The sequence below is a fragment of the Rhodospirillales bacterium genome, from assembly GCA_016712595.1.
GTDB lineage: Bacteria > Pseudomonadota > Alphaproteobacteria > Rhodospirillales > Defluviicoccaceae > Defluviicoccus.
This window is the reverse complement of sequence record JADJQT010000001.1, coordinates 458,146-573,488: the sequence shown is the minus strand read 5'-3', so window position 1 is coordinate 573,488 and position 115,343 is coordinate 458,146. Positions and strand designations below refer to the sequence as shown.

Sequence of the window (115,343 nt, the reverse complement as noted above, 5' to 3'; positions counted from 1 at the left end):
GTACCACTTGCCGCCGGACAGAGTATCGTTGCCCTCATAGCCGACCAGCGAGTCGTTCCCATAACCGCCGACAACGCTGTCGTCGCCGCGGCCTCCGAATACCGTCGCGTTACCGATGCCGGCCATAACCTGATCATCACCAAGCCCGGCGTCGATCGAATCGTTGCCGCCCAGCCCGGCAATGACGTCGTTACCATCGCCAGGAAGACCCCCGGTCACCCCCGCCGAAACGCCCACCGGCGTAATCGTATCGTTGCCGGTGGTCCCGTTAATGCTCGCCATCGCCGTTATTCCCCCAATGTCCGCGCCGTCTATCTTCGACGACAGGCGCACGACGGTCTAGGTCTGCCTTTTACAACAGACGATGCCCTTATACACTGGCTCCACCCACGTATGGGTAATCCAAGTCTCACTGGATCACGGCGATAATGGCGGTCGATGATGCCGCGTGGGCCGCCCACCGATTACCGCCTTCGCCCCGATCCCGTGAGACCAGCGGCCGCCGATCGAAAATGGCCTTGACTGGCGACGGCGTTGCGGCTCAATTCCGGGAACTGATGCAGCCCTGCCGTGGTAGCTCAGGGGCAGAGCACGTCCTTGGTAAGGACGGGGTCGGTGGTTCGATTCCACTCCACGGCACCATTCCCGGTCGTCCACCCCATCAAGGTTTCCCGCCGATCCGCGGTTCTACGTCGATTCGCGCAGCGTCCGCGTCGTAACGGCAAGACAGGCGGGAGGGCGGCAAATTCTGCCGATACCTTTCGCGCCGCGCCGCCGGCGCGGTACGAAGTGCGCGTCGCCCGTGACGCCGCCGTCGACCATCGCTGCCGCAAGCCAGCCCGTCGGCACCGCTCGACAGCTCTGACCGTCGTCCAAAGATCGCGAGGAATGCTGCAAGCGCATTGCTGCGAGACCAATTGCACACTTGTGCGCCATGTTGCTCGCTGCGTATATTTTTTGGGCAATTGCTGGAAGCAAGGAGAATAAAGGTGGATCGGGCGAGCTATCCCGCCCGCGAGGTTTCGGGCAGATGCGCCGCCGACAAGTGCGGACCGGATGCAGAGGAGCGACGAGGCCGATGACCGAGGAGAGCGCGGGCGCAAAACGAGAGGAAAGGCATCCGCAGGCGACGCTGGATGATGCTCCGCCAAGATACGTGCGCGTACCGCGGTGCCTCGCCGAGGCATGGTCTTCGGTGCGGAAGTCGGGCACGATCGGCCTGCACGGCATTGGCGTCTTGAACAGCGCGTTTTTTGGCACGGTATGGATGACCGTCGACGATGCGTTCGTCTCGCAGCGGGCGCGCACGAGCTGTCGCACGCTGGGAAGTCTGCTCGACTTCGATCGTGACCGTACGGCGCAGGCGCTCACCGATCTGACCGCTCGCATCGGCGTGCTGACCCGCATCGCCCTGCAACTCGGTGAGGACGTTGCCTATCCGCTACAGCGGCGCGTGTACGGCCTGCTGGAAAAGTTTGCCGAGCAAAAGCCCACCTAAGTCCCTGATCCGCGCCGGATCATCCGCTCGATCGGGCGCTCGTCACAGCGATCGTCTAATCGATGATCGCGTCGGGGGCTTTTCCATGATGGAAAATCGAATATATTTGTCGAGGAATGGTCGGAAATTGCCGGCGCGTATCTTGCATATCATTCCATGGTTCAGGCGAAAAGACGCGAGCATCGATGAGTCGACCAGACAGGCGAAATCCCGATGGCCCTCCATCGACCGGAGTCGCGACGAAATCGCGGGCAAAGACAAAAAAGCCGGCGATGTACAAGGTTCTTATGCTGAACGACGACTACACGCCGATGGAATTCGTCGTCCACGTGCTCGAGCGCTTTTTCGCCAAAAGCCACGAAGATGCGGTGCGGATCATGTTGCATGTCCACCACCGCGGTGTCGGTGTATGCGGCGTTTTTACCTACGAGATCGCCGAGACGAAGGTCAACCAGGTCATGGATCTGGCGCGGCAGCACCAGCACCCGCTGCAGTGCACGATCGAAAAGGATGGAACGGAATAAGGGGTCGCAGATGCTTTCGCGTAATCTCGAACAAACTTTGCATCGGGCCCTCGCTCTCGCGACCGAGCGCCGACACGAATATGCCACCCTCGAGCACCTGCTTCTGGCACTGACCGAAGATCAGGACGCCGTGCCTGTTCTCAAGGCATGTGGCGTCGAGGTCAGCCAGCTTCAGCGGGAACTCGGCGCTTTTATCGAGAACGAGTTGCAGAGCCAGCATGGTTCAAGCGCTTCTGATCCGAAGCCAACTGCCGGATTTCAGCGCGTCGTACAACGATCTGTCATTCATGTCCAGTCTTCCGGGCGCGAGGAAGTGACGGGCGCGAACGTGCTCGTTGCGATTTTCTCCGAACGGGAATCGCATGCGGTCTATTTCTTGCAAGTGCAGGAGATGACGCGCCTGGATGCCGTTAACTTCATCGCCCACGGCATCGCCAAAGTACCGGGCGAGCAGCGTCGTCGGACCGTACAGGGTTCCGATGACGAAGCCAGCAGCGGCGAGAAGGTTGTTCGCAAAGGGCATGAAGCTTTGGAAAGCTACTGCGTAGACCTGAACCGGAAAGCTTCCGACGGCAGGATCGATCCTTTGATCGGCCGCGAAGCGGAAATTGAACGCACCATTCAGATCCTGTGCCGGCGCAATAAGAACAACCCGTTGTTCGTTGGCGACCCCGGTGTCGGCAAGACCGCTCTTGCCGAAGGTCTGGCGTGGCGGATCATCCGCGGCGAGGTTCCGGACGTTCTCAAGGAAGCGACGATCTTCGCGCTTGACATGGGCACGCTGCTTGCCGGCACCCGCTATCGCGGCGATTTCGAGGAGCGGCTAAAGAACGTCATCTCCGAGCTTGAGGCAACACCCGGCGCGATCTTGTTCATCGACGAGATTCACACGGTCGTCGGTGCCGGGGCGACGAGCGGGGGGTCGATGGACGCCTCGAACATCCTCAAGCCGTCGCTCGCCTCTGGCCATCTGCGGTGCATGGGCTCGACGACCTATAAGGAATATCGCAATCACTTCGAGAAGGACCGGGCGCTGGTTCGACGCTTCCAGAAGATCGACGTCTACGAGCCGTCGATCGAGGACAGCGTCAAGATCCTGCACGGGCTCAAGTCGTGCTTCGAGAACCACCACAAGGTGAAGTACACCAGCGACGCCCTGCGCGCCGCCGTCGAACTCTCCTCGCGCTACATCAACGACCGCAAGCTGCCGGATAAGGCGATCGACGTCATCGACGAAGTCGGTGCCGCCCGCATGCTGCTGCCGCAGAACAAGCGGCGGACGACGGTGACGGTCCGCGACGTCGAGGAAGTCGTGGCCAAGATCGCGCGCATTCCTCCCAAGAGCGTCTCGTCCGACGATCGCAAGGCGCTACAGACCCTGGAGCGCGACCTGACGACGGTGGTTTTTGGTCAGGACGGCGCGATCACGGCGCTGTCGAGCGCGATCAAGCTCGCCCGGGCCGGCTTGCGCGATGCCGAGAAGCCGATTGGCTGCTACCTGTTCTCCGGCCCCACCGGCGTCGGCAAGACCGAGGTCGCCCGCCAGCTCAGCCATGTGCTCGGCATTGATCTGGTGCGCTTCGACATGTCGGAGTACATGGAGCGGCACAGCATCTCGCGGCTGATCGGTGCCCCCCCAGGCTATGTCGGCTTCGATCAGGGCGGCCTGCTCACCGATGCCATCGACAAGCAGCCGCACGCGGTGTTGCTGCTCGACGAGATCGAAAAGGCCCACCCCGACCTGTTCAACATCCTTCTGCAGGTCATGGATCACGGGAAGCTCACCGATCACAACGGCAAGAACGTCGATTTCCGCAACGTCATCCTGATCATGACCACCAACGCTGGTGCCGCCGAACTGGCCAAGCCGGCGATCGGCTTCGAGCGGGAAGAGCGCACTGGCGACGACAGCGAGGCGATCGAAAGGTTGTTCACGCCCGAGTTCCGCAACCGTCTCGATGCGATCATTCCCTTCGCCAGTCTCACCCCCGAGGTAGTGCAGCGGGTGGTCGATAAGTTCGTCATGCAGCTCGAAGGCCAGCTCGCCGACCGCCAGGTGGCGATCGAGCTGACCGACGAGGCCCGCCAGTGGCTTGCCGATCGGGGTTACGACCAGCGCTTCGGCGCCCGGCCCCTCGCGCGGGTCATTCAGGAGCACATCAAAAAGCCGCTGGCCGAGGAGTTGTTGTTCGGCAGGTTGGAGCGCGGCGGCATCGTCCGGGTGAAGATAGAAAACGGCAAGCCCGCCTTCGACTACCCGGAGCAGGATGAACCGCCGGCTGCGCTGAAAAAGCGCAAGGGCAAGCAACTCGATCCGGTGCGTTGACGCCGCGTCCGTTTCGTCGCAAACAGACAGATCAGAAACGGGGCGCCGTTCGCAAGAGCGGCGCCCCAATGCTTTGCGTCAGGAAACGGACATGCTCGGTGTGTTTTTGCAAGGGCTGCGGGTGCTTGACCTGAGCCAGTATCTGCCGGGGCCGTTCGCCACGCGGATGCTGGCCGACATGGGCGCCGACGTGGTCAAGGTCGAACCGCCGGGTGGCGAGCCCGGCCGGCACTTCGATGCCGACGGCAAACCCGGCGTCTCGCCGTTCTGGATGGTCAACAACGCCGGTAAGACCGTCATTACCCTCGATTTGAAGTCGGCGGACGGCCGCGCGGCGCTGACGGCACTGATTCGTGCTGCCGATGTCCTGATGGAATCCTACCGCCCGGGCGTGCTCGACCGCTTGGGCTTCGGTGCCGAGGCCCTGGCGGCGATCAACCCGCGGCTCGTCCATTGTGCGCTGTCCGGCTATGGGCAGGCCGGTCCCAAACGGCATCATTCCGGCCACGACATCAATTATGAGGCGATAACCGGCGGGCTCAGCCAGTGCGGCACGTTGGCGCAACCGGTCATCCCGTTCCCGCCGATGGCCGACTACGCCGGCGCGCTGCAAGCGGTGATCACCATTCTTGGCGCCTTACTCGCCCGGGGGCGTAGCGACAAGGGGTGTTCGATCGACGTAAGCATGGCGGAATCGCTTCTGGCCTGGAACACGTTGTCGTTCAACGCGCCGATGGCGCGCGGCGCGGGCCTGCTGAACGGCGGCGCGGCATTCTACCGCATCTATCCGACGAAGGACGGACGGTTCGTGACCCTCAGCCCGCTCGAACCGAAATTCTGGGATAACTTCTGCTCTGCCGTCGGTCGCGACGACTGGAAAACAAGGCGATACGAGCCCATGCCCCAGGAGACACTCATCGCCGAGGTCGAAGCGCTGTTCGCGTCGCGGACGCTGCCCGAATGGGATGCGCTCTTGACTGGCGCCGATTGCTGCTATCAGGCCGTCCTCGATCTCGCCGAAGTGCCGTCCCACCCGCACATCGCCGAGCGCGGGCTGATTTGCCAGAAGCAAGGCTATATGGATGTGCTGTTTCCGGCCTTCGTCAATGGCGCGCCGCCGTCACCACGTCCGACCGTCGCCGAGGCGCCACCTACCGACGTGCTGGCTCGCTGGGCGTGCGACTGACTAACACAGGGGAGCGCGGGTTTAGGACCGCAGCGCCGCATCCGAGTAGCCCTGGCCAGGCGGGTGCGAACAGGTGCGCTCGCCAAGGATGCGAGTACGCCCGGGACCGCGGAAGGGGATCGGCACTGCGGCTTCGCCCGGCAGCGTCATCGCCCGGACCGTCGGGACGCTCTGGCCGTCGCGGACCCGCTCGAGAGTTACCTCGCGGCAGGCGCGGCAGCGGTTGACCATCGTCACCGTACTGCCGTCCGGGACCAGAAGGACGCAGTACAGTTCTGCCGCCGGCGCTCGCGTCGCCGAAAGAAGGCCGCCGACGGCGAAGACGACGAGGGCGACAGTAAGGAGAAAAGCACGGTTCAACATGCCGGCCAGCATGCCGTGTGGGCACTTAACAAACGGTAAGCGCCACGGCGTTTTTGGCGCGGTTAACTCAGCGGGGCGCGAACCGTGTGGCGAGATCGCTGCGGAATGGCGCCTCTTCATTGAGCGCGGCAATCGCCGCTTCCACCGCCGGGCGTTCCGCCTCGAGAAACTGACCGACCGCACGGCGCAGGCCGGGATGCGCGATCCAGTGCGCGCTCCACGTCCGCTGTGGCAGATAGCCACGCTGAACCTTGTGTTCGCCCTGGGCGCCGGCTTCGACGCGGGCAAGGCCGCGGGCGATAGCGAAATCGATCGCGCGATAATAGCACGCCTCGAAGTGCAGGAAACGGCATGCCTCGCTCGAGCCCCAGTAGCGGCCGTAGAGCGCGTCTTCCCCCAGCAGATTGAGCGCGCCGGCGACCGTTTCTCCTGCCGGTGTCTCGGCGACGATCAAAACGACGCGCTCGCCCATCGTCGCGCCCAACCGGTCGAAAAAGTCTCGCTCGAGATAGGCGTGGGCGTACTTACGCTCAACGGTATCGAGATAGAACCGCCAGAAGGCCGCCCAGTGCCGCGCCTCGATCTCACCGCCGCACAGGGTGCGCAAAATGTATCCGGACGAAGCGATGGCGGCGCGCTCCTTGCGGATCGCCTTGCGCTTACGCGAGGAAAGGTCGGCAAGGAAGTCGTCGAACGAGCCGTAGCCGCGATTATGCCAGTGGTATTGATGGCCCTCGCGGATGAAAAAGCCGTGCTCCTGCAACCGCAGCGCCTGATCCTCGCTGGGAAAAGTCACATGTAACGAGGAGACGCCAAGGCGCATCGCGAGGTCCACCGACGCGACGGCAAGCGCGGAAAATGCGGCCGCCGGAGCCTGAGGATGAAGCAGCAGTCGCGGCCCCGTCACTGGCGTGAACGGCACCGCCGCCTGGAGTTTCGGATAATAGCAGCCGCCGGCCCGCTCAAATGCCTCGGCCCATGCCCAGTCGAAGACATACTCTCCCCAGGAGTGGCCCTTAAGGTACAGCGGCATGCAGCCGAGTAGACGGCGTCCGCCATCGAAGAGCACGAGGTGGCGCGGCCGCCATCCGGACTGGGTGCATGCCGAGCCCGAATCTTCCAGTGCGGTGAGAAAGGCGTGCCCGACGAAGGGATTGGCGCTGCCGGCGCACGTATCCCACGCGGAAGCGGCGACGTCGCCGATCGAATCCAGTATCTCGACGGTATGCGTCGGGCCGGCGTCGGGCATCGTCCTCACGGGTGAATCGCTGGTGTGTTGACGATGATGTTGGACTTGCGCCGGCCAATACAATGACGACGGCGGCAAAATACAGCGTGCGGCAGCGGAGGAGCTGCCAGCGATCGGCAAGCGGCAGGGGGTGGAGGGCGAAGCAGCGCCTCGCCCGTCCACCGTCGCCGGAATGTGCGTAACTGCCAGGCCGCGCTTACGCGCCGATCTTCTTGTGATCTTCAGTATAGACGACGATGACGCTTGGCTTCGTCGGGTCATTCCCGGTCGGCCAGGCGCTGATGGTGTTCGGCAGGCCGCCGCCTTCGCCCGGATGCTGGATCCCACAGTAGAAGTGCGCATTATCCCCGGAAAATTCCGGCCCACAGATCTCGCCACCGGGAATGCCGCTGAGGAACTGGCGCAGCCATCCCCGGTCGGAGCCTTCCGTCGGTACCGCGAAGACGCCGTCGTTGATGTGATTGCCGCTGGTTCCAACACCGAGCGTCGTGTCTTCGAAGTCCGGCGAATTGATCATGCCGTCTGTCGCGATCCACAGGTTGCCGTCGTCGTCGAACGCGACATTGTCGGGGCAGGCAATCGGGCTGACCTGGCTCTGATCGAACCCGGCGAAGAAAGTGCCTTGCGTCGCGTCCTTGGGATTGCCGCAAAGGATGAAAATATCCCAAGTGAAGGTCGTCGATTCGGCGTTGTCGTCGTCTTCGATCAGTTCGATGATGTGACCGTAGGGATTGGGTGTGCGCGGGTTGGCGGCAACCTCGCCCGCGTCGCTCGCAACCGTGGTGCGCTTGGTGTTGTTGGTCAGGGCGGCGTAGACCTTGCCCGTCACCGGATTGACGTCGACGTCCTCCGGCCGGTCCATCTTCGTGGCACCGACGAGGTCGCCCGCGCCGCGCGTGTTGATTAGGATGTCATTGAGCGTCCAGCCGGCGAGCGCCGGGTTGTCGGCGGTCAGCGGCAGCCACGCGCCTGTGCCGTCGGCATTGAACTTGGCGACATAGAGCGTTCCGTAGTTCAACAGCTTGAGATTATGCGCGCGGTCGGTCGGCTCGAACGTGCCCGAGGTGATGAACTTATACATATATTCGAAGCGGGTATCGTCGCCCGAGTAGACGGCAACACGCCCGTTTTTGCCGACGGCCGTGTTCGCGGCCTCGTGCTTGAAGCGGCCGAGTGCCGTGCGCTTGATCGGCCGGAAGGTCGGATCGTACGGATCGATCTCAACGATGTAGCCGAAGCGGGCGTACTCGTTCGGTTCCTTGGCGAGGTCGAAGCGCTCGACAAAGTTCTCCCATTTGCGTTCGCTGGCGCCGGTCGTGGCGGGAATGCGCGCCGAAACCTTATAGGCATCGCTGTCCGCTGGCAGCGCGCCGAAGTTAGCGAAGTACTGGTCGAAGTTTTCCTCGCAGGTCAGCACGGTGCCCCACGGCGTCTTGCCGCCCGAGCAGTTGTTGAACATGCCTTTGACCCACTTGCCCTCAGGGCTGTAGCTCGTGCGCATTCGCGGATCGCCACGGAGAGGACCGCCGATGGCAATGCCTGTGGTTCCGGTGATGCGGCGATTGAACGGCGAGTCGTGAACGAAGCGCTGGCCGCCGGCGTGGGTGCCGGTCAGCTCGACGACCGAGCATCCGTGCGCTTCGATCTCGACGAGCACCTGCTGTTCGCTCGGCGCGCTGGCATCGTAGCCAGGGAACATTTCGCTGCCGGACGTGTACTCGTGGTTGACGACGAGCAGGCAACGCCCCGGCTTGGACGAGAAGTGTGCGTACCGATGCTGCAGCCACTCGCCGACGGAGGAATCGAGGGCACCATTGCTGGCAACCGCCTCGCGTACCTGAGGGGGAAGAACGAAATGACCTATATAGTCGCAGTTAAAGCCGAACTGCTGGGCTTGTGCCGCCGCCGTCTGGTTGGTGAAATCGAAGGCGGGCGCACCGGGAAGCAGGGGATCGCCCCAGCTGAGGACAAGGTCCCATTGATATCCGTCCGGCACCTTGATCTGGTCTTCCGCAGTGGCGAGGATGGGCTGGAATTGCAGGCGGTTGCCATACGCTGGCGCCGAGCCGGCGATCGCCGTCTGCCGCGCGAAGAGTCCCGGCGCGAAGGTGGCGGCAACGGCAGCGGCCCCGACGGCGCCGGTTGCCTTTAAAAAACTGCGGCGCTGCATGCGCTCGCGCATCACGTCTTCGATGTACTGTCCGGTCCCTTGCCGGGACTCGGCGGCCGCCAGATCACTGTCGATCGCCCGGCGCTCATCGTCGCTGATGTCAAACCGCTCGCTCATCATTGCCCTCCTTCAGATCCAATCGTTCCCAATCGGCGCTGCGCGTCCCGCCGCCGGGGTGTCCGCTTTCTGCCTGATCGTGTCCCGCGACGCCTTCGGTTCCCGAAAGGCCGGGCCGCTTGATCGTAGTGACCAAACGGCGGACGTACTGTCCTTGGCGTCGATGACGCCTGCACGACGATAAGATGACGGTTGCATGAAGTTCTGAGTGCGATGGAGTCACAGGTTCGGCACCCGGCCGGGTTCGCAGCGCGCGCCTGCCATCGGTTCCGGCACCAAGGATCGACATGGCCCGAGCCGCGCCGCTGCCTTGACAAACCGGGGGGTGGCCGATAAGCAACCATCTTCCGTTCAGGGGCCGAACGAAAAGCTCGACTCGACCACCGAACCCGCCCGGCGCGAGATCGGACCGGGCGCGTGCACGGGCACGCGCCGGCAAACGGCCTCGAGGGACCCCCGGGCGTCAAACCAAACGAAGCGGAGGAAGTCATGGCACGCGTGGCATTCGTAACCGGCGGCACCCGAGGCATCGGCGCGGGCATCGCTAAGCGACTGCAAAAGGACGGCTACACCGTCGCGGTTTGCGACGTCGTCGATGAGCAGATCGCCAAGTTCAAGGAAGAGACCGGAATCGCCGGCTACAACATCAACGTCGCCGATTTTGCCTCTGTGTCCGAAGGCCTGAAAGCGGTCGAGGCTGACGTGGGCCCGATCGACATTCTGGTCAACAACGCCGGCATCACCCGCGACGGCCGCTTCGTCAAGATGACGCGCGAGAAGAACTGGGATCCGGTGATTGCCGTCAACCTGAGCTCGGTGTTCAACACCTGCAACGTCCTGCTGCCGGGGATGACCGAGCGCAAGTGGGGCCGTATCGTCAACATCAGCTCGATGAACGGTCAGCGCGGCCAGTTCGGCCAGTGCAACTACTCCGCGACCAAGGCCGGCGTCATCGGCCTGTCGCGCTCGCTGGCCCTTGAGTGCGCTCGCGCCGGCGTCACCGTCAATGTCATCGCGCCCGGATTCATCCTCACCGAGATGACCGCAGCGATGCCGAAGGACATCCTCGACGCCGAGGTTCAGAAGATCCCGGTTCAGCGCATCGGCCAGCCGGAAGACATCGCCGCCGCGGTATCCTTCCTCGCCAGCGACGACGCCGCTTTCATCACCGGCCAGACCCTGTCGGTCAACGGCGGCCAGTTGATGCCGTAGGCCACTCGCGACCGCAGTAACGGTCTCGATTGGATTGCGTTTGAATTGCGCCAACCCCGCCCCCTCCCGCTGGGAGAGGGCGGGAGTCCGGCACACCACTGGGCGAATCTCTGGCGATATATTCCGGTTCGCTCCAATGCGGCGCATCGCGATATCTCGTCGGCGCTGCCTCTTTTGTTGCGAGCGCGCACGAGAGAGATACTTCCCTTGATCCCCCTGTCGGGACAGGGGAATTGCATTTGAGGAATAAGTCTGGCGCGCGGGAATGATTTAGATTCTGTCATGGGTTTCGTTGGGAGGGAGCCCATGCCGTCTCTGATCACGATCTTCCGGGAGATGCCGGACCCGCGCCGTGGCAATGCGCAGCGCCACGACCTGCTCGATATCCTGGCGATCGCGCTGGTGGCGTCGGTGTGCGGGGCGGAAAGCTGCGTCGACTTTGCCAAGTTCGCCGAGGACCGGGAGCCGCTCCTGCGCGAGTTCCTGCGGCTGGAGAACGGCTTTCCCAGCCACGACACGTTCAGCCGGGTGTTCCGGCTCTCGCCCCCGCGGCCTTCGCGCGGGCCTTCGCGGCGTTTCTCGCCGACCTCGGCGCCGACGGGACGGGGGTGCTGGCTATCGACGGCAAGACGCTGCGCCGCTCCTTCGACCGCGCCGCCGCCCGCTCGCCGCTGCATGTGGTGACCGCCTTCGGCGCGGACGCGCGGCTCAGCGTCCGCCAGCGGGCGGTGGTGCCGGGGGAGAACGAGATCACCGCCGCCCGCCTCACTCCCGAACACTTCGCTCGCGCCGTGCGCGCCCACTGGGCCATCGAAAACGGCCTCCACTGGGTCCTCGACGTCACCTTCGACGAGGACACCGCCCGCAACCGCGCCGACAACGGCCCGGAAAACCTCGCCATCCTGCGCCGGCTGACCCTCAACCTGCTGCAAACCGCCCGACCCAAGCTCGCCGTCAGCCGCAAGCGAAAACGCGCCGGCTGGCCCGATGACTTCGCCAGATCCATCATCGGCCAAATGCGATAGCCCTGTTCCTGTCGGGGTGAGGCGTCTTGCCGAACACGCACAGGGGTCCTAAAATACGTGCGCCCGGGACGGCGTGAACAATCAGGGGGGATGAGATGCGCACGAAGGCCATTACGCTCGCGACCGTCCTCGCTGCACTGGCGCTTGCAGGATGCGAGACGTCGAGCCAGATCGGCATCATCACCCGTCCGTCCGCCGATCCCGGCGCGGTGCTCCGCGATCCTCAGCCCTATCGGCAGCTCGGCATGACCAAGGGGCGGTCCTGCCGCTACTTCCTCCTTGCGATCATTCCGTGGGGGGACGGCACGGTAACGCAGGCCCTCGACGACGCGCTGACTCCCGTCGGCGGTGATGCCCTGATAAACGTGCTGGTCACCTCCAGCCTTTATACGTTCATTCCGTATTTCAACGTCTTCAGCTTCGGCTGCACGACGGTGGAAGGTGTTGCCGTCAGTTTCGAGCCAGCCCCCGTGCCGGCTTCGACGCCCGCGCCCGCCGCGATACCGGATTCCGCGACGCCGCCCATCAATCCATAACCTTGTTGCCCGAGTCGGCCTTCGAAAGCGAAGGCCTGCTGTCTACGGGGAAGACGACGCGCGCCGGTGTTCCACGGCCGCGTCGATGAAGTGGGCGAGGCGAACGTCACGCGCGGTCACGCCGCCGGCATCGTGGGTGGCCAAGGTGATGTCGACGCGGTTGTAGATGTTGAACCACTCCGGATGGTGATCCATCTTTTCCGCCATCAGTGCGACGCGGCACATGAAGCCGAAGGCGTCATTGAAGTCGGTGAACTGGAAACTCTTGTGGATGGCGTCCCGTCCCGCGACGTCGCTCCAGCCGCTCAGGCCAGCGAGCGCCTCGCGGCGTGCCTCGCTCGTCAATCGTTCGCTCATTGCTCCCCTCGCGTGTCTGTGGCATGCACCGACGTAAGCGCGCGGGCAGCCGGCATCAAGCCCGTGTTACCGCGCCGGGAGGAGGGCAGGAATGAGGCGCATGTTGATGACGCCACCGAGCCTTGACGATATCGAGGCGATCGCCCGCGCTCAGCTGGAGACGATTCCAGAGCCGCTGCGCCGCCATTTCCGTGATGTCGTGATCCGCGTCGACGAACTGTGCGACCAGGAAACCGAGCGCGAGATGGACCTCGAAAGCCCATTCGAGCTTATGGGCCTTTACCGCGGCGTCTCGCTCGACCGCAAGGGAATATCGAGCAGCGCCAGCGACCTCGATATGATCTTTCTTTACCGTCGCGCTATTCTCGATTTCTGGTGTGAAACCGGCGAAGACCTCGAGGAGATCGTCCGCCACGTGCTTATCCACGAGGTCGGCCACCACTTCGGCCTCAGCGACGCCGACATGCGGCGCATCGAAGACGCGTAATGCGGGCGATGACGGGGTGCTGACGGACGCGCCAGGCGAGAGCCGCGACTCCCTCACGCCCGCATTACCAGATTAAGAAGTAGACTGGCTATCCAGGAGGAAAGACGAGATCGCCACCTCTCGCGCAGAGCGCGGGGGAATGCGCAGCGCACTTCGGCAGCATCTTGGTTCCCGATGTTCCCCGGGCTTCAAGGTCAGTCCCGGAAATATCCCGTAACCATTTGTTTTGATTGGTGGAGCCGAGGGGGATCGAACCCCTGACCTTCGCATTGCGAACGCGACGCTCTCCCAGCTGAGCTACGGCCCCGGAACGGATCTGCGGATGAAGTCACAAGACCCTCGCGGCTGCGATCTTCGGCGCAACCGCGTGCTGCGGCAGATAATGGGTGCGCTGTGCCTCGCCTGTCAAGCCGGCCCTCACGCCGTCATTACTCACCGGTGCATAGCGCGAAAGTCCAGGTCACGCTGCGTGCCTATCCATCCTCTTAATGATCATCGTCCGTCGCTTCGGAGATGACGGCACCGGGCGTCCAGCGGTCGAGTAGTTCGTCCTCCAGCAGCATCGGCCGGGGCTCTTGGGTCCAGAGCAGGAGGCAGCGCACCGGGCGGTTCGGGTAGAGTTGCTGCAAAAGCGCGCGGTAGGCGGCCATCTGGCGCAGGTAGGCTGGAGCGACACCGTGGGGCGCCGTCGGTGCGGGGCGGTCGGACTTGTAATCGAGGATGGTCACGCCGTCGTTCTCAACGACGAGACGGTCGATCTGTCCGGCGATGATTCGACCGCCGATCTCGCCGGACACGGGCACCTCGGCGCGGCTGGCGGGACCGAAGAGAGCGGAGAATCGCCGGTCGTTGAGCACGGCCATCACCTCGCCGGTCAGCTCTTGCTGCGCTACGGGGTCAAGGTCATGCACGGGGCGCGCCAGCCAGTGGCGGGCCGCGTCCGCGCGCTCTTCCGCCGGTAGCTCGGGTAGCGCCTGCAGCAGCCGATGAACGATACGGCCGCGGCGAAAACGGTCGCCGGCAGCGAGCGGGCTGGTCGCCGGGGGGGCATCGTCGCCGAGGGAGGGGCGCAGCGGCCGCAGGGCCGGCTGCTCGTCTGGCGCGCGCTGCGTCGCCCAGTCCGGCAATGGCGGCGGCGGTGCCGGCTCGCTGGCGACGTGGGGCTCCAGCGCCGCCTCCTGCGCGCAGGTGAGGCGCAGAGCCTGTGGCGATTCAATCAGGCCGCCCGGGCCGGCATGCCGGCTCAGGAACGCATCCTCGATCCATTCACTGCCAGGCGCGTCGGTCAGTCCGCGCTGGATTGCCTCGTACCACGAACCGGCAGCAGGTCCGTCCTTCTGCTTGCGGTTCAGCCAGCCGCAGACGATCAGCCGGTCGCTGGCGCGGGTCATCGCCACGTAGAGGAGGCGGCGGTATTCCTCCGTCTGCCGGCGAGCGACGAGACCGTGCGCTTCGTCGCACACCGCCTCGCGCAGCTCGCCGCGCGGCGGCCACAGCAGAACTTCCGGGTGCATCGTCTTCCCGGTGCGATCGCCGACGATCCACAATAGTTTGTCTTTCGGGGTGGGCGTCTGGCAACTATCTGGCAGGAAGACGATCGGCGCCTGCAACCCTTTGGCGCCGTGCACCGTCATCACCCTGACGGCGTTCTGCTGGCCCTGCTCGGGGTCGCGCTTGATTTCGACGTCACCGGCTTCAAGCCAGTGCAAAAAGCCCTGCAGCGATGGCGCGTGATGGCGCTCGTAGGCGAGGCAGAGCTCGAGGAACTCGGCGATCGGATCCTCCGCCTCGCGGCCGAGCCGGGAGAGCAGGCGGCGACGGCCGCTGTCGGTCGCATCTTCGCCATCGGGAAGGGGGCCGAGAGCTCGATTGAAGAATGCAAAGGGAGGGAGCACGTCGGCAAACGCAAGCTGCGCGCGAAGAAAGCGATAGGCGAAGCGGCAGGGCTCGTCGGTCTCCGCCCGCCACCGCAGCGCCCGCCACAGCGAGCCGGGGCGGTTCCAGGCGAGGGCGAACAGCGCCTCCTCGTCGAAGCCGAGCAGCGGTCCTTTAAGGACCGAGGCCAGGGTTAAGTCGTCGTCGGGGAGAAGCACGAAGCGGCCGAGCGCCATCAGGTCCATGACTGCGAGCTGCTCGGAAAGCAGCATGCGGTCGACCCCGGCAACGGCGATCTGCCGTTCCTTGAGCGCTCGCACCAGCGCTTGCATGAAGGAACCGCGCCGGCGCACCAGGACCATCACGTCGCCAGGGCGGATCGGCCGGCCGTATGCGTGCAGCATCTCGCCATCGTCGAGCATCGCCGCGATCCTGAGCGCGATCAGCGCAGCGAGGCGGTCCGGCGGCGAATCCGCGCTCTCACGGCCGATCGGCGGCGCCCAGGCGGGCGATGCGGCGGGCTCGCGCGCGGCGATGGACGGCCACAGCTCGACCGAGCCGCCGTCGCGCAGGCGGAAGGCCTGATGGACGATGACCTGCGGCTCGAGCGCGATGCTCTGGGCCATCTCCGCATCCTTGAAGGTCGCATCGACGGCCAGGAGCACCGCGCGGGTCGAGCGGAAGGACGTCTGCAACGGGATCGGCCGCCAGCGCCGGTCGGCGGCCTTCACCCGTGCGGCGTACCAGTCGCGACTGAGCAGGAACGCCGCCGGATCAGCGCCCTGGAAGCTGAAGATCGACTGCTTGACGTCGCCGACGGCGAAGATCGTACGGGCGACGTCGCGCCCGCCCGCCCCGGCGAAAAACTCCTGGGTCAGCCCGGTGATCACCCGCCACTGATCGGGGGCGGTGTCCTGTGCCTCGTCGATCAGCAGGTGATCGATGCCGCCGTCGAGCTTGAACAGCACCCAGGCGGCGTCGCTGCCGTCGGCCAGCAGACGGCCGGCGCCGGCGATCAGATCGCCATAGTCGAGCTGTGCGGCCGCCTCCTTCAGGCGACGATAGCTGCGCAGGAGCGCATCGCCGACGACGATCAGCGCCTGGGTCGCCTCGGCGACGACGATGGCGCGCTGGCGCTGGACCAGGCGGTGAAGCCGCCCAGCTTCCGTCAGCACCGCCTCAAGAGTGCCAGGGTGCGCCGCCTCGGTGCCCTTGGTCACCAGGTTCTTCGCGGCGCGGATGGTCCCTTCACCGGTCAGGAACGCGCCGATGTACGCGCTCAATGCCAGCGCCCGCTCGTTCGGGGAGGCAGCCAGCCAGGCAGCGATGGCGGCCGCGCGATTGCTCTCCGCTGCCGTGCCGCCGGCAAGTGTTCCTGCAGCAGCGCGCAGGGCGTCGATATCGAAGGCAGTGTCCACGCATGCGTCGTCGAGCACGCTCGCGCACGTATCACCAGCGGCGAGCCCGAGCACGGCGCGGGCGGCGTCCCCGGCGGCGGCAGCCGAGCCGAACGCCTCGATCAACGGAGTGAGGCGGTCGGGTGGCCTGGCGATTTCGTCCATGAGCTCATCAAAGGCGCCTTCGCGCAGGTACCCGGTCAGCACCGCCAGCGCCGCGGCCAGCGCATCGGCGCCTCGCTCCGCCGCGGCCATCACTTCGTGCCGTGCTTCGGCGAGCAGCGCCTTCGCGTCCCGTTCGTCGAGCACCGTGAAGTGCGGCGGCACCCGGGCCTCGAGCGGGAAGCGGCCGAGCAGCGACTGGCAGAAGGCGTGAATCGTCTGGATGTTGATGCCGCCCGGCGAATCAAGCACCCGGGCGAATAATTGGCGGGCGCGAAGCAGTTGGTGCGCCGTCGGCACGGAGCCGAGCAATTCGATCAGCAGGCAGTGAAGATCGGCTGGCTGGGCGACGGCCCAGATGCCGAGCCGCTGGGCGATGCGGTTCGCCATCTCCGCCGCCGCCGCCTTGGTGTAGGTCAGGCACAAGATGCGCCGGGGCTCGTTGCCGTCCAGCATCAGCCGCAGCACCCGATCGGTCAGCACCTTGGTCTTGCCGGTTCCCGCCGAGGCGGCGACCCAGACGCAGGCGCCGGGATCACTCGCCCCTCGTTGCCATTCGTTGGGATCGTCGGCCGGGCCGGCGCGCTCGGCGGCGAAGAGCGCTCGCTCCATTATTCGTCCGCCTCGTCGCCACCACCGGCCCATTCCTTGACCCGGGCGAGGTGAGCATAGTCGTCGAAGTGCGGCGCGAGGTGGGGGCGGGGTCGCGAGGCGTAGGGCGTTCTGGGATCATCAAAGCACGCGATCAGCTCCCGCAGCCCGCTCAGCGCGTCGTCAGCAAGAGTATCGATGGCTTTGATCCGCTTGACGCCGTCCTTGTCGTCGCCGCGCAGCCGCCAGTATTCGAGCGCGGCGACGGGTCCCGGCCTCATGCCGGTAAACCCGCCTGCCTCGGCGATCGCAGCTTCGAGCGGCAGTTGCGGAGCGAGGCCGGCGAGAACGTCCTTTTCCGATGGCGGCTCGCCGGTTTTGTAATCGATGACGCTGAGCGTTCCATCGGTCAGGCGGTCGATACGATCGGCCTTGGCGACGAGCAGGAAGGCGCCGCCGGGCGTAGCCAGTTCGATCGCGCCATCGATCTCCACCCCTGACGCCGCGACCGCGTCACGCCGCGTCCGTTCGGTATTGACGATCCAGCGGGCGATGCGCTCGAACCGCCGCCACCAGAAGGCGCGCACACCCGGGCGCTGCATCAGTTCGCCGAAGGCATCGCGCCCGCAAACGAGCAGTCGCTCTTCGTCGTCGTCGCGCGCAAAGTTTGGTTTGTCCTCGAGGAAACGGCGGATCGCCGTGTGCACGCAGGTGCCGAAGTCTGCCGCCTCGGGGCTGGCGTCGATTGGCTTCAGCGGCCTCAGCTTGAGGATATGCCGCGCGTAGATGGCGTATGGGTCGCGAATCCACGTCTCGACCTGGGTGACCGACAGACGGCGCGGCCGCGCTTCGCCCGGCGGCGTGGGCGCCGGCGCCTTGCCGGGAACGATGGCGGCCGGCTCGTCGAGCTGGCGCTGCCAGTGCAGCAGGGAGCGGGCAGTCTCGGCGTTGTTCCGCATCCAGGCGCTGTCGCGCAAAAGGGTTTGCAGTCGCAGCAGCCAGCGGCAGGGCACCGTCGGTGCGCCCTCCCGGCGTCGGGCGCGGGTGAGCCAGACCTCGGGTGCCGCGAGGCACTGGGCGAAGTCGTGCGCGGAGAGGCCGATCCGGCGCTCAGGCAGGGGCAGGCCGAAGTCCTGCATCATCGGCCGACTCATCCACGGGCTGGGATGCGCCTTCGGTGGCCAGCTCTCCTCGTTCAGGCTGCCGAGGATCATAACGTCGGCACGTTGCAGACGCGCCTCGAGCGGACCCCAGATGGCGAGGCGCGGATGCCGACCCCAGCGCGGGCGAACAACGCAACCGCCCATCAGCACGTCGAGCAGGTCGGGATACTCGGCAAGCGCGACGAGAGGATCGTGCCGGGCCGCGTGCGCAAGCTCGGAGATGAATCCCGCCAGCGCTTCGCCGGCGTCACTGCGCCACAGGCGTTTGGAGCCTGGGATGCGATCGGTCGCGCCAAGGGCCTCGGCGGTGGCGACGTGGGCGGCAACGATCTCGGCCAAGCTCACCGCGCCGCAGTCACGCAGCCGGGCGAACGGCTGCGTCGCCGCATCCAGTGCGTCCAGCAGATGGGCAAGGTCGTCGGCGACGGCCGGTGAGTCCGCGCGATCAGGATCGCTCACCGGGGTAATTGCCTGGCGCAAGCCGTCCATGCCCGGTGCCGGCCGCAGGCCGCGCAGCGCGTGGTGTTCGAGGTCGCGGACGTGACGGCGGAAGAGCGTTGGCGCCTGTCCGCACGCCGCCAGCGGATGTTTTAGCGCCGCCAGCAGCGGCACCGGCGCGAACCTTTCGACCACCATGCGAGCGATCAGCCGCAGAAACGTCGCCGGTCCGGTCTCGGACAACGGCTGGCCGCCGGAATCGTCGATCGCGATCCCCCAGCGATCGAGCGCGGCGCCGACCCTGCGGGCGAGAAGCCGGTCGGGCGTGACCAGCGCCGCCGTTCGTCCGGGTGCTTCCAGCGTCTGGCGCATGATCAGGGCGATGCTGCGGGCCTCTTCTTCCGGGCTTGCAGCCTCGATGGCGGCGATGCCGTCGCAGGCGGCGGGTGCGATCGGGGGCGCGGCGAACGCCCGCTCGCTGCAGGCTGCCGGCGCGAGGGCGCGCCGGATCAGCTCCGCGCGCCCAAGGTCGACATCACCGATGCCGGGCGCCGGCCAGGGGCGGACATCCTCGCGGGTAATGCCGAAGCGCCGCAGCAGTGCGGCGAGGCCGAATTGCGGATGCGTCTGCGCGAGGGCGAAGTCGGGCTCGTCGGGACCGACGTCGATTGCCCGCCAGACGTCTTCGTCCGCGTAAGTATCGAGTCCGGGCAGCACGACGGCGCCCGCCGGCAGCGAAGCGATCACCTTCAGCAGGTCCGCCGTTGCTGGCTGACTGCCGGTCGAGCCGGCGGCGATCACCGGGGTGGACGGAGGATGCATCCGCCAGGCGGCCGCCTGGGCACTAAGCAGGCGGTCGCGGTGCAACGCCGGATCGATACATCCCTCCGTATCCAGCATCGCCTGCCAGCGCGATGCCAGGGGCTGCAGAAAGGCAAGCGTGACCTGCCAGTGACGGGCGAGGTCGTCCGGAACAAGGCGCCCAAGGTCGCGCAGGTCAAGTCGCTCGGTGTGCACCTGATCGAACAGGCGGGCGAGCTCGCCGGCAAGATGAGCCGCCTGTGCCGGGCGGCTGGCTCCCCCGAGCGCTTCGGTGACGAGCTGGGTCAGCAGCAGGTGCCGGCGCAGGCGCGAAATCGCCGGCGGCAGATCGAACCCGTATCCGCCGCCGATGCCGGAGGCCTCGGCTTCGTCGAAGGCAAGATCGTCCTCATCGACATCGCCCAGCGGGGTCATGCGCGGCAGCAGGATCGGACGCTCGCCCGCCTGGCGGACGAACGCCAGCGACAGGGCGCGGCAGGCCCGCCGGGTCGGCAAAAAAATCCGCGCCGTGGCCAGGGCCTCGGGCGCGGCACCGAGGCGGGCGCGCAGGCCCGCAGCCAGCGCATCGACGAACGGCACGCCTGGCGCAAGGGTGTAGACGCGGGGGGGGCGCACGGCGGGCGCGCCGCTCAGCGCAGAAACGCTTCGGCGCGCGGAATATCCGCCGGCGTGCCGACGTGGCACCAGCCGCCCGCGTGCGCCAGGCCGAACAGGCGCCCCGCAGCGATCGCGCGGTCGTAGAGCAGATTCAGCGAGAAGGCGCCGTTCGGTGCGCCGGTGAACAGGCGCGGATGCAAGATCTGAATGCCGGCGAAAAGGAACGGCGCGCAGGGCCGCTGCCCGCGGCGAACGAGGCGGGTGTCGTTACTTAGGAAGAAATCGCCGGGGCCGTCATAGCCCAGGGCGGTTTGCGTGGGATGCAGCAGTAACAGGCCGTCCATGGCCACGTCGTCCCAGGCCTGGGCGAGTTCGCCCAGCGTCGGCGCCGGCCCGTCGCGCCAGATCACATCGCCATTGATGACGAAGAACCCGCCCTCGCCCAGCATCGGCAGGGCGTTGGCGACGCCGCCGCCGGTCTCCAGCCGTTCCGCCTCGATGCACAGCCGCGTCGGTGGCGAACGGCGCGCGGCGACGTGCCGTTCGACGACATCGGCAAGATGAAAGGCGTTGACCACCACCTGATCGATGCCCGCCGCTTCGAGGAAGTCGAGGGCGCGATCGAGCATCGTTCGCCCAGCGATCTCGATCAGCGGCTTGGGCACACGCAGCGTGATCGGGCGCATCCGCTCGCCGAGTCCCGCAGCCAGCAGCATCGCCCGGCGCGGCGGCCTGTCGCCCCCGCGATGGGTTGAGCCTGCGCGCTCAGCGACCATCACGACGCGGCGACCGCGGGAATGCCTGGGACGTGTCGGGCGGCGCCGGGCAGGAACTCGCCAAACCAGGCGGCAAGCGCATTCAGTTCCGGGCGATCGAGCGTCGCCTCGAGCAGCCGCCAGACGCGCGGAATATGCGCGAGGTATGCGGGTTTGCCGTCGCGCCGGCTGAGGCGGGTGAAGATGCCGATCACCTTGCAATGCCGCTGCGCCGCGAGCACGGCGAAGCTGCGAGCGAAGCCATCGACGTCGATTTTTCCCGCCATGGCCTGGCGATAATGGTCGAGCATCTCCTGCTTAAGGTCGGGGGCGACGTCCCTACGCGCGTCCTCGAGCAGCGACATCAGATCATAGGCGCCGGGTCCAGTGACGGCGTCCTGGAAGTCGAGGAGTCCGCAGGCGGCGACACCGCTGCGCGCCGGCAACCGCATCAGGTTGTCGACGTGAAAATCGCGCAAAACGAGGCCAGCCTCTTCGGCGAGCAGCGGCTCCAGGGCTTCGTGCCACGCGGCGATGAACGCCGCACGCGCGGCCTCGCTCGCCGGCCGGCCCTGGATCGCCGGGATATACCAGTCGACGAGCAGCAGCGCTTCGTCGATGAGGCGCTGACGATCGTAGGCGGGAAGGCCCGGCGGCAAGGCACGATCGGCGGGCAGCCGGTGCAGGTGGATCAGCACGTCGACGGCGAGGCGGTATAAGGTGGCGGCATCGGCGCCACTGTCGAGCAGCCGCGTATAGGTCTCGTCGCCGAAATCTTCGATCAGCAGCAGCCCGGCGGCAACGTCGGCATGGAGCAGGGCCGGGGCGCTGAGGCCGAGGCCAGTGAGGTGCCGGGCGATGCGGACGAAGGGGCGGACGTCTTCGCGTTCGGGCGGCGCGTCCATCAGCATCGCTGTGGCACCGTTGCGGCGCACGCGGTGATAGCGGCGAAACGAAGCGTCGCCGGCGAGCGCGTGAACCTCGGCTCCCCGCCAGCCGGCCTCGTCCAGAAAGTCCGCGATCCGGGCGGCGCGCTCAGACAAGGTCCGCTCCGTGCAAACGCTCGTGCCAGACGGCATCGCCGGTGATGAGCACGCAGCGCGCGTCTTGGCCCGCCCCGAAACGGAACAGTATGCCCAGACGCGGCGACGGCAGCAGCCGTCCGAGACGCTCGGGCCATTCGATCAAGGAGATGCCGGTGGCGAATGCCTCCTCAATCCCGAGTTCCCAGGCTTCTTCGGGATCGGCAATGCGGTAGAGGTCGAAGTGCCAGATCGCCGCGCCGTCTGGTGTGGGCGGCTCGTAGACCTGGACCAGCGTAAAGGTCGGACTCGGCACCTCCTCGTCGCCGGTGCCACGAGCGCGGATGAAGGCCCGGGCGAAGGCGGTTTTTCCGCAACCGAGATCGCCGCTCAGGGCAAGAACGTCCCCCGCGCGCGTCAACGCCGCGAGGCGCGCTGCCAGCGCCGCCGTCTGCGCTTCGTTCGCGAGCGGAAATTCGGCTTCGAACCCACCCGCCGAGACGCTTGAACCGGCACGCGAGCCGGACCATTCTTCCCGCCCCGCAGCAGACGCGGCAACCGCTACGACCAAGGGTGATCTCTCATGACGACCGATGCTTTGCGCGCCGATGTGGCGATCATCGGCGCCGGTCCGGTCGGACTGTTCGCCATATTCGAGTGTGGCATGCTCGGACTGACCTGTCATGTCTTCGACGCGCTCAGCGCGGCGGGCGGCCAATGCATGGCACTTTATCCGGAAAAGCCGATCTTTGACATTCCGGGGTACCCGAGCATTCTGGGCGCCGAACTCGTCGACAGACTCGTGCAACAGGCAGCGCCGTTCAAGCCCGTTTATCACCTTGGCGCACCGGTGACGGACGTGGTGCCGATGGACGGCGGCGCCTGGCGGGTCGGCACGGGCAAGGGCGCGCCGGTCGAGGTCACGGCGGTAATCGTTGCGGGCGGCGTCGGGGCGTTCGGCCCCAACCGTCCGCCACTCGATGGAATCGAGCGCTTCGAGGGTGGTGCCGCGGGCCGCGGCGTTCACTATCTCGTCGCCCGCCGGGAGGACTTTCGCGGGCGGCGGGTGGTGATTGCTGGCGGCGGTGATTCGGCGGTCGACTGGGCAGTCTCCCTCGCCGAGGTGGCGGAGCAGGTCTTTGTCGTTCACCGTCGTGATAAGTTTCGCGCCGCGCCAGGAAGCGTCGGAAAGCTTCGCGCACTGGCGGCGCAGAAGCGAATCGATCTGATAGTTCCCTATCAGCTCCACGCCCTGGAGGAGCGCGACGGCGCGATGTCGGCGGTCATCGTCGCCGACTTTGACGGCGGGACCCGGCGGCTTGCCGCCGACGCGTTGCTGCCCTTCTTTGGCCTGTCGCAGAATCTCGGTCCGATCGCGCAGTGGGGCCTGCGCCTGCACCGAAACCATATCGCCGTCGATCCGGCGACCTGCGCCGCCGGGCAGCAGGGGATCTTCGCGATCGGCGATGTCGTCACCTATCCCGGGAAATTAAAGCTGATTCTCACCGGCTTTGCCGAAGCGGCGATGGCGGCACACGCCATCCATCCGCTCGTCCATCCCGGCGAAGTGCTGCACTTCGAATATTCGACGACTAAGGGTGTGCCGCAATAGGGGCAGCCCACGCAGGCGTCGCCGCTAAGCCATCTGGTTGGCGAACTCGTCGAGCAGCAGGCGGATGCGCAGCGGGTCGGTTTCGTCCATGATCATCTGCACGCGTCGCTGCGCCGCCAGCAGATCGAGATCAAGGATACGGCGCTTGACGCGGGGAATGTTGCTCGCGGTCATCGACAGTTCGCGGAAGCCGAGGCCGAGCAGCAGCGGCGCGAATACCGGATCGCCGGCGATCTCGCCGCAGGCGCACACCGGGATTCGCGCGCGCAGAGCGGCGGCCGCGGCGAACTGGATCATGCGCAGGACTCCCGGATGCAGCGGATCGTAGAGATGGGCGACGCGTTCGTCGCTGCGGTCGATCGCAAGCGTATACATCGTCAGGTCGTTCGAGCCGACGGCAAAGAAATCGCTCACCAGCGCCAGCGCATCGGCGGTTAGCGCCGCTCCCGGAACCTCGATCATCGGGCCGAGCGGCGGCAGCGTCGTCGGAATGTCGACGCCGCGGCGAAACAGCCGGCGCGCCGCCCGCGCCAGCACGTCGCGGGCGGCGCGGATTTCGGCGACGCTGGTGACCATCGGCAGCAGGATGCGCACCGGCCCATGGGCGCTGGCGCGCAGGATGGCGCGAAACTGGGTTTCGAGCAATTCGATGTGCGCCAAGGACAAGCGGATGCCGCGTACACCCAGGGGTGAGGTGGCGCTGTTGCCGAACTGGCCGACGAAGGGCATGGCTCCCTTGTCACCGCCGAGATCGAGGGTGCGGATAGTGACGCACTCGCCAGCGGCACGTTCGACCAGGTCGCGCAGGGCCTCATACTGCTCGCTCTCGGACGGGGCCGTCGCCCGGTTCATGAACAGGAATTCGGTGCGCAACAGCCCGATGCCCGCGGCTCCGGAGCGGGCGACGTGATCCATCTCCATCGGCAGCTCGACATTCGCCCGCAGGCTGACGGTCACGCCGTCACGGGTGATCGCCGGCTGGCCGGCGAGCCGGCGCAAGTCCCGCTCTTCCTGCCGCTGCCGCCCGCGCCGCCGCTCATAGTCCTCGAGGGAAGCCGACGAGGGATGAATAAGGATACGGCCGTTATCGCCATCGACGAGAACCGGATCGCCGGTGCGAACCGATTGCAGCAGCCCCGTGGCACCCAATACGGCCGGAAGGCCGAGTGCGCGGGCGAGAATTGCGGTATGTCCTTGCGGACCGCCCATCTGCGCGGCGATGCCGAGGACGTCGTCGGGCTTGAGTTGCGCGGTTTCGGCCGGTGTCAATTCCTCGGCGATCAGCACGCTGCCACGTGGCACGGCAAAGAGCGGTGTGTCCGGTTCATGCATCAGCTGAGCAAGCACGCGGTTCCCGACCTCGCGGATGACGTCGGCGCGCGACGCGAGGTAGGCGTCCTCCATTGCCCGGAAACTGCCGCAAATGGCGGTGACCTCGGACTGGACGGCGGATTCGGCGTTCAAACGCTCAACGGCGATGCGCGCGTTGGCGCTGCGCAGTAGTCGCGAATCCTTGAGCATCAGCAGATAAGCGTCGAGCAGATAGACGACGTCCTCGCTCATCCAGTCCGCACCATCCTTCGCGCGCTGCAGCGTTTTCGCCCGCAACCGGCTGAGCTGGCGCCGCGCGCGTAACACCGCTTCGCGCAAACGGCGATGCTCTGCTGCAACCTCGTCCGGATGCAGGTGATACTCCGGGACGCGCGGGCGGCCGCTCTCGCAGACAAACGCAACCCCCATCCCGACGCCAGGCGCAGCGCCGAGCCCTTCGACGACCCGTTCGTGTACGACCTGTTCGGTCATTTCCTTCCCAAAGCGTAGGCTTCGCTTATCTTTTCGTTGATTGCCTTTTTGTTGGCCGGGCGCTGTTGTCGCGCCGTTCTCCGCTCACCGGGCGGTCTTTATTTCCAGCGCTGCTCTTTGCGCCGGTGCATTAGTCCTCTTCGAATCTGGCTTCGATGATCTGGCCCAGCGTGGTGATCGCTTCTTCCGCTTCGCGTCCGACGGCGGCGATCTCGAGTTCCGTTCCCGGACCTGCGCCCAACATCATCAGTCCGAGGATCGATCGGCCAGAAACGGTGGTGCCACGTCTCGAGACGGTGATCTCGGCATCGAAGCCGGACGCGAGCTTGACGAACTTGGCTGCGGCGCGCGCGTGCAATCCCCGCCGGTTGGCGATCACGGCCGTGCACCTTAGAATGTCCCCGTCGCGGCTGAATTCGACCATGCGCCGCTCACGTTTCCTCCTGAGTGAGAAGACGCGAAGCGATGTTAATGTATTTCCGGCCGGCTTCCTGAGCACTTTGCGCCGCCTCTTCGAGAGAATCCGTCTGCCGGACGCTCGCCAGCTTGATCAGCATCGGCAGGTTGACTCCGGCGATCACCTCGACGCTGGCCTTATCCATGATGGAAATGGCGAGATTCGAGGGTGTGCCGCCGAACATGTCGGTGAGCAGCACGACACCGTTGCCTTCCTCCGCCTGCGCGACGCTCTCAAGGATCTGCGCGCGCCGTTGCTCCATATCGTCGTCCGGACCGATCGAGACGGCGGAAATATTCACCTGCGGACCGACGACGTGCTCAAGCGCTGAAATAAGCTCGTCTCCAAGCCGCCCGTGAGTGACGATGACCAGACCAATCATGATCTCACGAAACCCTTGTCTCCGCATCGGTTTGTGTTCGATTCGACCGGTCCAGATCGCGGTGAAGTAACTGTACGCGTTGTTCCTGGCTCTTGAGCCATGCGGCCAACTCTTCGGCGACAAAAACGGATCGATGACGGCCGCCGGTGCAGCCGATCGCAATGGTCAAATAGCTCTTCCCTTCGGCCACATAGCGGGGCAGCAGAGGCTGCAACAACCGCAAGAGGGACTCAAAGAAGGTCGCGTAGGCGGAATCGCCGCGAATGAACTGCGCGATTGGTGGATCGCGGCCGGTCAGCGCCTTCAATTCGGCTTGATAATACGGATTGGACAGAAAACGCACGTCGAAAACGAGATCAGCGTCTCGCGGCAGCCCCGAGCGGAACGAAAAGGACAGCACCTGAACGGTCAGTTCGTCGTGAAGCTCGACCGCGAAGTGCCCTTGCAGGATCTGCTTGAGATGGCCGGGATTGAGGCCGGTGGTATCAATCGTCAGATTGGCCGACGTGCGCAACGCGGAAAGGACCTGCCGCTCGTGGGCGATACCCTCGATCAGCGGCAAGGGATCGGCCAGCGGATGGCGGTGCCGGGTCGCCGTATAACGCTGCCGCAATTCCTCATCGTCACAATAAAGGAACACGAGCTGGATACTGACGCCCTCCTCGCTGCGCATCCGCTCAATAGCGGCGATGCAGGCATCAACGCCAAAGTCGCGCGTCCGCACGTCGACACCGATCGCGAGGTTTCGACGCGCCTGCGGGGGCTCACCCGCTTCGGCACGAAGCAGGCGCGGCAAAAGACGCAAGGGCAAATGATCAATGCATTCGAAGCCGATGTCCTCGAGCACTTTCAGCGCCGTCGTCTTTCCCGCGCCGGACATCCCGGTGATGAGCAGGACGTTCTGGCCGGTTGCAGAATCGTCCATCGTCGGCGATAGCGCCATGATCTCCTCAGGCGGGCTACGACTGTCGCTCATTCAACGCTCACTATACGTCCACAGACGAGGCCGACGACAGCCCGAACCTTGCTCGCCGACGACGGCTCCAGCGCCGTCAGTCGATAATACGGCAACCGCACACCGAGAATCTCGACGCTGTCCGGCGCCGGCATCCGCTCGACGCTGTCGCCATCGACAAGATCGATAACCAGATCCAGCCGCACCGATGCTTTCGCCGGCATGCGGAGAACGCCGATTCCCCGCACCTCGAGCAGGCCTGCTAAGGCCTCGGGCGCGCTGGCCGTCACCGCTCCCCCCGCCGCTTCGGCGCAGGTATAATCATCGGAGACAAGGCACGCACCCACGTCGATCAGGCGCAAGGCAAGATCGGATTTGCCCGAGCCGGATGGGCCGCGCAAGAGTACACCCGCTCCGTCGATCGCTACACACGTGCCGCGCAAGCGCTCCATCACGATACAACGTGCAACGCGTCGCCATCAGGTGTCAATCATGGCTGCCCGCGGAGCTGCGGAACCCGGTGTCGATGCCGCACGAAAAAAAGCCACCGCGACCCTCGGCGCCCTATTCTCCGGGCAGCCGGACGACGAATCGGGCGCCGGCGATCCGGCCCGTGGGGTCGCGGCGATTTTCGGCGACGATGGTTCCGCCATGAGCCTCGACGATCTGCTTCGAGATACTGAGGCCAAGGCCGGAATGCTGGCCAAATTTCTCGTCCTGCGGACGCTCAGAATAGAATCGCTGAAAGATGTCGTCCTCGAGTCCTTCCGGAATCCCCGGTCCCTGATCGAGCACTTCGGCGACCACCTGCTTGCCTTCGCGCCGGGCCTTAAGAGTAATCGCGCTAGCGGGCGGACTGAAGGACAGAGCGTTGGCGATCAGATTGCGGAACACCTGGACCAGCCGTCCCTCGACGCCGTTGACGACGAGGCCCCGTCGGTGATCGACGTCGAGAATAAGCCGCACCTGTCGCTGCATCGCGGTGCTCTCGGTCACGTCCATCAGCGCCGCCAGCATCCGGCGGATGTCGACGGCGGCGGAGTTTTCGCGCGACAGCTCGGCATCGAGGCGCGAAGCGTCGGAAATATCGCTGATCAGGCGATCGAGGCGGCTGACGTCTTCGAGGATGATGTTCATCAGCTTTTGGCGCCGCTCGGGATCGGTGATCCGGGCGGCGGTTTCGACGGCGCTGCGCAGCGACGTCAGCGGGTTCTTGAGTTCGTGGGCGACGTCAGCGGCGAATCGCTCGATCGCGTCGATGCGCAGCCACAGGGCTTGCGTCATGTCGCGCAGCGCCGCCGCGAGCCGGCCGATCTCGTCGCGCCGCGTTCCGAAGTCGGGGATCGTGTGTCGGCGGTGGCGATCGCTACGTACTAGTTCCGCGGCCGCCGCCAGCCGCAGGATCGGCCGCGCGATAGTGCCAGCGAGATAAATCGAAAGCAGCACGGTAATCGCTAGCGCCGCGAGGAACCACTTGAACACGTCGAGCCGGACCTTCAGGACCGCCGTATCGATATCGGTGGAGTCCTTGGTCAGCATCAGGGCGGCAAGCACTTGCTTGTAGCGCTGGACGGGAACCGCGACGCTGAGCACCATGCCGCCATTGGCGTCGGCGCGAACCGTCGTCGCCGCCTCGCCGGAAAGCGCCAACATCACCTCCGGGTAGTCGCGCCCGGCCTGAACCGCGTTTTCGACGTAGAGTGGCAGGTCTTCGCAGCTCCACAGGCGCGTCAGGATGCGGTCGTAACCAGCAAGAAGGTCCTTGACCTGCTGCCCTTCGGTACGCGGCGCCGGCAATTCTTCGATCTGCACCGATCCGCCGGGACCGCCGAGGACGAGGCTGTCGGCGACGAGCGTGCCGTCCTCGTTGAACAGGCGGGCGCGGAAATGCGACGTCTCGATCAGACGGCGAACAATCTGCTGCGCCATCAGCGGGATCAGGCCTTCGGTTCCCGATGAATCGGCGAACGTCGCGCTCTCGCCGACAGCCGCCGCGAACAGGTTCGCCTCGCTGCGCATGGTCGCGAGTTCGGCCGCGATCAGGCCGCGCCGATATTCGTCCAAATAAAGCATGCCGGCGAACAGAAAACCGAGCGCCAGCAAGTTGACGGCGAGAATGCGCCGGGTGATCGGCGAAATCCCCGCCCGCCGCGGCGACTTGCGGCGGGAAAGGGCGGGCTGGCCGTCAGGTGGCGCGGTAGCGATATCCAACCCCGTAGAGCGTTTCAATGTGCGCGAAATCCGTATCGACATCCTTGAATTTCTTGCGCAGGCGTTTGATGTGGCTGTCGATGGTCCGGTCGTCGACATAGATGTGCTCGCCGTAGGCTGCGTCGATCAATTGATCGCGGCTCTTGACATGACCCGGCCGGCGGGCGAGAGCCTGGACGAGCAGGAACTCCGTCACCGTCAGCGCGACTTCGCGACCTTTCCACGTACACAGGTGGCGGGTATGGTCGAGGACGAGTTCACCCCGGCGCATGCCCTCCGCTTCGCCGGCGTTCGGTGCTGCGGCCAAGCGTCGGCGCAGCACCGCGCGAATCCGTTCGATCAGCAGGCGTTGCGAAAACGGCTTGGTGATGTAGTCGTCCGCGCCCATGCGCAGACCCAGCATTTCATCCAGTTCGTCGTCCTTGGAGGTGAGGAAGATCACCGGAACGTCGCTGTTCTGGCGCAGCTTACCGAGGAGTTCGAGCCCGTCCATCCGCGGCATCTTGATATCGAGAATGGCAAGGTCAACCGCCTGGCTCGACAACCCCGCCAGCGCGTCGGCGCCGTCGGTGAAGGTCAGAACGCGGAACCCTTCAGCTTCCAGCGCCATGGACACGGAGGCAAGGATATTCCGGTCGTCGTCCACGAGCGCGATGGTTTCGATCACGATCCTATACCCCGTATTCGTTTGTTGCCGCGCGCCCCTCGATAAGTGCAAGGCCGCATCGGCAATGTCGGGCGCGGGTCTCTTTGCGATCATTATAATGGCGATTATGCGGCGAGGACATGTGCTTATGCGCGAGGCGACTGACACTCTGGCTGTCGGCACTGCGGTATTTCACCCAGGACTGTCCCGAACGGAGTAAAAACGCCGCTTTGGCGGGCATACAATTTTTTTGGTCCGCAGGCTGGACCGCGCAGCACCTTCCGCCCGCAAGCCTCGCTGCCGTGGCGCGAAAGGACCCCATCAAGGCGCAAGCTGTTTCGCGTTGGCAACAGTGCGCTGCCTAATCCTCAAGCAGCTTTCTATGCGAATGAAAATCATTTGCGTTCTCAATGAGAGCGGTGCTCACTTTCGCCGTTGTGCGAGAGGACGAGGGAGAGAGGGATTTGCAAAAGCCAGCCAAATATCGCCAAAAACCATCGGCGAAGTCCTTCTTGGGCGGAAAAGTCAAGGTATCCATGCAGCAGCAGAGCCACCTGCGAGCCGGCAGGCACCCGGCGCAGCGCGACCGGAGGTCGGATAGGAGCATCGGCATTTCCGCTATGCCTCAGATCAAAATTGCCCTAAATGGGGATATTTAGCCGCGCCGACCTGGGGCAAAATGCCAGATACAAGGTTATAACATTGCATTATACTTACGGCAGACAAACGCACGCCGTGTCGCCGGCGATACCGACCGACTCGAGCGATGGGCAGCCCGTCTGACGGACGGCCAACGTCCCCTCCCGCACGCAATGATCAACCACTGAAAAGGGGAAGGATCGAAGATGTTGATCAAACGAGGCACCAGCCTGCTCGCCAGCATGACGTTGATGACCGGCGTTGCGCCTGCCCTCGCCCAGGACCTGGACGACTGGCTCCGGGGTGACTACGCCACTGGCGACTGGGGCGGCGCGCGGACCCGGCTCGAAGAGGCCGGCATCACCCCAGAGATGGCCTATAGCACCGATCTCCTCGCCGTCCACAACGGCAATGCCGGCAGCGGCGACGGCTGGGACTATGCCGGCCGGGTTGACGCCGGCCTGGATTTCGACCTCGAAAAGCTCGCCGGTATTCCCGGCCTCAGCTTCTACGCCAGCGCCGCCTGGTCGTCGGGCTCCGATCTTTCGGAACATCAGGTCGGTAACATCTTTGCCGTGCAGCAGATGTTTACCGGCGAGAAGGTCCGCCTCGGGCAGCTCTACCTGCAGCAGCACTTGTTTGACGATCAGCTCACATTGAAGGTCGGCCGGCTGACCACCGAGAACGATTTCCTATCGTCGGACATCTATGCCAATTACGTCAACGGCGGCATCAACGGCACCCCGTCGAATGTCCCGGACAGCAATGCCGGCTTTACCACAGCGCCGTTCTCCCAGTGGGGAGCCTCGGCGGCCTATGAGCCGGCAGACAACCTGCGGCTCGCCCTCGGCGTCTACAACGCCGACGATAAAGCCAACGAGGACAAGCGCCACGGCGTCGATTTCGCTCTCGACGGCGATGCCGTCTTTGTCATCGGCGAGGTCGGCTATAGCTGGAACCAGCCGATCGATGAAGAAAACACAGGGGCGACGGAGGCGGCCCATCAGCCCGAGTTGCAGCCGGAGGCGGTGTCCTCGGTTCCCGGCGCCTTGCCTGGCACGGTCAAGCTCGGCGGCTTCTTCGAAAGCGGCAACCGCGAGGACATCAAGGACGGCCGCAAGAAGGAAGGCAGCCCCGGCTTTTACATCTCCGCAGAGCAGATGGTCTATCGCGAAGGCGATGCGGGAAACCAAGGCCTGACCCCGTGGCTGGTCCTCACCTACATGCCTCGCGAGTCGATCAACGAGTTGCCGCTCTTTGTCGGCGGTGGGCTCGTCTATAAAGGGCTGATCCCGACCCGCGACAACGACAACGCCGCCATCGGCCTCTTCTACGGCCAGCTTTCCGACGACGCCCAGCCGGGTGGCTCGGAAAAGGTCCTCGAATTTGCCTATACCGCGCAGCTCACGCCCTGGTTCTACGTTCGTCCCGACCTGCAGCTCGTCTTCGATCCTTCCGGCGTGTCCAGCGCCGATACCGCGATCGTCGGTGGCGGCGAAATCGGCATCGTCTTCTGAGCGCCAACAACCCTGGACCCGAGCCCAGCCGCACCACCATCCAATCGCCGTCACAGGCGTCGGTCGGATATGGTCTCAAGTAAAGGGCGGCGCCCTCGTCTGATCGGGGATCTTTGGATCTCGTCGGGTGGGCTCGGGGCGATCATTCGCCGTATGAGGCGCTCCGGGCTGGGAAAGCGGGGCCGTTTTGCGTTCCCGCCCGTCGCTCTTCGAAGCGTCCGTAAAACGCGGCTGGCGGGGCTGCGATTGCCTCATGCAAGACGATGCTGAGCAGCACGGACAGCACGATGATGGCGAAGATCTGCTCCTGTCCCTGGAAGCCGAAGCGGTCGATAGCCAGAGGCAGGTCGAGGACTGAGGCAATGCCGCGCGGACTCGACCAGCCGAGGAAGGCAACCGTCGGCTGGTCCAGGCGTGAGCCGATGAGGCTGATCGCGGTCAGCAGCATGCGCACCACGCTCAGGCTGGCCAGCGCGTAGACCAGCGCCCGCCAGTCCCACAGCGGTACAGCCATCGGCAGCATCATCAGGCCGAAGATCAGGAACACACACAGCGAAAACTGAGCGCTGTCCGCATCTTCCGGTTCCATGACAACATCCGCGATCACGTCGGAGCCGCCTCGTCGCCCAGCCCTCGCGCATTATGACCATCGGCACGCGCAGCTGAGCACATAGGTCATGAACCGCGGAAGTTGGCATAATGAGACCTGTGCACGGGTATTTTTTGGTTTGATTATAGAGGGATGGTTGGCTCGGAGCGGGCGTCTGATGGTGGTGGTAGAGCGGTGTGCGGGGACCGCGGTGTCGCTCACGCGGGCCGGGCGGTCAAAGTAGGGTTTGCTTGAGGTTGTCGGCGATGGCGGTGAAGTGAACCTGGGCGGCGGCTTTGGCGAGACCTCGCCATCGCATCCGCCTGAGCCCGTAGCTTCGCTTCCAGGTGCCAAAGATTTTCCCGATCCGGCTGCGGACGCAGTGAATGAACTGAGCTGTAAAGGTTTGGAGTTGATCGGACGGTACGGTTTGGTAGCGGTGGGCTGAGGTGCGCCGGGATGGGGTGATCATCCTATACCGGCGCACGAACAAAGGCGATCCGCCGATGACGCAGACGCAGCAAGTGATCAAGTCGAAGATCGGGCTGTTCGAGTTGGCGAAGCAGCTCGGTGACGTCAGCCAGGCGTGCAAGATTCTGGGCTACAGTGGGACAGCTTCTATCGGTTCAAAAACCGTACGAGAAGGGTGGCGAGCTGGCGCTGCAGGAGATCAGCCGCCGAAAGCCGATATTAAGAACCGGGTGAATCCGTCGATCGAGGCGGCAGTGGTCGACCTGGAGAAGGTGAAAGCCGACAGGGGGGCGCACGGCAAGTTCGAGAGCGAATGCCCGGATATTGCAGCGCGCAACGTCTACCTCTGTTCCAGCGACGAGCTGCTGCGAAGTGAAGGAAACCTGCATGACAATGGACGAACGCTGCGTTACTTGGCCATACGCCTCGCGAATACAGAATCATTCGCTCAGTCGCGACGCGATAGGAATAATGTCAGGATGACGTTCCCTCACCTCAAGTACATCCCGGGATCACTCGGTTGCGGATCCGCGGCTCAACTAGCGTTCACGACGAAATGCTCCTCGCCATCTGCGCCCAGAATTTGCCAAAACTGATCCGTCGCCTCATCTCTCAGCAACAGACCGCCCCGGTATTACTCGAGGCCGTCCGCCAACGACGGCGGTCATCCACCGCCCCACAAACCGATCCGCTTGACCCCGCTCCGCAGAATAACCGACTTTTTCAACAGCATCGGAAATCCCCCGCGTCAAGTCACCTTCATCGCTCAGCGGCATGACCCGCTTGCAGGGCGACGGGCGTGGCCAAGCACGGCCATCTCGTCAAGGGTCGCTCGTTCCTCGCGCGCCCGTTCGGCGGCCTCGCGCTGACCTCGTGCTTCATCCGCCAGTTCGATCGTGCGCAGCTCGCGATAGCATGCCTGCACCGCGTCGCGTTGGTGCGCGACTTCCCCTTGTGCCGTTTCGATTGCCTTAAGACAGGTCGTACGGCGTTGGTCGACCGCGCTCGCAAATGCCGAATAGGTAAGCGCATGTTCAGCCGGTGCATCACGCACGTACGCCTGCTCTTCTTCAATCCATGCATCGATGGCGCGCAAAGCAGCTTCATGCTTGTCCAGCACTTGCAGGTTCTCCGCCAGAACGCGCTGCTGCTCGTCGAGTCGCCAGCGATGCAGGCGGATTAGTGTCGCCAGCTTTCCTGCCACCGCCACCTCTTTGATTGTCGTTTACGCTTGCGCGCGGCGTGGCGCATTACGTCGCCATTTCCGGCGCCTCCGCCAGCACTTGTTCCAGCGCGGCGTATGAGTCAAATAGAGAGCACCTTTCGTTTCGCCCCTGGCCGATAAACGCTTCCAGCTTGGGATAGAGTTGCACCGCGAGATCGACCTCGGGATCAGCGCCCTTGCGATACGCACCCAGGCGGATCAGCTCCGCCATGTCCTCATAGACCGAGAGCAGGCGGCGAGCCCGCCGGATGAGTGTATTCTCAGCATCGGAGTTACAACCGGGTAGACTCCGAGAGACGCTTTTCAGTACGTTGATCGCCGGAAAACGGCCCCGCTCGGCGATCGCGCGATCGAGGACGACGTGGCCATCGAGAATTCCGCGCACAGCATCGGCGATGGGCTCATTGTGGTCGTCCCCGTCCACGAGCACGGTGAACAGGCCGGTAATGCTACCCTGCCCGGCGGTTCCTGGGCCGGCGCGCTCGAGCAGACGTGGCAATTCGGCAAACACTGATGGTGTGTAGCCTTTGCTCGTCGGCGGCTCGCCGGCTGCAAGGCCGATTTCCCGCTGCGCCATCGCGAAGCGGGTGACGCTATCCATCAGACACAGCACGCGAGCTCCGTGATCGCGGAAATACTCAGCGATTGCGAGTGTCGTATATGCGGCATGACGGCGGAACGGAGGAGACTGGTCGGAGGTGGCGACGACGACGACACTTCGCTTCAATCCCTCCTCGCCGAGGCTGTCCTCGATAAACTCGCGCGCCTCACGGCCGCGTTCGCCGATCAACCCGATGACGGTGACATCCGCCTCTGTATGTCGGGCCAGCATCGATAAGAGGCTCGATTTGCCGACGCCAGATCCGGCAAAGACCCCGAGTCGTTGACCGCGGCAGCAGGTGAGAAACGCGTTGATCGCCCGCACACCCAGGTCGAGTTTGCCCTCAACCCGCTGACGTGCGTGCGCGTCGGGCGGCACACTGCGCAGCGGATAGCGCTCGAGCCCGAGCGGCAACGGGCCACGTCCGTCGACGGGCTCGCCAAGAGCACCTAGAACCCGACCGAGCCAGCGTGTGTTCGGATATACCGCGTCATCATCACCGCCGACCTCGGCACGGCAGCCGGGGCCGAGACCGGTGACTGGCCCGTAGGGCATGACGAGACTCCGACCGCCACGAAAGCCGATAACTTCCGCCATCGTCGCGACACCACTGCGATCAATCAGCCGGCAGCGATCCCCAACCGCGAGGACGTTCGATAACGCCTCGACCTCGACCAGAAGCCCGGTGATTCCAGAGACGCAACCGTAGCGCACATGATCGGGAATCTTGCCCAGACGCGACGCGAGGCTGGTGGCAAGGCACGACGGAAAAGCAGTGGCGCTGGGGCTCGGCACGGACATTGGCTCCCTTCGATCAACGCGATCGCAGCTTCAGTCTGGCGCGAAGCGCGTTAAGGGCCGATGAATGACAGCAACAGATTGAAATTTAATGAGATTATCTATGATACTCGTATAGATTGTAGCAAAATTGAAATTTATAACTTTTTCGTTGCATATACCCCGAACTGATACTATGTTTGGTGGAGCGTTTCTGAACATTGGCACTTAAAAAGTGTATACGGGGCCGACATCATGCGTGTTTTGCTCATCGAAGACGACCGTACGATCTCCCGCAGCATCCAACTGATGCTCAAGAGCGAGAACATGGTGGTTGATTCTACCGAATCCGGAGAGGACGGACTCGAGGTCGCCAAGCTATACGACTACGATATCGTCCTGCTCGACCTCGTCCTGCCCGACATGGACGGCGCCGAAGTTTTGCGTCGGTTGCGCCTGGCGCGGATCTCGACGCCTGTGTTGATCCTTTCGGGCCTGACGCAAGCGGACAACAAGGTGCGTTGCCTTGGGTCCGGTGCCGACGACTACTTAACAAAGCCGTTCGATAAGGGTGAGCTAATCGCCCGTATCCAGGCCATCGTCCGCCGCTCCAAGGGTCATGCACACTCGGAGATCCGTACCGGACGTCTTGCGGTCAATCTCGCGGCGCGCACCGTTTCCGTCGACGATCTACCGCTGCACCTGACCGGAAAAGAATATGGCATTCTCGAACTACTCAGTTTGCGCAAAGGTACGACACTCACCAAGGAGATGTTCCTAAATCATCTCTATGGCGGACTGGATGAGCCAGAATTGAAGATCGTCGACGTGTTTATCTGCAAATTGCGCAAGAAGCTTGCTGCCGCGACGCGCGGCGAGCATTACATAGAGACGGTGTGGGGCCGTGGGTATGTCTTGCGGGAGCCCACTCAGCATGGCGACCTTGCTTCCGAGGCGGTTGCTGCGTGATAGCTCGATCGGGAGGGGAGAGCCGGCAGGCCCTCCTCTCCCCGGAGCAACGCACGCTATGGCCACCAGAATACAATCAGAGATACACACAGATCAGGAAATCAACCGCGCGCACCGGCAGCCTGGCGGACCGGATCCGCGGCGGCGGTTTTGCGACGATAGACACCACGCTGGCTGGGAACCGGTTCGAGCACGTCCGATACACCGATGACGCTTTCAGCTCCGCCGAGAAACAAAACCGCGTCCGGAGCCATTGCTTCCGCTAGTTTATCCAGGACCTTTCGTTTCAGCGCCTGATCAAAATAGATTAGAAGATTACGACAGAAGATAATATCGAACGTCTTCTGGGGAGGTGCATCCTGGATAATATTATGTTCGCGGAATTCGATCATCGCACGCAGTGCCGGATCAATCTCCCAATGTGTGCCCATCTGCTTGAAGTACTTGACAAGCAAACGGATGGCGAGGCCGCGCTGGACTTCGAACTGCGAATAGACTCCCGCCCGCGCCTTGGTCAGAACCGGCCGCGCAAGGTCGGTTGCGGTAATGCTGATACGCCAGTCCGCCAGCTTTGCTCCTTCTTCCTTGAGCAACATGGCGATCGAATACGGCTCCTGGCCGGTCGAACAGGCGGCGCTCCAGATGCGTAATGTGCGGTTACCGCCGCGCGTGGCCATCAATGCGGGCAAAATATCCGTCCGCAACAGCTCGAAGGGGCGCGTATCACGAAAAAACAGCGTCTCATTGGTCGTCATCGCCTCGACCACTTCGCGAATGAGCCCTTGATCGCTGCCCGCGCGCAAGATCGCAACCAGCGCCGAAATGTTCGCCAGTTTCCGTTGCGCGACTATGGGTGACAGCCGGTTCTCGAGTAGATACGCCTTATCGGTGCCGATCACGATGCCCGCACGCTGGCGGATGAGGGTGCTAAGAAACTCCAGATCCGCAGGTGTCATCGGACGACTGCTCCCTTGGCGAGCGCGACCATCGTCGCGGCGATGCGGTCGAGGGGTTCGACCGCGCAACACAGCCCAGCACTGGCGACCGCTCCGGGCATTCCCCAGACGACGCTGCTGGCTTGATCTTGAGCGACGACGTTACCTCCGGACTCGACGAGTTGGCGGCTACCGGCGAGGCCGTCCGCGCCCATTCCGGTCAGAATGACGGCAAGCGCCCGGCTACCGTAACAGCGCGCGAGACTACGCAGCATCGGATCGACCGACGGCCGGCAGAAGTTCTCCGGCGGCTCACGGGTTAATTTCAACCGTGCGTTGCCTGGCGCTCCCTCGACGATCATGTGAAAATCGCCGGGTGCGACATAGAGCCGTCCGCCCTCGAGCGTTTCGCCCGACTTTGCCTCGGCGCACGGAAGGCCGCTGACCCGCTGCAGGTGTTCGGCGAGAATGGTGGTAAATGTCGGCGGCATATGCTGGGTAATCAGCAAAGGCTGCGCGAAATCGCCCGGCTTGATCGACTTCAGTACGGCTGCGAGCGCCTGGGGCCCGCCGGTAGAACAGCCGATGGCGATTACGTCCGGGCGATTCCGAACGGTCGGACGCAGCGAGAGTTTGGTCTGCGCAACAGCCGCGGTCGGCACGGCTGGTGTACGCGTCACGCGGCGCGAAACCTCGCTCACGGACGCCACTGGCGTCGTCGATGAGGTCGCCGGCGCCAGCCTCCTGCGGCGAACTCCGCCCAGCGTCTTGACCTTCAATAACAATTCGCGACGAAAGTCGGCCGCTCCAACAAGTTCGCGCGATGAGGGCTTCGGCAGATAGTCCGCCGCACCCGCATCGAGCGCGCGGATACTGATCTGTGCATTATGCTGTGTCAGGGTCGAGGCCATTATGACCTGTATGGTCGGATCGATCGCGATCAGCTTGCCGAGCGCCGTGATCCCATCCATTACCGGCATCTCGATATCGAGAACGATGACATCCATGTCGCGGCTTCGCGAAAGCCGTTCGACGGCAAGAGAGCCGTTGCTTACCGAAGCGACAACGCAGACCTCGGGGTCTGACTCCAGCATCCGGGTTATCAGCCCGCGAACGACCGCCGAGTCATCCGCGACCATCACCCGGACGGGATTTCCGCCAGTTTCGTGCACGCGCCCAGCGGTTGCGTTATCTCGAACGTTCAACATGTCGTCTCCGCTCAATCCAGCAGGCCGAGCTGCTCGAATTTGAGCTGAATGATCTCGCTATCGAACGGCTTCATGATGTACTCGTTCGCGCCAAGCTCGATCGCCTGCTGAATGCGCGATAACTCGCTTTCGGTCGTGCAGAAAACGACGATCGGATCGCCGCCGTTTGACATGCGACGCAATGCGACGAGGAACTCGATCCCGCTCATGATCGGCATGTTCCAGTCGAGCAGAATTGCGTCAGGCATTTCTTCACAGCAGCGTGTCAGAGCCTCTTGGCCATGCGCAGCTTCCTTTACATCGAATTGCAATTCCTGAAGGACTTTGCGTGCGACCATTCGAATGACCCGCGAGTCATCGACGACAAGACAAGTTTTCATGACAGGCTCCGATCCTTAATCAGTTTCGGAATGTTGCGCCGCTCAAGCATGGGTTTTTCCGTACAGACCGATTGGCGCGTCGACGGATGCGATCACGCATGTGCCGTACGCAAGGTTTTTTGCAGACTGGATACCAACCCTTCGCGATCGAACTTGGCGATGTAGTCGGTGAACCCCGCCGTTCGGCCCCGGGCAAGGTCTCGCTCGGAGGCATGAGACGACAGCGCCAACAGGGGCATCTCACACCAGTTCCCTTCGCGCCGGACGGTCTCCGCGAATTCGAAGCCGTCCATTCCGGGCATTTCGATATCGCTGATGATCGCTTCGAACTTGACACCACGATCGCGCAGAGCGAGTGCGTGCTGAGCATCGTCAGCGGTTGTCACAGTGTAGCCGAGGGACTCGAGGAACGGGGTTAGAAGTCGCTGGAAGAACGGGCTATCCTCGACCAACAGCACCCTGGGGGATTGTTTCACCTCGCTGAGATGAGCAAGATTGTTCTCGAACCAGCCCGGTAAAGCCTGGGTCAGGTAATGTGCCGCGTCCACAAGTTCGGTCGCGCGCCCGTTGACAACGATGCTTCCGACCGAGGCCTCACGCTGCGCCGCCAACTCGATCACCAGCCGTTCCTCGGCGATATCGACAATCTCTTCGACGATCAATCCCATTGAGCGGCCACGGTCGGTAAACACGAGAACCGGCCGCCTCCCTTCGCGTGGCCAGGCGAAGTTCGGATCACACGCGACGAGCGGCATAAGATGACCGCGATACTGTATCATCGGCCGATCCTGCGGACGTTCGACGGTTGCGAGGTCGATCTCCTCCAGGCGGGCGACGAGTTCGAGCGGGATGGCCTTCATGCCCTCACCTCCAGCACGGAAGACGAGCAAGCGTGATTTTGCGCCGTCGTCGTGCTCCGCCTCGGATGTCGCGTCTTCCGTCTGGGAAGACTGCTGGCCGATAGCCTGGGCGATGCCGTTGGGATCGAGGATCATCACGACCCCGCCGTCCCCAAGGATGGTATTGCCGGCATAGTAGCGAATGCCGCGCAGAAGTGGGTTGACCGGCTTGACGACGATTTCTTCGGTATCAAACACCTCATCCACGATCACCCCGAACCGAAGCTGGCCGACCTGAGTGACGACGACGCACGCGTCGGAAATCTCACCCATCGACGGGACAGATTCGGCCGTGCCGTTCTTGATGTTCAGCAAGACACGAAGGTCAATCAGCGGCAGCAAGCGGTCGCGTAGCCGAAGCAACGGAGTTTGGCGAATGGTCTCGATGCGAGTCTCGCCCGAGCCGTTGACCCGAACGAGTTCGACGACGCAAATCTGCGGCAACGCGAAGCGCTGCCCTCCGGCGGCGACGATCAGCGCCGAGACGATGGCAAGGGTGAGGGGGATTTTGACGATGATCGTCGAGCCTTTGCCCGGCGTCGACGTCAGCTCAATGTTACCGCCGATCTTTTCGATGTTCGTGCGCAGGACGTCCATCCCGACACCACGGCCGGAAACGCTCGTCACTTTGTCTGCGGTTGAGAAACCCGCTTGAAAGACGAACTGATAGATCTGCTGATCAGACATTTGCGCGAGATCGGCCTCGCGAACGAGCCCCTTCTCCAGCGCCTTGGCGCGAATTCGCTCAAGGTTCAGGCCGCGACCGTCATCGCTGACTTCGATGATGATGTGACCGCCCTCGTGATGCGCGGAGAAACGGATCACTCCTGTTTCGGGTTTCCCCGCCTTTCGCCGCTCTTCAGGCGTCTCGATCCCATGATCAGCCGCGTTGCGCACCATGTGGGTGAACGGGTCCTTGACCAGTTCCAGAACCTGGCGATCGAGTTCGGTCGTCTCGCCATGCATCTGCAACTCGAGCTTCTTGCCCGTTTCATGCGCGAGGTCGCGAACGATACGCGGCAGCTTCGACCAGGCATTGCCGATCGGCTGCATGCGCGTTTTCATCACGCCTTCCTGCAGCTCGCTGGTGATGTGGCTCAACCGCTGCAGGGGTACCGAAAAGCCGGTATCCGACTGGCCACGAACCATCTGCAGGAGCTGATTGCGCGTCAGAACCAGCTCGCTGACCAGGTTCATCAGCGATTCCAACGTTTCCACCGAGACCCGGATCGATTGCTGAGCGACCGGAACCGCCTTCGTCGCCGTGACCGTCGTGCCCGCGGACTCACCGACAGCCGCCTCAACCACGGGAGCGCTCGACGGAGCTGGTGGATTGCTGGGAACCGGCGGCTTCACCGCATCCGCGCATTCGTCTTCGGCCGTCAATTCGCCAGCAAGGGTCGCGCCGGTATCGCCGATGACGGACGCGGCAAGGGTAGGTGATGCTGCCTCTCCTGCCGGTAGAGCGGAAGCCGGAATCACCGCTTCTGCAAGAGCAGGCGCCGCCTTTGAAGCACTCGGCTCGGGTTCAACCGAACCTGTCCCTCCGGATGCGATGTCGTTCAGCTCGGCGAGAAGGACACTATCATTGCCAGCGGGCTCCGCGCCCGTTTCCTCGAGCGTCGCCAGAAGAGCGCGGATGGCATCGATGCACTTCAAGATCGCCGTCACCGCCTTGGGTGTCACCGGTAGAACGCCATCTCGGAACTTGCCGAGCACGTTTTCGCCAGCATGGGCGATTGATTCCAGTCGCGGTAACCCGATAAACCCACACGTTCCCTTGATCGTGTGAACCAGCCGGAAAATATTGCCAAGAGTGGCGGTGTCGTCCGGCTGATGCTCGAACTGCACCAGTTCAGCGTCGAGGACAGCCAGACTCTCGGAGGTTTCGGTCAAGAATTCGCGCAGCAGGTCGTCCATGGTCGGCTCGACTTCATCCTGTGGCATCCATCGGCACGCATCGCGCGGCCGGTTCACGCTGCCAAGGTAGCACGAGACCGTTTACAACTTATGAGCGGATCATATATTTACGCACGCGCCATGGATGCGCGACACCTCGTGTTCACCAAGCCGACGGGCGCTCGAGCGCTGTTTGCTCGCCTCTTTGGGAATGCGGACATCGATGCGCAGTTCGTGAGGGGTGCGGGCGAGAAAGACGAGAGACGCGTCCAATCGTTCCGCTAGCCGCGATAGATAGTAGGCATGTACCGTCCGCGCGGTAATCCCGGCGGCATCCGCTGCCTGCAGCGCATCGACGACGTCGCTTGACAGCCTTGCCGATGCACCGCTGACGACCAGCGAAATGCTGATCTCCCGGCCTTTGTGCAAGGCTTCGACGCGCACTCCGCCGCCACGCGGCAGGGCGTCGGCCGCGAGGAGAACCAGACAGAGCAGCATTCGCAAGCCATCGTTCGTAAGGGCGATGTCGCCCGCTCCGTTGAAGCCATCCGCCCACTCGACCTGCGCACGGCCACCATAGAGAAAGCCATCGCTCAGCGCGCGAAGTTCGGCCGTCGATAACACCACGTCGTTGCGGCTTCCTTGTCCAAAAATCATGCGGAAGAATTTCAGCCGCCCCGTGAGCTGGCGAGCGCTGTCGATAATTAATTCGCGCGCCTCGCCGTCGTCCGTACCGTCGCCTTCGCCGATCAATTCTTCACCTGCGTTGATCGCCGAAGCCGGCCCAATGAGGTCATGACAGAGTCGGGCACACAACAGCTGACCAATCCGCAACTCGTCCTCGTCATCGCCGCGCGTGAACCGCACCGGATGTACCGGCGATTGCGCCAAGTCCACGCCATCCGCCGAGGTGATCCGCTGTGGCGCTGCCGTCCGATGCGATGCGGAGTCTCTGGATGCATTGATCAGCATGGCGGCCCTCTTGAGCACACGTATTAAGTGTTCATCTATTCACAAGCACAACTTTAATCAAATGTCGCGCTCGCGTAAAGAGGGCACAGAAAATATTTTATCGCCATTATAGGTTGTGGATTACGGTTGGCGAACGCACGGCGACAGGCTCATTTCAGGAGAAAGCAATCGTGGTTGTTCTCGCTTCATCGCGACCCGGCAGCGGCGGGCGGGGAGCCTCAGCGCAGCCCTCCGCCGGTTCGGCTCAATAATCCCACTTCCACTTAAGACCGAACGCGCCTTGGGTACCGGTGGTGTTCTGCTGCAGCTCGCTTTCGATACTTATCCCTGGCAGGATCTCGACCTCGACCGAGCCTGCCTGCGAACCACTCTCGATGCCCTGTTCCGCACCAATGTAGACGCGGTCGCCCACATATCGGCCGACCGCCACGCTTGAGCCGCCTGAATTATCGGAGTTCGGTTGCACAGTCAGAGTATCGAGCCCGAGCAGCGTACGAGCGAAGCTGAATGCATCGTCGGTCATGCTTTCGCCGCGAGCCAGACTGTCAACGGCGGCGGCGAGCTGCACCGCCTCGACGGGCCCGAGCTTCGCCGAACTTTTATTGAACAGCACCTGCGACAGGATTTCGCTCTCCGGCAGCGGCGGCTGCGAGGTAATCGAGATCTCCGGATGCGAAGCGAGGCCGCTGATGCCGATTTGTGCGGTTATGTTCGAGGCGGTATACTTGGCGACCGCATCGATAATCGGATCAGGCGGCTGTCCGCCGGTGAATGTGATCGTTCCCCGATCGAAGACGAACCGCTTACCGGCGAAGGTGAAGCTGCCGCGCACGAACGCGATCGTTCCGCGGATCTGAGGCTCGTCCGTCGTCCCTGTGACCGTCAGCGCGCCTGACCATTCGGAATCAAGCCCGCGTCCGCGCACGAAAACCCGGCTGGGCAGCGAAACCACGACATCGAGCGCGGCCGAAAAAGCGGGCTTTTCCTGCTCTTTCACTCCGCCTCTATTCTGCCCTTGCGGGCCAGCGGCATGGCCACCGATCTCGGTGACCGGCAAAATGACGACGGAGGGTGGAAGACGATCAAGGAGCCGTATCTCGATTGTTGAGGTCTCGATCCGGCCGGCGAGCCGAGCCGTCTCGCCCGTCGCCGAATACGTAAGATCTGCATTCGTCGTGGCCGTCACGTCATCGCGGCGGACGAGGGTCGCATTTTGCGCCCGCGCCGTGCCAGTGACATCAAGCGATCCGTCTGCGGTAAGCCCGGCGCGGGCTTTCGCGGCGATCCGTCCATTACCGGCGTCACTGCCCGTCAGGCTGACGTCGAGCGTACGTGGATCACGGGCGGTCAGGTGGAGCGCGAGGTCCCGTAACAACGTCCCCGAGACAAAATTTTCGTACGTTCCGTTCTCAACGTTGATCCCGCCGTCAATCGTCGGCGCAGCCAAGCTGCCGCCGAACCGCACATCACCCTTTAAAGAGCCGGCGATGCGCTGATCTGGAAGCGCGAGCAGCGAGGTTAGCTCGCCAACGTCACCATCAACCCGCATGCTACCGTCGATGAGAGCTGTTTGATCAACAATCGGCGCGGTCGCGCCGGCGGGAAGGCGGATCGGCAATCGCCCGGCCAGCGCCAGGGTTGGCGCGTGTGGACCATTGACATTCCCTTCGACGGTGAGCACCCCGGCACCGAGCACAGCCCGGAAACGGGCATCAATCTTCGTTGGCTCATGACCGGTGTCAAGGCCGACCCCACTCAGTCGGATCGACGCATCGCCCGTCGTATCCTTGCCCTGCGTGCCCAAAGCGAGGGTCAGGTCGAGCTTCCCGCTCGACGGCGCGGTGTCGGACAGCAGGCGTGCCAAACCAACGGGCAGAGCCGTCGCTTCGATCTTTGCCGTCGTCTCGCCCGGCCCGAAGCCGGCGTCGGCGTTCAGCCGACCTTCGCCGACAGCCAGCGCGAGTCCGTCAAGGGTCACGCGACCGGGGGAGGAGACACAGACCGCCGGCCGCTGCAGTGCCAGCGCCCGGCCTCCCAACCGACCGTCCAAGCGATCCAACCTCAGGCGGATTGTATTGCCGTCCTGCGTCAGTATCCCTGATGCATCGACGCTCTCTGCCGCGGGAGCCGGCATTACCCTCGGCCCATTCGCGGCCAGACTCAGCCTCATTTCGCGCATTGTGCCACCGGCATGGGCGTTCAGGCGCTCAATGCGTGCGGGGCCGATGCTTGCATCGCCAACCGTCACGTTGGCTGACAGCCCTGGAGCGGTGAAGGCATCGTCGATGGTCGCATCCGCCTCAAGCGAGCCAATCGCCGCTTGTTGTTCATCAGCTTCGCTCCAGACGATCGATCTGCCGCCAGCGCGCGCGGTGATCCGCTGCCGGCCGCCGTCGCCGGCGAACGCCATATCGACGTCGAACAAGCCACGCATCAGGTTTTCACCGATACGCACTCCCGCCCTGGGATCATTGACGCGCGCGTGCGCGGTGCCGGATAGCAGGCCAGCATCGAGCGTCGCCACGATGTCGGCGTCAAGGGAAGCGCCGCCCACCGTTACCGTTACCGGGGCGAGATGCAATCGGCCCGCCGGTTCGCTGACGAACGTCGCCATCGCTGTCATAGGACCAAGATCGGACGTCGCTTGCGCGCTGACGCGGCCGTTGGGCCGAGACGCGGTATCGGCGGTATCAAATTCAACGTGCGCGGAAGCGACGCGCACGCCGCCAGCAAGACCGTCGCGCAACTGTCCGATCACGCGGACGGACGGGTCAACCAAGTTCCCGGACGCGGCAGCGTCAATGGTCAAATGACCGCCCAGCGCCGTGCCAAGCGGCTTTGACAGCGGCACCAGCGTCGGCACCTCGAGGCGGAAACGGGAATCCAGCGCAGCGAAATCCGCTGATATGCGCGCGCTCCCCTCACCTTCCACATTGCGGGCCGCGATGTGGAGGCGGGCGACGTTAAGGCCGGCGCGGTTGTCGAAGTGGAATCCCGTCTCCAGCCGCGGCTCGCCTCCGAGCAGGGCATCGGCCGCAGCAATCCCGCTACGCAGTCCGGAAAAGTTCAGCGACCCGGTTCCGTCGATTGTCCTCTGCTCGACGTTTCCGTTGACACTCAATGTCGCGTGACCACTGCCGAGCGCCGACTGACCGACCGCTGCGGCGATTGGATTAAGGTCGGGAATCGTCAATTCGGCACTGGCTTCGAGCGCTCCGTCGCCTACGCCGAAACCGGCTTGGGCGTGGAGTTGCGCGCCAGCAGCCGTCAGATCAAGTGAGCGCAGGACGAGCTGAGCATGCGGCTCGTCGAACGCGGCATCGACCTGCAAGGTCGGGGTGCGCCCGACGACAGAGCGGGCAATGGGAGACGCCGCTTCAGCACCGATCAGCTGAACATCGGCCTTGAGCGCCGTGACCGCCGCCTGGTTCTCATCGCCGTGGATTGAAGACGCGCGAGCACGCCAGTCAAGCCGCTCGGCACGCAGATCAGGTGCCTCGATTCCGATAATGCTGCCGTCCGCCGTAACGTCTGGCTTGGCCAGAGCGCCGTCGATAATCGCATGCGCCGTCGCCCGATCCATCCGCAGCGATCCGAGAAGGCCGGGAGCGAGCGCTGCGGCATCAATGCTGACATCGACGCTTGCGTCCAGTTTCGAGCGATCAACACCGAGCCGACCGGCGGCGTTCATGGCCGCGCCGGCGGCCTCGATTGATAGGCGATCGATTTGGATCTCGTCATCACTGGGCGCGTTGAGATCGGCGGCGAAGGTCACGCCTTGGGACAAGGCCGGGCGCAATGCCGGCACCAGATCCGCTTGCGGATCGAGCCGCCCTGCGACCGAAAGCCCACGGCCGCTCCCCGTTGCCCGGACGGTCAAATCGGCGGTAAGCCGCGCCCAATTCGCCGCCTCCACGACCAGCGCGCCGTGCCAATCGGCGATTGGTCCCTGGCCAGCGAGGGTAGCGTCGAGTGGCGGGCGCGCGGGAATCCCCATGAGGCCGACAATCAGGCCGTCGGCCGGCTCGTGCACGGCAGCGTCAACATCAAGCACCGCGAGGGTGAGATCGTAGTCAACGGCGATGTGCACGATGTTCTGCCTGCCACCGTTCGGCGCCTCTTGCCCCTCGGCATCTGGCAGACGGTCGATGTCGAGTTGCGAGAGCACCCGACGGCCGCCGCGCGATGCCAGCCGGCCGTCGACACTCAATCGCATCGCCCGGCCGAGAACCGGCTTGTCGATCTGCACCACGTCGACGCCAATCCGGTCAATACGCAACGCGACAGGCAACTTCGGGATCTCGACCGGGGGCTGTTCGGTTTTGTCTGGAGCCGATGTGCCCCCCTGGGGAGCGCGCAGGATATGCAGTTCGGCAACGACGAGCTCGCTAATCGACAGCCTGCGCGCGAAGAGTGCCCAGGGTCGCCAGGAAAAACGCAGATTACGCGCCTCGAGCCACGGCCCGTTGTTATCAGCCAGGGTTATATCCGCGAGCGTGAGGCGCAGCGGCAGACCGGGTCCGATGCCACCGATCCTCACCGAACTCTCTCCAGGCACGGCAAGGAGAGCCTCGATTTCAGCGGCGAGCCATAATCGTCCTTGCTCCGTTTGGACGGCAAGAATCGCGCCGGCGACCGCCAGCACCAGGATCAAACCCAACCCAACAGCGACGATCACGATCCTTCGGGCGAGGGTTTTGCCACCGCTCATCAAAATGCCTGCCCCAGGCCAATATAGAACTGGAAAAGATCGTCAACGTGCTCGCGCGGATTAAGCGGAAAGGCAAAGTCGACGCGAACCGGACCGACGACGGTAAGATAGCGCAGTCCCAGACCCGCCGCCCACTGCAGGTTCTCGGAAAAGTCCGGCACAACCGGCGTGTAGATCTGGCCGGCATCGACAAATGGGACAAGGCCCAGGTTGCCCCAAACCATTGCTCGAAGCTCCGCGCTCGCTTCGAATAACGATCTGCCGCCGAGCGGCTTTTCACTGTCGTCGAGCGGACCGACCTTCTGGAATTCGTAGCCACGGATCGAATCGCCGCCACCGCCATAAAGGCGCTTGTTGGACGGGATGTCGCCGCGCGATGCCCCAACGATCGAGCCGATTTTCGCACGTGTAGCGAGCACATAACGCTTGTTCTCGCTCAGAGGAAGATAGCTCGACGCGCCAACGGAACTGACGAGAAAGTGCGCTGCCTGGTCGGACCACCCGGTATAGGGTGTCTCGTCGACGCGAAGCCGCATGCCCCGGCGGGGATCGAGCGGATCATCCGTTGTATCGCGTTCCAACGTGCCGGGAATGCCGAGAAGTGTCGACGTTATCGTGCCGTCCTCGTCATTATTGAGTTGCGACCATTCCAAAGACCCGCCGGCCGATCCTGTCCAATGCTCGCTCAGCGGTCGACGGATCTTCGCCAGGATCGAGGCGCCGAGTTCGTCGAAAGCATCCGTTTTCTGCCGTGTCGCCTTGACCTCGCCCAATAGGTCTTGTTCCGGCCGGTAGACGTCCGGCTTGATGACATCGACGGTCGCTTGCTGGCGGATCTGGCCGACTTCCAACGTGATCCTTAGATCCTCGCTGGCGCCGAACATGTTGCGGTGCTCCCAGAACACCTCCCCTGCCGGGCCCTCGCTCGTATAGTATTTGGCGCCTGCACCGATTGAGTGCTGGTTGCCCTCGATAGTTTCTACGGAAATCGGCACGGTGCCATTATCCGCGATTGTTTTCGCCGGATTGACGACGACGGAGGAGAACAGCCCCGATTTTGCCAGCGTGCCGCGAAACGCATCGACCTTGCGCTGGTCGTATGGCTCGCCTTCCTTCCAGGGAACGAGGCTACGGACGTACCACTCGTGCACGCCAATCAATCCGACGAAACTGACGGCACCGAATCGGCAGAACGGGCCTGGATCGATGGCGACATCGACGCTGACGCTCTGGTCGCGATGATCGACCACGACCCGTCGATCAATGAGTTTGGCAAACGGATACGCCGCATCGGCGAGAGCGGCGAATATCCTTTTTTCGGCCATGAGGATTTCAGCCGAGCGAACCCTTGCGTCGAGCTTAAGTCCAAGATTCGAGAGCGGTGGTGGTGGTGGCGGCGGCGGGATCGGCTCTGCGGATGGCTGCGTTGTGGGACCCGACGAATCCGGCGACGACCCGTCGCTGAATGTGACGTCATAGTGCGTCAGCCTATACCCGCGTCCAGTGTCGATGACGACGGTGATATTGGCAGGGATCGCAGTCCTGTCGATGCGGTATTCGATCGTCGAATCGTAGTAGCCTTCTGCTCGAAGGACGATGCGAAAGCGCTCGAGATCGTCGGTGATACGGCGGACGAGTCCCGCCTCCGACGCCGGCGCGTTATCTTTCAGCGCAATGAGTTGTGAGCTTCGCTCGAGCAGATCGGACAGGCCCCCGTCCTCGACCCCCTCAATCGTCACCGTATAGGCTGGGCGTTTTCCTTCGTCTGCCGTCTCGGCAACGCTCGCCCCTTCGTCCGCTCGTACTGGCGCAAGGACCACGGCTGCCCAAGTAGAGGCGAGCAGGAGGCCGACGGTAACCGCCAGCGCCCGCCAGCGGTGGAGCCGACGTGTCCGGGCGCCGACGAAGTGCACTGCTGGCGATTGAGGATGCCCTGTGCCTAACCCACGTGATCCAAACATTCCCTCGATCTTCAGGCAAGCAGCAGAATTTTGCCGAAATGCGAGGATTGATGCAGGATTCGATGGCCTTCCGCGGCTTGAGCCAGCGGAAGCCGCGCGAAGACCACCGGCCGGATTTTACCCTCGGCCAGGAGTGGCCAGATCGACTGCTCGAGTGCCGCAGCGATGGCCGCTTTGCGCTCGATGGACTGAACCCGCAGAGTCGAGCCGGTAATGGTCAGTCGTTTGAGCATGACCGGCATCAGATCAACGGCAATCTTACTTCCCTGCAGAAAAGCAATACAAACCAGTCTCCCGTCGCGGGCAAGCGAGGCGATATTTCGCGACACGTAATCGCCACCGACGATGTCAAGGATGACATCGACGCCCTTGCCGCCGGTGGCCTCCTTGATGACAGCGGCAAAATCCTCACGGGTATGATCGATGGCGTGCGACGCGCCAATCCCTCGCAGTCGTTCACATGCCTCGGCACCAGCGGCCGTCGTGAAGACCGGATGGCCGAGAGCGGCTGCGATCTGAACCGCAGTGGTGCCGATGCCGCCGCTGCCGCCATGAACCAGAAGGCTTTCGCCCGGCGCAAGGGCCGCCCGCTCGAACACGTTGCTCCACACGGTAAAGAATGTCTCCGGCAATGCCGCGGCATCGGCCAAGTCAAAACCGTCGGGAATTGGCAAGCACTGGCCCGCCGGCGCCGTACAATATTCCGCATAGCCGCCGCCCGCGACGAGTGCGCAGCAGGTCGCGCCGATCCTCCAGCGACCGGCTCCGGGCCCATCGCCAAGCGCCACGATCGTACCAGAGACTTCGAGGCCGGGAATGTCGGTCGCGCCAGGCGGAGGAGGATAAAATCCGCGCCGTTGATAGACGTCCGGACCGTTGATGCCCGCGGCGGCGACGCGGATCAGCACCTCGCCTGGGCCAGGCACAGGTGTCGGACGCCGCGTCGGTTTCAGCACCTCCGGACCACCTGGCTCGACGATCTCAATGCAGGTCATCTGCTCGGGTATGGTCATCTGCATTGCCTCGCCTCAGAGATTAAGTGAAGAGCGCCGTCAGATACTCCGAAGCCCGCGATCGGACCAGAGCAATCCCGTGCTCGGTAAAGCCGCTCGGCCGACTGCAACTCGGCGACCACACTCGTCGCGTTGGGGTAATCCGCGACAGGAGCTGCTCGCCGAGACTTAAACCGCTGACAAAGACCGAGAATTTACCGCACGTTAATGTTCATGGCTGATGATTACGTTCGGGTCGCAGGCGCATGACGCTGCGCGACGGCACGCGTGGTGCGAAAAAAGAGAACGGTAATGCGCCGATTTGATCTGGTGGCGAGTGAGGCTGCCTGACGTTGCGACCAACGCCATGACGGCGGCGGATGGAAAATCTCAATTAATCCAGTAGGTAGCGATGAAAAACGTCCGGATTCTCCATCGTATGCTTTTGATGCTCCTCGTCGCGATCATTGGCACGACCATCGTCGCCGGGAACTCGGCCACACAGACATACAAAACGCTCATTCATGATCGGCAGGACAAGGTTCATGATCTCGTCCAGTCTGTCGTCTCCCTCCTCGCCCACTATGAGGCGCTTGAGCGCAGTGGCGCGATGACTCGCGATCAGGCGCAGGACGCGGCCAAAGCGGCTGTCCGCACCCTCCGCTACGGCGGCACGGAATATTTCTGGATCAACGACCTCGATGTTCGCATGGTCGTCCATCCGATCAAACCGGAACTCGTCGGGAAGGATCTGGCAACCATCGCGGATTCGAACGGAAAGCATCTGTTTGTGGACTTCGTTGCCGCGGCGAAGAGCAGCGGTTCAGGATTTGTTGAGTACCTCTGGCCGAAACCGGGTCACAATCAGCCGGTCGAGAAGATCTCATACATCGAGCTGTTCCGTCCGTGGGGATGGGTTGTCGGCTCCGGTCTTTACATCGACGACGTCAAGGACGCGTTTGCGAGCGCAATCATCGAATCGAGCATTATCGCTGTTCTCAGCCTTACCCTCCTCGCTGTGGTAATTTTGCTCCTCGGACGTGGAATCAGTCGGCCGATCCAGGCGATGACGGTCGCTATGAGCGAACTTGCTGCCGGGCACCTCGATGTCGACGTGCCTGCCAAGAATCGGGGGGATGAAATCGGCCGGATGGCCGCGGCCGTCGAAGTCTTCAAGACCAACGCTCAGTCGATGCGGCGGCTCGAAGCCGAAACCACCGAGGCCGAAAGGCGCGCCGAGGCGGCGAAAAAAGACGCATTCAGCGCCATCGCCGCCGATTTTGAGGCGAGCATCGGCGCGGTCGTCAAGGCGGTCTCGACGACATCGGTCACCGTACGCAGCTCGGCCGAAACGATGTCCGCAATGGCCGAGCAAAGCAGCACGCAATCACAGGCCGTCGCCACTTCGGCGTTCGAGGCGGCGAATAACGTGCAAACGGTTGCAGCAGCGGCGGAAGAACTGTCCTCCTCGGTGCAGGAAATTTCCCGCCAGGTCGCGCAGGCGTCGCAGGTGACCGCGGAGGCCGTCGTAGACGCGGCGAACGCGAATGATACGGTGAGCGGCCTCTCCGCCGCCGCGCAGGAAATCGGTACCGTCGTCGGCCTCATCCGCGATATCGCCGAACAAACCAATCTCCTCGCCCTGAATGCGACGATCGAGGCGGCCCGCGCTGGCGATATGGGAAAGGGTTTTGCCGTCGTCGCCGCCGAGGTCAAGTCACTGGCTGAGCAGACCGCCAATGCCACCCAGAACATCGCCGGGCAGGTCGGCGGGATGCAATCGGCAACACGCGACGCGGTCGAGGCGATCGGTCGAATTGGCGCGACGATCTCGAGAGTCGACCAGATTGCGGCAGCGATCGCCGCCGCAGTTGAAGAACAGGGCGCGGCCACAGCCGAGATCGCCCGCAACGCCGAACAGGCATCGCGGGGCACCGGCGAGGTCACGGCAACAATTCAGGAGGTCACGCAGGCCGCAGCGCAAACCGGCAATGAATCCTCCCGCGTGCTCGATGCTGCGGGGGATCTCGCGCGGCAATCGAACGCGCTTCACGATCAAGTCGACGCGTTCCTCAACTCGGTGCGTACGGCGGCTTGATCGCCGTCGCTCCCGAGCCATCGGTTTACATGCGCCTCTCCTGCCCGAGGCGCCCTGAGGTGAGAGGGCAACGCACCTTCCGTGGATGAAGCGTCGGCGCGCGATGAGCGTCTGGCAGCGATGCCCGCGTCGGTTATACTGCCGGCCGGCCGACCGGCGGCAATCGACAGACCGACAATCAGAACTCGCGAGCGTCATGCAATTTCCCACCGTCGCCTTCGTTGCCTCCGAAGGCCATGAGGCCCAAGCCGCGCGCCTTCGCCTTGAGGCGGCCTACCCGCACACGTCCGCGGAGGAGGCTGACGTCATCGTGGCGCTCGGCGGTGACGGTTTCATGCTCGAAATGCTTCATCGCTACATGGAACGCAACGTTCCAATCTTCGGCATGAATCGCGGCTCGGTCGGCTTTTTGATGAACACCTTTGACGAGACTGCGCTGCTCGAACGTCTTGAACGCGCTGAAGCGATCAAGTTGCATCCGTTGCGGATGCGAGCGATCGACACCGCCGGGCGCACGCACGAGGCGCTTGCGATTAACGAAGTCTCCTTGCTGCGCGAAACGCGCCTCGCGGCGAAACTACGGATCGATATCGACGGCATCGTCCGCATGTCGGAAATGATCTGCGACGGTGTCCTGCTCGCGACTCCAGCCGGCAGCACCGCGTACAACCTTTCGGTCTACGGGCCCATATTGCCGCTTTCGGCACACGTTCTGGCTCTCACACCGATCAGTGTCTTTCGTCCACGACAATGGCGGGGCGCCATCCTTCCCCACCGGACGATGGTCACGATCGACGTCTTGTTTCCGGAGATGCGCCCGGTCAGCGCGGTGGCCGACTATACGGAGGTCCGCACCGTCACCCGGGTGGCCGTGCGCGAGGATCGCAGCGTCGCCCTGACGTTGCTGTTCGATCCAGAGCACAACCTTGAAGAGCGAATCATCAAAGAGCAGTTTCTGCTTTGAGGTCGCCCCCTCTCACATCAGCACCCACGGCGTCGGCGAGACGGGAGAAGCCATCGCGGCGCACGAGACGGGCGAGCTCCGCGTTGACGCGACCAATCAGGGCCGGTCCTTGGTATACGAGCGCCGTGTAGATCTGCACCAAAGAGGCACCGGCACGAATTTTGGCGTACGCGTCCCGGCCGCTACCAATACCACCGACGCCAATGAGCGGCAGTCGGCCACCGGTCAGGCGATACAAATCGGCAAGCACGCGTGTCGACTCCCTGAACAAGGGGGTACCGCTCAATCCCCCTACCTCGTCACGCGCTCGGCCAGAAAGTTCTGGCGGGCGGGCGATGGTCGTATTTGTCGCCACGACGCCGTCGACGCCCGCAGCCATCACCACTTCGGCGATATCCGCCAGTTCCTCTGCCTCAAGGTCGGGCGCAACCTTGACGAGAAGCGGCGTTCGAATGGCCGCCACGTCCGCTCTCGCTTCGCCAACCCGCTGCAGAAGGCGCGCAAGCGCGCTGCGACGCTGCAGCGATCGCAAGCCTGGCGTGTTTGGCGATGAAACGTTGATCACCAGATAGTCGACAAGCGGGGCCAGCGTGCGGACGGCGATGGCGCAATCAGCCGCGGGATCGGCAGCATCGCGATTTGGTCCGACGTTGCCGCCGACGATACCGGCGTGATGCCGGTAGCGCCGCCGTGACAATCGCGCCGCGACCTGCGCCAGACCCTGATTATTGAAGCCCATACGGTTGATTACCGCGCCATCCTTTTCCAGGCGGAACAGTCGTGGCTGCGGATTGCCGGCCTGAGGCCGGGGTGTCACCGTTCCGATTTCGACGAAGCCGAACCCCTGCGCCAGCATCGCGTCGCAAACTTCGGCATTCTTATCGAACCCGGCGGCAAGCCCGACCGGATTGGCGAACGCAATGCCCCAGACATCCTGCGAGAGAACCGGATCGTTTGCCGCGTTACGCCGCGGCACGAGTCCGAGGCGTAACGCGGCAATCGTCGCCGCGTGCGCCCGCTCCGCCTCGATCGCGCGAATGAGAGGTCCGGCGAGGGCAAAATAATCGAGCACGGGTCCTTAAGCCTCCTTCCCTCGTTGCGTCCGTCGCACCTTATTCCGGTCGTCCGATACGGCATCTTCAATTCCGGTGCGCCCCGTCGCGCGCTAGGGTAATCCTGGTCTCAGCATCTGTCGCGCAACGATGCATTTCGGAGAGTCGGCCGTGAACGATCAGGTCACCGTCCTTTTCGCCAACGATTCGTTCTATGTCGCGTTCGCTGGCGGAGACGTCTCGGCAATGCATGATTTGTGGTCGGAGCGCGATGATATCACCTGTATCCACCCGGGATGGACGCCGATTGAAGGGCGGTCGGCGGTGATGCGAAGCTGGCGTGGCATCCTTTTGGGTCACCCTCCGCAGATCGTCTGCCGCGACGCCGCCGCCCACTTGCTGGGTGACGTCGCGTACGTCGTCTGCTTCGAACAGATCAACGACGTAGTCCTTGCCGCCACCAACATCTTTGCGCGCGAACATGGGGCCTGGAAAATGGTCCATCATCAAGCGAGCGCCTCACCGGCGCCAACCGTTGAACCGTCCAAGGACTCCCGTACATCCCTGCAATAACCCTCTCTGGGGCATCACTGGGCCAACGCGCGTTTACGTGGCAAACCGGACCGTTCGCCAGCATGGAATACGCGACTGGCTACGGATATAAGAAGCGTCGATGGCGCACCGCAGGGACGAGCCGCCCGCCCGGAAGCACCAAACGCCGGAAGCGCCCGACCGCGCCATGACGTTCTTCAGCGACGGCTCTGCGAGAAGATAATGCCGGATCAACGTGTCGACGCATGGCTTTCGTCGCTGGGCCTGTCGCAGTATGCTGCGGCGTTCGACGCGCATGAGATTGATTGGGACGTCTTGCCCGACCTCTGCGAGAGCGACCTTGAAAAGGTCGGGGTCGCCCTCGGACACCGCAAGAAAATCCTTCGCGCAATTCACCAAGCACTCCATTCCGACGGCCCGGTGGGGAACGCTGGCGGTGTCGCATCCGACGGCACCGGCGCCGCACGAGCCAAGACCCCTTCCTCCGCGAGAAGTGCTCCAACGACGGATCGCCCGAACCTCGATCAGCCGGTCGGGACCGAATCCCGCGCCGAACGCCGACAGCTCACCGTGATGTTCTGCGATATGGTCGGATCGACCGAAATGGCGCGCCGGCTCGATCCGGAGGACATGCTTGAGATCCTCAAACGGTATCAGCGCACCTGCGCCGGCCACGTCGCCGAATTCGGCGGTAGCATCGCCCAATATCTGGGCGATGGCATCCTTGCATATTTCGGCTATCCGCAAGCGCACGAGAACGACGCGGAGCGGGCAGTGCGTGCCGCTCTCGGCATTATCGACGCGATCGGACCATTGAACGCCGTGCTCGAGCGGCGCAATCACGTCACCGTGGCCGTGCGGATCGGCATCGCAACAGGCCTCGTCGTCGTCGGCAACATTGTCGGCGAAGCCGGCGCCGAGGAGCGAACGGCGATCGGAGAAACCCCCAACCTCGCCGCCCGGTTACAAAGCCTGGCGCCCGGCAATTCTGTCATCATCGCCGACGGAACCCACCGTCTCCTCGCCGCCCGGTTCGAGTGCAAGGACCTCGGGTGTCTTCCGTTAGCGGGGTTCGTCACGCCTGAGCGTGTGTGGCAGGTTCTCCGGGTGAAGGACGCCTACAGTCGTCTGGAGGCCAGCCGGCGTACCGCGCAAGACACACCGTTCGTCGGCCGCGATTCGGAATTGGCGCTGCTGCTGGATCGCTGGCAGCAGGCACGACACGGCGCCGGCCAAGTGGTACTGGTGTGCGGCGAGCCCGGCATCGGCAAATCGCGGCTGAGCGTCGCATTCGAAGAGCGCGTGTCAGCCACACCCCATGGCAGCGCGCAGTACTGTGGCTCGCCCTTCCGCCGTAACAGCGCGCTGCATCCGATCATCGAGCATCTGACGCGCGCCGCGAACTTCGATGACCGCGATGACGAGCCGACCCGACTCGGCAAACTTCGCCGCGTTCTCGGCGACGACCGCCAGAACGGCGAGCACGCGCTCCCACTGCTCACCTCGTTGTTATCCCTGCGCGTTGAGGGCTCGCAGTCGGATGCGCAGATGAGCAGTCAGAAGCAGAAGAACCTGACCATCGAGGCCTTGGTCTCGCGACTCGCCGACGCCGCGCGAACGGTACCGCAGATCGTCTTCTTCGAAGACCTACAATGGTTCGACCCAACGTCGCTCGAGTTTTTCGACTTGCTCGTGCGCCGTGGGGCGCACTTGCCGATCATGGTTCTTGCCACCTTCCGCCCCGAGTTTACGTCGCCCTGGGAAACTCTTCCGCATGTCACGGCGATCACCCTCAAGCGGTTGAGCCGCAGACAGACCGAGGCGTTCGTTCGCGCGATCCTCGGCGGCAAAACCATGCCGGATGCCCTGTTTACTCAGATCGTGGCGAAAACCAGCGGCGTGCCGCTGTTCGTCGAAGAACTGACCAAGACGGTCCTCGATTCTGGCTTGGTGCGGGCGGAAGCCAACCGTTATGTCCTCGACGGGCCGTTACCACAGCGGGCGATTCCATCGACAATTCATGATTCATTAATGGCGCGGCTTGATCAACTCGCCTTGCCGAAAGATATCGCCCAGATCGGCAGCGTCGTCGGACGTCGATTCTCGTACGAACTCTTGGCGAAGGTCACCGCATTGCCGGATGCGGTCCTGCGGGAATCGCTCGAGCGATTGGTTGCGTCGGGTCTGGTTTTCTGTCGAGGCGCCCCGCCAACGTCGGTTTACGCCTTTAAACACGCGCTGATCCAAGATGCCGCGTATGAGAGCCTGCTGATTAGCAAGCGTCGGCACCTGCATCATCGTACGGCCGTTGTCCTTGAAGACAGCTTCCCCGAAGCCGCCCGCAGCAGCCCAGAGCTCATCGCCCATCATTTCACCGAAAGCGGCGACGGCACGCGCGCGACAGCCTATTGGCTCAAAGCCGCCGAAAAAGCCAGCCGAGCCTCGGCTTATCGGGAATCTGTCAATCATCTCATGCGTGGGCTGTCGGCGATCGAGAGTCTGCCCGATGGCCGCGAGCGCACCGTGCTCGAGCTCGAACTTCGCCTGCCGCTCGGCGCCGCGCTGATGGCACTGAACGGCGCCGGCTCGCCGGAAGTTGAAGCAGTTTATGCCCGATCCCTCGAACTCTGCGCCCGTCTGCCGGAATCGCCGCTGCACTTCGCCGCCTTCTGGGGCTGGTGGCGGATCTCGATGGATTTCCGAACCGGACGCGAGCGTGCCGACCGTTTGCTGACGCTGGCGGAAGGCCTGCACGATCCCAGCTTGGTCCTGCAGGCCCATCATTCCCTGTGGGCGACCAATTTCATGCTGGGCGACCATCAGGAGTGCCTGCAGCACATCGATCGCGGCCTCGCCCTCTATGATGCGAACGAGCATCCCATCTTGTCCTCGATCTATGCCGGTCACGACACCAAAGTGTGTGGTGACGGCGAAGCCGCCTTGTCGCTTTGGCTGCTCGGTCAACATCAGCAGGCGGACGAGCGCATCCGCTCAGCGGCCGCGTGGGCTCGCCGCCTCGATGATGCCGGCAGTATCGCCCACGCTCTCGACTACGCCGTCGTCCTCAACCGCTACCGTCGACGGGCTGACGAAGTGGCCCGCCTGGCGGATGAAATGATCCGCTTCGCCGAGGACCGAGGACTGAGCGACTACATCGCCAAGGGTCGGCTGTTTCGCGGCTGGGCAACGGCGATGTTGGGTGATACGCCCGCCGGCGTGAAAGACCTCATCGAGGGACTGAAGAACCAGACGGCAAACGGGACGCCCGAGGACTTCCCCGTCTATTATGACATGCTGGCCGAGGTATTCTACGCCGCCCGTCGCTTCGAAGACGGACTATCTCAGATTGAGGAGGCGCTCGCCGTCGCTGCCCGCAGCGGCATATGCTATTGGGACGCTGAGCTTCACCGGCGCAAGGGAGCGTTGCTGCTGTCGATGGGCGAGTTCCACGCGGCGGAAGCGGAGGTGTGCTTCGAGCGCGCGCTCGCCGTGGCCCAAGCGCAGGGAGCACGAATGCTCGAACTCAACGCAGCGACGCAACTCGCGCAACTCTGGCAGCGGCAGGCTCGCCCAGCCGCGGCCAAAGCGCTCCTGAAGCCGCTGTTCGAGCAACTGGTGGAACAGTGTGGTCCCGACGAACTGCGCGAAACGCGAGCCGTCTTCGCGAACCTCGACTGATCGAGCATGCGCCCCGACTCCGACCCCTCCGCCCCGCCTGCCGCCAGAAACAACGCCATGAAGCGTTATCGGTCCGGTACGCATCGCATCGTGCCCCCCGCCGCAACGCTTGCGTGGGTCCGACCGCTTTTACAGGTCATCGGCATCACCCGCATCGCCAATGTCACCGGCCTCGATCGTCTCGGCATTCCGGTGGTCATGGTCACCCGGCCGAACGCTCGCTCGATCGCCGTCTCTCAGGGCAAGGGGCTCTCCCTCGAGGCGGCTAAGGCGTCAGGCGTGATGGAAGCGATCGAAACCTGGCACGCGGAGACCATTCTTGCGCCTTTGAAGTTCGCCTCCTTCGACGACATGCACTGGTCCCACCGGATGATCGACATTGCCGGTTTGCCGATGACGGTGGATAGCCCCTACCACGACGACCTGCCCATCCTGTGGATTGAGGGGCGCGACCTCGTGCAGGGCGGCGCCATCTGGCTGCCGTACGAGATGGTACACACCAATTATACGTTGCCCGCGCCGCCCGGCAGCGGTTGTTTTGTCGCCAACACCAACGGTCTTGCCTCGGGCAACCATCGGTCGGAAGCCGTCCTGCACGGCATTTGCGAGATCGTCGAGCGGGACGCGACGACCCTGTGGCACCTGTCGAACGACGGCGAACGACAGCGCAAAACGCTTGATGACGCCAGTGTTGATGATTCTGCCTGCTGCTCGGTTCTTGAGCGTTTTGCCGCCGCCGGGCTTGAGGTGCGCATCTGGGACGTCACCAGCGATGTCGGCATCGCCGCTTTTCTTTGCCTCGTTTCCGGCCGCGATGAGACAGCCGCCGACCCCGAGTTCGGCGCCGGCTGTCATCCCGCCCGTGAGATTGCCCTGCTTCGGGCGCTGAGCGAGGCAGCGCAGGCGCGCACGACGTTCATCTCCGGCGCCCGTGACGACATGGGGTGGGATATTTACGCAAGCAACGCCCGCGCGCGGCGGCGGCGGGCGTGCGCCGCCCTCCTTGCCCACGCTCCGGCGCGAAGGTTTTCAGAAACACCGAGCTGGCAATCGGACAGCATCGATGCGGACATCGATGCGGCGCTGATCCGCCTGCAAGCCGTCGGAATCACCGAAGTTGCCGTCGTCGATCTCACCAAGCCGGCACTGCGTATACCGGTGGTGCGCGTCGTCATTCCCCGACTCGAAGGTGCGATCGACGTCGAAGGGGGCTTTTTACCGGGCGCGCGCGGGCACCGCCTCATCTCGGCCGCACCATGACACGCTATATCTTCCTCGGACCGACACTATCGATCGAAGAAGCGCGAGCCCTCTGTCCGGCGATCTATCTGCCACCGGTCCGCCTCGGCGATGTATGGCGGGTTGCCGCCTTTGGCGGCGCCAGCGAAATCGGAATTGTCGATGGCTATTTTGAGCGAGTGCCGGCGGTCTGGCACAAGGAGATCCTCTGGGCGCTGGCCAACGGGATCGTCGTTGCCGGAGCTGCCAGCATGGGGGCGCTGCGCGCGGCCGAGCTCGCATCGTTCGGAATGAAAGGTATTGGTCGGATCTATACGGCGTTCGTCGAGGGATGCTTTCCACCCTACGCCAGCGAACCCTTCGAAGATGATGACGAGGTCGCCGTTGTTCACGGCCCAGCCGAGAGCGGCTACCTGTCCTCGGAAGCGATGGTCAACATTCGCGCAACGCTCGCCGCTGCCGCGCAGGCGGGAGTCATCAGCCCGCCCGCCCGCGATGCCCTAGTGCTGAGCGCCAAGCAAACGTTTTACAAGGATCGATCGTGGGCCGGACTGTTGCGCGGCGCTGCATCACTGATCGATGCAAACGAATGCGACGCGCTTCGCGCTTGGCTGCCGCACGGCCGGATCGACCAGAAGCGATGTGATGCGATCGAGCTGTTGCGCTGGTTCGTAGAGACCGAGGCACACGCACCGGAGGCCCAATTTTGCTTCGCCGACACGGCACTGTGGCGACGGGTAACGATTCCGCCCGTGGACCCGCGCGGCGTGCGCGTGCTCCTCGAGCTGAGGCTTCAAGCTCACCGTTGGCAGGCCACACGCGCTGCAGCGCTGACCGCGATCGTCGGTGGCGATCAAGATCAGGAGTTCGCGCCCCTGCTTGCGCCGGACAGCGACCCCCAAATTGCCGCAACTCTGCTCGAGGATTACGCGTTGCGCCTTTCTCGCCGCCAGGACCTCGTGGATGCCGCGACGCCAATTCTCGACGCGACGATGATCGAGCACCTGCGTGCGACAGGAGCATTTGCCGAGCTTCTTGCCCGGGCAGACGCGAAAGACGCGTACCTGCGTACCCTTAATGTGTCCGTCGATGAGCCTCAATCGGATATCGAGATTTCGTTTGCGGACCTTTGCTCCTGGTTCGCCGACCACGTCGGCGGTAAGACGCCGGCGAGCGAAGCGGATCTTGCGTCCTGGCTGGATTTCGACGAGCTTACCGCGCTCTGGCGTGCCCTTGCTGCCGAGTATGTATTCGTAACGGCGCGATCGTCCTTGCTCGACCCGTGATCGCCGGTGGCGAAAAAACGCCGCGTCGAACGTGGCAATTGCCGCTCCTTCTGGCGGAGCGTATAGTCGATCGGTCGCGCTTCGGCTGACTTGGGGGCTCCGCAAGCGTCATGCCGGTCCGTCACGACGAACAGTTGCGCATCAGTGGAACGCGCGTGCGATTGCATCCGCAGCCGCGTTTTATGCCCCAGTACGCCCAGCCGGAAACCGTCTGGTTATCGCTGGCACCGGGCCGTATTGGTCCTGGTCCCGCCGATGGGCGTATGTACACCGTCGATGCGCTCGACAAGAAAGCGTACGCCCCAGACGCGTTTCCACCGTGGACGGGACAGTGGAGCCCGCCAGTCACTCCCGGGCCTGACGGCCACTTCGATCACATTGACCCCGCATCACGCGAGTTTGGCGTCGTGCACATGTATGGAACCGTGCGCCGCGTGCTCGATATCTGGGAAGGATATCTCGGCTATCCGGTCGAATGGCACTTTCACGATCTTCAGCCGCGCCTGGAATTGATCCCCTACATCGACTGGGACAATGCCCAATCCGGATATGGCTTTATGGAGACCGGCTACGGCAAGCCGCGCGGCGACGGCCCGCGCGAACCGTTCTGCCTGAATTTCGACGTGCTGGCACACGAGACCGGCCATCTCTTAATGTTTTCGCTGATCGGCATTCCCGACAATGACACGCTGACGACGGAGTTTCGCGGTTTCCACGAAGCGTCGAGCGATCTGGTGGCACTGATCTGTGCTCTGCATTTTCCCTCGGTCGTCGAGCACGTGCTTGCGGGCTGTCGCGGCAATCTTTACGTCGAGAACGAAATCGAGCGCATCGCCGAGCTGTCACCGACCGAGCAGATCCGCAGTGCCTCGAACTCGCACCGAATGAGCGAGGTGCCGGACGTCCGTACTCCGTGGGACAAGCTGACCCAGCCGCAACTCCATCAGGTCGGCGAGCCGATGACCGGCGCCATCTTCGATATCCTCGTCGAGATCTATCAACAGATTCTCGTCGAGGAAGGCGTTATTTCGCGTGATCTCGCCGATCTCGCCGACCGTGCCGCCGACGGCTCGATCGACGTCCACCGCGTGCGCGAACCGTTCGACGCCGCCTACACGGCCGATCCGAGCGGTTTTCATCAGGCGCTGGCGCGAGCGCGCGATATCGTCGGCTGGCGACTGGCACAGGTCTGGCAGCAGACGTCACCGCATAACCTTAACTTTGCCGGCGTCGCCGCCCGGTTTCTAACCATCGATCGCCGACGGTCGGGACAGCGATTCCAAATGATCATCCGCAACAGCTTCCGTTGGCGGCAAATCGGACCTGGCTTCCTGCCTGGCGCGGCGCGATGATCAACCGATCGGCACGGTGCGGCGGTCGGCAATGACACAAAAGTGACGGTTTACACACAGCGCCGATGGGCTAGAATTTGGCGCTAAGTGCGGGCGAGATCGGATGCGGGGGGAGAGGCGATGGCGTTACTCGAAGAGCCGTTCGGTTTTTGTCTGATCGGCAAGGTCATTGATGGATTCTCCGTCGACAAGGGCAAGCTGAGCCAACGGTTACGTGAAAGCCTTGAGCGGCAGACCGAGGGGGCTGCCCATGAGTTGCATTTCGCCTATATCTACGCCGTCCGCGCCGGTGAACTGCTCCAACGCTTGCCCCATCCGCCAATCTTCGTCGTCTCGGGCAAAGGTGAACCGGCGCCAAAGTCACTTCAAAAGAGCTTTCCCGCCGGCGAATTCGCAACATGGTCGATCGACCCGCGCGACGACGGTCTCGCGTTCGAGGTAGAGATCGCACCTTATGCCGAGTTGCTGGGGATCGATGCCGAGCCATCGGGCGGACCGCTCGACGATCTGCCGGATGACTTAGGCGGTGCCGAGGAGGCGACGATCATTCGCGGCGCCGACGGCCGCGTCTATTGCATTCCCGCGAGCCTTGAAGCCTTCGAAGTCATCGACGAGGACGCCCGTTCTCAACTCGAACTCAGTGCCGGAAACGAAATCGGCTCCTTCCGGATCAAGACGATGGCCGCACGCGGGGCGATGGCCGCGCGCGGGGGCGATGGCCGCGCGCGGGGCGATGGCCGCGCGCGGGGCGATGGCCGCACGCGGGGCGATGGCCGCACGTGGTGCGATGGCCGCACGCGGGGCGATGGCCGCACGTGGTGCGATGGCCGCACGCGGGGCGATGGCCGCACGCGGGGCGATGGCCGCACGCGCTGCGCTTACCGGTGCCCCACACGAAGAACGCGACGAGTAGGCCGCATGATCGTGTCGTTCGCCGAAAGCGGCCGTGCCTTAAAGGCTGTCGTCGATAATTCGTTCTAACCGGGAGCGGTCAAGAACCGTGATGGAGCCGCGACGGACGTCGATCATCCCGTCCTGCTCCCAGGAACGGAGTTGCTTGTTCACCGCCTCCCGCGAAGTGCCAATCATGCTGGCAAGAAGATGCTGCGAAATTCTGACCCCCATCTGCGTTCCAGATCCGGTTGGCTCGCCGTGATGATCGGAGAGGTACATCAACCGCTTTGCTAGACGAGAACGCAGGTCAAGAAAATTGACGTCCTCGAGCTGTTGGCTGGTCCAGCGCAAGCGGCGGCACATGACTTCCAGGAGACGGACGCACACGTCCGGATTACGCTCAAGAAACGGTAGAAAATCTCGCCGGCTGAGGATCAGCAACTCCGTCGGGTCCATCGCGAACGCATCGGCGGTGCGCTCGCCGCCGTCGATCATCGCAATTTCGCCGAACACCTCCCCCGGACTGATGACGTTGAGCACGACCTCGCGTCCTTCTGCGGAGTATGAGCAGATGCGGACACGGCCGGCGAGCACCGCCATCATTGCCGTTCCCGGATCACCCTTCTGGAACACCGGCTCGCCTGCTTTGTAGTGACGGGTCGCGGAGAGCTGGGCCAACCGATCCAGATCCTGGGCCGGCAGATGTTTCAGCATGAAATGCCCGCCGAGAATTCCCCTGACGTCGTGCATCGACTCCGCCTCCTTATTTCCTTGGGCGGATAGTCTCATTTGTTCAACAGGTCGACAACCTACCATTAGATGCAGAGCACCGCCCTAGCGTCGCTCACTGGTTGTCGATGCGCTTGCTCGCATCGTAGCAAGAGCTTCGCGTAGCTGACTTTCGCATGTACGGAGCTCTTGCTCCGCATCCGCCCTCTGTCGCCGACCATCGGCGGCGATCTGCATTCCTTCTTCAATCGTCGCAACCAGCAGGTCATTCGCCCGCCGAACTGCCTCGATATCAAAGACTCCACGACCGACTTCCCGGCGTACCTCCGCGTTCGCCTGCTTGAGATTCTCGGCGTTGGCCAACAGCAATTCGTTGGTCAAATCGTTCGCTTCCTTCAGCGATCGTCCGGCCTCGCGCGAGCGATGAATGGTCACGGCCTGGGCGAGCTGCGTTCGCCAGAGCGGAACCGTATTGGCAATCACCGAGGTAATTTTGGCGACAAGGCTCTTGTCGTTCTGCTGGACAAGGCGGATGCTCGGCAAGGCTTGCATCGCCACTTGCCGTGTCAGTTTCAGATCATGAACGCGCCGATCGAGGTCATCGCGCACGCCGAGAAGATCGCGTAAGCGCTGCGCCTTGAGAACATCGTCCGATCCATCCGCATCTTGCCGCCGCGATGGAATCAAGCGTTCATCGACTTCCCTCAGCTTCTGCTCGCCGGCGGCGATATAATCCGCGAGGTTGTGGAAATAAGCCAGCGAAGCGTCATAGAGCCGATCGAGGGTGAGAATGTCGCCCATCAGCAAGGTCTTTTGGGCATCGAGTCGATCGCAAATTGAATCGACCTGCCGGCGAACCTCTTCGTAGCGTTGCAGTACTTTGGTCAATGGGCCGGCGGCACCGAACAACCGGTCGAGCAACCGCCGCTCACGAGTGGGATCAAGCGCGCCGATATCAAAGCCGCGCAACGTCGCGACCATATCGTTCAACGCCGCCCCAGCGGTGCCCGAGTCCTTGGTGCGCACGCCATCCAGCATGTTTTCCGAAATCGTCATGAGCTGTTCTTGCGCCCTGCTCCCAAAGCATAGAATGGTGCTGGCATCGTCCAGGTCGATTTCGCCAAGCGCCCGCGCGACATGCTCAGATCGCTTGTAATCATCAGAGGCTGGAAACTCGGTCGCGGGTCCATCATACGCGGGAACGTGCGGTGGAAGCGTCACCGGTGTCTCCTATGCAAATCGCTCATTGAATCGTCCCCTGACACTAGGTGACGCCCTCGCGACGCAATCGTGTCGAGAGCACTTCGATCTGCAATTCGAGGTCAGAAACATCGTGTTTCAATAACTTCTGATACTGTTCCTCGCACGTATTTTCCAGATCAACCAGCAATGTACGAAAGTTATGTTCAAGATCTGCTGATCCGGCATGCGCGTGCGTGCGCGCGTAGTCTTTGGCGATGCGTTCGGCTCCTTCGAGATACACTGTGAGAAATTTGCGAGCCCGACGAAGATCCGCCGGATCGCGTACAATGAGGTCAATCACTTTCTCCGCGCCGGCAACGACGCTCGCGAGCCGCTGGTCGAACTCTGCTGAATGAATTTGCCTCCGGGCCGCCTCGATACCGTCGAGGCGGCGATAGGCATCGCGGAGCAAACGCTTGGTTTCCTCATCCGGGGCCTCCTCGTCTTTCGGACGTCGCGTCGCCCTTCGGTGACTGCCATAAAGCAGCTGGCAGCCGAGAAAACAGACGGCAGCAAAAGCGAGCGAGATCGGCAGATCATGGCCGGCGACGAAAAACGCCGTCAATCCCGCCGCAACAGCGGCAAGAATGCCGCTGAACAACTTAAGCGAACCGGCGCGACGCGCGGAAACCGGCCGTTCCTCCTCCTGCAACTCCGCTTGCATCCCGCGACGACAGACGACGGCGGCGACAACGAACAAGAGCCAGCATAGGCTCGCGGCAACCAGCACCGCAGCATTGCCCGTCCACAGCGACAGCAGCGCCTTCAGTGCGAGTGGAAGTGGAAGAATAAACAGCGGCAGGCTAACCGCTTTTGCGCCAATTCGCCGACGCTGCTTTAAGGTAAACACGCGCTTAGCGACCGAGCGGCCCGAGCCGTTGGCTTGACAACACCGTAGCTCCGAGCCCGGAGGTGTGGGCGAACAGTCCCTGACAGCTCACCATCCCGACGCTGGCCAACAGCAGCACCACGCCGATCACCTGCAAAACCCGCTTCGACATCTCGACCTTCGCAGCTCGCTGTCGCCTGCATGCGGGCCGATTGCCCGCATCCGCACCGGTGAGATGTGGCAGATGCCTGCCCGTGTCAATCGCCACGAGCAGGCGCAGGGTCGGCGCGAGCGGTCTCTCTGTCAAAAGAGCGATGCGCTCTCGCCCGGTTTTCAGGCAGACTTGGGAATGCGCAGCACCTGCCCCGGGTAGATCTTGTCTGGATTGGACAACATCGGCTTGTTGGCTTCGAAAATTACCATGTATTTGCCGGCGTTTCCGTAGTGCACCTTGGCAATCGCCGAGAGCGTGTCTCCGGACTTCACGGTGTAGAAATCGGATGACTCGCCAGGTGGCGTTTCGATGTGTTCTTCGACCTTGGCAATGCCGGTAACGTTGCCGAGAGCGAGGACCACCTTCTCCTTAACCTCCTCACTCGGCGCCTTGCCGGAGACGACCACGGTATCGCCGTTGACCTTGATGTCGATCCCGTCGACCGGAAGGCCAAGCTTTTCAATGCTGGATTTCAGATCCTCGGCCTTCGGCGCCTGATCACCCCCGCCAATGCCAAGCAGTGCGCCCGCCGACTTCACAAAGTCCCAAATGCTCATGATACATCTCCCCACCGTTCAACAAGTTGCATTGAACAAGTTCCGTTGCCCAAGAGTCGTTGCGCCAGTGGTCAACCGATCAGTGACTGACCATCGGCGGCAAGCTCGCAGCCTCGGCAATCCACTTCGAGACCTCCGCGCTCGACGGCACGCGCCGGGTCAGTTTCTTCTCGGCGTTGACCTCAGTCAGCCGTGTCGCGAGGTTCTCGGCGTTCCGGTGTTGCAATTCCTTGACGGTATCGACGCCGGCGGCCTCCAACAGTTCCGAAAATTCTCCGGCAACACCCGAGATCCGCATTAGGTCGGCCATGTTCGCCCATGTGAGCAATTGCCGTTCGCTAAACGCCGTCTGGTCGGCGATCGCCTTGCGCCCTTTTGCGGTTCCACACTTTTCCAGCAGATCAGCGGTCGTCGCGATGCCGGCGGCGGCCAGGGTCTTGGCGCGCGCCGCACCGATACCCTCGATATCCTCGACTTTATAAGCCATAATGAGCTCCCTGCTGCGCGTTTCCACGGATCAGACCCAGTCGTGTGGGGGTTTTTTGTCGTCTTTCCCCGGGGTTGAGTAGCGTCACCACTGCCGACCGACAGGCGACGACGCAAGCCGCACCTCAACTGGTGCGCGCCGCCGAGTGTACGACAATTCGCAGGTCGTCAGGGCCGTCGTTCGGCTGCACCGCGAGAGGGGGCTCATTGGTGAACCACAGGGCGCCGTCAACCTCGATACGCACCTGCACGGCGTAGACATGTCCGGACTCGACGCGCGCCGGATCGAAGGGCAGGTTGAAGCGGATCGGTACCTGCAATCCCGCCGTCTTAAACTGTCGTATCGCGATTGGAGAAGGCGGTGTAGCGGTGGTCGAGAGGTCCAGCAGGCTGACGATGACATCGGCGTCGCGGGGCAAGGCGATGCGTTGAACGTAGGTGACCATTCCGGAGAGTCGTGGTCCGGATTGCACCTCCACTGACGACGAGCTGGCATCGGCACTCGCCACAACAGCGTCAACGCCATCGGATCGGCTGCCATTACGCGGGCTGCAGGCGACAACGAGCGCCGTCACCAGAACCGCACCTGTGATGAAGGCAACACCAGTTCCGCGCCTGTTCACGTCTCCCCTCTCCTCTCGGCGGGCGGCACCGCGCCGCACAGGCAGCATGATAACGCCTCGGGCCGAATTGACATCCGGCAAAGCGCTGCCCTACTGTTTCGCGCCAACGGGGACAGCAGGCTCCCCGCTTTTCAGGTCGCAGTGGCCCAAGACCTGCTGTCAGCGCCGCCTTTTTCGGGGAGAGTTGCGCGTGGGCCAGGCTGACTTGATGACCGGAAAGCGGGCGTTGGCCTCAGACAGCTCTGCGGGCCGGCGAATCGGCGAGGACGAAGCGCGGGGACCGGCGTCCGCCGACAACGCGGCACTGGCGGCGCCTCCGTCGCTGGGTCAAGCGCTGCGCACCTGGGCAAAGATCGGGCTGATCAGCTTTGGCGGACCGGCAGGACAGATCGCCCTGATGCACCGGATCGTCGTTGACGACCGGCACTGGGTCGATGAGCCGCGCTTTCTGCACGCCCTCAACTTCTGCATGCTGTTACCGGGGCCCGAAGCCCAGCAACTCGCCGTTTACCTCGGCTGGCTGATGCACGGAACGTCCGGCGGCCTCGCGGCCGGCATTCTCTTCGTCCTGCCTGGCGCCCTCGTCATGCTGGCGCTTAGCATGCTCTATGTACTGTCGGCGGACCTGCCGGCGATCTCGGGGGTGTTCTGGGGGATCAAGGCCGCGGTGCTTGCCATCGTCGTCGAGGCGATCTTGCGCATCGGCCGGCGCGCACTCCGCAACCCCGCGCTCTACACGCTCGCTGGGGCGGCCTTCGCCGCCCTCTTCTTTTTTTCCGCGCCGTTCCCGGTCATCATCCTTGCAGCCGGAATGATCGGCGCAATGGGCGTACGTCGCTGGCCGGCCGCGTTTGCGCCGCCCGGCGGCGGTGACGGTGACGGAAATAGCCGGACGGCGAAGACGATCCCGACGCCCTCGCCCCATGCACGGCGCAGTTCCTCGCGCTGGGTGACCGCGGGGCTCGGGGCGGTGTTGTGGTTCGGCCCCACCGCAGCGATCGCCCTTGCTCTCGGCTCCTCGTCCGCGTTTACCGACATCGGCATCTTTTTCAGCAAGATGGCGGTGGTTACCTTCGGTGGCGCCTATGCCGTGCTCACCTACGTTGCCCAGCAGGCGGTGGCGACCTACCATTGGCTGGCACCCGGTGAGATGCTGACCGGCCTCGGCCTGGCGGAAACCACCCCGGGACCGCTGATCATGGTCGTCCAGTTCGTCGCCTTCCTCGGCGCCTACCGTGCGCCGGGCGGGCTTGAGCCGATGACCGCCGGCATCCTGGGAGCAATGCTCGCCACCTGGGTCACTTTCGTGCCCTGCTTTCTGTGGATCTTTCTCGGCGCTCCTTACATAGAGCGCCTGCGAGGCAACCGCCGCCTGACCGCAGCACTGACCGCGATCACCGCCGCGGTCGTGGGTGTCATCCTCAACCTCGCGCTGTGGTTCGCTCTGCACGTGCTGTTCACCCAGCTCGACGACTGGCACGCAGGACCGCTGCGCCTGCTTGTCCCCGATTTCGCCAGCCTCGATCCGCGAGCGCTCGCGCTCACCGTGGCGGCAATGATCGCCATGCTCCGCTTCAAGATTGGAGTCCTGCCAATCCTCGCCGCCGCGGCGATGATCGGCATCCTCTTGCGCACCTAACGATCAAGTGAGAGGCTGACCATCAGTCGCGCCCACCCAGCGTTCGATGCAACGTAAATCAGTGGGCGCACGACAGCGGGACCCAAGATGCAGCCGACCTTCGCTACCCCAGCCAGCTTCTTCGGCCTTGCCGCGAGCAATCGCGATGCTGCCATATGCATCGGCGGCATTCCCTTCGACATCGGCACCTCCAACCGACCAGGCGCGCGATTCGGACCGCACGCCATCCGCCATGCCAGTCGTATGCTGCTTGATGGCGACCACCCGTTTGCCTGGATCGATCCGTCGCGCTTGCCGCTGGCCGATATCGGCGACTTTCGCATCGCGCTGGGCGACATCCAGGCGAGCATGCGTCTGATCGAGCGGCAAGCCTCCGGCATAAACCACCTCGTAAGTCTCGGCGGCGACCACAGCGTGACCTTGCCGCTTTTGCGCGCGATCGCTCGCCGATTGGGACCCGTCGGTCTCATCCACTTCGATGCCCACGTTGATACGTGGCCAGACAGCTTCGGCCAGGCCTACGGCCATGGCTCGCCCTTTTTCCACGCGATTAACGAGAAGCTCATTGATCCAAAGCGGATGATCCAAATTGGTATTCGCTCGCCGATGCAGCGCAATGTCTACGATTGGACCACGGCGAAGGGGGTGAGTATCGTTTCGGCGATGCACGTACATGAAGTTGGTGTGCAGGCCATCGCCGAGCGCGTGAGGTCGGTGATCGGTGATCGCCCTGTCTACCTTTCGTTCGACATCGATGCTCTCGATCCGGCTTTCGCTCCCGGGACAGGCACACCAGAGATCGGCGGCCTCGCATCGTGGCAGGCACAGGCGATTTTGCGCAGACTAAAGGGACTGGACTTTATTGGCATGGACGTGGTCGAGGTCGCGCCAGCCTACGATGTCGCCGAGGTCACGGCCCTTGCTGCAGCAACAATCGTCTGGGAATATTTGGCCCTTTTGGGGGAGGGCGAGTCGCGTGATGCGCCTGGTCCGCCGTCAATTGATCGAACGCCCTTGTCGTAGCCCTTGGCACGGCCAACAATAATCTATTGATATGTCTACATTCCTGTAAGGGACGGAAGAAAGCCCTTGCATGGCGTGAAAATTCGCGTATATCCGACGTCAGACGCAAATCGCACGTGCCATAGACCTTATGGGTTGAGCAACGACGTAACGCGTCCTTTTTGGTCGAGCCGGTCGACAGTGGGCTGGTGCTCTAAAAGGGAGGTGGATATGGTCGCAGAGCGGCATGGTGCGATGCCGATACCTCGCGTTCTCCCCTAGACCACGTTGACGTGACGCCCGCGAGCGGGTGTCCCGAGCGTTCAACAACGATCAGTTGATTGTCCGAGTGCCGGGCGTCGTTTTGCTTGATTTTGGGCGCGACGAAACGGCACCGGACGAAGGACGTCCCGGTCAAAACCGGCGCGTCCCTTCGCGAGGAACCGTCAATGGCCCAGGCCCTGGCAAAAACGCGGACGCGCTCCGCCGTATCGCCGCTCCGCCGACGTTTTGACTTTGAGCCGGCACTGCCCGGCGTTGATAGCGTCGTTGCCGCTGAAGCCCCGAACGAACCACTCCACTGCTTTCGGCCGGCGGTGGTCGAGTCCACCGCACGCACGTTCGTGGGCGGGTTTCCGGGGTCAGTGCTTTATGCGATAAAGTGCAATCCCGAGCCGCGGGTGCTGCGCGCGGTATGGGCGGGCGGTGTCCGTCATTTCGATTGCGCCTCGCCGGCCGAGATCGCGCTCGTCCGTCAGATGTTTCCCGAGGCACAGGTCCACTATATGCACCCGGTCAAGTCGCGGGCCGCGATCCGCGCCGCCTGGGAGCAGTTCGGGGTCGATGACTTTGTCTTCGACAGCAGCGATGAACTGGCGAAGATCATCGCCGAGACCGGATCCGCCGGCGCTCGTCCGCGTGGCCTGATCGTCCGTCTCGCCGTCGACAACGGCGGCGCTTACGACCTTACCGGCAAGTTCGGCGCCGGCCCGGCCGAAGCCGCACGGCTGCTTGCCGCCGCCCGGCCGCTAGCGTCGCGTCTCGGCCTCAGCTTTCACGTCGGCTCGCAATGCCTCGATCCCAAGGCCTATGCGGACGCGCTGGTCACCGCGTCGGCGGTGATCGGCACTGCCGGGGTTGGCATTGACATCGTCGACGTCGGTGGCGGTTTCCCGGTGAGCTATCCCGACGTGACCCCGCCGCCGCTCGGGGACTACTTCGCCGTGATCGCCGCCGCCACCCGGTGTCTCGGTCTCGACGACGTCGAACTGTGGTCGGAGCCGGGGCGGGCGTTGTCGGCGGCCGGCACGTCGATCGTCGTGCAGGTCCAGCACCGGCGCAGCGATGCGCTTTACATCAACGACGGCATCTACGGCAGCCTGTCCGACGCCGGGGCGCCGCACTTCCGTTTTCCGGTCCGCCTGATTCGCCCGGACGGGCCGGCACCAGCGGGGGAGCTTAAGGCTTTCCGGCTGTTCGGCCCGACTTGCGATTCCGCCGACCGCATGGACGGCCCCTTCCTGCTCCCAGCCGATGCCGGCGAGGGCGACTGGATCGAGATCGGCCAGCTCGGCGCCTACGGCGGGGCGCTGCGCACCGCCTTCAACGGCTTTGATCGCGCCCGCCTGATCGACGTCGCCGATCCACCGCTGCTAGCGACACCCGGTCACGGCGTTCGCTGATCCGTCGCGCACCCCTTAGGCACACATGTGAACAACGAGAAACGCTGAATGAAACACACAAGCTTTTCCGGAAACCTGGTGATCGTCGGGTTCGGCAGCATCGGCCAAGGCGTCCTGCCTCTGATCCTGCGCCACGTCGATCTTCCCGCCGACCGCATCACCGTCGTCACCGCCGAGGACCGAGGCCACGCGGAAGCGAAGGCGTATGGCGTTCTCTTCATCGAAACGGCGCTCACCCGCGAGAATTACCGAACAACCCTGGAGCCGCTGCTCGGCCCCGGTGACTTCCTGCTGAACCTTTCGGTCGATGTTTCGTCGGTGGCGCTGATCGAGTTCGCCCATCAACGGCGCGCCCTATATCTCGACACCTGCATCGAGCCGTGGCCCGGTGGCTATACTGATCCGTCGCTGACCCCATCCCAGCGATCGAACTACGCGCTACGGGAAAGCGCGCTTGCCTTACGTGACCGCCAAACTGGTGGGCCGACGGCGCTGATCACCCACGGCGCCAATCCGGGTCTCGTCTCGCACTTCGTCAAGGAAGCGCTGCTCAACCTCGCTGCCGACATGGGCCACGACGTCGCGATGCCGGCGAACCGTGCCGAGTGGGGCGCCCTTGCCCGCGCACTCGAGGTCAAGGTCATCCACATTGCCGAGCGCGACACCCAGGTGGCGGCGCAGGCCAAGCGGCCGGGCGAGTTCGTCAACACTTGGTCGATCGACGGTTTTGTCAGCGAGGGCTGCCAGCCTGCCGAACTCGGCTGGGGTACCCACGAGCAGAACATGCCGGAGGATGGCCGCCAGCATGCCTTCGGCTGCGATGCCGCGATCTACCTTGAGCGGCCGGGTGCCGGCACCCGTGTGCGCACCTGGACGCCGCTCGAGGGACCGTTCCACGGCTTCCTCGTCACCCATAATGAATCGATATCGATCGCCGACTACTACACAGTAAAGAACGGGCACGGGCCCGAATACCGCCCGACGGTGCACTACGCCTACCACCCCTGCGATGACGCGGTGCTGTCGCTCCACGAGCTTGCCGGCAAGAACTGGACCCTGCAGCCAGAAAAACGGCTGATGATGGACGAGATCGCTTCCGGCATTGATGAATTGGGCGTGCTGCTGATGGGCCATGCCCGCGGGGCCTACTGGTACGGCTCACGGCTGTCGATCGAAGAGACGCGGCGGATCGCCCCCTACAACAACGCCACTTCGCTGCAGGTCACCGCGGCTGTCCTTGCCGGCATGGTGTGGGCGATTGAGAACCCGCGCGCCGGCATCGTCGAGCCCGACGACATCGACCATGCCCGCATCATGGAGGTTGCCCGCCCGTATCTGGGCGAGGTCGTCGGCGTCTACTCCGACTGGACGCCGCTTCAGGACCGCGCCGTCCTCTTCGCGGAGCAGCTCAATACCAGCTGCCCCTGGCAATTCATCAACTTCCGCGTTTTGTAGCGACCCCGGATACGAAGGAAGACGCGAACCATGACGAGAAAAATCGCCCGGTTCTTCGCCGACAACGAGCCCTCCACCCCCTGCCTCGTCGTCGATCTCAACGTGGTCGCGGCCAATTACCGCAAGTTGCGGACGGCAATGCCGGACGCCATGATCTATTACGCGGTGAAGGCCAATCCGGCGCGGGAAATCCTCGAGCTGCTGGCCGGATTGGGTTCGTCGTTCGACACCGCCAGCCTGAACGAGATCGACATGGTGCTGGAGGCCGGAGCCTCGCCCGATCGGATTTCCTTCGGCAACACGATCAAAAAGCGCGCCGACATCGCCGGAGCCTATAGCCGCGGCGTGCGGCTGTTCGCCTTCGACAGCCTCGCCGAACTTGAGAAGATCGCCGAGGTCGCGCCCGGCAGCCGCGTCTTCTGCCGCATTCTCACCTCGGGTGAGGGCGCGGAATGGCCGCTGTCGCGCAAATTCGGCTGCGAGCCGGCGATGGCCCGCGATCTGCTCGTTCACGCCAAGTCGATGGGCGTAGTCCCTTGGGGCATTTCCTTCCACGTTGGCTCGCAGCAGCGCGATCCGCACCAGTGGGATCAGGCCGTTGGCGAGGCCGCGAGTCTGTTCCGCGAGCTTGAGGCGGAAGGTGTCGAGCTCGGCATGCTGAACATCGGCGGAGGCTTTCCGGCGCGCTACCGCAAGGATGTGCCGACGTTGTGCCGTTACGGCGCCTGTATTCGCCGCTCGATCCTCAAGCACTTCGGCAACCGCATCCCCGACGTCATCGTCGAGCCGGGGCGGCAGATGGTCGGCAACGCCGGCGTGATCCGGACCGAGGTCGTGCTGATTGCCAAGAAATCGGCGAACGATGACCGGCGTTGGGTGTTCCTCGACATCGGCAAGTTCGGCGGCCTTGCCGAGACGGAAGGCGAAGCCATCCAATACCCGATCCGCAGCCCGCGACGAGGTCGCACCGAGCGGGTCATTCTCGCTGGGCCAACGTGCGATTCCGCCGACGTGCTCTACGAGAAGGCGAACTACCGGCTGCCGCTCGACTTGTCGATCGGCGACCGGCTGGAGATCCGCTCGGCGGGCGCTTATACGGCAACGTACGCGTCCGTGGCCTTCAACGGCTTTGAGCCGCTGCGCTGCTACTGCATCTAGGGACGGGATCGATGGTATTGATCGAACCGGAGCCGCCGACGGCGGCTCCGTTGGTGGAAGATTTGCTCGATCGGGCGTTCGGCCCGACACGGCGGGCGAAAACGGCCGAACGGCTTCGTGAGGGACGACTGCCGGCGGATGGCCTTTCGTTCATCGCGGTTGATGAGGTTTGTCTCCTCGGAACCATCCGCTTTTGGCATGTCGGCATTGGCCAGCATAAGGCCGCGCTCTTGCTCGGTCCTGTTGCTGTCGCCGCAAGCCACCGCTCGACGGGCCTCGGTGATTCTCTCATTCGCCGTGGGCTGTCGGTTGCGCGCACGCTCGGGCATACCGCCGTTATTCTCGTCGGCGATGCGCCTTATTACGGCCGCTTTGGGTTCAGTGCCGACCGGACGTCGAGCATGACACTGCCGGGACCGGTCGAGCGTCGCCGGTTTCTCGCCTGCGAGCTTGTCTCCGGCGCGCTCGCCGATGCGTCGGGATTGGTGCTACCGACCGGAGCCGTCGATCCGCGCTACCGTCTTCGCGCAGCGTGATTCTTCGGCCGGCGAACTCTACTGAGCTTTTGATTCAGCACGTCGTGGCAATGACGGTGTCTTGCGCGGCCCACGGCCGGTCTCCCGCGGGCCGGCGACCCCGCCCCGTCCCAGCGACAGCAGCGTGCGCATCCAGGCATCGGCGAAGGCCGGCCGCGTCTCGACGACGAGCGAAATGTCGTAGCCACTGATCAGGTCTTCGACCGCAGCAGCATAGGCCGCCGCATAGATGTCAACCGACTGCTGCGTGGAAATAACGAACGTGCGTCGCGCGGCGCAGACATCGGCAGCGAGCGCCGCGAGGTCGAATTCGAGCGGACCACCGCTGGCCGGCTCGCTTGCGTCGTCTGACACCAACACGAAGCGGCGACTCGCGCGGCGCGTACCCGGGACGTTGACCTGCGGACAGAGCAACTCGACGTCAAAGTCGTATTGACGGGCGGCAAGGAAGGTCGCGCGAATATGTTCCGGCATCGTGTCAACGACGTCGTCCGGTAAATTGCGAAAGCGTACCCAACTCTTTTTCAGATCAACCATCGCCGTCTCCGTCGATGAAGCGCCAGCCGGATGAGCCCCAACAGCGTTCGTGTTTTGTTCTAACTTAGAGAGGGTATCACAGGATAATTAACCTATCCAGTGCATTTATCTCCTTTTAAGGGCCAAAGGTCTTTGCACCTGCGGCAATGCAATGGCGGTCGGCCGCCGCCCTTTACAACGCGACCGGCGCTGCGCGCGAACGCACGACAGAACATCTCTCGGGTAAGGCGGGATTTAGGGAGAGGCGAAGTATTCCCAGATCGTCCACAATCCAATCGCCACGAAGCAGACGCCGGCGATGAGCTTGAGTGGCAGCACGGCAAGGTATTGCTGAGCGAACGACCCGCACGCGACGGCAATCGCGGTCGAGGTCACCAGTGCTCCCGCTGCCGCGGCGAACACCCAGCGAGGATCCTGCCGTCCGTCCGACGCGAACAGCAGGGTCGCGAACTGGGTCTTGTCCCCCAATTCCGCGAGCAACACAGTAAGAAATATTGTCCAGAGTTGGTGCATCGACGTCTTCTCTGCGGAGACTGGTGGGGCCAACCATGACATGAACGCGCAACCGGTTCCCTTTGCGCGTTCGAGCTATCGGTCTCGTCAAGCCGGTCTGACCGAACGCGCCATGGCCGAAGCCAAGCATGTTGACGCGCACACCTCGCAAAATCTGGAGGTCGACTACTCCCCGGAAGCGCCACCACAGTAGGCGTCCGGAGCGGCCAAGAGCAACCGCGTTCGTCATTCGCCGGCGAGACGCCTGACGACGTGCAGGAGCCTTGACCGATGGCACCAGAGCGAATAGCTTTGCTGCGAGTGCGAAATCAACTGTGCACGTTGCGACAAGTTGTTAACAACAATCATTTTTTGGATGCGCTTGGGTTGTCCCTACGCAGCAGACGTCGTTAGTTTGGCGTAGCGCGTATGAATTGAACGCACGAGTGGACGCGCAAGCACCGGGGCGATGACGGCCGGGCGAACACAATGGTTGACGATCCAAGAATCGATTTGAGCCAAACGGCAGGCGACGCCCACCCGGATCGGGCAGCGCCCTCGCCGGCTTTGTCGGCGGCGGCGCGTGCACGCCTCGCACCGCTCTCAGTGTTGGCAGAAAGCGAAATCGAAAGGATTGTGCAGACGCGACATGATGTTCCGCATCGTGTGCTCGGCCCGCATCCCGGCGCGGGCAGAGAAACGACGGTGGTTCGGGCTTTCTTGCCGCACGTTGAGCGAGTCGTCTTGCAGACGCCCGGCCCCACCGGCGCACAGTTTGAAATGTGCCGACGCCATCCCGATGGCCTGTTCGAAACGATGCTACCTGAAGACCGCGTTGCTGCCGGCTACCAGTTCCTTACGTTCGCCGGCGAGCAGCCGCCCCTGTGCGTTGCCGATGCCTACCGATTTGCCGAGCCGCGCTTTTCACAAGACGATGAGCGGCGTTTTTCCGCCGGCCTGCACGTGCGCCTCTTTGAAAAGCTCGGTGCACGCCCGGGTCTGCGCGATGGAACCCCGGGCGTCGAATTCGCCTTATGGGCGCCGGGGGCAGAGCGCGTCAGCGTCGTCGGCACATTCAACGACTGGGATGGCCGGCGCCATGCGATGCAGCGGGTCAGCGATTGCGGCATCTGGGAATTGTTCATCCCCGGCGTACCGGATGGAGCGCTCTACAAATTCGAGATCAAGACACCGCAAGGCGCCCTGTTCCTCAAATCCGACCCGTTCGCGATGCGCGCCGAACCGGCACCGAATTTTGCGTCAATCGTCGACGTTACGGCCACCTTAGATGGCTGGGATGACGAGCATTGGCTCAACGAGCGCGTGAACGCCACCGTGCGTGATCGCGGCGTCCTTGCCACAGAGCCCGACTTGGCGACCGGCGCCGGGCTGTCGGCGGACGACGCTGTAAAGGCAATCCCGTCCGCGCGCGCTGACGGCTGCTCCTTCGTCGAGTTGTCTTTATCCGGTAGCGAGCGCGCCGGCCTGTTCGCGCTCGCTCGTCCGAGGGTGTTGCGCGCCTACATCCGTACCTGCCACGCACAGGGTATCGGCGTCGTGCTTGCTGATAAGGCTTTCGACTTTCCCTCGCCATCCGCGCTGCTGGTCTGGTTCGACGGAACGCGGCTTTACGAGCGGTCGGCCAGCAAAACGCGGGCACCACGTTTCGATCTCGACGAGGGAGAGGTCCGCAGCGTGCTGCTGTCGAACGCCACGTTCTGGATCGAGCGCTATCACATCGACGCGATTCACACTGATGTGGACGGCGCGCGATTGTTCGCGCCGATCATCGCCGAAATGCGGCACGACCGCAGTGGATTTCGCCTGCTTGTCGAAGATCGCTCGCCCCGCCCCAGCCTGCCCCATAGCGAGATTGAGCGGATTACCTCGGGACGACATCGCTCGCCGTTCTCCATCCTCGGGCCGCACGAGCTGCCGGCACCGATGACCGGCAGTGTTGTCCGGACACTGCAACCGGGGGCGCGCGCCGTTCACGTCGAAACCGTCGAGATGCCGTCCGTCATCTCTGTGATGCAGCAGATCGATCCCGCCGGATTATTTGAGGTCATTCTTCCTCACCCTTGCCGCGACTATCGCCTGCGGGTGTTCCAGGCCGATGGCGCTTCGCAACTGATCTCGGATAGTTACGCGTTCACTGACTTCATGCTCACGGCCGAGGACCTGCGGCTGTATGGCGAGGGCAACCATTACCGAATTTTCGAGCGATTAGGCGCCCATGTGCGGCAGGTCGATGGCACCGACGGCGTCACTTTCGCGGTCTGGGCGCCGGATGCCGACGGCGTAAGCGTCGTCGGCCCGTTCAATGCATGGAACGGTCTGCTCTCCCAGATGCAACGCCACGGCCTCTCCGGTGTATGGGAAATCTTCATTCCCGGTCTCGGTGAGGGCACCCTTTACAAATACGAGATGCGCTCGCGCAGAGGCCATGTTTTTCTGAAATCAGACCCCTACGCGTTCTTTACCGAAGTGCCTCCCGCGACCGCCAGCGTCGTTCATCGGATCGATGACACTTATGCCTGGCAGGACCATGCGTGGATGGACGCACGCCGCGCCCGCAATCCCTGGAAGGAGCCGACGACCATCTACGAAGTGCATCTTGGTTCATGGATGCGCGGAGCCGATAATTGTCCACCGACCTACCGTGAGATCGCGGAGAGGCTCGTTCCGTACGTCAAGTCGATGGGTTTCACCCACATTGAGCTGATGCCGATCGCCGAACACCCCTACGAGCCGTCATGGGGTTATCAAGTTTCTAATTTTTACGCTCCGAGTTCGCGTTTTGGCTCACCCGAGGACCTGATGGCCTTCATCGACCGCTGTCACCGTGACGACATTGGCGTGATCCTCGACTGGGTTCCGGGCCATTTCCCCAAGGATGCGCATGCGCTTGCCTGGTTCGACGGGACTCATCTTTATGAACATGCCGACCCCAGGAAGGGAGAGCACCCTGATTGGGGCACCCTGATCTTCAATTACGGTCGGCACGAGGTTGAGAACTTCCTTATCGCCAATGCGCTCTTCTGGGTGTAGCGTTACCACTTTGACGGGTTGCGGGTCGATGCCGTGGCTTCGATGCTCTATCTCGATTATTCGCGTCCAGCCTACGGCGGCTGGGTGCCAAATCAGTACGGCGGGAAGGAGAACCTCGAGGCCATCGAATTTCTCAAGCACACAAATTCGATCCTGCACGCCCGTTTTCCGGGTGTGCTGATGATCGCCGAAGAATCGACCTCCTGGCCCAACGTCTCACGCCCCACCGACCAAGGCGGCCTCGGCTTCGGCTTCAAATGGAACATGGGCTGGATGCACGACATCCTCGCCTATATGGCGGTGCCGCCGGAGGATCGACGCTGGCACCACCACCGCCTCACTTTCAGCATCGTCTATGCTTTCAACGAGAATTTCATTCTCGCGCTCTCCCACGATGAAGTCGTGCACCTGAAACGCTCACTTCTCGGCAAGATGCCAGGTGAAGAATGGGAGAAATTCGCCAACCTGCGTTTGCTGTTCACCTACATGTATGCCCATCCGGGCAAGAAGCTGCTGTTCATGGGGGGTGAATTCGGTCAGGAAGGCGAATGGGACCACCAGCACGGCCTCGAATGGCGCGCGATGAATAAGGCGCCGAACCGGGCACTCACCTGGTTCTTCCAGGACCTCAATTGCTTTTATCGATCACAGCCGGCGCTCTTTGAGGTCGACTTCCATTCCGCTGGCTTCGAATGGCTGGAGGTCGATAACGGCGACGAGAGTGTCATCGCGTTTCTGCGCAAGGCTCGTGACCCTCGCCGGACTTTGCTGTTCATCGCCAATTTTTCCGCAATCTCATGGATCGATCACCGCATCGGCGTGCCCTTCCCCGTAAGCTACCATGAGATCTTCGACAGCAACGCTGCGCGCTTCGGCGGCGCTGCGACCGCCGCCCGCGCACAAGCCGTCGAAGCAGAAGACATTCCCTGGCACGGGCGGGAGTTCTCCATCCGCCTCACCGTGCCGGCCTTGACCGCGCTCATTTTCGAGCCGGCACCGCTCGCCGGTTGACCGGCAAACGGCCGGTTGGTCACTCGCCGGCCGCAGGCCGGGCCGGGCGACGGCCGAACGGTAGCATGCTGACCAGAGTCGGGTCACGCAGCAGCACGTGATGGCCGATGGCCAACACCGCATGCGCCCCGGCAAGCCCCAGCAGCGCGAAGCTTGCAAGCTCATGGCACTCACCCAGCACATCGGCGAGTGCTTTGTCCTTGCCGACCAGCGACGGCAGATCAACCCAGCCGAACAGTGAGACGCCATAACCGTAGGCGTTCGACGTCAACCAACCAAATACCGGCGTTGCCAGCAGCAGGACATAGAGCGCGGCATGGCCAATCCGCGACAGACGGAACATCCGCGGCGATAACCAGTCGCGCGCCGGATCGGCATCGACCACTTGGCGAACGGCGAGCCGCAACAGCACCAGCACCAGCACGGTGACGCCGATGCTCTTGTGAACATCGATCAGCAGCGTGCGCAGTCCCCGATCCTCGATGTCTTCGCGCACCCAGACGAGAATTGGGTTGGCAACGATGGCAATCACCGTCAGCCAATGCAAAAGCATCACCACCCCGGCATGTCGCCGTACTGTCGTGCCCGCCCGCCCGCCGGCCCTCGCGTGCGCTCCTGACATACCCGCCTCCGCAGTTTGACGATAAACCCGATGTTCAACTCACCGACGGCGCGTGAATGGGTAGCCCTGATCGCAAGGGAACGGAAGTCGTTTGTCCGTCACAATACCGTCATCGCAACGCGCCCCCGTCGCGGTGCGCCGGTCCGGGCGACCGCAGACGCCGCACGGAACGACCTTGACGCGCGAGCCACGGTCTGCCCACGGCAGCCCGCCTCTCATACCTTAAGGCTGGAGGCCAACGAGCATCGCCGCCATCTGGTTGCGCACGCTGGTCGCAGCGGTGTAGTCGCCATCAATCGGCACGATGGTGACATAGCCGGCGCGATAAAAGGTGGTATCAGACTTGGGCACGTCGTATCCGCCGGGGGAATGGAGATCGCCGGCACATACTGGCCATCGCCGATGGGCGCATAGCCGATCTGGTAGGCTGGCCGGAGCCCCTGGGCGGCCATCTTTACGCCCGCGACCTGAAGCCGGCGACAACGCCGGATAGTTGATGTTGAGCGCCGTCCGCCCCGGAAGCAGCGATGCATGGGTGGCGCACGCCTGATCGACCAGCCGTCCGATCACGGTGACGGTGAAGGCAGCGAAGTCGTTGAAGCGCGCGACGTTGGCGGAAGGGTGGGATCGGCGCTTGATCCGCCCGCAAGGTCCGTCGACACCGCGATTGCCGGAATCGGCACGACGAACTGGGTGATCGCGGCAATCGTCGCGCCGACTGTCCCGGAGATCGGCGCTGCCGAGCCAATGTTGGCGCCGTTGTTGATGCCCGAGACCACGAGGTTGGATTGTGTGTCGCCAGAATCGAACTCACCCCCAGCAGAACCGTCGTCGCCGGCGTTCCGGCAACCGCATAGATGCCCGCCTCCGGATTGGTCACGCTGACAAGACCACGGCTCAGCGCTGCACCGCTTCCGCTCTGGCTTTGTGCCGGCGCCACCATGGTCACATCATGGCTGGCGGCGATCAGTGCCGCCCGCATCGCCTGAATACCAGGGGCCTCGTAGCCGTCATCGTTGGCGAGAAGGATACGTACCGAGTCGTCATCGCAGTATTGATGGGCCCAGGCATTAGTGCTGGCGAGAATCAGGGCGAGCGCCCCCGCGGTCGCCCACATGAACATACGACCTCTCCCATGGTTCTATTAAGGAAAGTCCGTAGGTTAGCGATTGGCGGATGACGCCGTGGTGAAGAGCCTGCGACCGAATTGTGACGGCGGCCGACGCGATGCAGCGTTTATTACGCCAGGAAAACGCGCTCGAGCGCGCTACGGGCGACGGCACCACCGGTGTCTTCGGCTTCGATGAAGTAGCGCACGTCCCCCACGCCGACCGGCAAAGCCGCCGTATAATAGTGTGAGGTCAACGCGGCGCCAGTTTGCGATGGATACGGGCCGTGATCTGTCATCGCGATGCGCGTCTCGCTGCCGCCAGCACGCAACACGAGCGTTACGCGCACGACGCCGCTGATATCAGAGATAAAGGTATGCACCGTGCCCTCGCGCGGCGCATCGAGCAAACAACCCTGCCCCCACCGCTTGCCGCCGGGGTTTTCGGGCGTGACCCAGGGCGCGAAGATCGTGGGTGGCGTGCGGTCGCGGCGGGCGGCGAGTAGAGCATCCATCGCCCCGCGCAGTTGTCCGTATCCCATGTTGGCGGCGTTGGTGACCTGCTGGTCCCAGTTGGTCTGGCCGGTCCAATACCAGTAGCAGCTGGTCTCCGCTGTCAGCATGAGACGCACCGCATGGGGCAGCATCGGATGATCGGGCTCGGCGTCTTCGAGCGAATGGACGACGTTCTGGAAAGCGGTCAGCACGGCCCAGGAGTTGAGGTCCGGCGAGTAGGGCTGATCGTAACGGCTGAACCACTTCATGAACTGCGGATCGCCGTTATCAGCGCCCGCCCACGAGCCGGGTTCGATATGCACCGCCTGTGCCGGGTCCGGCGGGAACCGGTCGAGATAGTCGCGGATTGCGGTCAGCTCGAAGCGTGGATCCTCCTGCAACCATGCGACCAGACCGGCGGTGTTGTGGTGGTAGTAGCTGTCGGCGCCACCGCCGTGATTGTCACCATCTGAGTGCAGCAGGAAGAACGGCGGATGCTTGGGATCGTAGGTGCCGGTGGCGACGATCTGATCATAGACTTGGCCCATGACGCTCGGGTACTGCAACGCGCCGAAGCCGCCGCGGGCGTCCTCGTTGCCGATGTAGCGCTCCGCTGGCACGGCGATGATCTTATGGCTGGCGCCGTCGGGATCGATGTATTCGACGTATTCCGGGCGGAGCAGCGAGGGGGCGATCTTCGAGCCCGCCCAGATGTTTTGCATCTGCAGCCAGTCGTCCACCGGCGGGTTCACCTGCTCGGCCGGATTGGGAGGCAGCATACCTTCGTTGATGCCAGCGTAAGGATAATCCCGGCAGGCGCGGAAACGATGGATCGAATCGTAGATCACCGCATCGATCCCCGCCTCGATCAGCGCCGGAATCATCCGCACATGAAAGGCGGTCTCTGGCGGGAAAAGGATGCGTGAGGCGTCAATGTCAAAGGCGTCGCGGATGCAGCGGCGATGCCATTCGATCTGCCTGACGATATTGCGCGCCGGAATGAGCGCCATGAGCGGATGGAAAAAGCCGAAGGCGGTAAAATCGCAGCGGGGATTGCCGAGTTCCGTCCGTGCGTCGGCCAATCCGCGCAGGGCGTTGTTCCATCCCGAGAAGCGGCCTCCGCACAGTCCGTCGCGAGCGCAGCGGTCGAGCTGTTCGATCAAAGAGCCGCTCCAGCTCGTCGACAAACCCGCGTGTCCCAGGTCCCCATTCGCGTATTGCCAGACTGCCGCCGGCACGAAATCAGTGTAGTTGCCGCCGCGCGAACCGAAGATGCCGTCCTTCTCTCCGTCCCAGTAATTTGGATCGGTCGTATTGTAGTAAGGTTGGTGCATGTGTTTATGAATTCCGAAGTGCAGCTTGACCTGCGAGGCATCCGGTCCCGCAGACGCGCGGGCAGGACGCGGTGCGCCTTCGATGCGCAGACGACAGAACGCCTTGACCCAGTCCCCGCCACCGGCCCAGCGAATGTCGGATTTAAGGCACCCCTCCACCTGGATCTCGATCTCGCCAGGCCCGAACAGATTCGAAGGGATGTCCGCCAGATACGTTCTGCTCTCTTCGGTCGTTGCCGGAGCCGAACGAATTGCATCACCGTTGATCAGATATTCACGACCTTGAGCTCTCAAAATTACCTGTGGAAACGGCACGTCGCCGTCGGCGGTAAACGCCACCTCGAAGGCCGGGTTTCGCCCCGAAGGCTCGCACACCAGTCCGACGGGAAGGTCGACGTCTGAAATTCTCGAAAAAATCGCCATGACGATCTCCCAAAAAACAATAGATCCGGGCCACGAAGGACTGAATGCGCGCGCCGCCGGACCGCCGGGTCACCCGCCTCTCGAAACGGCAGCATCAGTGCGACGACGCGACAGTGGGACAATGCGACGGGGCCGAACTGGCGGTTCGCCATGGCCCTCCCCTGATTACGAGCCTCGACAGGCGCGCGCAAGTCTCCGTCGGTGTCGTCCTGCCGATCTTGCCTGCAATAGTGAAGCGCTACGGGATTGTCGAGGCTCCAACTCCTGAGAAGGTGGAGCCATGACGGGCAAGACGACGAACGACGTCTCCCCGAGGTGCGCGAGCGAGCAGTTCGACTGGTGCCGGATCACGAGCATCCCTCGCGCTGGTCAGCGATCAGCTCGATTGCGGCGAAGATCGGCTGCACAGGCCAGACGCTGAATCAATGGGTGAAGAAGGCCGAGGTGGATGCCGGCAAGAGAGCCGGCATGTCGCCCGACATGGCCGCGAAGCTGAAGGCGCTCGAGCGCGAGAACCGCGAGCTGCGGCAGGCGAACGAAATCTTGCGCAAGGCTTCCGCGTATTTCGCTCAGGTTGTCAATCGGCCCTTTAATCGCGGGTGGCTGTCAACTTCTCATTGCTGAACTTTCTCCCTGAAGTGGCAGAGCCAATTATCCGGTTTTGATGCTGTTTTCAGCGGTTCGATCGCGGATGGTTGTTAACTCCGATGTCGTCTCCATGCCGGGGTCAGGGTCCTTTCCGAGGTCTGAGCCTCATGATTGTGTTCGGGGTGGGTGCCTCAACGTGCGCAACGGAGTGCGAGAAACTCGCCTTCAGCCGATTGACCGAGGTCACCGACACCACCGTCCCGGCAGGGGCAACAACCGGCGCTGCGAACGCCGCAGGCCGGATCCGTGTGTCAGGCCGCCTGCTTCTCGGTCCCCCACTCGAATTCGGTACCGTCGGTCCAGATGCAGTGCAGAATGACGGCGATCTTGCGCGCCACGGCGACCTTGGCCTTCTTGGCGCCGATACGCTTCATCAGCCGCGTGCCCCACGCTTTCAGGGCCGACCAGCGCTGGGTTCGGTGCAGCAGCACGCTCGCTGCCTCGAACAGGCAGGTTCGCAGTAGCCGGTCTCCCCACTTCGAAATGCGGCCGTTGACGTCCGTCTCACCCGATTGCTTTCGCCGCGGCGTCAGGCCGAGATAGGCCCCGACCGTCTGGGCCGATCGAAACCGCGTGGGATCGTCTGGTGTGGCGGAACGCCAGGGCGGTCACCACGCCTACGCCTGGCACACTCATCAGCCGGCGGGTCGTCCTGTCGGCCTTTGCTTCCTTGCGGACGCGCCTGTCGAGCACGGTCTGCTGCTCCACGACCTTTTCATGGACCGCCAGCAGGCCTTCGCCGATCGACCGCAAGACGTGCTTCTCGTCAATAAGGTCGAGCACCCGCGTGCGGAACTGCCTCCCGATCGCCCTCCTGAACAGTAGACCCACCTCCTTGAGCAAGCTGCGGACTTGGTTCTCCAGGTCGCGGCGGATGCTGACCAGGCGAGACCGGGCAACCAGTAGGGACCGGACCGCCTGGCTTTCGTCGCTCTTGACGCGAACCGCGCGATACCAGCCGACCCGGATCAACTCGGCAAAACCGCGTGCATCGTTGGGGTCGCTCTTGTTCATCCGAACGGACAGCACCGCATGCGCGTGGCGGGCGTCAACGCAGACGACCGGCAGGCCGACACGCTTGAGTTCGTGCCACAGCCAACTCGCCATTGCGCCCGTTTCGAAGCCAATCAACTCTGCTACAGGCGCTCGCTTGGCGATCACCCGCGCAAGTGCGCCAGGATCAGACGGGACCTTGCCCTCGAACAGAACCTTCCCGTCCTGGTCGACGACACATACCGCCGTCTCTTTCTGCGACACGTCCAATCCGACATACTGCTTCATGGCTGCTCTCCCGCTGGCTGCTCTCCCGCTGGCTGCTTAGATGAGGCCGAGACTATCGGACCTCGTGTCCCACGGAGGGCAGCCACCCGCGATTACGCAACGTGTGCAAAAGGGGCTCTTCTCTATTCGGCCGGTTGAGGTCGAGCGCTTTCAGGCGGTTCGCCGTTCGGTCGGTTGCTGTCGCTCGCGGATCCGCGCTTCTCTTCGGGATCGGCCGTTTGGCTTTCCCAGCATGGGATCAGGAAGATGGGGTGGAACAATCTGACTCGCGTCCTGATCGCCGACCGGCACAAGAGCCCAGGCGAACTCACCCCATCCATCGTCCCGCGAGGGACATCGGCCCGCTGGCTGGCGGAACTCAAGGTTTCCTTCTCGTTTGGCACGAGGCTTCGCAGACCCGTCAGACAGAAGCCGGAATGCTCTCCCTGGTCCAGCGGAACTCCGTGCCGTCCATCCACATGCGATGCATGATCACCGCCAGTCGGCGGGCGAGCGCGACGATCGCCTTTTGCTGACCGCGCCGTTTGGCGATGCTCATCGCCCAGGCCTTCAGCCACGACCATGTCTGTGCTCGCGTCAGCATGACCTGAGCGGCTTCGTAGAGCAGGTGACGCATCATCTCGTCCCCGCACAGCGAGATCCGACCCAGCCGGTGGCTCTCTCCCGATTGATGCAGCACGGGCGTCAACCCCAGGCTGGGCCGACAGCCTTTGAGCTCGTGAACCGTGCTGGACTGTCGATGGTGCTTCGGAACGCCAGCGATACGACCGGACCGACGCCGGGTATCGTCATCAACCGCCGGCAGACGGCGTCATCTCGAACGATCGCGAGCAGCCTGCGGTGGAGTGCCATGAACGCCTCGCGAAGCTGTTTCCTGGATGCCAGTAGCGGTTCCATGATTTCGACGAGGTCGGGCAAGCCCTCAACAAGCTCCCGGATCCGTTGGTCGAATTTGAGCACGCCGACGACGCCGACCTTGAGCCCGAAGTTGCGCAGCAGGCCGCGGATGTCGTTCTCGATGGCGATGAATTTCTCCTGCAGCAGCTTACGGGCCGTCAGCAGGGCGCGATGCTTCTGGCTGGTCAGGGTCTTCACATGCACGGGCCGGAATAGCTGCACACGCATCATTTGGGCGATGCCGCGGGCGTCATTGCGGTCGCTCTTGTTGACCTGGGCTTTGAGGAACGCCTTCGTGTGCCGGGTTTCAATGCAGACCACCGGCAATCCGGCTTCCGCCATCCCACTGAACAGCCATTGCGACAAGGGTCCGGCCTCGAGACCGACCCGGACAAGCCGCCAGGCTGTATCCTGAGTAACCGCGCCAGATCCTCCGGATGGCTCGGCACCTTCCCTTCGCAGCAGATCGCGCCCGCTTCGTCGACAATGCACACCGAGGTCTCTTTGACCGAAACGTCCAGACCGGCATAGTGCTTCATGCTGCGCTTCTCCATCTGATGCTGTGGCTGTTTCAATCCACACCACGTCTATCATCAACCTGAAGCGCAGCGCCTTCTCCGAGGGTTGGGGAAAGCGGCGGCAGGCCGAATACCCCATCTGACGCTATTTTGGTGGTGTTGACATGCTCCCCTGACTTCCTGCCACGGATAAGTTGGGTCCTTCGATCAGGAGAAGGACCATGCGGCGCAGCCGTTTCAGCGAGGAGCAGATCATTTCGGTGCTGAAGGAGCACGAGGCGGGGATGAAGACCGGCGACGTGTGCCGCAAGCACGGGATCTCGGACGCCACCCGCGATAAGTGGAAGGCCGGGTATGGTGGCATGATGGCCTCCGAGACGGCGCGCCTCCGCACGCTTGAGGAGGAAAATCGGCGGCTGAAGAAGCTACTGGCCGAGCAGATGCTCGACAGTACCCATCCGGCGAGGGCCGCGGCTGGAGTGGGTTGCCGGACCGGCGCAGTTGTGAGCGGCTATGCGGCGGCGCTGATTGGCTCTGGTGCCTGCCAGTTCCAGGGCAGCAGCTCGTGGATGCGGCTGGTGGGGTGGCCGGGAAGGCGGGCGAGGACGGAGGCCAACCAGGCGCGGGGATCGATGCCGTTCAGCTTCGCCGTCTCGATCAGGGTGTACATGGCCGCGGCACGACGACCGCCTTCGTCGGAGCCGGCGAAGGTCCAATTCCGTCTGCCGACGGCGATGCCACGCAACGCGCGTTCCGCGGCGTTGTTCGAGAGGCAAACCCTGCCGTCGTCGAGGAAGCGGGTGAAGGCGGTCCAGCGCTTCAGCAGGTAGTCGATGGCTTTTGCCGTCTTCGACTTCGCCGACAGCCTCGCGTTCTGGTCGCGCAGCCAGGCTTCGAGGTCGAGGATCAGCGGGCGGGATCGCTGGTTGCGGACGGCCAGACGCTGCTCGGCCGAGGCGCCGTTGATCTCGCGCTCGATCGCGAACAGCGCGTCGATCCGCTTGACCGCCTCGATGGCGATCGGCCCCTGCTGCAGCTCCGCCAGCTCAAAGAAGCCGCGGCGGCCATGTGCCCAACAGCCGGCCTCGGTGATCGGGCCAGGCCGGCGATCGCTCTTGTACAGCCGGCCGAAGCCGGAGAAGGCGTCGGCCTGCATGATGCCGGTCCAGCCCGCGAGGAAGCGTTCGGCGTGCACGCCGCTGCGGTCGGGCGAATAAAAGAAGACGGCGGCCGGCGGGCCTGTTCCGTCCAGGTGGGGACCGCCGAACGGCCGGTCGTCGCGGACGACGGTCCACAGCCGGCCTTCCCGCGTCTTGCCCTTCGCCAGCACCGGCACCGGCGTCTCGTCGGCGTGGATGCGGGCGGCGGCGCGGACGTGCGCCTCGATCGCCGCGGTCAGCGGCTGCAGGGACACGTCGCCGGCGCGGGATACACGACGCGGGTGCGCGGCAAGTGTTCCGGCAACGCACGGCGCGCCGGCTTGCGTGGCGTCGCGGCGCTGCGCGCCGGGGTCGGGCTGCGCTCCGCCGCCCGCAGCTCGGCCGCGGCATCGGCCTGGGCGACGGTCTCCTGCAGCTCGGTCAGCGCCAGCTCCAGCTGCTCCAGCCGGGCGCTGCGCTCGGACGACGTGCCGGAACCGTTGCCGGCGCAGCCGGGCGATCTCCAGCTTGAGGCGCTCGATCTCCAGGTCGAGAACCCGCTTCGTCTGCTTCGCGATCGCCGCCTCGGCCTCGGCAGCGAGCCGGCCTGCGCGCTCGGCGAGGATCATCGCGTGCGCTTCGGCGAGGTCGGCGGGCAGCGGCTCGGGCGTCGTCATCACGACCCGAACTGAATCAGATTCGCACACCTTTGTAAGCTGTTATCTCATCCGGCGGCGATCGGACGCCAAGTTCGCCGCGGCATCCTCCAGTCTATGCCCTCGAGCAGATACGCGAGCTGCGCCGGCGTGATCGTCACCGTTCCATCGGCCGCCGACGGCCACAGAAACCGACCGCGTTCGAGACGTTTGGCGAACAGGCACAGGCCCTGGCCGTCGTGCCAAAGGATCTTCAAAAGGTCACCGCGTCTTCCGCGGAAGACGAACAAATGACCACAGTGCGGGTCCTGCTTCAGCCTTTCCTGCACCTGCAGCGCCAGCCCATCGAAGCCGCGCCGCATGTCGGTGTGTCCGGTCGCCAGCCACACCCGGGCGCCGGTCGGAACGGGAATCATCGCCGATCCAGCACGTCCAGAACCCGCCGCAGCGCCTCGGCGTCGAAATCGCCAACCACGCGGACACAGCGACCCGCGCCGAGTTCGATCTCGATCACCCCCGACCGACCTTGCCCAGGCTTCGCGGGCGGCATCATCGCCGGCACACCCGCAGCCCCTGCCCGCAGGCCCCGCCGCGACGGCCTCCGTCGCCGCCACCTCGTTCGCGGCCGCGTCTTCCGCGACCTCGACGGCGACGAACGATGGCAATTCCGAAGCACCGGGGATGTCGATCACGACCAGCGCCGCCAGACGCCGCCATTTGAACACCTGTGCCGGCAGCAGCCCATGCCGCCGCGCCACCGCCGAGATCACCACTCCCGGCGCCGACGCCTCCGCCAGAACCGCAAGCTTCTGCCCGAGCGAGAACCGACGCCGCCGCTCGACCCGTCCCAGTACCTCACCCTGACGATAAGACATCGATCTTGCGCTGCCGCTAGCTCCAAATCCGAGCCAAATGCCGCACAAAATCCCGCCTCACCACAAGGCGGCCATCACCGGATGCGTACGATCGACAATGCGGTGCTGAAGGACCTCTTGGGAAAAAACTGATCTCGCCTGCGGCGCGGTTCGCGACAGTGAAGCGTGTGATCGACGATCACGGCTACTCGGAGCGCCGGGCCTGCAGGCTGATCGGGGTGGATCGATCGAGCTTCCAGTACCAGCGCGAGGCGGGTGATGCGGCCGTCCGCGCGCGCCTGCGGGAGCTTGCCAATGAGCGCCGTCGGTCGGCTACCGGCGGCTGGCGATCCTGCTGAAGCGGGAAGGCGTGAGGATGAACCTGAAGAAGGTCTACCGCCCCTATCGGCAGGAACGGCTCGTGGTGCGTCGGCGCGGGGGGCGCAAGCGGGCGCTCGGCGCCAGGGCACCGGCGGCCGTCCCGCAGGGAGCGAACCAGCGCTGGAGCCTCGACTTCGTGTCCGATGCCCTGAACGACGGCCGGCGCTTCCGGGTGTTGAACATCGTCGACAACTTCACCCGCGAGTGCTTGGCGGCGGTGGTGGACACCTCGCTCTCCGGCGCCCGCGTGGTGCGCGAGCTCACTGAGGTCATCGTCCGCCGCGGCCGACCCTGCATGATCGTGTCGGACAACGGCACCGAGTTGGTCAGCCGAGCCATTCTGGGCTTCTGCGAGGAGACCGCCATGGAGTGGCACTACATCGCGCTGGGCAAGCCGATCCAGAACGCCTTCGTGGAAAGCGTCAACGGCCGCCTGCGCGACGAGTGCCTCAATGAACACGCCTTCTCCTCGCTTGCCGAGGCGCGGCGGATCATCGAGGCTTGGCGGATCGACTACAACACCGTCAGACCCCGTACGAGCTTCGGCGACCTCACGCCATCGATGTTCGCCAGTCGGCCCCATAAGGACCAAAACCCAGCCGGACCTAACTTATGACCGGCAGGAAAATGGGGAGCATGTCAATCTCTTCCTCAATCGCGAAGGCATCTGACGGTCTCGGCGAAGTGCGACAGTCGCATGCTGTGCATTGGCGGCGGACAGGGCATTGTCCTCTTGCCCGAGACGATCTGAGACCTGTGGAGATCAGTCTCGCTAGGGTCTGTGGACATTCACCTGAGCGCCAGATAGGAGCCTGCGAGATGGATCATGGCTCTGAAGCTGGTGTGGGTTTTGTCGTAGCGCGTCGCGACGCGGCGAAACTCTTTGAGATTGCAGAAGAAATTTTCCACGAGATGGCGCCAGCGGTACATGGCGAGGTCGCACGGGATGGAGTGCTTGCGGTTGGCCTTGGGCGGGATAACCGCGAGGGTGCCGCGTCCAGCAATGCGTTCAGTGTGTCATCGACGCTGCTGCGAACGATCTTGCCCAGGTGATCGCGGATCTGCTCCTCGTCGATCCGAACCACGGTGCTCAAGACCTTCGACTCCCCATCCTCGCTCATCGTCGCTCCCTCCGTCTGTCGCCGCACGCGCTTCGCACTCCCAACATATCCAGACCAGGACGACACCACACACCTCATCTTGTGCGAAAGATCGTATACGTTATCCGGCGCTGTGACGTCACGACTGCCAAACGCAAATCACGAAGCTCTATATCCACGCCATTCACATCGTCGGCCTGCATACGCGCCGACGCCTCCTATAAACTTTGCCTCCCCGCCCTGGTCGCCTCCATCTGACGATATACGTTGCGCATGGTTTCGATTTCCCCCGGCGCGTCAGGCCGGCAAGGGATCCGTGCCGCGATCGAGCAAGGCCAGATAGTCCGAATAGGCGTAGATCCGGCCGCGTTGCCGTCCCGTGGTCTCGCGCACCACATCGATCTTGGCGAGATTTTCCAGCGCCGTGCTGGCCGTCGGGAAAGAGACGGCGAGTTTCTCGGAGACAGTCTGGATGGTTACGATCGGGCTGGCTTGCATCAATTCGTGGACGCGGAGCGCGGATGGGGCCGCGCGGCCGAGGCCGGCGATCGTCTGGCGATGGGCGTCGAACATGGAGATCAGATCGCGCGCCGTCGCGGAGGCTTGTTCAGCGGTCTCCGCGACGCTGGTCAGGAAGAACTCCATCCAGGTCTCCCACGTCCCAGCCTGGCGGACCTCCTGCAGGAGCCGGTAATAGTCGTCGCGCCGGGATTTCAGGAACAGGCTGAGATAGAGGATCGGCTCGCGCAGCACCCCCGCCTCGCACAGGATCAGCGTGATGAGCAGCCGGCCCAGGCGCCCGTTGCCGTCGAGAAAAGGGTGGATCGTCTCGAACTGGACGTGGGCCAGGCCTGCCCGGATGAGCGGGGGCAGCGCCGCATCATCGCTGTGCAGGAAGCGCTCGAGCGCATCGAGGCATTCGCCCAGCCGGTTCGGCGGCGGCGGCACGAACAGCGCGTTGCCGGGCCGGGTTCCGCCGATCCAGTTCTGCGAGCGGCGAAACTCGCCCGGTTGCTTTGCAGCGCCCCGTCCCGACTTGAGCAGGATGGTGTGCATTTCGCGGATCAGCCGGAGCGACAGGAGAAATCCGCCCCGCATCCGGGAGACGCCATGCTCGATCGCCGCGACGTAGTTCGAGACTTCGGTCACGTCGTCGAGTTCGACCGCCGGCGCCTCATGGTTTTCGAACAGCAGCAGATCCGTCAGCGACGATTGCGTCCCCTCGATCTGCGAGGACAGGAGGGCTTCCTTGCGGACGTACATGTAGAGGAACAAAGGCGTCGAGGGCAGGATCGTCGTCACGCCGTCGAGACGCCCGACCGCGGCAATGGCGCGTTCGTAGACCTGCATGAACCGTCCGAGTTCGAGCGGCGGATTCGGCGGCAGTGGGGCAGGCACATAGGCCCGCACGCGCTCGCCTCCCGCGCTCGTTTCGAGATAGGCCCCGAGCCTTTGGTTCACTCCGTTCGTCACAAGCGATCCTTTAATTAGCTTAGCCCGCTATTAAAGCATGCCACTCTATATCTTAATAGAGACCGGGACTAATTCAAGGCTTCCGGCGTGACGCGCGCCCACAAGCGCAGGCGGTTGGGAGCACGACAGGTGAGGATGCCCGCCCAAACACGCTGGAACCGCCCCGCGTTTTCTCTCAACTGCTTACATAGTGTTTACATTTTTCCCGACTGAGAAATGTAAGCGCGAAAAGCGAAGGGCCGCCAAACGGCGGCCCTGTCATAACGCTCTGATTTCATTAAGGAAACTTGGAGCGGGCGAAGGGATTCGAACCCTCGACCCCAACCTTGGCAAGGTTGTGCTCTACCCCTGAGCTACGCCCGCTTCGATGCTTTATCGATTACGAAGGAGCCGCATATTACGGATTGACCAAAACATTGCAAGGCTCTCGCGAGCTAATATCCAGGGAATCGCATTTGAGAAAATGAGGCTGTGTTGAAGGTAGCCGAGGGCTTTAACAGAATGGCGCGATGGATAGGAAATTCGGGAGCAACGTCAGGTCAGCGAGAACCGAAGACCCTGACCAAGCGTTAGACTCGATCCACTGGCGGGCGAAAAGTGGGGCGACCTACCCTGCACAAGGTGCGCCGCCCCTCCGGCCCATCAGGAAGCGAAGATGAAGTCGCTGGCGACGACGTGGCCGTGATCGAGAGCGATCTGGAATTCGGCTGCGGCGTCGCCGTCGATGTTGCCTTCGATCACGCCATTCGCGAAACGGATCTGCCCGGCACCAGTAAACGCCGCGCTGCCGATGAACACGAACTGCTGATGGCCGGCAGTCAGGACGTTGGCGTCGATGTTCGCAACGTTGATGCGATCGACACCGGAGACGAAGTCGGTGATTTCGTCGCGCGCGGCGCCAAGTCCGGCCTCGCCCGCGGTGCGGAAGTCGAAGCGGTCAGCGCCGTCGCCGCCAGTGAGAACGTCCGTGCCAAGGCCACCGATAAGCGTATCGTTACCGATACCGCCAAGGAGATGGTCGCTTCCGCCGGCGCCGTCGAGCAGGTCCCGGCCCTGCAGGCCGGAGAGGGTGTTGGCGGCGCCGTTGCCGACGATAGTATTGTCCAGCGCGTTTCCGGTGCCGTTGACCGCAGCACCGAAGGTCAGCGTGAGGTCTTCGACGTTATTTCCGAGGTGATAGGTGATGCTGCTGGCCACCCGGTCGTGACCGCCACCGCTGGCTTCGGTGACAACGTCGCCGGCGACGTTGACGCGAAAGACGTCGTCGCCGAGGCCGCCTCGCATGGTATCGTTGCCAAGTCCTCCGATCAGGGTGTCGTTGCCGCTACCGCCGACCAGAGAATCGTTGCCGTCCAGGCCCGAGAGCATATTGGCGGCGCCGTTGCCGACGATGGTGTTGTCCAGCGCGTTACCGGTGCCATTGATCGCCGCTCCGCCGGTGAGCGTGAGGTTCTCGACGTTGGCACCGAGCGTGTAGGTGATGCTGCTTTCGACCCGATCGACACCGCCGCCATTGGCCTCGGTCACGACATCGCCCGGGCTTTCAACGCGGTAGATATCGTTGCCTGCGCCGCCAACGAGCGTATCGGGACCGCCACCGCCGATCAGCGTATCGTTTCCGGCACCACCGTCCAGGGAATCGCGGCCCGCGCCGCCAAGGAGGCTGTCGTTGCCGCCGTTACCGATGAGGGTATCGAGGCCGTCACCACCGTCAAGAACATCGGCAGCTTCCCGGCCGGTTAACCTGTCGTCGCCGAGGCCGCTGATGATGTGTGCGCCATCTTCCCGGCTGACGATATGATCGCCGTCGTTGGTGCCGAAAATGGTTCCGTCGCGCGGATCAACAATCCGATAGTTGAGCGTCGTCACATTGGTGGCATCACCAGTCTCGCTGTTGTAGGCGATGATAACGCGGCCGTCATCGAGAGTGGCGATGCTCATTCCAAACAGCCCCTGGTCCCCCGGATCATCGAAATGTACACGGTTGCCAATGGCGTTGCCGCTGACGTCGAAGCGTTGCAGGACGATGTCGAGATCCGGCGAGCCGTCGCTCTCCGTACCGTCGATGGTTGTCCAAGCAATGATGAACCCCTGATCATTAAGCGCGGTGATCTGCGGCAGGAAACCCGAGGAACCAGAAATCACGTGCGGGCCCGAATCGACCGGAGTGCCATTGCCGATGTACCTTCGAAAGGCAATCCCGTCGTTCTGCTGCCATGCCACCACGAATGAACCATCGTGCAATTCGGTGATATCCGGGAATGCCGCGTTTGCGCCGGAATTGCTGACAATCACCTCGCCGGAGACATCGGCCCCTGCGGGCGTATAGGTGTGAAAACGAACATCGCGGGCACCCGACGTCACATTGACGTTCTCATAGGCAACGGCGACGAAGCCGGTGTGCAGCCCGGCGACGGTTGCATTTTGTTGAACTTCCCCGGCATGGGGACCGACGAAAATGGCATTGCTGGCTTGGTTGCCGATCGGATCGGTAAACCGCAGCACGAGATTCGTAGAGACGCCATTCGAGAAGATAAAGACGTTGGCAGCTCCCCCGCCGGTGCGCGGCGTGCTGTCGAGCAGAATTTCTTCGCTGGACGTAAACTCGGTCGCAAACGAATTCGCGTCCGGATTGGCCTCGTTCACGCTGTGCCAGCGGATGTCGTGGTCGCCAGTGCTGAACTCCTCCGTATAGTTGACCACCACCCGGCCATCGATCTGTTGAAAGATCTGCGGGCCAGATAGTTCTTTGGTCGTGGAATTAGACAGGACGGACAGGAAATCACCACCAGTGAAGCTGCCAAGTTCATTGAAATGCCGCCCAACGAGGTCGACACTATCTCGCTCCCACGCGATAGAAAACGAGTTGTCACTGAGCGCGGCCACATGAGGCGCAGAATCAAATAGAAAATTTGAAAACGTTACCTCAGACCCCCACAGGGTTGGCGTCGTTGTCATATTAACATCCTCCTCCATGCACGTATTTTCATAGTAACGAAGCGTTAGTTTTTTACACAAATTCTAGTTTTTTGATCATGACGGCGCGTGTATTACGCATCATAAACAGTCAACATAAATATGTTTTTGCTTATAAGTGATAATCACATATGTGTGTCTGTCGCACGTAGCACTGATAATATTTACTGTATGACAAATTATTATTTTATAATTAGTGCGTTTAGATATGCAAAAAATGGCAATTTCACTCTTGGGTTAACTCTTATACTCTTAAGAATATCGCACTACGCCGTCTCGCTGATGTCGCGAGGAAAAATATCGCAAGCGAAGATTTCTTCATTGCGTCTGGCGGGAGCGGATTATGTTTCAATTATTCACGCCACTATCCGCTTGACGTTGCGCACCCAACCTGATCGGGCCTGGCCGACGAACGCGTCAGATTAGAGCGGATTTCGAGCGGCGTGAATCGCGGGGGGATTCCCACGGGGGCTCGAATGTGATCATCGTGCATGCTGGGGCAGGAGGCCAGCATGGATGGGTCAGCCTCTTTCGATGGATCTGCGTTCGCGGCTTTTGGCCGCTATTGATGGTGGGATGAGTTGCCGAGCGGCGGCGGTCAGGTTCGGGGTAGCGCCTTCGACGGCGATCCGATGGCAGGCGCAGCGGCGGGACACCGGGAGCTTTGCCCCCAAGCCGCAGGGTGGAGACATGCGTTCGCGCCGGGTCGAGGAGCGGCGGGAGGACATCCTTGCCTTGTGGGAAGCCCGCAAGGACATCACGCTCGACGAACTGCGTATTGCGTTAGCCGAAGCCGGTTCGGCCGTTTCCAAGGCGGGTCTTCACCGCTTCTTCGTGCGCCATGGCATCACTCGCAAAAAAGACCGGCCACGCGATCGAGCAGGACCGCCCGGACGTCCTGAGGTAGCGCCAAGCTTGGTTCGATGGCCAGATCAACCTTGATCCCGAGCGCCTCGTGTTCATCGACGAGACGTGGACCGCCACCAACATGACCCGCAGTCATGGCCGCTGCCCGAAGAGCGAACGATTGCGGATGGGCTTTCCGCACGGGCATCGCAAGACCACCACGCTGGTCGCAGGGCTGCGCATGACCGGGATGGTCGCGCCCATGGTGCTTGATGGCCCCATCAACGGCGACTGCTTCGAGGCCTATGTGAACCAGGTTCTGGCGCCCGAACTGCGGCACGGCGACATCGTCATCATGGATAACCTGTCGAGCCACAAGCGGGCATCGGCGCGTGACCTCATCGAAGCAGCAGGTGCAACCTTATGCTTCCTTCCGCCCTACAGCCCCGACTTCAATCCGATCGAGAAAGCCTTCGCACGCCTTAAGGCCATGCTCAGAAAGGCCGGAGAGCGAACCGTCACGGGCCTGTGGAACCTCATCGGCAAACTCGTCGACATCTTCCAGCCAGACGAATGCGCCAACTACTTCAGTTCATGCGGATATGACCCAGATTGATCGAAAAACGCTCTAAAAGCCACCGCCGCTGCGGGGTCCTGCGCGTGATGGCGCGGCCGGGCGGAGAGCTTGCGATAGCCCATCGACCGGATCACCCGGCTCAGCGTCTGCTTGGCGACGACGATCCGGAACTCCTCCCACACCCACGCGATCAAATCCACCAGCCGCCAGCGTACGACGCCGTGCACCGCAGGGATCGGTCCGTCCTCGCTGAGCTGCGCCAGCGCCCGCCACCGCCGGCTCTGGTTCGCGTCCCGGCTCTGCCGCGCCAGCTTGCGCAGCGTGATCCCGTCGAAGTCCGCGCGAAGCGCTATCGCCGACCCCATGCAAACTCCATCTCGTTTGCCAGCCTTGAATCTGGAGGCTTCTGTGAGGTCGCGGACGAGGTCTTCGGCGTGCGCCGGCGCGACCTCATCGAAGCCGGATTGAACGAACCCGCGGATGGCCGAGCTATGGGGATTGTTGCTGCGTCTGGTGGTCCGAGACCGCTTTCGGGCGGCTCGGCATGGGGATCGATCCGGCGCGGTCGAGGCCGGCGACGCCGGGCGGTGTGTAGGGCGGCGACAAGAATTCGCACCGGATTGAAGCGCAGGCGGGCTTCATCCTGGGCCTGTGGAAAGAGCAGCGTGACATCACGCTGGTCGAAGTGCAGCGTCAGTTGGCCGAACGGGGCACGCCGGTCGGCATCGGTACCGTCCACCGTTTCTTCCAGCGCCGCGGCATCACGCGCAAAAAAAGACCGGACACGCGACCGAGCAGGACCGTGCGGATGTCCTGATGCGCCGGCTGGCATGGTTCGAGGCGCAGCCCGATCTCGATCCGGACCGCTTGGTGTTCATCGACGAGACCTGGGCGTCCACCGCCATCGCACGCACCCATGGCCGCGCCCCCGCGCGGTGAACGGCTGCGCATAGGCGTGCCGTTTGGCCACTGGAAGACGACGACGTTCGTCGCCGGTCTGCGGCTGTCGGGCATCGTCGCGCCCATGGTGCTGGACGCCCCGATCAACCAGCGGGCCTTCGATGCCTATGTCGACCAGATCCTCGTGCACGAGCTCAAGCCAGGCGACATCGTGATCATGGACAATCTCTCAAGCCACAAATCGCCCGCCGTCCGCACGGCGATCAAAGCCGCCGGCGCTGAGTTGCGGTTCCTGCCCCCCTACAGCCCGGACTCCAACCCGATCGAAAACGCGTTCGCCAAGCTGAAGCCCCCTGCTCCGAAAAGCCGCCGAACGCACCGTCGACGGCCTCTGGCGCACCATCGGCTCGCTCATCGATCTATTCACACCAGCCGAATGCGCAAACTTCTTCACCCCCGCAGGATATGAGCCAGAGTGAGTGGAAACCGCTCTAGAGGTGAGTGTCGCAATCGCCGTCGACGCCGTTGCTCTCAAAACCAAGCGTCGAGACGCGATCCTCAATGAAGCGTTGCGATCGGTGGCCGACTACAAATACACAGGATGGCAACTGCCGGTGATGTACAATGGATACCCCGAATTCAGCCGGATGAATTCGCCAGAATCACTCCTGCCGACCCGGCAATCAGCGCCACCCCGTCAACACCGCCGCATCGAGCGCGCATATGGTCTTGATCAGATCCGTGATTGCCGCGCGAACACGTTCCATGCCAGCGATCGGACGGATGCGTCGTTCGTCCATATACAGCGCCCGATTTACCTCGATCTGCAATGTGTGCAGGCTGTCCAGCGGACGGCCATAGTGATGCGTGGTAAATCCACCAGCATAAGGAATATTCCGACGGACACTGAACCCGTGCCCTTTGAGCACGCGTTCGGCCAACGCGGTGATCGCCGGCGCACATGAGGTGCCATGGCGATCGCCCAATACAATATCGAGGCGCCGCGAGCCCGGATCGGCATCCATCGGCCCGCCAATCGACGGCATGGAATGACAGTCAATAAGCAGGTAGCAGCCGAAACGCTCGCGTGTCTGCGCAAGCAGTGCCTGCAGCGCCTGATGATAGGGAAAATAGTGCGTCTCGATGCGTTTCCTGCTCTCATCCCACTGCAGCTTCGCGCGGTAGATTTCTTCGCCATCGGCGACGACACGCGCGATCGTGCCAAGTCCGGCGACGACGCGCGGCGATGAGACGTTGACATAGCCGGGCAGCGGCGAATCGAACATTGCAGGATCGAGCTCAAATGGCTCGCGGTTGGGATCGACGTATGCGCGTGGGAAGCACGCCTTCAGCAGAGGGGCGCCAAAATCCGGGGCGGCAGCGAAAATTTCATCGACGAACGCATCCTCGGAACGACGAAGAAGCAAATGATCGAGGCGTGCCGCAGCAAGAAACGCCGGCGAATAGTAAGCGCCACTATGAGGTGAGGCGAAGACGGCCGGACAAGAATGGACCGCGGGCATGCGGACGGCGATAAGCTCATTATCGACAACCGCGTCACCTTTGTGACGGAAGCCTGCGGACTCGTCGGGAACCACCGTCACCTCCTTCGCAAAGCCGACGCCCGCCGCGCAACCGGACATCCACCGCATCATATCGCTGTCACGATATGGGTGCCACGGCGCCGGCTACCAATTCGATCGCCTGCAGCAATCGAGCTCGCGAACCCGCTCGTCATCAAACGGCGTCCCTTGACAGAGTCAGGACGCGAAGCTATCTGATTAGCACTCACCCGAACCGAGTGCTAATAATCCGGGTGGATTTGCAGATTCCGAGTCTTATAAGGAGGACGAAAAATGAAATTTCGGCCGCTGCACGACCGTGTGGTCGTAAAACGCGTCGAGCAGGAAGAAAAGACCAAGGGCGGCATCATTATTCCTGATACGGCAAAGGAAAAGCCGCAGGAAGGCGAGGTGGTTGCTGTTGGACCCGGCGCGCGCAATGAGGCGGGTGAAATCGTCGCCCTCGACGTCAAGGCCGGTGATCGTGTGCTGTTCGGCAAGTGGTCGGGAACGGAAGTGAAGATCGACGGGGAAGACCTGTTGATCATGAAGGAATCCGACCTTCTCGGCGTCATTCAATAACTGATCATCCGCTTCTTGGGAGACTGCCATTATGGCCGCTAAAGACGTAAAATTCGGATCTGATGCGCGCGCGCGCATGCTGCACGGGGTGGATATCCTCGCCAACGCGGTGAAGGTAACACTTGGACCCAAAGGTCGCAACGTCGTGCTCGAGAAGAGCTTCGGCGCACCGCGCATCACCAAGGACGGCGTGACCGTCGCTAAGGAGATCGAGCTCTCCGACAAGTTCGAGAACATGGGCGCGCAGATGCTGCGCGAAGTCGCATCCAAGACCTCCGATGAGGCCGGCGACGGCACGACCACCGCGACCGTTCTCGGCCAGTCCATCGTCCGCGAAGGCGCCAAGGCCGTCGCAGCCGGCATGAACCCGATGGACCTCAAGCGCGGCATCGACCTCGCCGTCGAAGCCGTGATCAAGGACCTCAAGTCGCGCTCCCGCGAGGTCTCGACCAACGCCGAGATCGCCCAGGTCGGCACCATCTCCGCCAACGGCGAAAAAGAGATCGGCGACATGCTGGCTCGCGCCATGGAGAAGGTCGGCAAGGAAGGCGTGATCACCGCCGAAGAAGCGAAGAGCCTCGCCAGCGAGCTGGAAGTGGTCGAGGGCATGCAGTTCGACCGCGGCTACACCTCGCCCTACTTCATCACCAATGCCGAGAAGATGAACTGCGAGCTTGAGAGCCCGTTCATTCTCATCCACGAGAAGAAGCTGTCGGGTCTGCAGCCGTTGCTGCCGGTGCTCGAAGCCGTCGTCCAGTCCGGCCGGCCGCTGCTGATCATCGCCGAGGACGTCGAGGGTGAGGCGCTGGCGACGCTGGTCGTCAACAAGCTGCGCGGCGGCCTCAAGGTCGCGGCGGTCAAGGCGCCGGGCTTCGGCGATCGCCGCAAGGCCATGCTGGAAGACATCGCCATCCTGACCTCGGGCCAGGTGATTTCCGAAGACATCGGCATCAAGCTCGAGAACGTCTCGCTCGAGATGCTCGGCACCGCGAAGAAGGTGGTCATCACCAAGGAAGAGACCACGATCATCGAAGGCGCCGGCAAGCACGACGACATCAAGGCCCGTTGCACGCAGATTCGCGCGCAGATCGAGGAGACCACCTCGGACTACGATCGAGAGAAGCTGCAGGAGCGGCTGGCGAAGCTGGCGGGCGGCGTTGCCGTGATCCGCGTCGGTGGCGCCACCGAGACCGAGGTGAAGGAGAAGAAGGACCGGGTGGACGATGCCATGCACGCCACCCGCGCCGCGGTCGAGGAAGGCATCGTTCCCGGCGGCGGCGTTGCGCTGCTCTACGCAGCCCGCGCCCTGAACGGCCTCACCGTCGACAACGACGACCAGAAGCACGGCATCGAGATCATCCGCAAGGCGCTCCAGGCTCCGGTGCGGCAGATCGCCGAGAACGCCGGTGTGGACGGTGCCGTCGTTGCCGGCAAGCTCATCGAGAAGAACGACCTCAATCTCGGCTTCGATGCGCAGAGCGAAGAGTATCTCGATATGTTCAAGGCCGGCATTATCGACCCGACCAAGGTCGTGCGCACGGCTTTGCAGGATGCAGCTTCGGTTGCCTCGCTGCTGATCACCACCGAAGCCATGGTCGCTGAGAAGCCGGAGAAGAAGGCCCCGCCGATGCCGGGCGGCGGCATGGGCGGCATGGGCGGCATGGGCGACATGGACTTCTAGTCCAGCCCGTCGCACTCGATCATCGAAGGGCCGCAGCGCAATGCTGCGGCCCTTTTGCGTTCAGAGCGGGGGCAGAACTTCCGGTAGGACATGCGCCAAGCGGGCAGGTTGCATTCCTACGGCCCTTTAGACAGCCGCCCCACGATCGATCATCACTCCTCACCGCGGCACGGACACCGGCACAGACTGCACTGCGACACGGGCCTGATCCGCTCCGTTCCCTGCCCCCTGAGGGGTCGCCGGCCGCCGCAGCAAGCCAGCGGCGGCGGCGTTGGCCTGCGCCTGTGATGCGAGAAACGCGACGCCCCATTCGCGCATCAAAAGGATGATCGGCGACAGGCTGCGACCAGCGTCGGTCAGCGAATACTCTACCTTCGGCGGCACTTGCGCGTAGACCTTGCGATTGATCAGCCCATCGCGCTCGAGCTCGCGAAGTTGCAGCGTCAGCATCCGTTGCGTGATGTTTGGCAGCAGACGGCGAAACTCGCCGAACTGGCGGGTGCCCTCCAGGAGATGATAGAGGATCACGCCCTTCCATTTGCCGCCTATGACCTCAAGCGTGGCCTCGACGGGACAGCCCCGGTTGATATCGTAACATATGTGCCGCATGAAGCCTTTATAGTATCAAAAACAATACTATAACACAAACATGACCGTACTGGTAAAGCTGGCACATATCTCCCACGTCCGCGCTATCACAGGAATTGATAAGGAGGAGACCATGAAGGTACAAATGATCCGGACGTTCGGTGGGCCGGAGGTTTTTGAAGAGGCGCTCCTGCCCGACCCCTCGGCCAAAGCCGGAGAGGTCCTCGTCCGTATCGTCGCCGCCAGCGTCAACCCGGTCGACTATAAGCTGCGCCGGGCCGGGCCAGCCATCGCACCAGCGCTGCCGGCTGTTCTCGGCTGCGACTTCGCCGGCATCGTCGAAACGATCGGAACAGGCGTTGAAGGCTTCACGCCTGGCGATGCGGTCTTCGGATGCGCTGGCGGCGTTAAGGGAATGCCCGGCACCTACGCGGAAATGATTGCCGCGGACGCGCGGCTCGTGGCGAAAAAGCCGGCGAAGCTGCCGTTTCGCGACGCCGCCGCGCTTCCGCTGGTCACCATCACCGCTTCGGATGCTCTGCAGCGGTCCGGAGTCGGCTCGGGCCAGACCGTGCTCATTCATGGTGGCGCCGGCGGTGTCGGGCATATTGCAATTCAACTCGCCAAGGCACGCGGCGCCTGGGTCGCAGCGACGGTGTCAAACGAATTCAAGGCCACCCTCGCGCGTTCGCTCGGCGCCGACGAAACGATTGACTATCGTGCCGAGTCCGTCGACGACTATGTAGAACGCCTTACGCAGGGTCGCGGCTTCGATGTCGTTTTCGATGCCACCGGCGGGAGCGACATCGCCTCGTCCTTCGCCGCAGCGCGCCCCAGCGGTCAGGTCGTCACCATCGTCTCGCAGTACACGGCCGACCTCTCACCGATGCACGCGAAAGGCCTGTCGCTGCATGTTGTCTTCATGCTGCTGCCGATGCTGACCGGCGAGGGACGGGACGAGCACGGGCGCATCCTCGCCGCGGCGGCGGCGCTGGCCGATTCCGGCCGGCTGAAGCCAATCGTTGATTCTGTGCGGTTCACGCTGGCGGATATCGCAGCAGCACATCGGCGGCTTGAAACAGGGCAAGCCACAGGCAAGGTCGTCATCGACGTATCTGCGATTCCCACCTCCTCGTTGGCCGCCATCGAAGGCGGGGCGGTAAACGTCTGACGATCGTCTTTGCCCTCCTTGCACCCCACTCCTGCGCCGTATTCGCGCGAGTTGGGGTGCTGATCCCGATTGACCGCACCAAGCCAAAATAAACGGTGGCAACCGACGCCGAGCATGACTAGTATATCTTGGGAGAGAGCGCCGGAATAGAGCGCGCAAGTTCGTCAGACAAAAATTGGCGGGCACCCAGGGAGTTTGTTACAGTCTGGAATTCGGTGAAAAGCGGTGAATGTTGAAGCGCTGCACGTGAGCGCACGGCGCGCTAGCGCCCTGCTCAAAGCGATGGGAAACCCGCATCGGCTGATGATCTTATGTCAACTGGTGCACGGTGAACGGTCGGTAGGAGAACTTGAGCGCATCGTTGGACTGAGCCAATCCGCTCTATCCCAGCATCTCGCCCGCCTGCGACGGGATAGTTTGGTTAAGACGCGCCGATCGGCTCAAACGATTTTCTATTCCCTCGCCGGAAGTGAGGCGTCGATGATCATGGCGACGCTTTACGAAATTTATTGTGCCGGCGGTCAGGTCAACGGCGTATCGCCGATGTCGCCCGTTGAAGACTACTCAACTCCGTCGATTCATCGCGCATCGTTACGCTGAGTAACGCTTCTGCGGTCAGTCGCGCACGAACATCTCACGTCCGTTTGCATCGGCGAAGCGGCGAAGGGTGTTGTTGCGCTCGAGGTAGTGCAGATGCGCCAATGCTTCGCCCACGGCGAAGAAAACCTGATGGTCGTCGAGTTGGCGGCGAAACAAGCGTTCCAGAAGGTCGGCCGCGGTGCGTGGGGTTGAGCACAGTGCGAGCGTGTCCGCCAAGCGGGCATCGTGGTGGTGGGCAAGCTCGGCCAGACGCCCGCGCAGACCGATGAACGGCGCATGGTGACTGGGCAGAACCAGCGTCTCCGCAGGCAAATCAGCAAATCGCTTCAGCGAGGCGAGGTAGAGCCGCAACGGATCCGCGCCGGGCTCTTGCGGCCAGACGCTGATGTTCGGGCTGATCCGTGGCAACACTTGGTCGCCGGCGATCAGCACGCCGGTCTCGGCGCAATAAAGGCTTGCGTGCTCCGGTGAATGGCCGAGGCCGACGATGACGCGCCAGGATCGCCCATCAATATCGAACACATCACCGTCGCGCAGACGACGGAACGACGACGGAATGGGCTCGACCCGGCGGCGATAGGCGTTGCCGCGCTCGGCGACCAGTTGCAGGCGCGCGTCATCGAAGCCGGCGCGTCGGTAAAACGCCAGGGCCGTGCCGCGCAGGGTCTCGTCGTCTTCAATCGCCAGCATCCGCCCGAACGCCCACTCGCCAAGCGTCGCCGACATCGGCATACCCCAGCGATCGCACAGCCAGCCGGCGAGCCCCATGTGGTCCGGATGAAAATGGGTGCAAATCAGGTGCCGCGGCCGCCGGCCGGCGAGGGGGCCGACGAACAAGCGCTGCCAAGCGTCGCGCACGTCCACGGTGGCAATGCCAGTATCGATGATCACCCAGCCTTCGCCGTCATCCAGCACCCAAAGGTTGATATGGTCGAGCGCGAAGGGCAGCGGCATACGCAGCCAGTACACACCGGCGGCGATCGCGCGCATCTCTCCAGGGGCGGGAGCCACGAGGTCGGCGATTGCGGCGGTGGAAGACGCGTGGGTCATCGTCTGGCGGAACACAGGGCATCGCATTCGTGGCGTCGTTAACACTATGAAGGCCTGCCGTTCGCAGGCAAGGGCAAATGCCCTCAGGGTCGGGGCAATCGCATTTTGTCGAACGAACCACTTTTTCGAAGGCGCCCCCTTTTTCTTTACGTGCCCTTTTCCTTTACGTGGTGGTCGTGATCACGGAGGTTGAGCGTATGCGCATCGGCATCGATGTTGGCGGCACGAAGATCGAAGGCATTGCTCTCGGCAAGGACGGCGCGACCCTTGCCCGAGTGCGCGTGCCGAGCCCCTGTGGCAACTATGCGGCAACCCTCGATACTGTTGCCGCCCTGGTGGAGCGCCTCGAGCGAGAGGTGGGCACGACTGGAAGTATCGGCGTGGGCATTCCAGGCGCGATCTCGCCGGCGAGCGGCCGGATCAAGAACAGCAATGCCGGCTGGCTGATGGGCCATCCGCTCGACCGCGACCTCGCGGATCGCCTGGGGCGGCCTGTCCGCCTCGCCAATGATGCCAACTGCTTCGCGGTGTCCGAGGCGACCGACGGTGCAGCAGCGGGCGCCGGCGTCGTGTTCGGCGTCATCCTCGGCACCGGCGTCGGCGGCGGCATCGTCATCGATGGTGCGCCGCTCGCTGGCGCGAATGCCATCGCCGGCGAATGGGGCCACAACCCGCTGCCATGGATCGAGGATGACGAACGACCGGGCCCGCCCTGCTATTGCGGAAAACGCGGCTGTATCGAAACCTTCCTCTCCGGCCCCGGCTTCGCCGCCGATTATCGCGCCGCCACAGGCATGACGCTCGCCGCCACCGAGATCGCGGCGCGCGCCGCAGCCGGCGAGCCTCAGGCGGAGCACGCCCTCCAACGCTATGTACACCGCCTGGCGCGGGCATTGGCCACGATCATCAACGTTCTCGATCCGGACGTGATCGTTTTGGGCGGTGGCATGTCGAACATCGCAAAACTTTATGAGGACGTACCGAAGATCTGGCAGCAGTGGGTGCTGTCCGATCGCATCGAAACGGCGCTCCGACCCAACCACCATGGTGATTCCAGTGGCGTGCGGGGGGCCGCGTGGCTGTGGCCGCAGAACGAGACGGAATGACGGAAGGCGATCAGCAATCCGGTGGCGGCAGCAGCTCGATTTCCTTCAGGCGAACGTCCAGCGAGAAGGTGTCGAACTGCTGAATGATCTGATCGGCGATCCCATCGGCCCGGTATTTCGCATCCATTTCGAATTCCGCTTCCGGCGACGAATCGTCAAGCGCAAAGAACGCCATCCGCGTCCAGAACGACGGCTCGACAGCGAGGCCCACGTTCTTTGCCAATGTCTCGGCATCCGTCGGACTGAGCGGGCGCATTACAGCGCTGATTTCGTAGGGATTATCGAGACTGGCCCCGTCAAAAACGGTGCGGCTGAGCAAATGCTTGCCCTTTGCCGCTGCGGCGAGCACCTGGCGGATGTGCTCCGTGGGAAAGAGTGTCCCGATCGGCAGCCGGATTTCCGTGCCGGACGGCTCGGAGAACCGGGCGCGCCCCGCGCCGAAACGCTTCAGCTGCGCCTCTCCTTCCAGCTTCTCGATGGTTTTACCGTCCTGTTCGTAGCGTGCGTGAAAGTGAAAGCTCCGCCCATCGACGGATTCCCAACTGGCAAACGACCACAGGGAGTCCGACTCGGTCTCATTATCGCGCAACAGCCGTAGGAAGGTCCTGTTTTCCACCGTCCAGCCGTCGCAACCGCGGGCGAAGCGATACACCATCACGCCATCAGCGGAGACGACGTCGGAATTGTGCGTGGTGTTCGCCAGCACCATGCGATAGACGGCTCGATGCGGCTGCAAATCCACAGCCGACGATGGTCCCGGGGCGAAAGCGACCAGCAGCGAAGTTGCGAGAAGAAAGCAAAGACGACGCATGAACATGCCTAATACCCGCGCGGCACGCACGGGTGTGAATGCGCCGCACAGTACGCTGCCACGGGCGTCCCTGTCCACGCTCGCCGCAAGCGGCGGCGGCCCGCGCTGCTTTTTTCCGTGCTGCCACCACCATCAATCTCCGCGCAGACTGCGAATGAATTGCACTAATCGTCCAAATCAGGGCTTTTGCGCTTTGCACAAAAGGCAGATTCAGTGTATCCCCCGCGCACAACGAAGGCACCGGGAGGCCGAATGGACGGCGGGATCAAAGCGAAACGCATCGAGGCACTCGAAGCGGAACGTCCGGGTCTACCGGATTATCTGGTCAACACCTACACATGGGCGTACCTCACACCAGCAAGCTTGTTACTGCTCGATAACCGCGTGGTGCTAACGGCCATCCTGTGGGGAAACCTTCCCCGGCTGATCCGCACCGCCCGCGTCGAATTCGAACCGGGCCAGAGCGTGTTGCAGGCGGCAAGCGCCTACGGCAACCTTTCGCCCGAGCTCGCCGCACAGGTCGGCCCGCAAGGCCACCTCGACGTGATCGATATCGCGCCATTACAGGTGGCACACGTACAGCGCAAGATCTCCGAGTACCCGCACGCGCACGCGCGGGTCGCCGATGCCGCGGCACCGGGCGGTGGTGTCTACGACGGGGTCTGCTGCTTCTTTCTCCTTCACGAGATTCCCGACGCACAAAAGCATGCGGTCGTCGATGCGCTGCTTGACAAGGTCGAGCCGGGCGGCAAGGTCGTGTTTGTCGATTACCATCGGGTCGGTCGGTGGCATCCGCTGCGCGGACCGATGCATCTCGTCTTTCGCCTCCTGGAACCCTATGCCACGGGCTTGATCGAGCGCGAGATCGTCGATTTTGCCTCCCAACCCGAGCGCTTTCACTGGACAAAAGAGACCTACTTCGGGGGGCTTTACCAGAAAGTGGTTGCGGTGCGACAGGCCTGCTGAGCGCAGGAGCTATGATCGGCGAGCCGCGAAACCACGGATGAGCGATTATATAGCGGGAGAGTTCCATCGTGCGTGATGGCGATTCAGGCCGATCCGGCGGCCAGCGCAACGTCCTTGGCGAACAACTGTCGGAATGCAGCTGCAGACCGAAAACCGGCTTTTTCCGCACCGGCAGTTGCGAGACATCGCCGATCGATTATGGGGCGCACGTCGTCTGCGTTCAGGTCACGGCGGATTTTCTCGCCTTCAGCAAACAATGCGGCAATGACCTCTCGACGCCGGTTCCAGCATCCGGTTTTCCTGGCCTGCAGCCGGGTGATCGCTGGTGTCTTTGCGCCGCGCGCTGGCGTGAGGCGCTCGACGCCGGCATGGCACCGAAAGTCTCGCTGACGGCGACTCATGAACGCGCCCTCGAGTACGTGTCACTCGACGACCTGAAGCGGTACGCACTTGATCTGAGCTGACCCGCGCGGCGCCGACGCTCGCCTGATCCTGACCTCGTGAACAGAAACAACGGCTAGTCGGTGCGCCCGCGACCCGAGAGCGCGGCGTGCATCGCCTGCCAGGGGAGGATTGCGCAGCGGATCCGAACCGGAAACGAGCGCACACCCTCAAGTACCCTTAGCCGGTCCAGGGCTGCGGCCCCGTCCGGGGTCAAGGCGCTGGCGGCGTTGCTTGGCGCCAAATCGCCGTCGTCGGCGCCCGTGCACAGTCGCTCAAACGCCTCGAACAGCCGCTCGGCCTGCGCTGGTGTCCGACCGACAAGAACTTCGGTCATTATCGACCCCGAGGCGAGGGAAATAGCACACCCCTTCGCCTCGAAGCCGGCGTCGTCGATCACGCCGTCCTCGCCCACCGCAAGATAGACGGTCACCTCGTCGCCACACATCGGGTTGCTGCCATGAGCATGGCAGGTCGCGTCTTCCACCCGGCGGAAGTTTCGTGGAGAGCGTGCATGATCAAGCACGACCGCCTGATAAAGCTCTTGTAGGTCCCGGCGCATCAGCCGAACATCTCCCGCACGCAGCCCAGCCCGTCTGCGAGCGCGTCAATGTCTCCTTCATGCGTATAAAGGCCAACCGAGGCGCGGACGGTCGCCGTTACCCCCAACCGGGACATCAACGGCTGGGCGCAATGATGGCCCGCGCGCACGGCGACGCCCGATCGGTCGATGACCGTGGCAATATCGTGCGGGTGAACACCTGCCATCTCGAACGACAGGATTCCCGCCTGTCCTGTTCCTCCGGGCAGGACGCGCACCCCGTCAATTCGGCCGAGGCGCTCGATCGCATACGTCGTCAACGCACGCTCGTGTGCCTCGATCCAAGGAACGCCGATGGCGAAGACGTACTCGAGCGCCGCGGCCAGTCCGATCGCCTCGACAATCGCCGGCGTGCCCGCTTCGAAGCGGTATGTGGGCTTCTTGAACGTCGTCCGCGCAAAACTCACGCTCTCGATCATCTCGCCGCCCTCTTGCCACGGTGGCAGCGTCTCGAGAATCTCCCGTTTGCCCCAAAGCACACCGATGCCAGTCGGCCCATAAGCCTTGTGGCCGGAGAAGACATAGAAATCGGCGTCCAGTTCCCGGACATCGACAGAGCGGTGGCCAATCGCCTGGCATCCATCGATGAGAACCAACGATCCGCAGGCATGGGCGCGCCGGATGACCTCAGAAACCGGAACAACCGTCCCCAGAACGTTCGAAACATGGGTGACGGCAACCAGCCGCACACCGGGTGTGAGCAATGCAGCGAACCGCTCGAGGCACAGCGCCCCATCATCGCCGATTGGCGCGATGCGCAGATCGATACCGCACTTCTCGCGCAACATCTGCCAGGGGACGATGTTGGCGTGGTGCTCGAGTTCGGAAATCACCACAGCATCGCCCGCGACCAGCCGACTGCCGAAGCTCGCGGCGAGCAGGTTGATCCCTTCGGTGGCGCCGCGAACGAAGACGACCTCGTCGGCGCTACGCGCGTTGATCGTGTGTGCGACAGTGCCGCGGGCGGCCTCGAAGGCGGCGGTTGCTTCGTAGCCGAGCGTATGTACGCCACGATGAACATTCGCGTAGTGATAGGCGTAGGCTTCGTGCATGGCGTCGAGCACGGCACGGGGCTTCTGCGCGCTTGCCGCAGTATCGAGATACGCGAGCGGGCGTCCGTTTACCTCGCGTCCGAAGATTGGAAAATCGGCGCGATACGAACGCGTGACCTGCGATAAACCAGCAACCACACCCAAGTCATCGGATAAAGGCGCCACATCGTCTCTCAAGCGGCGAGCGGTATGGTTTTTTCTAGAACCTCGAACGCGTCATGGCGAATGTGGTTTTGACGCATCTCCTCGCGCAACAGGTCCTCGCTCACGATTCCTTTGTCGACGCACTCGCGCAGCAAACCGAAGAAAAACCGCTCCTGGTTCGGGTCCGGGTGGGGAACGTAATGGCCGAGGAAGGCGTAATCACCGAAGACTCGGCGACGGACCTGATTAAGCCAGCCCAGCACAGCGAAGCCGGACGGCTTTTCCGGCAGCATGAAGTCGACCGGCAGCCCCGTCTTCCACGGCTGGGTCTTGCGCTTCGTCGTATGCAGCATCTTCGTCGCCGGCGACAGCTTGTCGAGGTCGTTCCACTCGTTTTCGAGTAGGCCGATGGTATCCGCCGGTTCGTAAAGCAGGCCGATCCACTTGGCATAGTCCCGTTTGCGCGCAAACAGCTCGGCGAATTGCTCCTCGACCGTCCAATGCCGCAGCTTGGCACAGTCAAGCAGCATGACGCTCGTCGCCATGACCCCCTTCTTCTCCTTATAACCGGAGCGGGGACGCGCCATGATCGCCTTGCCGTGCATGTCGCGCGTCAGCAGGTCCCAGACGTCGGCGACGGCAAAAACATCAGGATCGATGGAAACCGCACGACCCTCATAGCCCATGAGCTGCGGCGGCAGAAAGCGCGTCGGTGTGAACGACTGCAGGTCTTCCATGTGCCATCTACGGCTGACACCGTCGCGGAGGTATTCCTGGCCTTCCCGCGCCAACAGGAACGGATAGTCTTTCGTGTGCATGATCCGCACGTCAAACGCATCGGCGTGGCTGGAATTGCGCTTCAGCGAATACTCCGCGACGAGCGCGCCCACGATCTGTTTGTGATTCGTCTGAATGAAAACCGTTGGTTTCACGTCTGCACGTCCATTGTCACCCAACAAAGACCTGATTTGGAATTAACAGAACGACCCTGTGAGAACAAGACGTCCTCACCGATCGTTGAACAGAGTGTGGATCCGCTGCACCACGCGTGGCACGTCGTCGGGCGGCTGCGCCTTCGGCGTTGCGAACGGCTGTCCGAGCCTCACGGCGAACCCTCCGTCGATCAGGGCACCATGGACGGCCTCAAATTCTCGCGAATAGCCAACGATCCCGAGATCGTATAGCGTGTCGCCCAGTCGAACCAGCGGGCCGGCGCGCCCGTCGCCGGGCGCCGGTTGGAACAGGTCGGCGAGGCGCGTTTTCACCCCATGCCAGATCCCTTCCGCCACCGGCAACGCGAAGATCGCGAGCGGTTTGCCGACTCGCGCCACCTCGACAAGCATCGAGACGCTGTCGCCGGTAACGACAAACCGGTCAGCAAGGCCCAGCAGTCCTTGATAGGGGTTGTCGGTCACATCGGCCCGCCAGCGGAAAATGCACCCGCCAGGTGGCAGGCCGGATTCGAGCGCCTCGATGACCGGCGCCGGCGTACGCCGACTGGTGGTGATAAACAGCGTGCCGTCTTCTCCACAGGTTTTGCGCAGCGAATCCAGAAATGTGCGGGCGACCGCGGCGTCGAAGACGAACGGCTTGGTCGGGCCGCCAACGAGAACGGCGGTCAACGGTCGCGGCAACGCCGCCAGCTTCTCGCGCCAGGCCGCGGTGCCCGCGGCGATCCTCTTCGGATCAATTCGCATCAACGGTAAGTCGAGGCGCAGCACATTCTCGCGTTCGGGCAGACGGTACTGCGGCGTCGCCAGGACCAGATCAAACTGCCGTAACATTCGGCGCGGCCGGCCGACAATCACCACCTTCGTGCCGCCCGACGATTGCTGCCTGATCCACATCGCCGCCATCGACGGCCGACGGCCGACCGTCAGAACGAGGTCCGGCCACGGTGGTGACAGCGAATCCGACGCCTGCAGATCGACATGGTAGAGAGAGGCCTTGAACGGCGGCTTCCCGGTGATGTATCGCGGGAGAAAGCGCAACGTCCGACGCTCGACCGGCCAGCCAAGAGCATCGGCGACGATCTCGACCTGCGCGTTATCCCCCAGCTTGTCGCCGACGACGAGCCAGACACGGCGTTGCGGCCTTTCCTCTCCAAGGCCATCCAATCGACCGGTAGTTCGCGGAACCGGATCCACAATCGCGCTCCCACCCAGAAAGTGCCAGTTCTTACGGCGTCGGTCACACCAAGTGGGCAACCCACTGGAGCCGCAACAAAGCACCCGAAATTAATGGTATCGAGAAATGATGACCGGTCAGCGAGGGAGGTCACCAAGCGATAAAACAGACTGCCGCGCGCTTCATCCCATTTGCGTGCGGCGATTACCCGGACGGCGTCGGGCCGTTTCCTCAATGGCTGTCGGCGTTTCGGCGTTCGGACCGTCTCCCGAGCTTGTCTCAGCGTCATCGAGTTCGGGCGGTGGGTCAAGCGTGTCGGCCGAAGGCGGTTTTGATGTCGCGATAGGGCGGGCATTCCGTGCGGCGATCGAGGCCGTCCCCCAGTACGGGCGACGGGCGGAGAACCGCGCCCAGTCGCGCACGAGATCTTGCTCGCGGTCGTTACTGATATGGCTATGCCAGCCGACAACGAGACCCGCAGCGTATGACAGCCGGGTGCGCACCTTCCCATCGTGTTGCTTGATTACATTTTTCAACAGCTTGCGCGCAACGGCGATATCATTGCTGGCGCCCAGGTCATCTTGCAATTGCTTCATCGCGGCAAGATAGGGCGTGACCCGACGCGCCGGATAGAGCGAGGAGAAAAACTCCGTCGCGTAGCGGATCTTCTTGAGCTGAATTCGGACTTTGTGCCGGTCTTTCGGCTCGAGTTGGGCGAAGTCCTCGGCTGTCGCACAGAGCTGCGTGTAGATTTCATCGAACATGTCGCGCGAGATATCGAGCGCACTCGCTCGCAGCAATGCCGCTCGATCGGCCGAGCCTGCCCCGTTCCACCGCCGGCTATCCGCCCAAGACTGTAACAGCAGGATCAGACCGAGGTAACGGTGAGATGCGACCGCCACTTGCGCGCGGGCATAGGCCTCATCCCGATGCGCCTCTACCCGCTCGTGCAGAAGCGCCAACTCGGTGTTTCCCTCGAGCTGTTTTTCGACTGGAGCCAAAACATCGGCCACGAACACGTCCCAATCGCGTGCCGGGCCGAGTTCGCCAATCAGCCACTTCAATTCACCGGTCAGATAGTCTCGCTGTTCCGTCGGGATGAAGGACTCATAAAGGGCCAGGCACGAACGCAGCCGTCGGATGGCAACACGTGTCTGATGCACGCCTTCTTCATGCAATCGCGCCAGCACGCACGCCTCGTTGGCGCGCATGTGCTCGACGCACGCAAGGACGATGGCGGCCAACGCGTCTTCCGCGGTGGTGGTGGAAGTCGGCCTCGGCAATCGGGCCTTAGCCCATCCCCCCTTCGATTTCTCCACCGGTTTCTCGGCCGGTTCTCCGCCTGCAGTCGCCTCGGTCATCGGTGCTGGCCTCGGTCGGCGATTGATCCTTGCGCCCGGTCGGGCGATACGCTCTGCCCCACTTCTCGGGGTCGTTCAAACGTACGCACCCTTTACCCTACCCTCCAGGTTCGTCACGAGTGCGACCAGCATCGAAATACCGGAGGACATCAGCGGCGTCGCCAACAGAGACACCGAATACCCCCTCTCAGCGGTAATATCACACAAATAAGCAGCGGGAATCCTGTCTTT

General features: G+C 63.2%; 88 protein-coding genes, 3 tRNA genes and 13 pseudogenes (1 of these 104 running past the window's edge). 42 read left to right on the top strand and 62 right to left on the bottom strand.

Annotation, left to right across the window (positions count from 1 at the left end; translation table 11 throughout):
- A protein-coding gene (locus IPK66_02565) for an FG-GAP repeat protein (GenBank protein MBK8174203.1) crosses the window boundary here: on the bottom strand, positions 1–282 show its beginning. It extends 4,902 nt beyond the left edge of the window; only the first 282 of its 5,184 coding nucleotides appear in the window; its start codon is at positions 280–282; the stop codon falls past the left edge of the window.
- Positions 283–567: 285 nt separating this feature from the next.
- Here IPK66_02565 and IPK66_02560 point away from each other — a divergent pair.
- The 5 genes from IPK66_02560 (at position 568) to IPK66_02540 (ending at position 5,534) form a co-directional block, all read left to right on the top strand.
- Positions 568–642: transfer RNA gene (locus tag IPK66_02560), tRNA-Thr, on the top strand.
- A 436-nt stretch (positions 643–1,078) separates the two neighbouring features.
- Positions 1,079–1,498, top strand: a complete 420-nt coding sequence (locus IPK66_02555; protein ID MBK8174202.1) for a hypothetical protein — start codon at positions 1,079–1,081, stop codon at positions 1,496–1,498.
- A 185-nt stretch (positions 1,499–1,683) separates the two neighbouring features.
- Entirely contained in the window at positions 1,684–2,022 is a 339-nt protein-coding gene (gene clpS / locus IPK66_02550) for an ATP-dependent Clp protease adapter ClpS (GenBank protein ID MBK8174201.1), read from the top strand.
- Between the two features lie 10 nt (positions 2,023–2,032).
- The gene (clpA, locus tag IPK66_02545; protein MBK8174200.1) at positions 2,033–4,348 is read left to right on the top strand and encodes an ATP-dependent Clp protease ATP-binding subunit ClpA; all 2,316 of its coding nucleotides are present in this window, start codon (positions 2,033–2,035) and stop codon (positions 4,346–4,348) included.
- A gap of 91 nt (positions 4,349–4,439) precedes the next feature.
- Entirely contained in the window at positions 4,440–5,534 is a 1,095-nt protein-coding gene (locus IPK66_02540) for a CoA transferase (protein ID MBK8174199.1), read from the top strand.
- 21 nt (positions 5,535–5,555) lie between these two features.
- On the opposite strand, the gene IPK66_02535 is transcribed toward IPK66_02540, so the two are convergent.
- The 3 genes from IPK66_02535 to IPK66_02525 form a co-directional block, all read right to left on the bottom strand.
- On the bottom strand, positions 5,556–5,897 hold the full coding sequence (locus IPK66_02535) for a hypothetical protein (protein MBK8174198.1): 342 nt from the start codon (positions 5,895–5,897) through the stop codon (positions 5,556–5,558).
- A 67-nt stretch (positions 5,898–5,964) separates the two neighbouring features.
- Positions 5,965–7,146 carry an N-acetyltransferase gene (locus IPK66_02530; protein MBK8174197.1) on the bottom strand — a complete coding sequence of 394 codons (1,182 nt, stop codon included), beginning with the start codon at positions 7,144–7,146 and terminating at the stop codon, positions 5,965–5,967.
- Positions 7,147–7,342: 196 nt separating this feature from the next.
- Entirely contained in the window at positions 7,343–9,433 is a 2,091-nt protein-coding gene (locus IPK66_02525) for a PhoX family phosphatase (protein MBK8174196.1), read from the bottom strand.
- Positions 9,434–9,922: 489 nt separating this feature from the next.
- On the opposite strand from IPK66_02525, the gene phbB reads away from it, so the two are divergent.
- The 3 genes and pseudogenes from phbB to IPK66_02510 all read left to right on the top strand — a co-directional run bounded on the left by phbB (position 9,923) and on the right by IPK66_02510 (position 12,206).
- Positions 9,923–10,645, top strand: coding sequence for an acetoacetyl-CoA reductase (phbB, locus tag IPK66_02520; GenBank protein ID MBK8174195.1), 723 nt, complete (start codon positions 9,923–9,925; stop codon positions 10,643–10,645).
- Positions 10,646–10,951: 306 nt separating this feature from the next.
- Positions 10,952–11,670, top strand: a pseudogene (locus IPK66_02515) (ISAs1 family transposase).
- Between the two features lie 95 nt (positions 11,671–11,765).
- Positions 11,766–12,206: a hypothetical protein gene (locus tag IPK66_02510; protein MBK8174194.1), complete on the top strand. Its 441-nt coding sequence runs from the start codon at positions 11,766–11,768 to the stop codon at positions 12,204–12,206.
- 42 nt (positions 12,207–12,248) lie between these two features.
- Here the strand turns inward: IPK66_02510 and IPK66_02505 are convergent, their stop codons facing one another.
- Positions 12,249–12,563: a 4a-hydroxytetrahydrobiopterin dehydratase gene (locus IPK66_02505; protein MBK8174193.1), complete on the bottom strand. Its 315-nt coding sequence runs from the start codon at positions 12,561–12,563 to the stop codon at positions 12,249–12,251.
- A 91-nt stretch (positions 12,564–12,654) separates the two neighbouring features.
- Here IPK66_02505 and IPK66_02500 point away from each other — a divergent pair, with 91 nt between their 5' ends.
- Positions 12,655–13,050 (top strand): metallopeptidase family protein, encoded by a 396-nt coding sequence (locus IPK66_02500; protein MBK8174192.1) that lies wholly within the window; start codon positions 12,655–12,657, stop codon positions 13,048–13,050.
- Positions 13,051–13,281: 231 nt separating this feature from the next.
- Here the strand turns inward: IPK66_02500 and IPK66_02495 are convergent.
- The 6 genes from IPK66_02495 to tsaE all read right to left on the bottom strand — a co-directional run bounded on the left by IPK66_02495 (position 13,282) and on the right by tsaE (position 22,557).
- Positions 13,282–13,357, bottom strand: a tRNA-Ala gene (locus IPK66_02495).
- 178 nt (positions 13,358–13,535) lie between these two features.
- Entirely contained in the window at positions 13,536–17,096 is a 3,561-nt protein-coding gene (gene addA / locus IPK66_02490; protein MBK8174191.1) for a double-strand break repair helicase AddA, read from the bottom strand.
- Positions 17,096–20,113, bottom strand: a complete 3,018-nt coding sequence (addB, locus tag IPK66_02485) for a double-strand break repair protein AddB (GenBank protein ID MBK8174190.1) — start codon at positions 20,111–20,113, stop codon at positions 17,096–17,098. Before addB ends, addA begins: the two co-directional genes overlap by 1 nt.
- Before the next feature lie 14 nt (positions 20,114–20,127).
- A complete protein-coding gene (locus IPK66_02480) occupies positions 20,128–20,871 on the bottom strand; it encodes a nucleotidyltransferase family protein (GenBank protein ID MBK8174189.1) in 744 nt (247 codons plus the stop codon).
- Positions 20,871–21,929, bottom strand: coding sequence for a phosphotransferase (locus IPK66_02475; protein ID MBK8174188.1), 1,059 nt, complete (start codon positions 21,927–21,929; stop codon positions 20,871–20,873). The genes IPK66_02480 and IPK66_02475 overlap by 1 nt, the downstream gene beginning before the upstream one ends.
- On the bottom strand, positions 21,886–22,557 hold the full coding sequence (gene tsaE, locus IPK66_02470; GenBank protein ID MBK8174187.1) for a tRNA (adenosine(37)-N6)-threonylcarbamoyltransferase complex ATPase subunit type 1 TsaE: 672 nt from the start codon (positions 22,555–22,557) through the stop codon (positions 21,886–21,888). The genes IPK66_02475 and tsaE overlap by 44 nt, the downstream gene beginning before the upstream one ends.
- Here tsaE and IPK66_02465 point away from each other — a divergent pair.
- Complete coding sequence (locus tag IPK66_02465; GenBank protein ID MBK8174186.1) at positions 22,456–23,484, top strand: NAD(P)/FAD-dependent oxidoreductase; 1,029 nt, start codon at positions 22,456–22,458, stop codon at positions 23,482–23,484. The genes tsaE and IPK66_02465 overlap by 102 nt on opposite strands.
- 24 nt (positions 23,485–23,508) lie before the next feature.
- On the opposite strand, the gene ptsP is transcribed toward IPK66_02465, so the two are convergent.
- From ptsP to IPK66_02430, 7 genes are all read right to left on the bottom strand, one after another.
- Positions 23,509–25,287: a phosphoenolpyruvate--protein phosphotransferase gene (ptsP, locus tag IPK66_02460; GenBank protein ID MBK8174185.1), complete on the bottom strand. Its 1,779-nt coding sequence runs from the start codon at positions 25,285–25,287 to the stop codon at positions 23,509–23,511.
- A 130-nt stretch (positions 25,288–25,417) separates the two neighbouring features.
- A complete protein-coding gene (locus tag IPK66_02455) occupies positions 25,418–25,711 on the bottom strand; it encodes an HPr family phosphocarrier protein (GenBank protein ID MBK8174184.1) in 294 nt (97 codons plus the stop codon).
- A gap of 7 nt (positions 25,712–25,718) precedes the next feature.
- On the bottom strand, positions 25,719–26,126 hold the full coding sequence (locus IPK66_02450; protein MBK8174183.1) for a PTS sugar transporter subunit IIA: 408 nt from the start codon (positions 26,124–26,126) through the stop codon (positions 25,719–25,721).
- A gap of 4 nt (positions 26,127–26,130) precedes the next feature.
- A complete protein-coding gene (rapZ, locus tag IPK66_02445) occupies positions 26,131–27,051 on the bottom strand; it encodes an RNase adapter RapZ (protein ID MBK8174182.1) in 921 nt (306 codons plus the stop codon).
- A 47-nt stretch (positions 27,052–27,098) separates the two neighbouring features.
- A complete protein-coding gene (locus IPK66_02440) occupies positions 27,099–27,533 on the bottom strand; it encodes an HPr kinase/phosphatase C-terminal domain-containing protein (protein MBK8174181.1) in 435 nt (144 codons plus the stop codon).
- A 112-nt stretch (positions 27,534–27,645) separates the two neighbouring features.
- Positions 27,646–29,334 (bottom strand): stimulus-sensing domain-containing protein, encoded by a 1,689-nt coding sequence (locus IPK66_02435; protein MBK8174180.1) that lies wholly within the window; start codon positions 29,332–29,334, stop codon positions 27,646–27,648.
- Entirely contained in the window at positions 29,267–29,956 is a 690-nt protein-coding gene (locus IPK66_02430; GenBank protein MBK8174179.1) for a response regulator transcription factor, read from the bottom strand. Before IPK66_02430 ends, IPK66_02435 begins: the two co-directional genes overlap by 68 nt.
- A gap of 827 nt (positions 29,957–30,783) precedes the next feature.
- On the opposite strand from IPK66_02430, the gene IPK66_02425 reads away from it, so the two are divergent.
- Complete coding sequence (locus IPK66_02425; GenBank protein MBK8174178.1) at positions 30,784–32,094, top strand: carbohydrate porin; 1,311 nt, start codon at positions 30,784–30,786, stop codon at positions 32,092–32,094.
- Between the two features lie 142 nt (positions 32,095–32,236).
- Here the strand turns inward: IPK66_02425 and IPK66_02420 are convergent, their stop codons facing one another.
- Positions 32,237–32,683 (bottom strand): hypothetical protein, encoded by a 447-nt coding sequence (locus tag IPK66_02420; protein ID MBK8174177.1) that lies wholly within the window; start codon positions 32,681–32,683, stop codon positions 32,237–32,239.
- Positions 32,684–32,918: 235 nt separating this feature from the next.
- A pseudogene (locus IPK66_02415) lies at positions 32,919–33,077 on the bottom strand (transposase).
- 112 nt (positions 33,078–33,189) lie between these two features.
- Here IPK66_02415 and IPK66_02410 point away from each other — a divergent pair.
- Positions 33,190–33,414 (top strand): annotated as a pseudogene (locus tag IPK66_02410) (helix-turn-helix domain-containing protein).
- 506 nt (positions 33,415–33,920) lie between these two features.
- On the opposite strand, the gene IPK66_02405 reads toward IPK66_02410, so the two are convergent.
- Positions 33,921–34,358, bottom strand: coding sequence for a flagellar FliJ family protein (locus IPK66_02405; GenBank protein MBK8174176.1), 438 nt, complete (start codon positions 34,356–34,358; stop codon positions 33,921–33,923).
- Between the two features lie 46 nt (positions 34,359–34,404).
- Complete coding sequence (gene fliI, locus IPK66_02400; protein ID MBK8174175.1) at positions 34,405–35,781, bottom strand: flagellar protein export ATPase FliI; 1,377 nt, start codon at positions 35,779–35,781, stop codon at positions 34,405–34,407.
- Positions 35,782–36,012: 231 nt separating this feature from the next.
- On the opposite strand from fliI, the gene IPK66_02395 reads away from it, so the two are divergent.
- Entirely contained in the window at positions 36,013–36,726 is a 714-nt protein-coding gene (locus IPK66_02395) for a response regulator transcription factor (protein MBK8174174.1), read from the top strand.
- Positions 36,727–36,827: 101 nt separating this feature from the next.
- Here the strand turns inward: IPK66_02395 and IPK66_02390 are convergent, their stop codons facing one another.
- The 8 genes from IPK66_02390 to IPK66_02355 all read right to left on the bottom strand — a co-directional run bounded on the left by IPK66_02390 (position 36,828) and on the right by IPK66_02355 (position 50,710).
- Positions 36,828–37,682, bottom strand: coding sequence for a protein-glutamate O-methyltransferase CheR (locus IPK66_02390; protein MBK8174173.1), 855 nt, complete (start codon positions 37,680–37,682; stop codon positions 36,828–36,830).
- On the bottom strand, positions 37,679–38,800 hold the full coding sequence (locus tag IPK66_02385) for a chemotaxis response regulator protein-glutamate methylesterase (GenBank protein ID MBK8174172.1): 1,122 nt from the start codon (positions 38,798–38,800) through the stop codon (positions 37,679–37,681). Before IPK66_02385 ends, IPK66_02390 begins: the two co-directional genes overlap by 4 nt.
- A gap of 80 nt (positions 38,801–38,880) precedes the next feature.
- Positions 38,881–39,249 (bottom strand): response regulator, encoded by a 369-nt coding sequence (locus tag IPK66_02380; GenBank protein ID MBK8174171.1) that lies wholly within the window; start codon positions 39,247–39,249, stop codon positions 38,881–38,883.
- A 92-nt stretch (positions 39,250–39,341) separates the two neighbouring features.
- Entirely contained in the window at positions 39,342–42,068 is a 2,727-nt protein-coding gene (locus tag IPK66_02375) for a chemotaxis protein CheW (GenBank protein MBK8174170.1), read from the bottom strand.
- 99 nt (positions 42,069–42,167) lie between these two features.
- Positions 42,168–43,019, bottom strand: coding sequence for a hypothetical protein (locus IPK66_02370; GenBank protein ID MBK8174169.1), 852 nt, complete (start codon positions 43,017–43,019; stop codon positions 42,168–42,170).
- A 244-nt stretch (positions 43,020–43,263) separates the two neighbouring features.
- Entirely contained in the window at positions 43,264–47,730 is a 4,467-nt protein-coding gene (locus IPK66_02365) for a translocation/assembly module TamB domain-containing protein (protein MBK8174168.1), read from the bottom strand.
- Complete coding sequence (locus tag IPK66_02360) at positions 47,730–49,643, bottom strand: outer membrane protein assembly factor (protein MBK8174167.1); 1,914 nt, start codon at positions 49,641–49,643, stop codon at positions 47,730–47,732. The genes IPK66_02365 and IPK66_02360 overlap by 1 nt, the downstream gene beginning before the upstream one ends.
- Before the next feature lie 59 nt (positions 49,644–49,702).
- Positions 49,703–50,710, bottom strand: a complete 1,008-nt coding sequence (locus tag IPK66_02355) for an NAD(P)H-quinone oxidoreductase (GenBank protein ID MBK8174166.1) — start codon at positions 50,708–50,710, stop codon at positions 49,703–49,705.
- Between the two features lie 385 nt (positions 50,711–51,095).
- Between IPK66_02355 and IPK66_02350 the strand changes: the two genes are divergently transcribed.
- Together IPK66_02350 and IPK66_02345 are read left to right on the top strand one after the other, a co-directional pair.
- Complete coding sequence (locus IPK66_02350) at positions 51,096–52,781, top strand: cache domain-containing protein (protein ID MBK8174165.1); 1,686 nt, start codon at positions 51,096–51,098, stop codon at positions 52,779–52,781.
- A gap of 196 nt (positions 52,782–52,977) precedes the next feature.
- Positions 52,978–53,745, top strand: coding sequence for an NAD kinase (locus IPK66_02345; protein MBK8174164.1), 768 nt, complete (start codon positions 52,978–52,980; stop codon positions 53,743–53,745).
- On the opposite strand, the gene IPK66_02340 is transcribed toward IPK66_02345, so the two are convergent.
- Positions 53,723–54,817 carry a quinone-dependent dihydroorotate dehydrogenase gene (locus IPK66_02340; GenBank protein ID MBK8174163.1) on the bottom strand — a complete coding sequence of 365 codons (1,095 nt, stop codon included), beginning with the start codon at positions 54,815–54,817 and terminating at the stop codon, positions 53,723–53,725. The genes IPK66_02345 and IPK66_02340 overlap by 23 nt on opposite strands.
- Before the next feature lie 130 nt (positions 54,818–54,947).
- Here IPK66_02340 and IPK66_02335 point away from each other — a divergent pair, with 130 nt between their 5' ends.
- From IPK66_02335 to IPK66_02310, 6 genes are all read left to right on the top strand, one after another.
- Positions 54,948–55,370, top strand: coding sequence for a nuclear transport factor 2 family protein (locus IPK66_02335; GenBank protein ID MBK8174162.1), 423 nt, complete (start codon positions 54,948–54,950; stop codon positions 55,368–55,370).
- 201 nt (positions 55,371–55,571) lie between these two features.
- Positions 55,572–59,027, top strand: a complete 3,456-nt coding sequence (locus IPK66_02330; GenBank protein ID MBK8174161.1) for an AAA family ATPase — start codon at positions 55,572–55,574, stop codon at positions 59,025–59,027.
- A 6-nt stretch (positions 59,028–59,033) separates the two neighbouring features.
- A complete protein-coding gene (locus IPK66_02325) occupies positions 59,034–60,287 on the top strand; it encodes a YcaO-like family protein (protein ID MBK8174160.1) in 1,254 nt (417 codons plus the stop codon).
- Positions 60,284–61,552 (top strand): hypothetical protein, encoded by a 1,269-nt coding sequence (locus IPK66_02320; protein ID MBK8174159.1) that lies wholly within the window; start codon positions 60,284–60,286, stop codon positions 61,550–61,552. The genes IPK66_02325 and IPK66_02320 overlap by 4 nt, the downstream gene beginning before the upstream one ends.
- Positions 61,553–61,662: 110 nt before the next feature.
- Positions 61,663–62,904: a hypothetical protein gene (locus IPK66_02315; GenBank protein MBK8174158.1), complete on the top strand. Its 1,242-nt coding sequence runs from the start codon at positions 61,663–61,665 to the stop codon at positions 62,902–62,904.
- A 120-nt stretch (positions 62,905–63,024) separates the two neighbouring features.
- Complete coding sequence (locus IPK66_02310) at positions 63,025–63,885, top strand: hypothetical protein (GenBank protein ID MBK8174157.1); 861 nt, start codon at positions 63,025–63,027, stop codon at positions 63,883–63,885.
- Here IPK66_02310 and IPK66_02305 read toward each other — a convergent pair.
- The 7 genes from IPK66_02305 to IPK66_02275 form a co-directional block, all read right to left on the bottom strand.
- Positions 63,856–64,548 carry a Crp/Fnr family transcriptional regulator gene (locus tag IPK66_02305; GenBank protein ID MBK8174156.1) on the bottom strand — a complete coding sequence of 231 codons (693 nt, stop codon included), beginning with the start codon at positions 64,546–64,548 and terminating at the stop codon, positions 63,856–63,858. The two genes, IPK66_02310 and IPK66_02305, sit on opposite strands and share 30 nt — an antisense overlap.
- A gap of 84 nt (positions 64,549–64,632) precedes the next feature.
- Positions 64,633–65,748, bottom strand: coding sequence for a toxic anion resistance protein (locus IPK66_02300; GenBank protein MBK8174155.1), 1,116 nt, complete (start codon positions 65,746–65,748; stop codon positions 64,633–64,635).
- A gap of 43 nt (positions 65,749–65,791) precedes the next feature.
- Entirely contained in the window at positions 65,792–66,370 is a 579-nt protein-coding gene (locus IPK66_02295; protein MBK8174154.1) for a 5-bromo-4-chloroindolyl phosphate hydrolysis family protein, read from the bottom strand.
- Positions 66,371–66,623: 253 nt separating this feature from the next.
- Positions 66,624–66,770, bottom strand: a complete 147-nt coding sequence (locus IPK66_02290; GenBank protein ID MBK8174153.1) for a hypothetical protein — start codon at positions 66,768–66,770, stop codon at positions 66,624–66,626.
- Between the two features lie 161 nt (positions 66,771–66,931).
- Positions 66,932–67,369, bottom strand: coding sequence for a peptidoglycan-binding protein LysM (gene lysM / locus IPK66_02285; GenBank protein MBK8174152.1), 438 nt, complete (start codon positions 67,367–67,369; stop codon positions 66,932–66,934).
- Positions 67,370–67,448: 79 nt separating this feature from the next.
- On the bottom strand, positions 67,449–67,856 hold the full coding sequence (locus tag IPK66_02280) for a DUF4332 domain-containing protein (protein MBK8174151.1): 408 nt from the start codon (positions 67,854–67,856) through the stop codon (positions 67,449–67,451).
- Between the two features lie 124 nt (positions 67,857–67,980).
- Positions 67,981–68,478, bottom strand: a complete 498-nt coding sequence (locus tag IPK66_02275) for a YbaY family lipoprotein (protein MBK8174150.1) — start codon at positions 68,476–68,478, stop codon at positions 67,981–67,983.
- Positions 68,479–68,686: 208 nt separating this feature from the next.
- On the opposite strand from IPK66_02275, the gene chrA reads away from it, so the two are divergent.
- From chrA to IPK66_02245, 6 genes are all read left to right on the top strand, one after another.
- Complete coding sequence (gene chrA, locus IPK66_02270; protein MBK8174149.1) at positions 68,687–70,117, top strand: chromate efflux transporter; 1,431 nt, start codon at positions 68,687–68,689, stop codon at positions 70,115–70,117.
- A gap of 87 nt (positions 70,118–70,204) precedes the next feature.
- Complete coding sequence (gene speB / locus IPK66_02265) at positions 70,205–71,140, top strand: agmatinase (GenBank protein MBK8174148.1); 936 nt, start codon at positions 70,205–70,207, stop codon at positions 71,138–71,140.
- Between the two features lie 428 nt (positions 71,141–71,568).
- Positions 71,569–72,801: a type III PLP-dependent enzyme gene (locus IPK66_02260; GenBank protein MBK8174147.1), complete on the top strand. Its 1,233-nt coding sequence runs from the start codon at positions 71,569–71,571 to the stop codon at positions 72,799–72,801.
- 48 nt (positions 72,802–72,849) lie between these two features.
- The gene (locus IPK66_02255) at positions 72,850–74,256 is read left to right on the top strand and encodes a homospermidine synthase (protein ID MBK8174146.1); all 1,407 of its coding nucleotides are present in this window, start codon (positions 72,850–72,852) and stop codon (positions 74,254–74,256) included.
- Positions 74,257–74,286: 30 nt separating this feature from the next.
- A complete protein-coding gene (locus IPK66_02250; GenBank protein MBK8174145.1) occupies positions 74,287–75,414 on the top strand; it encodes a type III PLP-dependent enzyme in 1,128 nt (375 codons plus the stop codon).
- Between the two features lie 11 nt (positions 75,415–75,425).
- The gene (locus IPK66_02245; protein MBK8174144.1) at positions 75,426–75,950 is read left to right on the top strand and encodes an N-acetyltransferase; all 525 of its coding nucleotides are present in this window, start codon (positions 75,426–75,428) and stop codon (positions 75,948–75,950) included.
- Between the two features lie 18 nt (positions 75,951–75,968).
- Here the strand turns inward: IPK66_02245 and IPK66_02240 are convergent, their stop codons facing one another.
- Positions 75,969–76,487 carry a hypothetical protein gene (locus tag IPK66_02240; GenBank protein MBK8174143.1) on the bottom strand — a complete coding sequence of 173 codons (519 nt, stop codon included), beginning with the start codon at positions 76,485–76,487 and terminating at the stop codon, positions 75,969–75,971.
- 234 nt (positions 76,488–76,721) lie between these two features.
- On the bottom strand, positions 76,722–77,000 hold the full coding sequence (locus IPK66_02235) for a TMEM165/GDT1 family protein (GenBank protein ID MBK8174142.1): 279 nt from the start codon (positions 76,998–77,000) through the stop codon (positions 76,722–76,724).
- Positions 77,001–77,468: 468 nt separating this feature from the next.
- Here IPK66_02235 and IPK66_02230 point away from each other — a divergent pair.
- Positions 77,469–78,209: pseudogene (locus IPK66_02230) on the top strand (hypothetical protein).
- A 567-nt stretch (positions 78,210–78,776) separates the two neighbouring features.
- A pseudogene (gene glgB, locus IPK66_02225) lies at positions 78,777–81,041 on the top strand (1,4-alpha-glucan branching protein GlgB).
- Between the two features lie 19 nt (positions 81,042–81,060).
- On the opposite strand, the gene IPK66_02220 reads toward glgB, so the two are convergent.
- The 4 genes and pseudogenes from IPK66_02220 to IPK66_02205 all read right to left on the bottom strand — a co-directional run bounded on the left by IPK66_02220 (position 81,061) and on the right by IPK66_02205 (position 85,023).
- Positions 81,061–81,663, bottom strand: coding sequence for a cytochrome b (locus tag IPK66_02220; GenBank protein MBK8174141.1), 603 nt, complete (start codon positions 81,661–81,663; stop codon positions 81,061–81,063).
- Positions 81,664–82,229: 566 nt separating this feature from the next.
- Positions 82,230–82,442 carry a hypothetical protein gene (locus tag IPK66_02215; GenBank protein ID MBK8174140.1) on the bottom strand — a complete coding sequence of 71 codons (213 nt, stop codon included), beginning with the start codon at positions 82,440–82,442 and terminating at the stop codon, positions 82,230–82,232.
- An 11-nt stretch (positions 82,443–82,453) separates the two neighbouring features.
- Positions 82,454–82,786 (bottom strand): annotated as a pseudogene (locus tag IPK66_02210) (hypothetical protein).
- 116 nt (positions 82,787–82,902) lie between these two features.
- Positions 82,903–85,023 carry a glycosyl hydrolase family 57 gene (locus tag IPK66_02205; GenBank protein MBK8174139.1) on the bottom strand — a complete coding sequence of 707 codons (2,121 nt, stop codon included), beginning with the start codon at positions 85,021–85,023 and terminating at the stop codon, positions 82,903–82,905.
- Positions 85,024–85,287: 264 nt separating this feature from the next.
- Here IPK66_02205 and IPK66_02200 point away from each other — a divergent pair.
- Positions 85,288–85,590 (top strand): annotated as a pseudogene (locus IPK66_02200) (transposase).
- Positions 85,591–85,922: 332 nt separating this feature from the next.
- Here IPK66_02200 and IPK66_02195 read toward each other — a convergent pair.
- Positions 85,923–86,952 (bottom strand): annotated as a pseudogene (locus tag IPK66_02195) (IS110 family transposase).
- A gap of 400 nt (positions 86,953–87,352) precedes the next feature.
- A pseudogene (locus IPK66_02190) lies at positions 87,353–88,388 on the bottom strand (IS110 family transposase).
- A 200-nt stretch (positions 88,389–88,588) separates the two neighbouring features.
- On the opposite strand from IPK66_02190, the pseudogene IPK66_02185 reads away from it, so the two are divergent.
- Positions 88,589–88,819, top strand: a pseudogene (locus IPK66_02185) (transposase).
- A 59-nt stretch (positions 88,820–88,878) separates the two neighbouring features.
- Here the strand turns inward: IPK66_02185 and IPK66_02180 are convergent.
- Together IPK66_02180 and tnpB are read right to left on the bottom strand one after the other, a co-directional pair.
- Positions 88,879–90,186 (bottom strand): annotated as a pseudogene (locus IPK66_02180) (IS66 family transposase).
- A gap of 44 nt (positions 90,187–90,230) precedes the next feature.
- A complete protein-coding gene (gene tnpB / locus IPK66_02175) occupies positions 90,231–91,037 on the bottom strand; it encodes an IS66 family insertion sequence element accessory protein TnpB (protein ID MBK8174138.1) in 807 nt (268 codons plus the stop codon).
- A gap of 158 nt (positions 91,038–91,195) precedes the next feature.
- Between tnpB and IPK66_02170 the strand changes: the two genes are divergently transcribed.
- Both IPK66_02170 and IPK66_02165 read left to right on the top strand, forming a co-directional pair.
- The gene (locus IPK66_02170) at positions 91,196–91,375 is read left to right on the top strand and encodes a hypothetical protein (protein ID MBK8174137.1); all 180 of its coding nucleotides are present in this window, start codon (positions 91,196–91,198) and stop codon (positions 91,373–91,375) included.
- A complete protein-coding gene (locus IPK66_02165; GenBank protein MBK8174136.1) occupies positions 91,360–92,013 on the top strand; it encodes an IS3 family transposase in 654 nt (217 codons plus the stop codon). The genes IPK66_02170 and IPK66_02165 overlap by 16 nt, the downstream gene beginning before the upstream one ends.
- Before the next feature lie 173 nt (positions 92,014–92,186).
- Here IPK66_02165 and IPK66_02160 read toward each other — a convergent pair.
- The 4 genes and pseudogenes from IPK66_02160 to IPK66_02145 all read right to left on the bottom strand — a co-directional run bounded on the left by IPK66_02160 (position 92,187) and on the right by IPK66_02145 (position 95,911).
- Positions 92,187–92,402, bottom strand: a pseudogene (locus IPK66_02160) (transposase).
- Between the two features lie 392 nt (positions 92,403–92,794).
- Complete coding sequence (locus IPK66_02155; GenBank protein MBK8174135.1) at positions 92,795–93,970, bottom strand: Fic family protein; 1,176 nt, start codon at positions 93,968–93,970, stop codon at positions 92,795–92,797.
- A gap of 288 nt (positions 93,971–94,258) precedes the next feature.
- Positions 94,259–94,333 (bottom strand) — tRNA-Gly (locus IPK66_02150).
- Between the two features lie 279 nt (positions 94,334–94,612).
- Positions 94,613–95,911 (bottom strand): calcium-binding protein, encoded by a 1,299-nt coding sequence (locus IPK66_02145; protein ID MBK8174134.1) that lies wholly within the window; start codon positions 95,909–95,911, stop codon positions 94,613–94,615.
- 1,551 nt (positions 95,912–97,462) lie between these two features.
- Here IPK66_02145 and IPK66_02140 point away from each other — a divergent pair.
- A pseudogene (locus IPK66_02140) lies at positions 97,463–98,408 on the top strand (IS630 family transposase).
- On the opposite strand, the gene IPK66_02135 reads toward IPK66_02140, so the two are convergent.
- Complete coding sequence (locus IPK66_02135; GenBank protein ID MBK8174133.1) at positions 98,375–98,734, bottom strand: winged helix-turn-helix domain-containing protein; 360 nt, start codon at positions 98,732–98,734, stop codon at positions 98,375–98,377. The pseudogene IPK66_02140 and the gene IPK66_02135 sit on opposite strands and share 34 nt — an antisense overlap.
- A 551-nt stretch (positions 98,735–99,285) precedes the next feature.
- On the opposite strand from IPK66_02135, the gene IPK66_02130 reads away from it, so the two are divergent.
- The gene (locus IPK66_02130) at positions 99,286–99,738 is read left to right on the top strand and encodes a transposase (protein MBK8174132.1); all 453 of its coding nucleotides are present in this window, start codon (positions 99,286–99,288) and stop codon (positions 99,736–99,738) included.
- Between the two features lie 214 nt (positions 99,739–99,952).
- On the opposite strand, the gene IPK66_02125 is transcribed toward IPK66_02130, so the two are convergent.
- Positions 99,953–100,792 (bottom strand): N-formylglutamate amidohydrolase, encoded by an 840-nt coding sequence (locus tag IPK66_02125; GenBank protein ID MBK8174131.1) that lies wholly within the window; start codon positions 100,790–100,792, stop codon positions 99,953–99,955.
- A gap of 333 nt (positions 100,793–101,125) precedes the next feature.
- Here IPK66_02125 and groES point away from each other — a divergent pair, with 333 nt between their 5' ends.
- Positions 101,126–101,413, top strand: a complete 288-nt coding sequence (groES, locus tag IPK66_02120; protein MBK8174130.1) for a co-chaperone GroES — start codon at positions 101,126–101,128, stop codon at positions 101,411–101,413.
- 31 nt (positions 101,414–101,444) lie between these two features.
- Entirely contained in the window at positions 101,445–103,094 is a 1,650-nt protein-coding gene (groL, locus tag IPK66_02115; GenBank protein MBK8174129.1) for a chaperonin GroEL, read from the top strand.
- A 159-nt stretch (positions 103,095–103,253) separates the two neighbouring features.
- Here the strand turns inward: groL and IPK66_02110 are convergent, their stop codons facing one another.
- On the bottom strand, positions 103,254–103,703 hold the full coding sequence (locus tag IPK66_02110) for a helix-turn-helix transcriptional regulator (protein ID MBK8174128.1): 450 nt from the start codon (positions 103,701–103,703) through the stop codon (positions 103,254–103,256).
- Positions 103,704–103,815: 112 nt separating this feature from the next.
- Between IPK66_02110 and IPK66_02105 the strand changes: the two genes are divergently transcribed.
- Together IPK66_02105 and IPK66_02100 are read left to right on the top strand one after the other, a co-directional pair.
- Positions 103,816–104,853, top strand: coding sequence for a zinc-dependent alcohol dehydrogenase family protein (locus IPK66_02105; GenBank protein ID MBK8174127.1), 1,038 nt, complete (start codon positions 103,816–103,818; stop codon positions 104,851–104,853).
- A gap of 225 nt (positions 104,854–105,078) precedes the next feature.
- Positions 105,079–105,453 carry a winged helix-turn-helix transcriptional regulator gene (locus IPK66_02100; protein ID MBK8174126.1) on the top strand — a complete coding sequence of 125 codons (375 nt, stop codon included), beginning with the start codon at positions 105,079–105,081 and terminating at the stop codon, positions 105,451–105,453.
- Positions 105,454–105,468: 15 nt separating this feature from the next.
- Here IPK66_02100 and IPK66_02095 read toward each other — a convergent pair whose 3' ends face one another.
- Positions 105,469–106,503 (bottom strand): MBL fold metallo-hydrolase, encoded by a 1,035-nt coding sequence (locus IPK66_02095; GenBank protein MBK8174125.1) that lies wholly within the window; start codon positions 106,501–106,503, stop codon positions 105,469–105,471.
- Positions 106,504–106,700: 197 nt separating this feature from the next.
- On the opposite strand from IPK66_02095, the gene IPK66_02090 reads away from it, so the two are divergent.
- Entirely contained in the window at positions 106,701–107,609 is a 909-nt protein-coding gene (locus IPK66_02090) for an ROK family protein (protein ID MBK8174124.1), read from the top strand.
- Positions 107,610–107,619: 10 nt separating this feature from the next.
- On the opposite strand, the gene IPK66_02085 is transcribed toward IPK66_02090, so the two are convergent.
- Positions 107,620–108,426 (bottom strand): DUF1849 family protein, encoded by an 807-nt coding sequence (locus IPK66_02085; protein ID MBK8174123.1) that lies wholly within the window; start codon positions 108,424–108,426, stop codon positions 107,620–107,622.
- Positions 108,427–108,672: 246 nt separating this feature from the next.
- Between IPK66_02085 and IPK66_02080 the strand changes: the two genes are divergently transcribed.
- Positions 108,673–109,386: a class I SAM-dependent methyltransferase gene (locus IPK66_02080; protein ID MBK8174122.1), complete on the top strand. Its 714-nt coding sequence runs from the start codon at positions 108,673–108,675 to the stop codon at positions 109,384–109,386.
- 68 nt (positions 109,387–109,454) lie between these two features.
- Positions 109,455–109,850 carry a DUF2237 domain-containing protein gene (locus IPK66_02075; GenBank protein MBK8174121.1) on the top strand — a complete coding sequence of 132 codons (396 nt, stop codon included), beginning with the start codon at positions 109,455–109,457 and terminating at the stop codon, positions 109,848–109,850.
- Positions 109,851–109,903: 53 nt separating this feature from the next.
- Here IPK66_02075 and IPK66_02070 read toward each other — a convergent pair whose 3' ends face one another.
- The 5 genes from IPK66_02070 to IPK66_02050 form a co-directional block, all read right to left on the bottom strand.
- A complete protein-coding gene (locus IPK66_02070; GenBank protein ID MBK8174120.1) occupies positions 109,904–110,389 on the bottom strand; it encodes an SUF system NifU family Fe-S cluster assembly protein in 486 nt (161 codons plus the stop codon).
- Positions 110,389–111,624, bottom strand: a complete 1,236-nt coding sequence (gene sufS, locus IPK66_02065) for a SufS family cysteine desulfurase (protein MBK8174119.1) — start codon at positions 111,622–111,624, stop codon at positions 110,389–110,391. Before sufS ends, IPK66_02070 begins: the two co-directional genes overlap by 1 nt.
- Positions 111,625–111,653: 29 nt before the next feature.
- On the bottom strand, positions 111,654–112,556 hold the full coding sequence (locus IPK66_02060) for a hypothetical protein (GenBank protein MBK8174118.1): 903 nt from the start codon (positions 112,554–112,556) through the stop codon (positions 111,654–111,656).
- A gap of 75 nt (positions 112,557–112,631) precedes the next feature.
- On the bottom strand, positions 112,632–113,771 hold the full coding sequence (locus IPK66_02055) for a mitochondrial fission ELM1 family protein (GenBank protein ID MBK8174117.1): 1,140 nt from the start codon (positions 113,769–113,771) through the stop codon (positions 112,632–112,634).
- 162 nt (positions 113,772–113,933) lie between these two features.
- A complete protein-coding gene (locus IPK66_02050) occupies positions 113,934–115,112 on the bottom strand; it encodes a CHAD domain-containing protein (protein MBK8174116.1) in 1,179 nt (392 codons plus the stop codon).
- Positions 115,113–115,343: the final 231 nt, after the last annotated feature.

What these genes read in the sequence shown, in the direction of transcription:
- IPK66_02555 (MBK8174202.1), top strand. Translation starts at nt 1,079, where the DNA reads ATGACCGAGGAGAGCGCGGGCGCAAAACGAGAGGAAAGGCATCCGCAG.
- clpS (MBK8174201.1), top strand. Translation starts at nt 1,684, where the DNA reads ATGAGTCGACCAGACAGGCGAAATCCCGATGGCCCTCCATCGACCGGA.
- clpA (MBK8174200.1), top strand. Translation starts at nt 2,033, where the DNA reads ATGCTTTCGCGTAATCTCGAACAAACTTTGCATCGGGCCCTCGCTCTC.
- IPK66_02540 (MBK8174199.1), top strand. Translation starts at nt 4,440, where the DNA reads ATGCTCGGTGTGTTTTTGCAAGGGCTGCGGGTGCTTGACCTGAGCCAG.
- IPK66_02535 (MBK8174198.1), bottom strand. Translation starts at nt 5,897, where the DNA reads ATGTTGAACCGTGCTTTTCTCCTTACTGTCGCCCTCGTCGTCTTCGCC.
- IPK66_02530 (MBK8174197.1), bottom strand. Translation starts at nt 7,146, where the DNA reads ATGCCCGACGCCGGCCCGACGCATACCGTCGAGATACTGGATTCGATC.
- IPK66_02525 (MBK8174196.1), bottom strand. Translation starts at nt 9,433, where the DNA reads ATGAGCGAGCGGTTTGACATCAGCGACGATGAGCGCCGGGCGATCGAC.
- phbB (MBK8174195.1), top strand. Translation starts at nt 9,923, where the DNA reads ATGGCACGCGTGGCATTCGTAACCGGCGGCACCCGAGGCATCGGCGCG.
- IPK66_02510 (MBK8174194.1), top strand. Translation starts at nt 11,766, where the DNA reads ATGCGCACGAAGGCCATTACGCTCGCGACCGTCCTCGCTGCACTGGCG.
- IPK66_02505 (MBK8174193.1), bottom strand. Translation starts at nt 12,563, where the DNA reads ATGAGCGAACGATTGACGAGCGAGGCACGCCGCGAGGCGCTCGCTGGC.
- IPK66_02500 (MBK8174192.1), top strand. Translation starts at nt 12,655, where the DNA reads ATGAGGCGCATGTTGATGACGCCACCGAGCCTTGACGATATCGAGGCG.
- addA (MBK8174191.1), bottom strand. Translation starts at nt 17,096, where the DNA reads ATGGAGCGAGCGCTCTTCGCCGCCGAGCGCGCCGGCCCGGCCGACGAT.
- IPK66_02480 (MBK8174189.1), bottom strand. Translation starts at nt 20,871, where the DNA reads ATGGTCGCTGAGCGCGCAGGCTCAACCCATCGCGGGGGCGACAGGCCG.
- IPK66_02475 (MBK8174188.1), bottom strand. Translation starts at nt 21,929, where the DNA reads ATGCCGTCTGGCACGAGCGTTTGCACGGAGCGGACCTTGTCTGAGCGC.
- IPK66_02465 (MBK8174186.1), top strand. Translation starts at nt 22,456, where the DNA reads ATGACGACCGATGCTTTGCGCGCCGATGTGGCGATCATCGGCGCCGGT.
- tsaE (MBK8174187.1), bottom strand. Translation starts at nt 22,557, where the DNA reads ATGACAGGTCAGTCCGAGCATGCCACACTCGAATATGGCGAACAGTCC.
- ptsP (MBK8174185.1), bottom strand. Translation starts at nt 25,287, where the DNA reads ATGACCGAACAGGTCGTACACGAACGGGTCGTCGAAGGGCTCGGCGCT.
- IPK66_02455 (MBK8174184.1), bottom strand. Translation starts at nt 25,711, where the DNA reads ATGGTCGAATTCAGCCGCGACGGGGACATTCTAAGGTGCACGGCCGTG.
- IPK66_02450 (MBK8174183.1), bottom strand. Translation starts at nt 26,126, where the DNA reads ATGATTGGTCTGGTCATCGTCACTCACGGGCGGCTTGGAGACGAGCTT.
- rapZ (MBK8174182.1), bottom strand. Translation starts at nt 27,051, where the DNA reads ATGGACGATTCTGCAACCGGCCAGAACGTCCTGCTCATCACCGGGATG.
- IPK66_02440 (MBK8174181.1), bottom strand. Translation starts at nt 27,533, where the DNA reads ATGGAGCGCTTGCGCGGCACGTGTGTAGCGATCGACGGAGCGGGTGTA.
- IPK66_02435 (MBK8174180.1), bottom strand. Translation starts at nt 29,334, where the DNA reads ATGTCGATACGGATTTCGCGCACATTGAAACGCTCTACGGGGTTGGAT.
- IPK66_02425 (MBK8174178.1), top strand. Translation starts at nt 30,784, where the DNA reads ATGTTGATCAAACGAGGCACCAGCCTGCTCGCCAGCATGACGTTGATG.
- IPK66_02420 (MBK8174177.1), bottom strand. Translation starts at nt 32,683, where the DNA reads ATGGAACCGGAAGATGCGGACAGCGCTCAGTTTTCGCTGTGTGTGTTC.
- fliI (MBK8174175.1), bottom strand. Translation starts at nt 35,781, where the DNA reads ATGTCCGTGCCGAGCCCCAGCGCCACTGCTTTTCCGTCGTGCCTTGCC.
- IPK66_02395 (MBK8174174.1), top strand. Translation starts at nt 36,013, where the DNA reads ATGCGTGTTTTGCTCATCGAAGACGACCGTACGATCTCCCGCAGCATC.
- IPK66_02390 (MBK8174173.1), bottom strand. Translation starts at nt 37,682, where the DNA reads ATGACACCTGCGGATCTGGAGTTTCTTAGCACCCTCATCCGCCAGCGT.
- IPK66_02385 (MBK8174172.1), bottom strand. Translation starts at nt 38,800, where the DNA reads ATGGTCGCGGATGACTCGGCGGTCGTTCGCGGGCTGATAACCCGGATG.
- IPK66_02380 (MBK8174171.1), bottom strand. Translation starts at nt 39,249, where the DNA reads ATGAAAACTTGTCTTGTCGTCGATGACTCGCGGGTCATTCGAATGGTC.
- IPK66_02375 (MBK8174170.1), bottom strand. Translation starts at nt 42,068, where the DNA reads ATGGACGACCTGCTGCGCGAATTCTTGACCGAAACCTCCGAGAGTCTG.
- IPK66_02370 (MBK8174169.1), bottom strand. Translation starts at nt 43,019, where the DNA reads ATGCTGATCAATGCATCCAGAGACTCCGCATCGCATCGGACGGCAGCG.
- IPK66_02365 (MBK8174168.1), bottom strand. Translation starts at nt 47,730, where the DNA reads ATGAGCGGTGGCAAAACCCTCGCCCGAAGGATCGTGATCGTCGCTGTT.
- IPK66_02355 (MBK8174166.1), bottom strand. Translation starts at nt 50,710, where the DNA reads ATGCAGATGACCATACCCGAGCAGATGACCTGCATTGAGATCGTCGAG.
- IPK66_02350 (MBK8174165.1), top strand. Translation starts at nt 51,096, where the DNA reads ATGAAAAACGTCCGGATTCTCCATCGTATGCTTTTGATGCTCCTCGTC.
- IPK66_02345 (MBK8174164.1), top strand. Translation starts at nt 52,978, where the DNA reads ATGCAATTTCCCACCGTCGCCTTCGTTGCCTCCGAAGGCCATGAGGCC.
- IPK66_02335 (MBK8174162.1), top strand. Translation starts at nt 54,948, where the DNA reads ATGCATTTCGGAGAGTCGGCCGTGAACGATCAGGTCACCGTCCTTTTC.
- IPK66_02330 (MBK8174161.1), top strand. Translation starts at nt 55,572, where the DNA reads ATGCCGGATCAACGTGTCGACGCATGGCTTTCGTCGCTGGGCCTGTCG.
- IPK66_02325 (MBK8174160.1), top strand. Translation starts at nt 59,034, where the DNA reads ATGCGCCCCGACTCCGACCCCTCCGCCCCGCCTGCCGCCAGAAACAAC.
- IPK66_02320 (MBK8174159.1), top strand. Translation starts at nt 60,284, where the DNA reads ATGACACGCTATATCTTCCTCGGACCGACACTATCGATCGAAGAAGCG.
- IPK66_02315 (MBK8174158.1), top strand. Translation starts at nt 61,663, where the DNA reads ATGCCGGTCCGTCACGACGAACAGTTGCGCATCAGTGGAACGCGCGTG.
- IPK66_02310 (MBK8174157.1), top strand. Translation starts at nt 63,025, where the DNA reads ATGGCGTTACTCGAAGAGCCGTTCGGTTTTTGTCTGATCGGCAAGGTC.
- IPK66_02305 (MBK8174156.1), bottom strand. Translation starts at nt 64,548, where the DNA reads ATGCACGACGTCAGGGGAATTCTCGGCGGGCATTTCATGCTGAAACAT.
- IPK66_02290 (MBK8174153.1), bottom strand. Translation starts at nt 66,770, where the DNA reads ATGTCGAAGCGGGTTTTGCAGGTGATCGGCGTGGTGCTGCTGTTGGCC.
- lysM (MBK8174152.1), bottom strand. Translation starts at nt 67,369, where the DNA reads ATGAGCATTTGGGACTTTGTGAAGTCGGCGGGCGCACTGCTTGGCATT.
- IPK66_02280 (MBK8174151.1), bottom strand. Translation starts at nt 67,856, where the DNA reads ATGGCTTATAAAGTCGAGGATATCGAGGGTATCGGTGCGGCGCGCGCC.
- chrA (MBK8174149.1), top strand. Translation starts at nt 68,687, where the DNA reads ATGACCGGAAAGCGGGCGTTGGCCTCAGACAGCTCTGCGGGCCGGCGA.
- speB (MBK8174148.1), top strand. Translation starts at nt 70,205, where the DNA reads ATGCAGCCGACCTTCGCTACCCCAGCCAGCTTCTTCGGCCTTGCCGCG.
- IPK66_02260 (MBK8174147.1), top strand. Translation starts at nt 71,569, where the DNA reads ATGGCCCAGGCCCTGGCAAAAACGCGGACGCGCTCCGCCGTATCGCCG.
- IPK66_02255 (MBK8174146.1), top strand. Translation starts at nt 72,850, where the DNA reads ATGAAACACACAAGCTTTTCCGGAAACCTGGTGATCGTCGGGTTCGGC.
- IPK66_02250 (MBK8174145.1), top strand. Translation starts at nt 74,287, where the DNA reads ATGACGAGAAAAATCGCCCGGTTCTTCGCCGACAACGAGCCCTCCACC.
- IPK66_02245 (MBK8174144.1), top strand. Translation starts at nt 75,426, where the DNA reads ATGGTATTGATCGAACCGGAGCCGCCGACGGCGGCTCCGTTGGTGGAA.
- IPK66_02240 (MBK8174143.1), bottom strand. Translation starts at nt 76,487, where the DNA reads ATGGTTGATCTGAAAAAGAGTTGGGTACGCTTTCGCAATTTACCGGAC.
- IPK66_02235 (MBK8174142.1), bottom strand. Translation starts at nt 77,000, where the DNA reads ATGCACCAACTCTGGACAATATTTCTTACTGTGTTGCTCGCGGAATTG.
- IPK66_02220 (MBK8174141.1), bottom strand. Translation starts at nt 81,663, where the DNA reads ATGTCAGGAGCGCACGCGAGGGCCGGCGGGCGGGCGGGCACGACAGTA.
- IPK66_02205 (MBK8174139.1), bottom strand. Translation starts at nt 85,023, where the DNA reads ATGGCGATTTTTTCGAGAATTTCAGACGTCGACCTTCCCGTCGGACTG.
- tnpB (MBK8174138.1), bottom strand. Translation starts at nt 91,037, where the DNA reads ATGTCTTATCGTCAGGGTGAGGTACTGGGACGGGTCGAGCGGCGGCGT.
- IPK66_02145 (MBK8174134.1), bottom strand. Translation starts at nt 95,911, where the DNA reads ATGAGCATCGCCACTCTCGATGACGGCCGCGTTATCATCGCCTACAAC.
- IPK66_02135 (MBK8174133.1), bottom strand. Translation starts at nt 98,734, where the DNA reads ATGGGGTCGGCGATAGCGCTTCGCGCGGACTTCGACGGGATCACGCTG.
- IPK66_02130 (MBK8174132.1), top strand. Translation starts at nt 99,286, where the DNA reads ATGGCCGCGCCCCCGCGCGGTGAACGGCTGCGCATAGGCGTGCCGTTT.
- IPK66_02125 (MBK8174131.1), bottom strand. Translation starts at nt 100,792, where the DNA reads ATGCCCGCGGTCCATTCTTGTCCGGCCGTCTTCGCCTCACCTCATAGT.
- groES (MBK8174130.1), top strand. Translation starts at nt 101,126, where the DNA reads ATGAAATTTCGGCCGCTGCACGACCGTGTGGTCGTAAAACGCGTCGAG.
- groL (MBK8174129.1), top strand. Translation starts at nt 101,445, where the DNA reads ATGGCCGCTAAAGACGTAAAATTCGGATCTGATGCGCGCGCGCGCATG.
- IPK66_02110 (MBK8174128.1), bottom strand. Translation starts at nt 103,703, where the DNA reads ATGCGGCACATATGTTACGATATCAACCGGGGCTGTCCCGTCGAGGCC.
- IPK66_02105 (MBK8174127.1), top strand. Translation starts at nt 103,816, where the DNA reads ATGAAGGTACAAATGATCCGGACGTTCGGTGGGCCGGAGGTTTTTGAA.
- IPK66_02095 (MBK8174125.1), bottom strand. Translation starts at nt 106,503, where the DNA reads ATGACCCACGCGTCTTCCACCGCCGCAATCGCCGACCTCGTGGCTCCC.
- IPK66_02090 (MBK8174124.1), top strand. Translation starts at nt 106,701, where the DNA reads ATGCGCATCGGCATCGATGTTGGCGGCACGAAGATCGAAGGCATTGCT.
- IPK66_02085 (MBK8174123.1), bottom strand. Translation starts at nt 108,426, where the DNA reads ATGTTCATGCGTCGTCTTTGCTTTCTTCTCGCAACTTCGCTGCTGGTC.
- IPK66_02080 (MBK8174122.1), top strand. Translation starts at nt 108,673, where the DNA reads ATGGACGGCGGGATCAAAGCGAAACGCATCGAGGCACTCGAAGCGGAA.
- IPK66_02070 (MBK8174120.1), bottom strand. Translation starts at nt 110,389, where the DNA reads ATGCGCCGGGACCTACAAGAGCTTTATCAGGCGGTCGTGCTTGATCAT.
- IPK66_02050 (MBK8174116.1), bottom strand. Translation starts at nt 115,112, where the DNA reads ATGACCGAGGCGACTGCAGGCGGAGAACCGGCCGAGAAACCGGTGGAG.